The sequence below is a fragment of the Sphingobacterium sp. genome (assembly GCF_032065005.1).
In the GTDB taxonomy this organism is placed as follows: domain Bacteria; phylum Bacteroidota; class Bacteroidia; order Sphingobacteriales; family Sphingobacteriaceae; genus Sphingobacterium.
In genome coordinates this window covers 461,372-570,116 of the sequence record NZ_DAMBMM010000002.1, presented here as the reverse complement: position 1 = coordinate 570,116, position 108,745 = coordinate 461,372, and the positions used below count along the sequence as shown (strand labels likewise).

The 108,745-nt window shown below is 40.5% G+C and carries 94 protein-coding genes (1 of these 94 only partly in view); 66 read left to right on the top strand and 28 right to left on the bottom strand.

Features of this window, described 5'->3' with window-relative positions:
- Nucleotides 1-593: 593 nt before the first annotated feature.
- Complete coding sequence (locus RT138_RS05195; protein ID WP_313189850.1) at nucleotides 594-3,272, top strand: c-type cytochrome; 2,679 nt, start codon at nucleotides 594-596, stop codon at nucleotides 3,270-3,272.
- A 65-nt stretch (nucleotides 3,273-3,337) separates the two neighbouring features.
- On the opposite strand, the gene RT138_RS05190 is transcribed toward RT138_RS05195, so the two are convergent.
- Nucleotides 3,338-3,727, bottom strand: coding sequence for an SRPBCC family protein (locus tag RT138_RS05190; protein WP_313189849.1), 390 nt, complete (start codon nucleotides 3,725-3,727; stop codon nucleotides 3,338-3,340).
- Between the two features lie 59 nt (nucleotides 3,728-3,786).
- Between RT138_RS05190 and RT138_RS05185 the strand changes: the two genes are divergently transcribed.
- A complete protein-coding gene (locus tag RT138_RS05185) occupies nucleotides 3,787-5,154 on the top strand; it encodes a methyltransferase RsmF C-terminal domain-like protein (protein WP_313189848.1) in 1,368 nt (455 codons plus the stop codon).
- A gap of 1 nt (nucleotide 5,155) precedes the next feature.
- Here RT138_RS05185 and coaBC read toward each other — a convergent pair whose 3' ends face one another.
- Genes coaBC through RT138_RS05170 form a run of 3 tightly spaced genes read right to left on the bottom strand, consistent with a single transcriptional unit; the run spans nucleotide 5,156 to nucleotide 7,650 of the window.
- Nucleotides 5,156-6,358, bottom strand: a complete 1,203-nt coding sequence (gene coaBC, locus RT138_RS05180) for a bifunctional phosphopantothenoylcysteine decarboxylase/phosphopantothenate--cysteine ligase CoaBC (protein ID WP_313189847.1) — start codon at nucleotides 6,356-6,358, stop codon at nucleotides 5,156-5,158.
- Between the two features lie 10 nt (nucleotides 6,359-6,368).
- Nucleotides 6,369-6,695, bottom strand: coding sequence for a DNA-directed RNA polymerase subunit omega (locus RT138_RS05175; RefSeq protein ID WP_094257467.1), 327 nt, complete (start codon nucleotides 6,693-6,695; stop codon nucleotides 6,369-6,371).
- Nucleotides 6,696-6,723: 28 nt separating this feature from the next.
- Entirely contained in the window at nucleotides 6,724-7,650 is a 927-nt protein-coding gene (locus tag RT138_RS05170) for an outer membrane protein assembly factor BamD (RefSeq protein WP_185213253.1), read from the bottom strand.
- A 264-nt stretch (nucleotides 7,651-7,914) separates the two neighbouring features.
- On the opposite strand from RT138_RS05170, the gene RT138_RS05165 reads away from it, so the two are divergent.
- Nucleotides 7,915-8,190 carry a NifU family protein gene (locus tag RT138_RS05165; RefSeq protein WP_093099647.1) on the top strand — a complete coding sequence of 92 codons (276 nt, stop codon included), beginning with the start codon at nucleotides 7,915-7,917 and terminating at the stop codon, nucleotides 8,188-8,190.
- 71 nt (nucleotides 8,191-8,261) lie between these two features.
- On the top strand, nucleotides 8,262-8,918 hold the full coding sequence (locus RT138_RS05160; protein ID WP_254530245.1) for a carboxypeptidase-like regulatory domain-containing protein: 657 nt from the start codon (nucleotides 8,262-8,264) through the stop codon (nucleotides 8,916-8,918).
- Here the strand turns inward: RT138_RS05160 and RT138_RS05155 are convergent.
- The 11 genes from RT138_RS05155 to polA all read right to left on the bottom strand — a co-directional run bounded on the left by RT138_RS05155 (nucleotide 8,915) and on the right by polA (nucleotide 22,270).
- The gene (locus RT138_RS05155) at nucleotides 8,915-10,144 is read right to left on the bottom strand and encodes an FtsX-like permease family protein (RefSeq protein WP_313189846.1); all 1,230 of its coding nucleotides are present in this window, start codon (nucleotides 10,142-10,144) and stop codon (nucleotides 8,915-8,917) included. The two genes, RT138_RS05160 and RT138_RS05155, sit on opposite strands and share 4 nt — an antisense overlap.
- Before the next feature lie 4 nt (nucleotides 10,145-10,148).
- Nucleotides 10,149-10,790 (bottom strand): MBL fold metallo-hydrolase, encoded by a 642-nt coding sequence (locus tag RT138_RS05150; RefSeq protein WP_313189845.1) that lies wholly within the window; start codon nucleotides 10,788-10,790, stop codon nucleotides 10,149-10,151.
- Between the two features lie 40 nt (nucleotides 10,791-10,830).
- Nucleotides 10,831-11,574, bottom strand: a complete 744-nt coding sequence (gene aroE / locus RT138_RS05145; protein WP_313189844.1) for a shikimate dehydrogenase — start codon at nucleotides 11,572-11,574, stop codon at nucleotides 10,831-10,833.
- Nucleotides 11,571-12,980 (bottom strand): tetratricopeptide repeat protein, encoded by a 1,410-nt coding sequence (locus RT138_RS05140; protein WP_313189843.1) that lies wholly within the window; start codon nucleotides 12,978-12,980, stop codon nucleotides 11,571-11,573. The genes aroE and RT138_RS05140 overlap by 4 nt, the downstream gene beginning before the upstream one ends.
- A 226-nt stretch (nucleotides 12,981-13,206) precedes the next feature.
- A complete protein-coding gene (locus tag RT138_RS05135; RefSeq protein WP_185213247.1) occupies nucleotides 13,207-14,586 on the bottom strand; it encodes an OmpA family protein in 1,380 nt (459 codons plus the stop codon).
- Nucleotides 14,587-14,829: 243 nt separating this feature from the next.
- Nucleotides 14,830-15,843, bottom strand: a complete 1,014-nt coding sequence (locus RT138_RS05130) for an inorganic phosphate transporter (RefSeq protein WP_094257458.1) — start codon at nucleotides 15,841-15,843, stop codon at nucleotides 14,830-14,832.
- 34 nt (nucleotides 15,844-15,877) lie between these two features.
- On the bottom strand, nucleotides 15,878-16,525 hold the full coding sequence (locus RT138_RS05125; protein ID WP_094257457.1) for a DUF47 domain-containing protein: 648 nt from the start codon (nucleotides 16,523-16,525) through the stop codon (nucleotides 15,878-15,880).
- A 74-nt stretch (nucleotides 16,526-16,599) separates the two neighbouring features.
- Complete coding sequence (locus RT138_RS05120; RefSeq protein ID WP_313189842.1) at nucleotides 16,600-17,625, bottom strand: ATP-binding protein; 1,026 nt, start codon at nucleotides 17,623-17,625, stop codon at nucleotides 16,600-16,602.
- A 38-nt stretch (nucleotides 17,626-17,663) separates the two neighbouring features.
- Nucleotides 17,664-18,317 (bottom strand): phosphatidylserine decarboxylase family protein, encoded by a 654-nt coding sequence (locus tag RT138_RS05115; RefSeq protein ID WP_313189841.1) that lies wholly within the window; start codon nucleotides 18,315-18,317, stop codon nucleotides 17,664-17,666.
- A gap of 42 nt (nucleotides 18,318-18,359) precedes the next feature.
- The gene (locus RT138_RS05110; RefSeq protein WP_313189840.1) at nucleotides 18,360-19,457 is read right to left on the bottom strand and encodes a hypothetical protein; all 1,098 of its coding nucleotides are present in this window, start codon (nucleotides 19,455-19,457) and stop codon (nucleotides 18,360-18,362) included.
- 5 nt (nucleotides 19,458-19,462) lie between these two features.
- A complete protein-coding gene (gene polA, locus RT138_RS05105) occupies nucleotides 19,463-22,270 on the bottom strand; it encodes a DNA polymerase I (RefSeq protein WP_313189839.1) in 2,808 nt (935 codons plus the stop codon).
- 119 nt (nucleotides 22,271-22,389) lie between these two features.
- Between polA and rsgA the strand changes: the two genes are divergently transcribed.
- The 5 genes from rsgA (at nucleotide 22,390) to RT138_RS05080 (ending at nucleotide 30,458) form a co-directional block, all read left to right on the top strand.
- On the top strand, nucleotides 22,390-23,310 hold the full coding sequence (gene rsgA / locus RT138_RS05100; RefSeq protein WP_313189838.1) for a ribosome small subunit-dependent GTPase A: 921 nt from the start codon (nucleotides 22,390-22,392) through the stop codon (nucleotides 23,308-23,310).
- A gap of 157 nt (nucleotides 23,311-23,467) precedes the next feature.
- On the top strand, nucleotides 23,468-25,273 hold the full coding sequence (locus tag RT138_RS05095) for a hypothetical protein (RefSeq protein ID WP_313189837.1): 1,806 nt from the start codon (nucleotides 23,468-23,470) through the stop codon (nucleotides 25,271-25,273).
- A gap of 140 nt (nucleotides 25,274-25,413) precedes the next feature.
- Nucleotides 25,414-27,123 carry a potassium transporter TrkG gene (locus tag RT138_RS05090; protein WP_313189836.1) on the top strand — a complete coding sequence of 570 codons (1,710 nt, stop codon included), beginning with the start codon at nucleotides 25,414-25,416 and terminating at the stop codon, nucleotides 27,121-27,123.
- A 5-nt stretch (nucleotides 27,124-27,128) separates the two neighbouring features.
- Nucleotides 27,129-27,815 carry a TrkA family potassium uptake protein gene (locus RT138_RS05085; RefSeq protein ID WP_313189835.1) on the top strand — a complete coding sequence of 229 codons (687 nt, stop codon included), beginning with the start codon at nucleotides 27,129-27,131 and terminating at the stop codon, nucleotides 27,813-27,815.
- A 171-nt stretch (nucleotides 27,816-27,986) separates the two neighbouring features.
- The gene (locus tag RT138_RS05080) at nucleotides 27,987-30,458 is read left to right on the top strand and encodes a YfhO family protein (RefSeq protein WP_313189834.1); all 2,472 of its coding nucleotides are present in this window, start codon (nucleotides 27,987-27,989) and stop codon (nucleotides 30,456-30,458) included.
- Between the two features lie 90 nt (nucleotides 30,459-30,548).
- Here the strand turns inward: RT138_RS05080 and RT138_RS05075 are convergent, their stop codons facing one another.
- Nucleotides 30,549-31,157, bottom strand: a complete 609-nt coding sequence (locus RT138_RS05075; RefSeq protein WP_313189833.1) for a ribonuclease HII — start codon at nucleotides 31,155-31,157, stop codon at nucleotides 30,549-30,551.
- 285 nt (nucleotides 31,158-31,442) lie between these two features.
- Between RT138_RS05075 and RT138_RS05070 the strand changes: the two genes are divergently transcribed.
- From RT138_RS05070 to RT138_RS05025, 10 genes are all read left to right on the top strand, one after another.
- The gene (locus tag RT138_RS05070; protein WP_313189832.1) at nucleotides 31,443-32,174 is read left to right on the top strand and encodes a hypothetical protein; all 732 of its coding nucleotides are present in this window, start codon (nucleotides 31,443-31,445) and stop codon (nucleotides 32,172-32,174) included.
- Between the two features lie 18 nt (nucleotides 32,175-32,192).
- Nucleotides 32,193-35,033 carry a TonB-dependent receptor gene (locus tag RT138_RS05065; protein WP_313189831.1) on the top strand — a complete coding sequence of 947 codons (2,841 nt, stop codon included), beginning with the start codon at nucleotides 32,193-32,195 and terminating at the stop codon, nucleotides 35,031-35,033.
- A 153-nt stretch (nucleotides 35,034-35,186) separates the two neighbouring features.
- Nucleotides 35,187-36,416, top strand: a complete 1,230-nt coding sequence (locus RT138_RS05060; protein ID WP_313189830.1) for a pitrilysin family protein — start codon at nucleotides 35,187-35,189, stop codon at nucleotides 36,414-36,416.
- A 30-nt stretch (nucleotides 36,417-36,446) separates the two neighbouring features.
- A complete protein-coding gene (gene fabD / locus RT138_RS05055) occupies nucleotides 36,447-37,334 on the top strand; it encodes an ACP S-malonyltransferase (protein WP_313189829.1) in 888 nt (295 codons plus the stop codon).
- A 611-nt stretch (nucleotides 37,335-37,945) separates the two neighbouring features.
- Nucleotides 37,946-38,686, top strand: coding sequence for an SDR family oxidoreductase (locus RT138_RS05050; RefSeq protein WP_313189828.1), 741 nt, complete (start codon nucleotides 37,946-37,948; stop codon nucleotides 38,684-38,686).
- A 31-nt stretch (nucleotides 38,687-38,717) separates the two neighbouring features.
- Nucleotides 38,718-39,371, top strand: a complete 654-nt coding sequence (locus RT138_RS05045; protein ID WP_313189827.1) for a DUF6766 family protein — start codon at nucleotides 38,718-38,720, stop codon at nucleotides 39,369-39,371.
- A gap of 236 nt (nucleotides 39,372-39,607) precedes the next feature.
- The gene (locus tag RT138_RS05040) at nucleotides 39,608-40,117 is read left to right on the top strand and encodes a ferritin-like domain-containing protein (protein WP_313189826.1); all 510 of its coding nucleotides are present in this window, start codon (nucleotides 39,608-39,610) and stop codon (nucleotides 40,115-40,117) included.
- Nucleotides 40,118-40,388: 271 nt separating this feature from the next.
- Nucleotides 40,389-40,754: a hypothetical protein gene (locus RT138_RS05035; protein ID WP_313189825.1), complete on the top strand. Its 366-nt coding sequence runs from the start codon at nucleotides 40,389-40,391 to the stop codon at nucleotides 40,752-40,754.
- Between the two features lie 60 nt (nucleotides 40,755-40,814).
- Nucleotides 40,815-41,495 carry a YetF domain-containing protein gene (locus RT138_RS05030; protein WP_313189824.1) on the top strand — a complete coding sequence of 227 codons (681 nt, stop codon included), beginning with the start codon at nucleotides 40,815-40,817 and terminating at the stop codon, nucleotides 41,493-41,495.
- An 820-nt stretch (nucleotides 41,496-42,315) separates the two neighbouring features.
- On the top strand, nucleotides 42,316-42,810 hold the full coding sequence (locus RT138_RS05025) for a nicotinamide-nucleotide amidohydrolase family protein (RefSeq protein ID WP_313189823.1): 495 nt from the start codon (nucleotides 42,316-42,318) through the stop codon (nucleotides 42,808-42,810).
- Nucleotides 42,811-42,986: 176 nt separating this feature from the next.
- Here the strand turns inward: RT138_RS05025 and RT138_RS05020 are convergent, their stop codons facing one another.
- A complete protein-coding gene (locus RT138_RS05020) occupies nucleotides 42,987-44,144 on the bottom strand; it encodes a zinc-dependent alcohol dehydrogenase (RefSeq protein WP_313189822.1) in 1,158 nt (385 codons plus the stop codon).
- Nucleotides 44,145-44,706: 562 nt separating this feature from the next.
- On the opposite strand from RT138_RS05020, the gene xth reads away from it, so the two are divergent.
- Both xth and RT138_RS05010 read left to right on the top strand, forming a co-directional pair.
- Nucleotides 44,707-45,498: an exodeoxyribonuclease III gene (gene xth, locus RT138_RS05015; RefSeq protein ID WP_313189821.1), complete on the top strand. Its 792-nt coding sequence runs from the start codon at nucleotides 44,707-44,709 to the stop codon at nucleotides 45,496-45,498.
- Nucleotides 45,485-45,904, top strand: coding sequence for a hypothetical protein (locus tag RT138_RS05010; protein WP_313189820.1), 420 nt, complete (start codon nucleotides 45,485-45,487; stop codon nucleotides 45,902-45,904). The genes xth and RT138_RS05010 overlap by 14 nt, the downstream gene beginning before the upstream one ends.
- Nucleotides 45,905-46,150: 246 nt before the next feature.
- Here the strand turns inward: RT138_RS05010 and RT138_RS05005 are convergent, their stop codons facing one another.
- From RT138_RS05005 to metK, 3 genes are all read right to left on the bottom strand, one after another.
- Complete coding sequence (locus RT138_RS05005) at nucleotides 46,151-46,423, bottom strand: hypothetical protein (RefSeq protein WP_313189819.1); 273 nt, start codon at nucleotides 46,421-46,423, stop codon at nucleotides 46,151-46,153.
- 51 nt (nucleotides 46,424-46,474) lie between these two features.
- The gene (locus RT138_RS05000; protein ID WP_313189818.1) at nucleotides 46,475-46,987 is read right to left on the bottom strand and encodes an RNA polymerase sigma factor; all 513 of its coding nucleotides are present in this window, start codon (nucleotides 46,985-46,987) and stop codon (nucleotides 46,475-46,477) included.
- Nucleotides 46,988-47,575: 588 nt separating this feature from the next.
- Complete coding sequence (gene metK, locus RT138_RS04995; protein ID WP_313189817.1) at nucleotides 47,576-48,829, bottom strand: methionine adenosyltransferase; 1,254 nt, start codon at nucleotides 48,827-48,829, stop codon at nucleotides 47,576-47,578.
- Nucleotides 48,830-49,053: 224 nt separating this feature from the next.
- Here metK and RT138_RS04990 point away from each other — a divergent pair, with 224 nt between their 5' ends.
- From RT138_RS04990 to RT138_RS04870, 26 genes are all read left to right on the top strand, one after another.
- Complete coding sequence (locus RT138_RS04990; RefSeq protein WP_313189816.1) at nucleotides 49,054-49,929, top strand: diacylglycerol kinase family lipid kinase; 876 nt, start codon at nucleotides 49,054-49,056, stop codon at nucleotides 49,927-49,929.
- Nucleotides 49,930-49,931: 2 nt separating this feature from the next.
- Entirely contained in the window at nucleotides 49,932-50,282 is a 351-nt protein-coding gene (locus tag RT138_RS04985) for a translation initiation factor (protein ID WP_313189815.1), read from the top strand.
- 416 nt (nucleotides 50,283-50,698) lie between these two features.
- Nucleotides 50,699-51,529 carry a MotA/TolQ/ExbB proton channel family protein gene (locus tag RT138_RS04980; protein ID WP_093099604.1) on the top strand — a complete coding sequence of 277 codons (831 nt, stop codon included), beginning with the start codon at nucleotides 50,699-50,701 and terminating at the stop codon, nucleotides 51,527-51,529.
- Between the two features lie 99 nt (nucleotides 51,530-51,628).
- Nucleotides 51,629-52,285 (top strand): ExbD/TolR family protein, encoded by a 657-nt coding sequence (locus tag RT138_RS04975; protein WP_093099602.1) that lies wholly within the window; start codon nucleotides 51,629-51,631, stop codon nucleotides 52,283-52,285.
- A 9-nt stretch (nucleotides 52,286-52,294) separates the two neighbouring features.
- Nucleotides 52,295-52,852 carry an ExbD/TolR family protein gene (locus RT138_RS04970; protein ID WP_185213226.1) on the top strand — a complete coding sequence of 186 codons (558 nt, stop codon included), beginning with the start codon at nucleotides 52,295-52,297 and terminating at the stop codon, nucleotides 52,850-52,852.
- 23 nt (nucleotides 52,853-52,875) lie between these two features.
- The gene (locus tag RT138_RS04965; protein WP_313189814.1) at nucleotides 52,876-53,757 is read left to right on the top strand and encodes a TonB family protein; all 882 of its coding nucleotides are present in this window, start codon (nucleotides 52,876-52,878) and stop codon (nucleotides 53,755-53,757) included.
- A 278-nt stretch (nucleotides 53,758-54,035) separates the two neighbouring features.
- On the top strand, nucleotides 54,036-54,992 hold the full coding sequence (locus RT138_RS04960) for a substrate-binding domain-containing protein (RefSeq protein WP_313189813.1): 957 nt from the start codon (nucleotides 54,036-54,038) through the stop codon (nucleotides 54,990-54,992).
- A gap of 27 nt (nucleotides 54,993-55,019) precedes the next feature.
- The gene (locus RT138_RS04955; protein ID WP_313189812.1) at nucleotides 55,020-56,768 is read left to right on the top strand and encodes a tetratricopeptide repeat protein; all 1,749 of its coding nucleotides are present in this window, start codon (nucleotides 55,020-55,022) and stop codon (nucleotides 56,766-56,768) included.
- Between the two features lie 969 nt (nucleotides 56,769-57,737).
- Nucleotides 57,738-57,941, top strand: coding sequence for a DUF6965 family protein (locus RT138_RS18865; RefSeq protein WP_373865672.1), 204 nt, complete (start codon nucleotides 57,738-57,740; stop codon nucleotides 57,939-57,941).
- A 325-nt stretch (nucleotides 57,942-58,266) separates the two neighbouring features.
- Entirely contained in the window at nucleotides 58,267-59,124 is an 858-nt protein-coding gene (locus tag RT138_RS04950; RefSeq protein ID WP_313189811.1) for an NEW3 domain-containing protein, read from the top strand.
- Nucleotides 59,125-59,186: 62 nt separating this feature from the next.
- A complete protein-coding gene (locus RT138_RS04945; protein WP_313189810.1) occupies nucleotides 59,187-60,143 on the top strand; it encodes an ABC transporter ATP-binding protein in 957 nt (318 codons plus the stop codon).
- 2 nt (nucleotides 60,144-60,145) lie between these two features.
- Entirely contained in the window at nucleotides 60,146-61,141 is a 996-nt protein-coding gene (locus RT138_RS04940) for an ABC transporter permease (protein WP_093099586.1), read from the top strand.
- Nucleotides 61,142-61,618: 477 nt separating this feature from the next.
- Nucleotides 61,619-61,999, top strand: a complete 381-nt coding sequence (locus RT138_RS04935; RefSeq protein WP_093099584.1) for an NADH-quinone oxidoreductase subunit A — start codon at nucleotides 61,619-61,621, stop codon at nucleotides 61,997-61,999.
- Nucleotides 62,000-62,041: 42 nt separating this feature from the next.
- Entirely contained in the window at nucleotides 62,042-62,596 is a 555-nt protein-coding gene (locus tag RT138_RS04930; RefSeq protein ID WP_093099582.1) for an NADH-quinone oxidoreductase subunit B, read from the top strand.
- Complete coding sequence (locus RT138_RS04925) at nucleotides 62,589-63,092, top strand: NADH-quinone oxidoreductase subunit C (RefSeq protein WP_093099580.1); 504 nt, start codon at nucleotides 62,589-62,591, stop codon at nucleotides 63,090-63,092. Before RT138_RS04930 ends, RT138_RS04925 begins: the two co-directional genes overlap by 8 nt.
- An 11-nt stretch (nucleotides 63,093-63,103) precedes the next feature.
- The gene (locus RT138_RS04920) at nucleotides 63,104-64,339 is read left to right on the top strand and encodes an NADH-quinone oxidoreductase subunit D (RefSeq protein WP_175486330.1); all 1,236 of its coding nucleotides are present in this window, start codon (nucleotides 63,104-63,106) and stop codon (nucleotides 64,337-64,339) included.
- Nucleotides 64,332-64,859 (top strand): NAD(P)H-dependent oxidoreductase subunit E, encoded by a 528-nt coding sequence (locus RT138_RS04915; protein WP_313189809.1) that lies wholly within the window; start codon nucleotides 64,332-64,334, stop codon nucleotides 64,857-64,859. Before RT138_RS04920 ends, RT138_RS04915 begins: the two co-directional genes overlap by 8 nt.
- Nucleotides 64,860-64,863: 4 nt before the next feature.
- Nucleotides 64,864-66,219, top strand: coding sequence for an NADH-quinone oxidoreductase subunit NuoF (gene nuoF, locus RT138_RS04910; protein ID WP_313189808.1), 1,356 nt, complete (start codon nucleotides 64,864-64,866; stop codon nucleotides 66,217-66,219).
- A gap of 27 nt (nucleotides 66,220-66,246) precedes the next feature.
- Entirely contained in the window at nucleotides 66,247-67,263 is a 1,017-nt protein-coding gene (locus tag RT138_RS04905) for a 2Fe-2S iron-sulfur cluster-binding protein (protein WP_313189807.1), read from the top strand.
- 12 nt (nucleotides 67,264-67,275) lie between these two features.
- On the top strand, nucleotides 67,276-68,313 hold the full coding sequence (gene nuoH, locus RT138_RS04900; RefSeq protein ID WP_093099573.1) for an NADH-quinone oxidoreductase subunit NuoH: 1,038 nt from the start codon (nucleotides 67,276-67,278) through the stop codon (nucleotides 68,311-68,313).
- Between the two features lie 11 nt (nucleotides 68,314-68,324).
- Entirely contained in the window at nucleotides 68,325-68,849 is a 525-nt protein-coding gene (locus RT138_RS04895) for an NADH-quinone oxidoreductase subunit I (RefSeq protein WP_313189806.1), read from the top strand.
- 3 nt (nucleotides 68,850-68,852) lie between these two features.
- Nucleotides 68,853-69,359, top strand: a complete 507-nt coding sequence (locus tag RT138_RS04890; protein ID WP_254528677.1) for an NADH-quinone oxidoreductase subunit J — start codon at nucleotides 68,853-68,855, stop codon at nucleotides 69,357-69,359.
- The gene (gene nuoK, locus RT138_RS04885; protein ID WP_185218458.1) at nucleotides 69,352-69,681 is read left to right on the top strand and encodes an NADH-quinone oxidoreductase subunit NuoK; all 330 of its coding nucleotides are present in this window, start codon (nucleotides 69,352-69,354) and stop codon (nucleotides 69,679-69,681) included. The genes RT138_RS04890 and nuoK overlap by 8 nt, the downstream gene beginning before the upstream one ends.
- A 31-nt stretch (nucleotides 69,682-69,712) precedes the next feature.
- Nucleotides 69,713-71,635 carry an NADH-quinone oxidoreductase subunit L gene (gene nuoL / locus RT138_RS04880; protein ID WP_313189805.1) on the top strand — a complete coding sequence of 641 codons (1,923 nt, stop codon included), beginning with the start codon at nucleotides 69,713-69,715 and terminating at the stop codon, nucleotides 71,633-71,635.
- An 18-nt stretch (nucleotides 71,636-71,653) separates the two neighbouring features.
- Nucleotides 71,654-73,102, top strand: a complete 1,449-nt coding sequence (locus RT138_RS04875; RefSeq protein ID WP_313189804.1) for an NADH-quinone oxidoreductase subunit M — start codon at nucleotides 71,654-71,656, stop codon at nucleotides 73,100-73,102.
- A 20-nt stretch (nucleotides 73,103-73,122) separates the two neighbouring features.
- Complete coding sequence (locus tag RT138_RS04870; RefSeq protein WP_313189803.1) at nucleotides 73,123-74,508, top strand: NADH-quinone oxidoreductase subunit N; 1,386 nt, start codon at nucleotides 73,123-73,125, stop codon at nucleotides 74,506-74,508.
- Nucleotides 74,509-74,633: 125 nt separating this feature from the next.
- On the opposite strand, the gene RT138_RS04865 is transcribed toward RT138_RS04870, so the two are convergent.
- Nucleotides 74,634-75,104, bottom strand: a complete 471-nt coding sequence (locus RT138_RS04865) for a hemerythrin domain-containing protein (RefSeq protein ID WP_313189802.1) — start codon at nucleotides 75,102-75,104, stop codon at nucleotides 74,634-74,636.
- 90 nt (nucleotides 75,105-75,194) lie between these two features.
- A complete protein-coding gene (gene hmpA / locus RT138_RS04860) occupies nucleotides 75,195-76,403 on the bottom strand; it encodes an NO-inducible flavohemoprotein (RefSeq protein WP_313189801.1) in 1,209 nt (402 codons plus the stop codon).
- A gap of 168 nt (nucleotides 76,404-76,571) precedes the next feature.
- On the opposite strand from hmpA, the gene RT138_RS04855 reads away from it, so the two are divergent.
- The 9 genes from RT138_RS04855 to RT138_RS04815 all read left to right on the top strand — a co-directional run bounded on the left by RT138_RS04855 (nucleotide 76,572) and on the right by RT138_RS04815 (nucleotide 85,387).
- Nucleotides 76,572-77,021 carry an Rrf2 family transcriptional regulator gene (locus RT138_RS04855; RefSeq protein WP_313189800.1) on the top strand — a complete coding sequence of 150 codons (450 nt, stop codon included), beginning with the start codon at nucleotides 76,572-76,574 and terminating at the stop codon, nucleotides 77,019-77,021.
- A 171-nt stretch (nucleotides 77,022-77,192) separates the two neighbouring features.
- Nucleotides 77,193-79,640 carry a DUF5686 family protein gene (locus RT138_RS04850; protein ID WP_313189799.1) on the top strand — a complete coding sequence of 816 codons (2,448 nt, stop codon included), beginning with the start codon at nucleotides 77,193-77,195 and terminating at the stop codon, nucleotides 79,638-79,640.
- A 1-nt stretch (nucleotide 79,641) separates the two neighbouring features.
- Nucleotides 79,642-80,412: an enoyl-CoA hydratase-related protein gene (locus RT138_RS04845; RefSeq protein ID WP_313189798.1), complete on the top strand. Its 771-nt coding sequence runs from the start codon at nucleotides 79,642-79,644 to the stop codon at nucleotides 80,410-80,412.
- A gap of 190 nt (nucleotides 80,413-80,602) precedes the next feature.
- Nucleotides 80,603-81,697, top strand: a complete 1,095-nt coding sequence (locus RT138_RS04840) for a PAS domain-containing sensor histidine kinase (protein ID WP_313189797.1) — start codon at nucleotides 80,603-80,605, stop codon at nucleotides 81,695-81,697.
- 187 nt (nucleotides 81,698-81,884) lie between these two features.
- Nucleotides 81,885-82,418 (top strand): hypothetical protein, encoded by a 534-nt coding sequence (locus tag RT138_RS04835; RefSeq protein WP_313189796.1) that lies wholly within the window; start codon nucleotides 81,885-81,887, stop codon nucleotides 82,416-82,418.
- Nucleotides 82,419-82,844: 426 nt separating this feature from the next.
- The gene (locus tag RT138_RS04830) at nucleotides 82,845-83,081 is read left to right on the top strand and encodes a hypothetical protein (protein ID WP_313189795.1); all 237 of its coding nucleotides are present in this window, start codon (nucleotides 82,845-82,847) and stop codon (nucleotides 83,079-83,081) included.
- A 118-nt stretch (nucleotides 83,082-83,199) separates the two neighbouring features.
- Nucleotides 83,200-83,385: a hypothetical protein gene (locus tag RT138_RS04825; protein WP_313189794.1), complete on the top strand. Its 186-nt coding sequence runs from the start codon at nucleotides 83,200-83,202 to the stop codon at nucleotides 83,383-83,385.
- Between the two features lie 243 nt (nucleotides 83,386-83,628).
- Nucleotides 83,629-83,979 carry a hypothetical protein gene (locus RT138_RS04820; protein WP_313189793.1) on the top strand — a complete coding sequence of 117 codons (351 nt, stop codon included), beginning with the start codon at nucleotides 83,629-83,631 and terminating at the stop codon, nucleotides 83,977-83,979.
- Nucleotides 83,980-85,219: 1,240 nt separating this feature from the next.
- Nucleotides 85,220-85,387: a hypothetical protein gene (locus RT138_RS04815; RefSeq protein WP_313189792.1), complete on the top strand. Its 168-nt coding sequence runs from the start codon at nucleotides 85,220-85,222 to the stop codon at nucleotides 85,385-85,387.
- A gap of 542 nt (nucleotides 85,388-85,929) precedes the next feature.
- Here the strand turns inward: RT138_RS04815 and RT138_RS04810 are convergent.
- Nucleotides 85,930-87,525 (bottom strand): RagB/SusD family nutrient uptake outer membrane protein, encoded by a 1,596-nt coding sequence (locus tag RT138_RS04810; protein WP_313189791.1) that lies wholly within the window; start codon nucleotides 87,523-87,525, stop codon nucleotides 85,930-85,932.
- A 17-nt stretch (nucleotides 87,526-87,542) separates the two neighbouring features.
- Nucleotides 87,543-90,494: a SusC/RagA family TonB-linked outer membrane protein gene (locus RT138_RS04805; protein WP_313189790.1), complete on the bottom strand. Its 2,952-nt coding sequence runs from the start codon at nucleotides 90,492-90,494 to the stop codon at nucleotides 87,543-87,545.
- 400 nt (nucleotides 90,495-90,894) lie between these two features.
- Between RT138_RS04805 and RT138_RS04800 the strand changes: the two genes are divergently transcribed.
- A complete protein-coding gene (locus RT138_RS04800; RefSeq protein ID WP_313189789.1) occupies nucleotides 90,895-91,944 on the top strand; it encodes an AI-2E family transporter in 1,050 nt (349 codons plus the stop codon).
- Nucleotides 91,945-92,012: 68 nt separating this feature from the next.
- On the opposite strand, the gene RT138_RS04795 is transcribed toward RT138_RS04800, so the two are convergent.
- The gene (locus RT138_RS04795) at nucleotides 92,013-92,651 is read right to left on the bottom strand and encodes a 4'-phosphopantetheinyl transferase superfamily protein (RefSeq protein ID WP_313189788.1); all 639 of its coding nucleotides are present in this window, start codon (nucleotides 92,649-92,651) and stop codon (nucleotides 92,013-92,015) included.
- Nucleotides 92,652-92,758: 107 nt separating this feature from the next.
- Here RT138_RS04795 and dcd point away from each other — a divergent pair, with 107 nt between their 5' ends.
- Complete coding sequence (gene dcd, locus RT138_RS04790; RefSeq protein WP_313189787.1) at nucleotides 92,759-93,295, top strand: dCTP deaminase; 537 nt, start codon at nucleotides 92,759-92,761, stop codon at nucleotides 93,293-93,295.
- A gap of 76 nt (nucleotides 93,296-93,371) precedes the next feature.
- Here dcd and prfB read toward each other — a convergent pair.
- A protein-coding gene (prfB, locus tag RT138_RS04785) for a peptide chain release factor 2 (RefSeq protein WP_313189786.1) occupies nucleotides 93,372-94,455 on the bottom strand; the annotation gives its coding sequence in 2 pieces (ribosomal slippage) (nucleotides 93,372-94,394 and nucleotides 94,396-94,455; 1,083 coding nt in all).
- A gap of 72 nt (nucleotides 94,456-94,527) precedes the next feature.
- Between prfB and pgi the strand changes: the two genes are divergently transcribed.
- Together pgi and RT138_RS04775 are read left to right on the top strand one after the other, a co-directional pair.
- Nucleotides 94,528-96,177 carry a glucose-6-phosphate isomerase gene (gene pgi, locus RT138_RS04780; protein WP_313189785.1) on the top strand — a complete coding sequence of 550 codons (1,650 nt, stop codon included), beginning with the start codon at nucleotides 94,528-94,530 and terminating at the stop codon, nucleotides 96,175-96,177.
- A 234-nt stretch (nucleotides 96,178-96,411) separates the two neighbouring features.
- The gene (locus RT138_RS04775; RefSeq protein ID WP_313189784.1) at nucleotides 96,412-98,013 is read left to right on the top strand and encodes a M20/M25/M40 family metallo-hydrolase; all 1,602 of its coding nucleotides are present in this window, start codon (nucleotides 96,412-96,414) and stop codon (nucleotides 98,011-98,013) included.
- A 724-nt stretch (nucleotides 98,014-98,737) separates the two neighbouring features.
- Here the strand turns inward: RT138_RS04775 and RT138_RS04770 are convergent.
- On the bottom strand, nucleotides 98,738-100,855 hold the full coding sequence (locus tag RT138_RS04770; protein ID WP_313189783.1) for a carboxy terminal-processing peptidase: 2,118 nt from the start codon (nucleotides 100,853-100,855) through the stop codon (nucleotides 98,738-98,740).
- A gap of 207 nt (nucleotides 100,856-101,062) precedes the next feature.
- The gene (locus RT138_RS04765) at nucleotides 101,063-102,166 is read right to left on the bottom strand and encodes a tetratricopeptide repeat protein (RefSeq protein WP_313189782.1); all 1,104 of its coding nucleotides are present in this window, start codon (nucleotides 102,164-102,166) and stop codon (nucleotides 101,063-101,065) included.
- A gap of 206 nt (nucleotides 102,167-102,372) precedes the next feature.
- Here RT138_RS04765 and RT138_RS04760 point away from each other — a divergent pair, with 206 nt between their 5' ends.
- From RT138_RS04760 to RT138_RS04735, 6 genes are all read left to right on the top strand, one after another.
- Nucleotides 102,373-103,653: a replication-associated recombination protein A gene (locus RT138_RS04760; RefSeq protein ID WP_313189781.1), complete on the top strand. Its 1,281-nt coding sequence runs from the start codon at nucleotides 102,373-102,375 to the stop codon at nucleotides 103,651-103,653.
- Nucleotides 103,654-103,678: 25 nt separating this feature from the next.
- Entirely contained in the window at nucleotides 103,679-104,203 is a 525-nt protein-coding gene (locus RT138_RS04755) for an exonuclease domain-containing protein (RefSeq protein WP_313189780.1), read from the top strand.
- 2 nt (nucleotides 104,204-104,205) lie between these two features.
- Entirely contained in the window at nucleotides 104,206-105,195 is a 990-nt protein-coding gene (locus tag RT138_RS04750; RefSeq protein ID WP_313189779.1) for a sugar phosphate nucleotidyltransferase, read from the top strand.
- Nucleotides 105,196-105,310: 115 nt separating this feature from the next.
- Entirely contained in the window at nucleotides 105,311-106,096 is a 786-nt protein-coding gene (locus RT138_RS04745; RefSeq protein WP_313189778.1) for a CpsB/CapC family capsule biosynthesis tyrosine phosphatase, read from the top strand.
- Between the two features lie 1,111 nt (nucleotides 106,097-107,207).
- Nucleotides 107,208-108,680, top strand: a complete 1,473-nt coding sequence (locus RT138_RS04740) for an ATP-binding protein (RefSeq protein WP_313189777.1) — start codon at nucleotides 107,208-107,210, stop codon at nucleotides 108,678-108,680.
- A protein-coding gene (locus RT138_RS04735) for a response regulator (RefSeq protein ID WP_313189776.1) crosses the window boundary here: on the top strand, nucleotides 108,680-108,745 show its 5' portion. Its footprint extends 3,510 nt past the window's final position; the window shows 66 of its 3,576 coding nt (coding positions 1-66); its start codon is at nucleotides 108,680-108,682; its stop codon lies off the right edge, out of view. Before RT138_RS04740 ends, RT138_RS04735 begins: the two co-directional genes overlap by 1 nt.

Here is a 108,745-nt window from a genome sequence, read left to right as displayed (position 1 = left end):
ATTTTATAAAGAAGCCCGCTGTCAACAGACAGCGGGCTTTCTGTTTTTAGGGGCAATTGGTAATAAGGAGCCGATACGATATCGGGTCCGTTCCGTCGCCATATTGCCCATTACGGTCAAGGTCAGCTAAGGGCACATTGTGATACGCAATACGGTATTGGGGCCGTTCGGGAGCCATATTGTCCATTATGATCCTGGAATATCCTCTCATCCATTTAATCCTGGTTCGTTCCCAAATCTTGGCCCATCCTCTCATCCTTTCCATCCTGGTTCAAAACCAACCCATCCAACCCCAACCCATCCCTTCCATTTCAGACCTATCACCCCCTTTCCACCCATCCTTTTCATAGCAATATCCAATAAGATATAGTTAAAATCGAATTAGTTCCTTTGAAATATAATTCGCATTTTTATTCTAGTATAATTTTAACCAAGTGTGAATTGTGATATAGAATAAAGCTTATTTAAGCTCTTATGCCAGTTAACTTTATTAAAATCTTACTTAAACCTGCGTATTTATAGCTTCTTGCTTTCCAGAATTGGGAACCAGACCAGTTATACGCTATACAATCAATCTATATTTATCATTGAGAATGAAAAGAACATTTAATTTATTTTTTCTCCTTCCATTAATGTTGGGGTTCCCCAATTTTAATGAGAACTCAGAACTACCTCAAACTAAAAACAATTTCACTAAGCAGTACGGGACCCGATCGGTACAGGATACTTTAAAAACCATGTCTGGTGCTCCATCGGATCTGATCATGACCGAATTTACCGGTCCGGATCTTACACCTTCGCCTGCCTGCCTAGCAGTTGCTCCTACGGGAGAAGTCTTTGTGGGTGTAGATATGATCGGATCTCTGGGTAAGGATATGGGCAAAGGCTTTATCCGCCGATTTGTGGATTCGGATAATAACGGCAGCATGGACAAGCATACAGATTTCGCCCGCGTGGATAACCCGAGGGGAATCTTTGTCCTAGGCGACCAAGTATTTGTCCTGCACACGACATTTGATTCCAAGTCGGGTATTGCAACAGGTATGGACCTTGTGGTATTTGAAGACAAGGATAAAGATGGTGTTGCAGATGGAGATCCTAAGGTATTGATCAATGGCCTAAGTAATGCCAAGTATATTCAAGAACGTGGTACTGACCATGCAACAAACGGTATCAGAATGGGAATCGATGGCTGGATCTATATCGCAGTTGGAGATTTTGGATTCCATAATGCAACGGGTGCAGATGGCAAGAAATTGACCAATTTGGGCGGTGGTGTTTTGAGGGTTCGTCCTGATGGTACCGAAATGGAACTATATACACATGGCCTGCGCAATATTTATGATGTTGCAATCGATCCATTTATGAATATCTTCACTAGGGATAATACCAATGATGGTGGCGGATGGGATATCCGATTTTCCCATCAGATCCAATCTGGTGAATATGGTTATCCTTTATTGTTCCAAAACTTTACAGAAGAGATCATTCCGGCACTAGCCATGTTGGGTGGTGGTTCTGGTACAGGATCCTTATACTTGGATGAGGATACTTGGCCAGAAAAATATAATAAGGTGCCGATGATGGCAGATTGGGGAAGGAATTTCCTTTATATGCATCATGTGACGCCAGATGGGCCAAGTTTCAAACAGAAAGAAGAAGAATTCATCAAGTTGCCGCAGATCACGGATGTAGATGTGGATGGTTCAGGTAGATTATACCTATCGGCATGGGACGGCGCAGGCTATTCAGGTAATCCTGATAAAGGTTATATCGTTCGTGTCGTTCCTCAAGGATGGACTTACAAAGCCTTTCCAGAAATCAAGAATGCTTCGGTAGCTGATTTGAAGGAACTGTTGAAATCTGGAAGTTCCACGATTAGGTTATATGCTTCCCAAGAATTGGTAGCTAGAGCATCTGATGAATCCGCAGCTGCTGCATTGGAGACTGCTCAAGACAAGAATTTGCCTTTGAGCAGCCGAGTGGCTGGTATTTACACTTATGCACAGGTAGCTAAAGGAAAAGGCGTTACAGCCTTGTTAGACCTTGCGAAGGAAGCAACAGTTAGGGAATTTGCATACCGCGCCTTGACCGATCGTTTGTCTACAGTGGACCAAGTGCCTACAGATCCTTTTGTTGAAGGGTTGAAAGATCCATCAGTAAGGGTTCAGGCCGTTTCTGCTGTTTCATTAGGTAGATTGGGTCGTCCAGAAGTGGCCAATTCATTGCTACAAGTGGCTGTCCCAGCATCGTTCATTGCTCCTGCGAAAGGAAAGGAAGGTCCTCATGATGTTCCTAACTCAGCAATTATTCTCCCTCATTTGGCCGTAAAAGCATTGGTTCGCTTGAATGCCGTAAATCCTGCTGTAGGATTTTTGAGCACTGAGAGCCCTGATCTGGCATTATGGGCATTGCGTTATATGCATGATCCAAGAGCCGTAGAAGGATTGATCGCTGCCTATGGAAAAACAAAGGATCAAAAATTAAAGGATAAAATTTTGGTTACCCTTGCCAGGTTGTATAAAAAAGAAGCGGACTATGATGCTTCTTGGTGGTGGGGAACCCGTCCGGATTCGCATGGTCCATATTATAAAGCCATTGATTGGGCATCATCACCGGTCATCGAAAAATTCCTGCTTGCTGAGGGAGCAAAAAGCAGTAGTTCCAAAAAACAGTATTTTGCTGACCTAAATGAAAAATTCAGGATGGAGATTGCTGCATTTGATATTGTAGAACCAAAAGCAATAGCTGAAAAACAGCCTGCAGAGAAGAAAGTTGACCTAGAGAAAATCAAGAACCAAAAAGGACAGGTAGGTAAAACTTCTATCGAAGAAGTAATGATAGCACTACGTAAAGTAAAGGGAGATCCTACGAAAGGTAAAGCTTTGTTTAACAAACAGGGTTGCCATGCCTGTCACAGTGTCAATAAAGGCGAGGCTATGAAGGGACCATTTATGGGACAGATCGGTGGTATCATGAACCGTGAGCAGATTGCGGAATCGATCCTGAGACCTAATGCATCAATTTCCCAAGGATTCTCCACTGTCTTGGTAACGACTAAGGACAAGAAGAATTTCATGGGTTTTGTGACTCAGGAGACAGCGAGCAAGCTTGTACTGAGAGATATTGCCGGGAATGTGAATACCATCAACAAAAGCAATGTGGCAAGTAGAAAAGAAATGCCGAATTCTATGATGCCGGCCGGTTTGGCCAATTCATTGACTTTGGAAGAGTTTGCATCGCTGGTATCTTTCTTAGAAAAACAGAAATAAAAGCTTAATAAATAACAAAATAAAAGCCATGTCCTTTGACATGGCTTTTATTTTTTTGAAGGGTCTTAATCTTCTTCTTCGTCATAAAATTCCATCAATGATGAAATATAGGGATCATCCCATCCATCAACGATATCATCATAGGCCTCGTCAGGAATGTTGCTTTGTCTTACTTCTAATGAAGTACCCTTTTTATGTTCATGGAGTTTCAGGGTCACGATGGAAGGGTCTTCCTGCTCGCCGAAATACCATTCTTGGACAATTTTGCTGAACGGTTCCAATTCCAGGAACTTCCCTTGTATGGCTCCATCCCACATGGAGAATTCTCCATTGGGAACTGGATCGATTTCTACAAGGTCGCCAGTCCATAATCTGATGGTTATTTCAGTCGTCAATGCTCTGTAAAGTTCCTCAGGTGTAGCAGGTATGATATAATATTTTTTAAATTCTTTCATTCTAAATATTAAAGGAAAAAAATAATTCCTGTAAATTTACATAGATTTATTAGCATAATATGAGTAATATTCTCCCGAATTCCTTAATAAAAAGATTAGGTATAAATCCATTTTTTGACGAAGAAGCCTTTAAAGCCGCACATGAAAGCGGAGAAAAACTCACCTCCATACGCTTAAATCCTAAAAAACCCACAGAATTAGACTTTGAACTTGCCGACCGGATCCCCTGGTGTGAAAATGGGTATTATCTGAATGAACGTCCAAAGTTTACCTTGGACCCCTTATTTCATGCTGGCTGTTATTATGTGCAGGAAGCATCATCTATGTTTGTCAGTCATATCTTGAAGGAACTAAAACTTCGGGAAAGGGATATCAAGGCCTTAGATCTATGTGCTGCACCCGGTGGGAAATCTACATTGATCAATGATCAGATCAGTCCCAATAGCTTATTGGTTGCAAATGAAATCATAAAGAGTAGGTCCGTCATCCTGCAGGAAAACCTGATGCGTTGGGGTTTCCCAAATGTGGTGGTGTGCAATAACGATCCTTCAGCATTCAGAAGGTTGCCAGGGTTCTTCGATCTCATGTTGGTGGATGCCCCATGTTCGGGTTCAGGCATGTTTCGAAAGGATGAAGATAGTATTGATGAATGGTCTGAAGCGAATGTAAAGCTCTGCAGGGAGAGGCAACAAAGGATTTTATCTGAAGTCGTATCCTGTTTGAGCAGCAATGGCTATTTACTGTATTCTACCTGTTCTTATTCTTCTGAGGAAAATGAAGATATTTTGGATTGGCTGATCGAAGAATATAACCTAGCAAGCATAGAAATCCCGGTTGATCCTGATTGGGGGATAGAACAGACCAAATCTGAAAAACATAAGGCTACGGGCTATCGTTTTTACCCGCATAAAACTAAAGGAGAAGGATTTTTCATTGGCATCCTGCAGGTAAAGAATATCCAACCTACATTCTCGACCAAGAAGATGAAAATGGAGAAATCTCCTGTTCCTAAAGACTGCCTGGTTGGCTGGGTTGAAAATGAAAAGGACTTTTCCACATTAATGCATAATGAAAATGTCCACATTTTCCCCAAAGATTTAGAAGCCAGTATTAAGGCCTTACAACAGGTCCTTTACCTCAAAAATGCAGGAACAATGGTAGGGAAGTGGATAGGAAAGGAACTTGTTCCATCCCATGATCTGGCATTGAGTGTTTTTAGAGATAAAAATCTGTCTTCAGTGGAGCTCTCTTTATCAGATGCCCAGGATTTCCTAAGAAAGGAACAGTTGGACATTGAATTGTTCAATGGGGTGAAAAAAGGTTGGTGTTTGATTAATTATGAGGGTGTTTCTTTAGGCTGGGTAAAGGTATTGGGAAACAGGATCAATAATTACTACCCAAGGGAAGTGAGGATAGCAAATCTATAATTTATAGATTTTGATGGGCTAAGATCAAAGCGCAAATATCCTTTGCCACTTCCTCTTTGCTTTTTAGATCAAATGAAAGGATCTCTTCTTTTTTATTGATGACCGTGATTTTATTGGTGTCGTGTGCAAAACCAGCTCCCTTATCTTGCATGGAATTGAGTACGATAAAATCTAGGTTTTTTCTCTTCAGCTTGCCAATTGCATTTTCCAACTCATTGTTGGTCTCTAGTGCAAATCCAACCAGCGTCTGTTTTTCTGTCTTTTTTGCTCCAAGGCTAGCTAGGATATCTGTTGTTTTTTTAAGGGATATGCTGAAGTCTTCGGCTTTTTTCTTGATCTTCTGATCGGCAACTTCGGTAGGGGTATAGTCCGCAACGGCTGCGCTCATGACGGTGATGTCGGCTTGATCAAAGTATTTGCTGCATGCATCCAACATCTCTGCTGCAGACTGAATGTTGACCCTTTTTACGCCCTCTGGCGTGTTCAATGCTGTTGGACCACTGACTAGGGTCACTTCAGCGCCAAGCTTGTTGAGTTCCTTCGCAATTGCATAACCCATCTTTCCGCTGGAATGATTACCGATGAAACGAACTGGATCGATAGCTTCATAGGTTGGTCCTGCTGAGACCAGGGCTTTCTTGCCTGAAAGCGGTTTATTGGATTCGAAATAGTCTTGGATGAACTGGAAGATTTCTTCCGGTTCTGCCAGTCTACCTTCACCTACCAGTCCGCTGGCCAGATCTCCTTTTCCCGGAGGGATGATCACATTTCCGTAGGATTGGAGCAATTGGATGTTGTTTTTGACAGAAGGGTGTATCCACATGTCCAGATCCATTGCCGGAGCTAGGAAAACCTTGCTTTTAGCAGAAAGATAAACTGCTTGAAGAAGGTTGTCGCAGATACCTTGGGCACATTTTGCCAAAGTATTTGCAGTAGCTGGAGCAATTAAAATGAGGTCTGCCGATTCGGCAATATGGACATGGTTATTCCATTCCCCAGTTTTTTGGTCGTAATATTCGACGAAAACGGGGTTATTGGAAAGGGTAGAAAGAGTAAGTGGAGTAATGAATTGAGTAGCTTCCTGGGTCATGATAACCTGAACGGAGGCTTCTGCTTTTCTCAGTAATCTTACCAATGTTGCAATCTTATAAGCGGCGATGCTGCCGCTTATACCAATTACAATATGTTTGTCTCTTAAAGACATGGTAAATAGCTTACTCTTGTTCTTTAGATGGGTTTCTGAAATATACTTTCTCGTGTAAAAACTCGTCGATAGCTACTAAAGTTGGTTTTGGCAATCTTTCGTAGTGCTTAGAGATTTCAATTTGCTCACGGTTTTCAAACACTTCCTCTAAATTATCATTGCTGCTAGCAAACTCTGACAATTTTTGGTTTAACTCCTCTTTCATATCTACAGCGATCTGATTAGCACGCTTGCTGATAACAACGATAGATTCGTAAAGGTTATCAGTAGTTTGGTCTAACTCTCTTAAATCGCGAGTTACTGTTGAATTTGGAACGGTATTTTTATTCTGATTCATATATAAATAAAAATGGATGTACTAAAGATTATTGTTGATTGTTATTCTCGGTCTCGATCGGAACACCATTTGGCGTTGCAATACCTAAGTCTTCTTCACGTTGCTTCCTCATTTTTTCGTCATTGGCCATGATCTTCAGGGCAGAGGCAATCTTTCTGTCCGCACTTCCGCGAAGGCCGTTCAACTCATTGTTGTACTTGCTCTCAGGGTAATGCTCCATAAAACTGTCGTAGTAATCAATCATTTGATTGAACCTTTCCTCTTGACGGTGAGGGTAGGAGTTATCGGCAAAAAGATATTGTGATTTTACCAATAGATATTCGATATCTTCTGCGTGCTTGGTATCTGGATATATTTTTAATACATTTTCCAAGGCGATCACAGCAGCACGGTAATCATCAGGCAATCCCATATTGAAATACAATTTGGCATTGTCAAAAGCTTTTTTCTCTAATTTGTCACGAAGGTTTTGGATCAAATCGCCAGCCTCTTTTGCTCGTTCCGACTCTGGGTACAGGTTCACAAAGAGTTGAAGTTGGTCAATCGCCTTACGAGTATTGTCTTGATCTAAATTTGATCGTGGAGAATCTAAATAATAGCAGTATGCTGACATAAATCTACATTCCTCAGCTCTAGGGCTGTTCGGATAATTATCTGCAAAGTTTTTAAAGTGAAATCTTGCTGAGATATAATCTTTCAGACGGTAGGCAGCAAAAGCCGTGTAATAGTTTAGATCTTCAGCATCAGCTGTGCCACGGTATTTGGCCAAAAGATCTTGAAATAAGGTCAAAGCTTTAGAGTACTTCTCTTTTTCGTAGTACTTTACAGCTTCTTGATACTTCATTTGTACGTTATTGCTTGCGCGTAGTTTTTCGAATTTACTCTTACAACTACCCAAGCCCAATAAAAGAAACAAGCCGACAATTAGGCTAAATACATGATTCTTTAAAAACATCCCACAAAGATACGTGAATTAATACTAATTTTCAATTATTTAATGATACGCGAAAATACTTGATTTCAATAAGGTAATTCTTGGATTAACTTGGTTTTAACAATCTTTAACTTAAAGTGGCCGATTTTGCTGAGATTGAAGGTATTGAGGCTAAAATTGGGGGTTTTTGTTAAGTCAAATGAATGTTGAATTAGCATAGGCCATGTCACAAATAATTAAAATAATAACTATATTTACGTTTAATATATTTTATCAGGATTTAAAATGACCTTATTTGAAAGAGTAGAGCAAGCATTGGATTCCATCAGACCTTATTTACAGACTGATGGGGGTAACGTTTCTATTGAAGAAATTACGCCAGACAACGTTGTGAAGCTTAAATTGTTGGGGACTTGCGCAAATTGTTCAATGAGTATAATGACTTTTAAAGCAGGTTTAGAACAAGCGATTAAAAAGGCCGTTCCGGAGATTGTTGCTGTGGAAGCAATCAATATCACGGATATGGATGATCCCAATGCGATAAACCCCAACCAATTGTAATAAAAATATTAGATGCTGTTAACACAATTTAACAGCGTCTTACGTATGATTTTCCCTAGTTTTGTTGCTAAATGAAATTCCTACAGAAATATATCTTGCTTGCTGTACTATTGGCAGTTGGTTTGAGCCTCCAAGCTCAGAACAATAAAATAGTACAGGTCTCTGGGTATATTTTAGCGGAGGAGACGGATATTGCCGTTCCTTATGTGACCATTCGAAATGAAAGTTATGGGAATGAAACATATTCAGCGAACCATGAAGGCTACTTCTCCTTTGTCGGACATACCGGAGACGAGATCGTTTTTTCATCTATTGGTTACCGCTCAGTGAGGATTACCATTCCTAATGTCGATGGTGATAAATATACCGTCAAGATCGAATTGACACCCACCGTAGAGGAATTGCCGATGGTTACAGTCGGTCCTCCATTGCCATGGGCAAGTATTGAAGAGTTCAATATGGAGTTCTTGGCCTTGAATATTGGCAGTGATGATGTAATGACCGCAAAAAGGAACCTTTCTCCTCAAGCTTTGGCATCTCTTTCTAAGATTGTCCCTAGAAGTGCTGAAGAAATCCAAACTTTTAATAACTTTCAGCGACATATCAATATGTCGAATAAGGCCATCAACCAAAATATGGCTAACCCACTGTTGAATCCTTTTGCTTGGGGTTCATTGATCAACCAGATCAAGCGTGGTGATTTTAGTAGACAGCGACTGAAGTATTAATTGGACTCTAGCGCTCCGCGCTTATTGATGCCTCTGATGTTTAGCCTAGAGGCCATGTAAGAAACCAAAGTGGAAACCGCCATTACCGTAATGAAGATCAGCACCAAATCCATATAACGAATGTCTACAGGGTAGGCGTCGAACAATGAGCCTTCGCTGGTTGTGACAAATCCGAAATGATCCTGCAATAAACAGAAAACCAATCCTAAGAAAGCGCCCGTGACACTTCCGATCAACGCAATGAGGATGCCTTGGTAATAAAAGATGTTTTGGATGAGGTTATTGCTGGCCCCTAAACTATTCAATACCACCATATCCTGTTTCTTGTCGATCACCAACATGGTCAAGGAACCAATGATATTAAATATTGCAATGATTCCGATAATCGTCACGATAAAGAAAACGATCCATTTTTCTGATCGTACGGTTTTGTAAAGGGTAGGGTTCTGTTGTTCTCTGTTCTTTACCTGAAAATCCTTGCCTAATAAAGCTTGAATTTCCTTTTGTAAGCTTGTAGAATTGTCGTTTTTCCCATAGAGTTCAATCGCTGAAATGCCTTCATGCTCATTGAGCAAATCTTTCGCAAAATCTATGGGGACAATGATTAAATCTTCGAAGCCGGGTTGATAGCCGAGAATGGCATTAGGCTTTATTACGCGTGTCCTGATATCTTCCAATGGGTTGATATTGTTTGGAGATGCTTTTTTGTCAGGAATATTGAGGAATATCTGATTTTCGTCTCCTTGTAGCGGAACTTGTAAGTTTGCTTGGACCGTGGTCCCTAAAATAGCATAATTCGTGCTGTCCTCCTTGACTTCCAACTTGCCTTCCAATAACATATCTTCATTGGCGATTTGATGTAGGCTATTGGGTTCAATGCCCTTTAATCGCCCAATAAATTGCTGTTGGTTAAATTCAGCAAGGACCTTGTCTTCTAACACCTCGCTATATGAAGTGATTTCTGGTAATGCGCGAAGTTTTTTAAAGGCTTCGCTATTGGTGGAAAACACCTTGCCTGAGGATGGTTCGATCCTATATTCTGGAGAAAAAGTGCTGTACTGTGAAAGAATAAAGCGCTCCAATCCATTGTAAAAGGATAAAACTATCACCAAAGCAGCTGTGCTCACCAATACCCCGATCATACTGATCGATGAAATGATATTGATCGCATTTACTGACTTTTTTGAAAAAAGATATCGTTTCGCAAAGAATATGGGGAGCTTCATTTTTTTATGCTCTGATGAATGGATTAGTCTTTTTTTCTTCTCCAACAGTGGTTGTCGGTCCATGACCAGGATATACTACTGTTTCTTCAGGTAGTGTGTATATTTTGGTAGCAATACTGTTCAACAATTGCTGATGGTTGCCACCTGGAAGATCTGTACGTCCGATACTGCTCTTGAACAGGACATCGCCGCCAATCAAAAAGTTATGTTCTTTACTGTATAAACAAAGATGGGCAGGTGAGTGACCTGGTGCTAAGATCAGGGATAATTCTTCATCGCCTATCTTTATAGTATCATCTTCTGTTAAGAATGTCTCAGGAATGGGCGATGGTTCATATCGGATACCCATTTGAGGAGCATAGTTTTGTACCTGTATCACTAAGGGTAATTCACCTTCATGGAACTGTGGAATTAGATTATAGGTCTCAGATACAAATTTGTTGCCCAACACATGGTCGATATGACCGTGGGTATTGATAAGATGGATTGGTTTTAGACCATTGTTTTCAATATAATCTTTCAGATGGTTTTCTTCTTGATAATTGTGCATTCCAGGATCTATAATGATACAGTTTCTATTGTCATCATAGATTAGATAGGTGTTTTCCTGGTATGGATTGAATACAAATGTCTTGATATGTAGCATGTCCAAAAATAGGAAATATTTCTAAGCAATTGGGTTTTTCCTATTGATTCCAGATTTCCCAGTTTTTTTCTGCTTGCAAAACCAACATTTCGTAACCATTTTTAATAGCTGCCCCTCTTTCTTTTCCTTTTTTTAGGAATAAGGTTTCTTCAGGGTTGTAAATAAGGTCATATAATAAATGTTCACTGCTGATTGCGTGGTATGGCAAGGCTGGACACTCCTCGGTTTTTGGGAATGTTCCTAATGGCGTGCAATTTATTAATAGGGGCGTGTTTTGGATTAATTCTTCGGATAGATCTTCATAGGAAAGGTTATCCTCTGACTTAGTCCGACTAACGATCTTAAAGTCAATGCCAAGCTTTTTTAACGAATATGCAACCGCCTTTGTTGCTCCTCCATTTCCAAATATTAATGCTTTGCTATGGTTGGGTTTCAATAATGGTTCCAATGACTTTTCAAATCCATAAGCATCTGTATTGAATCCCTTCAATTTAACACCATCTGCTTCATGTCGGATTTGTATACAATTCACAGCGGCGATTTCTTTAGCTTCATCTGAAAGTTCCGTTAAATATTGCATCACATCCTGTTTGTAAGGAATAGTTACATTGACTCCGTAAAATTCGGGATTATTGAGATAAAGGCTCGGAAATTCTTCGATTGTTGAAAGAGGGTATAAATCGTAATCAATATGCTTTATACCCTCGTTTCTAAATTTTTCTAAATAATATTTTTTGGAAAATGAATGGCCAAGGGGATAGCCAATTAATCCTAATTGCTTCATCTTCCTTCTGTATATTTTTTAATTATGTCTACAATGACTTGGTTTCCCTGTAATTGAGGCAAGTACTCAAATAATATGTAATGCTTCTCTGGATCTACATTTAAGGCAAGTTCCAAGAAACTCAATGCCTCTGTATATTTCCCTGCTGCAAACATATAGGCTACCATCCGATAGTAAAGTGTAGCTTCATCAGGGTTACATTTGATGGCTTCAGAAATTACTTCAATAGCCTCTTCTAGCCTTGTCTGCTCAAATAATAGGGATGAATAGTCCAACCACGCTTCAGCATCTGTTGGGTTTAGTTCAACAACTTTGGAATAAGCTTCAATTGACTGATCAAATTGTTTTAATTTATATCGTGCATCGGCAATAGCAAACCAATAATCTGGATTTTCATCATCGATTTCTAAAGCTTTCTTGTAAAAATGAAGCGATTCAAAATATCTTTCTTCAAAATCTAACGTTACTCCAATGCCAAACCAAGCATCACTTTGATTGCTGTCAAGTTTTACAGCTTTCTTATAGTATTGCCTCGCTTCATCCATCAATTCCAACTTTTCATAGCATTCCCCAATGGCACAATAAGTATCTGCATTAGGAGTTTCGTGCTCGAATGTTTGTTTATAGACTTCAATTGCTTCTGAATAGCGATCTAAGTTTACTAGGGCATTCCCTTTATTGAAATAAGCAGATGAGAAATTCTCATTGATCAAGATAGCATAGTCATAAGCGTCAATTGCAGCTCCAAAATCACCTAATTTATGGTAAGCATTTCCTAGATTATACCATGCAGCGTATGAATATGGGTCTGTATCGATGTATTGGTTGTAGAATTGTATGCTTTCTTGCTGTTGTTCCAATACATCATAACAAAATGCTATTTCGTAAAGTGCATCTTGATTATCCTTATTCGCTTGAAGGGATTTTTTCAGGTATGATATTGCCTTTTCGTAAGAACCCTGCATCTGATATAAACCAGCAATCTGGTAATACACCTCATCTTTAGCATCACTTAGATTTAATGCTTTAAAAAAGTTTTCTTCTGCTAGTGCATGTTCCTGGAGTGCAGATAGGATTGTACCCTTGATTAAATAGATGTCACCTTCCGAAGGTTCTAATAATTCAGCTTTGTTTAAAGCCTCCAACGCAGGCTCATACTGTAAAGTTGAAGCCAATAGCTGAGCTTTTTTAATTAAGAACAAGGTTTCGAATGGGTGTTGGGCAGATGCAAATTCTATTACTTGTAAAGCTTTTATTGGATCATTGTTAGTAATGTAATAGTCAATAATGCTTTCAAAAGCTTTTGCGTCAAAAAAGTACTGGTCTTCATTTCGAAGCATTTCCTCATAACGATCCACCGAAAATTTTTGTTCTTCCGGGGTTCCAAATTCAAAATCTTCTTCCATTATTCTCCTCTTTAAATTTTATTCGTACTCTCCAATTCCTAAATGAAAATACTATTTTTTGAACATCTGAATATGTAATTGTTTTCAACATATTCACATTTTAGACTGGGCTAGTCTGCAAAAGTAAAGTTAATAAAGTAATTACAATGTAATTACTTGTGTAAAACAACAAAAAAGCCAGCTGAAACAGCTGGCTTTTATTATTTCAAATTGTTATTTCTAACAATTATTTTTTGATCTCAACACGACGGTTTTGAACACGACCTTCTTCAGTATCGTTTGAAGCAACTGGGTTAGCTTCACCGTATCCTGTAGCGTTGATGCTTGATGCAGATACTCCAGCGTTAACTAAGTATTGTTTTACTGCATTAGCACGGTCTTTTGATAAGTTCATGTTGTAAGCTTCTGTACCTTCAGCAGATGCATAACCATCTAATGAAACAGAACCATTGCTATCTTTCAATTCTTTAGCTAATTTATCTAAAGTAGAGTAAGATTCAGTTTTCAATACTGAGCTATCAAATTCGAATTGAATTGGAGCGAAGTATCCTGAAGTAGTTCCGTCAGTTAATTGCTGAGGCTCAGGGAATTTGATTGGACATCCTGATCCGTCAACTACTGTACCTGCAGGAGTTCCTGGACATTTGTCAAATTTATCAGATACACCGTCACCATCAGAGTCTTTGCTTAATTGATCAACAGTACCTTCTAAAGTAGATACGCGTTGTTTCAATGCTTCAACCTCGTTACGTAATGAAGGGTCTTTCAACTCATCATATAATGTAGCAACTGGGTTAGTGAATGTTAAGCTTTCTTTATCACGAGAACCTAAAGTGAACTCTAAACCACCATATACGTTAGAGAATTTTTGTTTTCCGTCGTAACGAACTGGTCCGTATAATAAGTTATCATCAGTGAAGTTCATTGTGTAACCTAAGTTCAAGGCAACAACTTCAGATAATTTAAATTTAACACCAACACCAACTGGGATAAATCCTGTTAAACGGTTGTCACGGTCTCCAGTAGCCTCACGGTCACCAAAGATTTCTTGACCCCATTTACCTTCGTTGTTGTAAACTTCAGTACCTGTGAAATCGTTGTTTGCAAATTGAACTGGGTTGTGAGCCATAACACCTAAACCAACTTTAGCGTAGAAGTTAACAGCATTTTCTCTTCTCATGAAGTCGATAGTACCTAATTGGAATACACCATTTAAGCTAGCTGCCCAGTTAACTGAAGTCTCAGCAGATCTTGCACCGTTTGCAGTTTCTGGAGCAGTTACTAAGTCATGGTTGAAAGTTTTGATACGACCACGGTTACCCTCTAATTCTAAACCGAATAAGTGAGAGAATTGTTTACGGATAGTTAAACCATAGTATTCACCAACTTTGTTTTGGAAATATCCAACGCGTTGTCCGAAACCGTTTTGGCCACCTAAAATAGTGTTAGGAGTAGTGATACCACCTTGAACACCAATTGACCAAGTTCTGTATTGTGATCTACCACCAAATACAGTTGGGGTTTGTGCTTGAGCAGTTTCTGCGAAACCTAAAGCGGCTACTAAAGAAGCTGCAACAGCTGTTTTTTTAATTGTAGAATAGTTCATACTCTTTTTTTTAAGGTTATTAAAATTTTTAATTGTTTCTAGTTGTAAAAATCAATTTAACATAACTTAACAATAACAATGCCAAAAAATGTTAATTTGTAAAAAGCCCTTTTTTTATGTTACCTACAGGTCCTTTTGCCGCGTAAAAATACTTATTAACATTAAATAACACAAATTTTTTATCAAAACTTTATTAATTGTCAATAAATACGAGCATAATAACAGATGCCTGTATGATATTTACTACAAAATATAATGAATTATAGCTAGGGTTAACCCGCCTAACAATGCACTTACAGGTATAGTTAAAATCCAAGCCCATAATAAACTAATGGTAACCCCCCATCGAACAGCAGAAACTCTTTTTACTATTCCAACACCGATAATAGAACCAGTGATCGTGTGGGTTGTTGAAACCGGAATACCAAAATGTTCTGTAATCCCCAAAGTGATAGCACCTGCTGTTTCTGCACTTACTCCTTCTAATGGAGTAACCTTTGTAATTTTAGTACCCATCGTTTTTACAATTTTCCAACCACCACTCATCGTTCCTGCTGCAATTGCAAAATAACATGCTAATGGTACCCATTCTGGCATTTCTTCAAAACTTCCAATTACCCCTTGTGCAATCAAAGCTGTTGCAATAATACCCATAACCTTTTGGGCATCGTTACCACCGTGGGCAAAACTCAATCCTGCTGATGAAACTAACTGAAGGATTTTGAACCATTTCTCGGCTACTGCTGGTCTTGCTTTTTTGCAGATGTTGATAATGATTAAAGTAATGATAATGGAAATGGTCATACCAACCAATGGAGCCAAGACAATAAATGATACAATTTTTAATGTTGCACTTAAATTAATAGCTTCCATGGGGTTTGCTCCTAAGAATAAAGCATATGCCATTCCTGATCCCGCAAATCCACCAATCAAAGTGTGGCTTGAGCTTGAGGGGATTCCATAATACCAGGTGAAAAGGTTCCATGCAATTGCGGCTACAAGTCCAGCAAAGATAACCTCTAGGGTGATGTATTCTTCAATGACCGTTTTGGCAATGGTGTTAGCTACTTTATGGTCAGTAAAAACAAAATAAGCAACGAAGTTAAATAAAGCGGCCCATAGTACTGCCATAAATGGAGTCAATACTTTGGTCGATACGATAGTCGCAATGGAATTGGCTGCATCATGGAAACCATTGATGTAGTCAAACGCAATAGCCAGAACGATTACGACAATTAATAATGTGGTTATACCCATAATTTAATATTGTTGTGAATTCTTATTTAATAAATTAAGCGTTCTTCACAAGAATACTTTCTAATACATTGGCAACATCCTCACATTTATCAGTTGCATCTTCCATCGCTGATAAAACTTCTTTATTCTTGATCAGGTTGATTGCATCTTTTTCATACTCAAACAACTCGGCAACAGCTTTGTCAAAAATATAGTCTGCCTTATTTTCGACACTGTTGATGCGTACACATGAATCAGTAATATTTCTGATGTTTTTTAAATCTTTGAGCTCAAATAGAGCTTTTGCTACATGTTCTGTTGCTTCAAGAATTAAGCTTGAAATTTCTTTCATAGCCTCGCTAGGTTCTGTAACCTTATAAAGTTCCATTCTATTGGAAGCTCCATGAATAAAATCAGCAACATCATCCAATGAACTAGCTAAGGCATGAATATCCTCCCTGTCAAATGGAGTAATAAAGTTCTTGCCTAATTCTAAATGGATTTGATGTGTAAGATTATCTCCTTTGTGCTCAAGATCCTCCAATAATTTGGAGTTATCTTTTCTAAGCTGAAGATCTGTAGTATGAACGCTTTCTTTTAGAAGCTTAGCCATGTCAATTAAGTTTGATCCGGCTTGTTCAAATAATGGGAAAAATTTCTTGTCCTTCGGGACGAAGTATTGAAAAATGCTATTTAAAGACATAACTCGTATTTTAAGTAGCGCAAAATTATGCACTTAATGTTAAGTTAATGTTAAGTTTTGATAAATCGCTTAAATTAAGCTTTCTCAAGGGTAAATGAAAAGGTAGTACCTATACCTTCAGTACTTCTAACATGCACATTTTGCTGATGCGCCTCTATGATATGTTTAACGATTGCAAGACCTAATCCTGATCCACCAATATCTCGAGATCTACTTTTATCCGTCCTGAAAAATCGCTCGAATACTCTCGGTAGATTTTTTTCCTCAATGCCTTGACCATTATCCGTAATTTCTATCAGTACCTGGTCTATTAATAAGTGAACCTTGATATTTGTTTTACCTCCCTTGGATCCATATTTAATAGAATTATCAATTAAGTTGATTAAAACTTGCTGAATTTTCTTTCTATCAGCCTTTACATTGATCGGATTATTGCCTTTAGGGTTAAAAACAAGGGTTATATTATTTTCTTTGGCTTTATATTCCAAATCATCTATAGTCTCTTTTATAAGGGCAATGAGGTCAAATTTTTCTTTTGCAATTGAGATCTCGCCGGATTCCAGTTTTGCTATTTCATCCAAATCATGGATCAGATAGCTCAAACGATCTAAATTTCGAGAGGCTTTATTCAGGAAATTAACTGCCATTTCAGGATTGTCCTCGATCATACCATCTTGAAGTGTCTCTATATATCCCTGAATCGCAAATAATGGGGTTTTGAATTCATGGGAAATATTCGAAAGAAATTCTTTTCGAAATTTTTCTTGAGCTTTTAATTGGTTAATCTCTATGGTTTTTTGTTTGGCCCAGTCCCTTACTTCTTTCTCCGCATCTCCAATCGGATCTTCAGATTTGTGGTCGCCCAACGCATCTTTCAGTTCTTTGCCTAACTTCAGGTTGTGGATCAATTTGTATACAGATTTTATTCTTTCGTATACAAATTTTTGAAAAACATAGTTTAATAAACTGAATGAAAGGACAAAACTCAGGATCAGGATAAAGGTGAAAGTTGGTAAGTCCCTCTCATAATAGTAGTTCATTCCTGATAGGGTCAAGGAAAAAACAAAACTAATGACAAGGATTAGGGTGCGAAAATTCATGATTTACCTAATTAAAGGTGATCTTTCCTTGATGGAGATTAAAAACGGGCAATAATTGATTTACCTCCCGTAACTTTATCCCCAATGTTTACATTGATTTTTGAATCCAATGGCAAAAACAAATCCACCCTTGATCCAAATTTAATAAATCCAAATTCTTCACCTTGTTTCACCTCTTGACCTTCTTTCACATACCAAACGATCCTTCTAGCCATTGCTCCCGCAATTTGACGGAACAATACTTCAACTCCAGATCCGGTCTTAACAACTACGGTTGTTCTTTCATTATCTGTAGAGGATTTTGGATGCCATGCTACCAAGAATTTCCCAGGATGATATTTGAAAAAGGATACTATTCCAGATACAGGATTTCGATTGACGTGTACATTGATAGGAGACATAAAAATCGAAACTTGAATTCTACGGTCCTTCAAATATTCAGTTTCTTCTGTTTCTTCAATAACTACAACCTTACCATCAGCAGGACATAACACAATCCCATCATCGATTGTTATGGTTTTGTTTGGACTCCTAAAAAATTGGACAATCGTAATCAACAGAAATGCTGAAACAATATATATGATCCATTTCACAACACTACCTGCATCATAATAATGCGCAACGGCATTTATTATAAAAATAAATAATACTACTAATGCTAAACTGGTATAGCCTTCCTTGTGAAATTTCATAAATAAATATTTGTGCAAATATAATTATTCTCTATTAATGTCCTATTGTTCATTCTTTCTAGCAATGTTCAAGCTATGGAATTGTATCTTTCCAGATTCATCCGATGAAACTTTGCCCTTTACAGTAATCTCATCCTGAATGTATTCCCCATTTACAAACGAGGGAATATATCGCTCAACGGAATTTAAAACCAACTTAAATGGTCTGCTTATCTCCTCAGGGACATCATCTATGATCTCTAGTTTTGATGGGTTCCCATCCTTACTTACTTGAACTTTATATTCGAAATTATCCTCAATAGGTGCTCTCGATTCAAAAGAATGAAAAGGTTGGGTGAGATAATCAGTTAAATAGCTGTTATAACCCGCTATTTCATCGTAATTACAGCCTTTGGAAATGAACTTTTCCGCCCTAAAGAAGTTCTCGACCGGTAGAACGCTGAAAATAGGAGATGAGTATTCAGTTTCATTGATAATATCATATCCGGATTTGAAAACCCCTCTATAGTAGACTTCCTCAGCAACTAAATCAGCTAATTTGTCCGCGGTATAATAAATTTGCCAAATTCCGTCTGGCACACCGTCTTTCAATTTTCCTTTGTGTTTTACAAATGGATAGCCATATGGATTATAGCCTTGAAAAGGAACGTTGAAATCAAACCTACCATTTCCTCCCTCTACAATCTTCCGACCACGGGTATCATTGAACTCCATGATTTTCACATAGTCAGGAGAAAATTCTACAACCATCATTAATGCTCCATCTGGATAATAGTAATTCCAATTACCTTGGGGTCTATCATTCACAAATGTGGCTTCCCATTTAATAGATCGATTGGGGTGATAGGACTTGAAATATCCAGATTTTTTCCCATCTACATAAGAGCCTTCAAGTATCGGCCTGCCTTCTAGATCAAAATCTGTAAATGAACCGATATACTTACTGCTTGCCGGATCAAAACTCGCTACACGCTCAATGCTCTTAAATTCACAGTCTCTATCAACCAAATAATAATTGTTGTCAAAATAAAATCGGACCAGGTTTTCTCCAGATTTTTCAAAAAAAATAGGGCTTCGGTCCTGAGCGAAGCTGTTCAAGAAAATTACAATAAAGAATAAAAGATTACTCAGTACCTTCATTATGTTTAATGTGCTTCTAACCAATTTCTTCCTTCACCAATCTCTATTTCAATTGGCACTTGCATCTCAATAGCGTTTTTCATCCTATTTTCGATGATGGATTTGAATTCACTGATTTCATGATTGGGAACATCGAATACAAGCTCATCATGTACCTGCATGATCATTTTGCCTTCGAGTCCTCTTTCTGCAATATCTTTTTGGATATTTATCATCGCTATTTTAATCAGATCTGCTGCAGAACCCTGAATTGGAGCATTGATGGCATTTCGCTCTGCGAAACCTCTAACCGTCATATTTGCAGAATTGATATCCCTTAGATAACGCCTTCTTTTCAATATAGTTTCCACATATCCATTTTCCTTCGCAAATTCAATCACTTCGCCCATATATTTTCGAATACCCGTATATTGGGTGAAGTACTGGTCAATGATTTCTGCAGCTTCTTTGCGGCTGATTCCCAAATTTTGTGACAGACCAAATGCAGACTGTCCATAAATAATCCCAAAGTTTACAGCCTTAGCATTTCTCCTCATATCAGAATTAACTTCCTCCAATGACACCGAATAAACACGAGCCGCGGTAGCCTTGTGAATGTCTAATCCTTGTTTAAAGGCCTCCAACATATTAACATCTTGACTCAATTCGGCCATAATCCTTAGCTCAATCTGAGAATAATCGGCAGAAAGCAATGTCCAGTTTTCATTCCGGCTGATAAAGGCCTTTCTTACTTCCCTTCCTCTTTCCGTACGGATTGGGATATTCTGTAAGTTAGGATTAGTAGAACTCAACCTTCCAGTGGCTGCCACAGCCTGATTGTAGGAGGTATGAATTAATCCTGTATTGGGATTGATCAGATTTGGCAGGGCATCCACATACGTGGATTTCAACTTCTGAAGCTGTCTAAAATCTAAAATATCCTGTACGATGTCAGATTTGTTTGCCAAAGCTAATAGAACGTCTTCACCGGTTTTGTATTGACCTGTTTTTGTTTTTTTAGCTTTCGGATCTAGTTGAAGTTTGTCAAATAGTACTTCTCCAAGTTGTTTTGGAGAGGCTATATTAAAGGTAACACCTGCTTTTTCATAAATCTGTTGCTCCAATACCTTTACATCTCTTTCAATTTCTTTTGAAAACTGTTGTAAGGTATCTACATCAACTTTTACTCCATTTCTTTCTACTTCTGCCAACACCTTTAATAATGGAAATTCAACCTTTTGAGCTAACGCTATGGTGGATGTTTCCTCAAGGAGAGGAGCTAGCTTGTTTTTTAATTGTAATGTAATGTCAGCGTCTTCAGAAGCATACTCTTTTACCAACTCGACATCCACATCCCGCATATTTCCCTGGTTCTTCCCTTTACTTCCGATCAAATCGGTAATAGAAACTGGAGTATAGTTTAAATAAGTCTCTGAAAGGTAATCCATGTTATGGCGAGTGTCAGGATCAATGAGATAATGGGCAAGCATTGTGTCAAAAAACTCACCCTTCACATCAACAGCATATCTGGATAGAAGTAGGATATCATATTTTAAATTTTGTCCAATTTTCTTAATGCCTTCATTTTCAAATATCTCTTTGAAAATATTCACTGTTTTTTGCGCTTCATCTTGATCCGCACTAACTGGAATATAATAACCTTCATAAGCCTTGGTACTAAAGGAAATCCCTACCAATTCCGCTTGTAGAGCATCCAAACCGGTTGTTTCTGTGTCAAAACAGAAGGCCTCCTCTTTAGCTAATTGCAGTGCTAGTTCTTTTTGTTTTTCTTCGCTGTCAACAAGTATATATTGATGTGCAGTATTCTGAAGGTTGGTAAAAACTGGGTTTTCAACAATTTCCACAGATTGATTGCCCTTAGAACCTTCTAAGTTTGCATCATTATGGACTGCAAAAAGATCCATTTGCCCAGCTTTTGGTGCCGAATTTTCAACCATGCTAAAATCGTCTCCAAAAACTCTTTTTCCTAAGGTCCGGAACTCCAATTCAACAAACAGAGGTTCTAACAGATCTTTATTAGGTTTCTCTAATTCCAATGCTTTTTCGTCCAATTCTACTGGAACATCCAACAATATGGTAGCAAGCTTTTTAGAAATCAAGCCCTGTTCCGAAAAGTTTTCTACATTTTCTTTCAGTTTACCTTTCAGTTTATCTGTGTTTTGGATCAGGTTTTCGATAGACCCAAATTCTTGGATTAATTTTTTAGCGGTTTTCTCACCAATCCCCGGTATCCCTGGAATGTTGTCAACTGCATCACCCCATAGCCCTAAAATATCGATGACTTCATGGACATTGTTAATTTCCCATTTCTCCAAAATTTCAGGAACCCCTAAAGTTTCGGCGCCATTACCCATACGTGCAGGTTTATAGATGAAAATATTGTCCGAAACCAATTGGCCAAAATCCTTGTCAGGGGTCATACAATAGACCTTGTAATCCTTTTTTTCACCCTTTTTCGCTAAAGTACCAATGATGTCATCAGCCTCAAAGCCATCCATGGTAATGATCGGGATATTGAACCCTTCGATCAAGCGATATATATAAGGAATGGAAGCGGCTAGATCCTCGGGCATTTTTTCCCGTTGAGCCTTGTATGCCTCAAACTCTAAATGTCTATTGGTTGGTGCTGCAGTATCGAATACAACAGCAATATGACTAGGTTTCTGATTATTTACAACATCGAGCAAGGTATTGGTGAAACCCATAATTGCCCCTGTATTTAGTCCGTATGATGTAATGCGGGGTGTTTTACTTAGTGCGAAGTATGCACGGTAAATTAATGCCATCCCGTCTAAAAGAAATAACTTTTTCAAATTCTTCGTTTTTTTACCTGTATAACAAAGTTAACAAATTCAAATAGACGCAAAGATTAATTATTTTTTTCCATTTTTGCGGGAATTGCTTGTATTTTTAAATAACATGGAAAATTGATATGCGCGGACTTGTAACAAAATCTACCGGTAGTTGGTACCAAGTTTTGGATGATGAAGGAAAAAGATATGAATGTCGGATAAAAGGAATATTCAGGACCCAAGGTATTAAAACAACTAACCCCATTGCTGTTGGGGATAGGGTGGAGTTTGAAATTGAGCATGGCCAACAAAGCGCGGTTATCACTAAACTTGAACCTAGGAAAAACTATATCATCCGTAGATCAGTCAACCTTTCCAAGCAAACTCAAATTATTGGTGCAAATCTAGATCTAGCACTCTTGGTGGTTACTTTGGCCTCGCCGCCTACATCAACTGGCTTTATCGATAGATTTTTGGTAACAGCTGAAGCTTATGGGATTCCAGCGGCACTAGTATTCAACAAATTGGACCTTTTTTCTGAAGAGGGCCTTGAGATTCTGGCGGAATACATGGCCATTTATGAAAACTTGGGTTACCCATGTTATACCGTATCCGCATTGGAAAAGGAAAATATAGAAGAAATGAATGAAGTCTTAAAAGATAAGATTACCCTCATTTCTGGTCACTCGGGCGTTGGAAAATCTACTTTGATCAATGCTATTATTCCAGGAGCCGATCTTAAAACCGGTAATATTTCCGACTGGTCAGATAAAGGAAAGCACACAACCACATTCGCAGAGATGATCGACCTTCCATTCGGAGGGAAGCTTATCGATACTCCTGGTATTCGAGAATTGGGAATCGTGGATATCGAACCCCAAGAACTTTCCCATTATTTCCCTGAAATGCGAAACTTCCTTAACCAATGTAAATTCCATAATTGTAGACATATCAATGAACCGGGATGTGCAGTTTTGGATGCATTGGAAAATGGTGAAATTGAACCCTCACGCTACGATAGCTACCTGAGTATCTACAATAACGAAAACAACAGGAATTAATTCCCTCAAAATTTTCCCGAAGATTTGTAGTTATTTTGTTCTTTTTCAGTTAGTTGATTTAATTCTATTTAAATATATTCTCCAGTAAATAAACATATTGGCTATATTGTTGTTAGGAAATAACACAAGCTGGGGATAAACCGTTTTTTTGAATTTTATGAAACCTATTTGGAAATGGATTATTGGGATTATAGCCGTCTTAATTTTGGCTATTTTGGGAATTGGCTGGTATTATAGCCGAAATTGGAAACCTATTGTAGAGGAAAAACTCAAGGAAACAGTTTCTAAAGCTACAAATGGTCTTTATTCATTGAAATATGATGATTTGGACCTCAATGTGGCTCTGGGAAATGTCACCTTAAAAAATGCAGAATTGATTCCTGATTCTGCTATCTATCGGAAAATGGTGCTCACTAAGGAGGCGCCGAATAGCCGTTATCATATCAAACTTTCAGCCTTGAAGGTCCGCAGATTCAACATCTGGGATGTTATCAAGAACAGGAAACTGTATATCAAGGAAATCAATTTTGATTCCCCTGATATCCATATGATATCGGAACGTCATGCTTATAATGATACCATTCAGCCGCAACAGTCGAAGACGCTATATGATAACATTAAAGATGTTTTTAGTTCCATCAATGTTCGTGACATTCACATTGACAATGTAAAATTTAAATTCTCGAAAATCGAAGAGGGCAAATCCAGCGATATTGTTCTGGATAGTATTGGCATCAAGGTGCACGATATTTTGGTGGATCAGGCCTCAATACATGATACGACCCGCCTCTTTTACACCAAGATGGTCGAGGTAGAAGTGCCAAAGTTTGAATATGAACTCTCCAACGGCATATACAAAGCCAAGTTTGACCATTTGATCATGAATACTCAGGATCAAAACGTATTATTGACCAAGGTGGAGTATGCCCCAAAAATGAGCAAGGCAGCATATTTCAAGGCCAGAAATGAAAACATAACCATGGCGGTCATGAAGTTTGACACCCTTCGTTTTGAAAAATTGGACTTCAAGGAACTGATTGACAACCAGCAGACCATTGCGCAACATGTGCAGATTAAAAACGGTTCAGTTTCCTTGTATAATGATAAGAGGTATCCTAAAAAGAGTGTTTCAAAGATTGGGAAATCCCCTCAGCAGCAATTAATGAAAGTTAAACAGGTCATTAGGATTGATTCCGTATTTGTGGATAATGTAGATGTACTTTATGGCGAACATTCTGCGAAATACAATAAAGAAGGTGTAATTACCTTTAATCATGCCAAAGGAACATTGACCAATGTCACCAATGACAGTACATTGTTGGTGAAAAATAAATTTATGCGGGCGGATCTACAGGCAAGGATCATGAACGCCGGTCTGTTAAAAATCCAGTTTGGCTTTGACATGCTGAGCAAAGATGGTTATCATACCTATAAAGGTTCTTTAGGAAGGATGCAGGCTCCAGCTTTCAATAAGATTTTGACCCCTCTGTTGAATGCTGAAATAGCCTCAGGAAATATAAGAAGCATCAGTTTTAATTATCAGGCCAACGACCATAGAAACTGGGGGGAATTTAGATTTGACTATGACCACCTAAAATTGAACCTGATGAACGCAGTCGATCCAGGAATGAGTAAAACGAAAAAGGGGGTATTATCCTTTGTGGTCAACAACATCCTGATCAATGACAGTAATCCTGATGCCAATGAAAAATACCATATTGGCAAGGTAAATTATAAGCGTGTGCCAGAACATACTTTTTTCAAAACGTTATGGCAGAGCCTTCTGGACGGGATCAAGCAATGTGCGGGAATCAGCAAAGAACGCGAGGCAAAACTGATGGGAGCTGCTGAAAAAGGTAAGGATGTCGTTGATGAAACCAAGGGCGTAGTCAAGCGTACAGGGAATTTCATCAAAGGGTTGTTTAAAAAGAAAGATAAAGAAAAAGAAGAAAAGAAAAATTAGTTTCACGTGAAAGCTTTTTTTAATGGGCCGTTCATTAATGAAGATATTGATATGTTTGTAACTTGATGGATTCGATTTTTAGCTTCCTAAAATATATATTTCGTTATAAAAAGAAAAGCGTAGATCAGATTGTTTTTTATGTGAGTTTGATCAGTGCTGTCACGATGGTTGTGCATGTAGGTTACATTACGGATCCCGAGATTGCAGTAATTACCAGGGATGCAGTCGTAGCTCTATATTATGGTCTTTTCCTTTTTGAGATCATCCGAACGGCCTCGTCAATACTCGTAGCTCGGCGAATAAATATATCGCACTATACAGGGGTACTGGTCAGTGCATATTTCCTGTTAATAACGATTTCGAGGATTACAGGTGGTTTCTTATCTACCTTTGCTAAAGACGAATGGCTATATCTTGGGATTGCCATTATATTCCTCTCAGAACTTTCGAAAAACAGCCTTTTCTTTGATAATTTCTACTTCAATCCGACCATATTATTTGTCATCAGTTTCTTGGGATTGATTATCCTTGGTGCGTTTCTTTTGATGCTGCCTCGTACGACATTGGAAGCGCCATTAAGTTTTGTCGATGCTTTTTTTATGGCCACAAGCGCCGTCTGTATCACTGGGCTTTCCACAACGGATATTTCGACCAACTTTTCCCTTTTCGGGCAATCCGTCATAATGGCCTTGATCCAAGTAGGTGGCTTAGGGATCATGACCTTTACGGGATTCTTTGGGTATTTCTTTTCAGGAGGTTTTTCCTTCAAAAATCAATTGATGTTCGGGGAGATCTTAGGCGAAAACAAACTGAATTCTGTAATCTCCACGCTACTGACCATCATCTTTATCACCCTTCTTTTCGAACTGATCGGTGCCATTATGATTTTTGCCTCATTGGAAGCAAAATATTTTGACTCTGTTGGAGAGATGATCTTCTTTTCTTGCTTTCATGCCATTTCAGGGTTCTGTAATGCAGGTTTTACCATTATTAAAGAAGGGGTTACCAGCGATGAATACCGGTTCAACTATAATTTTCAACTGGCGGTAGCATCCATGTTTATTTTAGGAGGTTTCGGTTTTGGAACCATATTCAACCTTTATACCTGGGTTCAGGAAAAAGTGAAATCTATTGTCCGTAGATTGATACAGAAAAAAAGTTATCGATATAAACCGCAGGTTTTTTCATTCAATTCCAGGTTTATTGTAGTCTGTAATGTCACAGTTATCCTTTTGGCTACACTTTCTTTCTTTGTTCTGGAACAAAATCATAGCCTGATGGCGGATAAATCCTCTTTTGGAAAATGGGTGACATCGATTTTCATGGCCAACTCTACCCGCTCAGCTGGATTTAATAGTGTAGACTTGAACTTTATCAATATTCCCACATTGATCATGTTCGTGACCCTGATGTGGATCGGGGTTTCACCTGGATCAACAGGGGGTGGGGTAAAAGTAACCACCATTGCCATCGCCTTGATGAACATTGTGGCCCTTGCCAAAGGAAAAGAATCCATCGAAATCTATAAACGTAAAATAGCATCTGAATCAGTGAATAAGGCTTTTGCCATTATTCTGCTATCGGTTCTGACCATTACCTTAAGCTTTATCTTATTGAACTTTTCTGATCCAAATCAACAGATGATTCCTTTGTTGTTTGAATCCGTTTCTGCATATACAACCTGTGGGTTATCCCTGGGAATTACCTCCTCCTTAACGGCAACAAGTAAGATCATTCTAATGTTTACCATGTTTGTAGGAAGGGTCGGAATGCTGACCTTATTGGTTGCATTTATTAAAAACACAAAGAACAAAAGTTATATTTATCCAACTGAAAAAGTATTGTTTTAAGAGTTATGAAGTATATAGTTTTAGGATTAGGGCATTTTGGGAGATCTTTGGCAATCCATCTTACCGAGCTAGGACATGAAGTAATCGCGGCTGACAAGAACCTGAGCATCGTTGAACAGACCAAGGACCGTATTACCCATACCGTGTGTCTGGACAGTACCGACCGTGATGCGGTCAGTTCATTGCCCTTACGTGAAAGTAATGCCGTTATTGTTGCGATCGGGGAGGAAGAAGGGGCAAGTTTGATGACGGTTGCCCTTCTAAAACAACTGAAAGTAAAGCGGATCATCGGGCGGGTAGTTTCAGATCTGCAAAAGACTGTCCTGGAGGCGATGAACATTGATGAATATATCATGCCGGAAGAAGAGGCAGCCGAGCGTTTAGCGATGCGTTTGGATAATATTGATATCGTTGACTCCTTTAAGATATCTGAAAAATACAGTATCATCGAAACAAAAGTTCCTAGCAAATACGTAGGAATGACCTTAAAAGAAGCCGATCTGACCAATAAATACAAGGTTATTGTCCTGACGACTGTCCATGTAGAAAATGAAACCACTAAGGATGGTTCAACTCGGGTGAACAAGGAGGCTTCAGGGATTGCAAAATCCGATACCGTATTAATGGAAAATGATCTTCTGGTGCTGTTTGGTGAACTGGCAAATATTAAAGATTTGATTCAGAAAGGCTAAAATAAACTTTAGCCTAAATCCTTACCTAAACATTATTAATCTGTGTAAGAAGCCGTCCAATCCGATCCGCTTCTCATGTTTTATTTCAACTTTCTCATTTCTCTTATCTCATATCTCACATCTATTCTATATTTTTGGAGCTATATCATTAATAATCCTATTAATTACTAGATGAAAACTTGGTTTAAGGAAAATCAGAATCACTTAATCATTATAGGCATCTTCTTGCTTCTAGTGGTGTTTTATTTTACGCCAGTATGGCAAGGCAAAACCTTACTACAAAGTGACGTGATGCAAGCTCGTGGCAGTCAGAAAGAAATTTTTGATTATAGAGAAAAAGACGGTACGACTCCATTATGGACGAATTCAATGTTCGGAGGAATGCCAACCTATCAGATTTGGTATGATCATGCCAATAATATCACTACCCACATCGGACCTGCTATTCGAGCTATATTTCCTCCGCCAGCGGATGTTTTGCTCATGTTCCTCCTAGGTGGTTATTTCCTCTTTGCTGTATTGCGAATGAAACCTTGGGTCGCGGCCATTGGTGCCGTCGCACTCGCGTTTTCATCCTATAATATGATTTATGTCGAAGCTGGGCACATCAATAAAGCCTATGCCATCGCTTATTTCGCGCCTATTATCGGTTCGGTTATCCTCTGTTATCGCGGCAGCAAGTTTTGGGGACCTAGTTTACTGGCCTTATTCTTGGCACTTGAACTCAGGGCAAACCACATCCAGATGACCTATTACCTTTTCCTTGCCTTATTGGTATTGGTAGGGTTTGAGTTATACTACGCTATCCGTGACAAAAAATTGAACAATTTCTTAAAAGCTACAGGTTTGCAGCTGATCGGAGTTATTGTCGCCGTTTTGGTCAATGCTTCGGTGTTGTTCCCAACTTATGAATATAGCAAGGAAACCATCCGCGGAAAAGCGAATATCAGCAAAACAGATGATTCTGGTAAATCTGCCGCCGGTCTAGATAAGGAATATGCCTATGCATGGAGCCAAGGTATTGGTGAAAATATTACCTTTTTGATTCCAAATGCCTATGGTGGCCGTTCTGGAGGTACATTAACCCCAGAATCCAATACCATTAAAACCTTACAGAAAATTGGCGCATCCAAAGAAGAAGCTCTGCAGTATGCGAATAGACTTTTCCCTACTTATTGGGGTGAAAAACAATTTACCTCTGGACCCTGGTATTTTGGTGCAGGCATAATTTTCCTATTTGTCCTAGCGCTATTCGTAGTAAAAGACCGATTAAAATGGTGGATCTTAGCAGCAACCTTGCTGACTATTTTGCTTTCCTTTGGTCGTCACTTACCATTTATCTCCGATCTATTCTTTGACTACTTCCCAATGTACAACAAATTCAGGGCTGTAGAATCAATTTTGGTTATCCCATCAGTCTTGATCCCGCTTCTTGCAATCATGGGATTGAACGAGATTATTACCCGTGGAAATGAAATCAAAGATCTAGATAAAAAAGTATTGTATTCCGGTGGAGCCGTTGCTTTGCTGTGTCTGCTTATTGCAGTGATGCCAAGTTTACTTTCTCTACGTATTTCAAACCATCAGGATTATGTTGCCTCATTGCAACAATATATTCAAGACCCAAGTTTAGCAAGTGAATTGGCCAATTCATTGTTGAAGGACCGCGCTGATATGGCTTCTAATGATGCTTGGCGTTCTTTCTTTATTGTGGTATTGACATTCGCCTTCGTTTGGTTCTTCGTTAAGAAAAAACTTAATGCGGGAATCTTGATTGCTGCGGTAGCTGTTATTACCCTTGTAGATCTTTGGTCAGTGGATAAAAGATACTTAAACACTGAATCTTTTGTTGACAAGAGCATCTATGAGAAACCGATCCCTGAAAGAGAAGTTGATCAATTGATACATTTGGACAAAGACCTTTCTTATAGAGTATTTGATCTGACGACAAGTCCGTTCAATGATGCCAGTGCTTCATACTTCCACAAGAGCATCGGTGGATATCATGCCGCCAAATTGATGCGCTTCCAAGAATTATTGGAACATCAATTCAATGGCAATTTTAATGAAGACGTGTTGGACATGTTGAATGTCCGTTATGTCATCACAAAAGATCAAAGCAACAATTCAGACAGGATCCAACGCAGAAGCTCTGCCTTAGGAAATGCCTGGTTTGTGAACAATGTTAAATTTGTCAACAGCAACCAAGCAGAGATGGATGCCTTGGGAACCTTTGATCCGAAAAAAGAGGCCATTGTAAACGAAGGATTGAAAGGCCAATTAGGTGACAAATCTATTGGTCAGCCAAATAACGCTGAAATCAAATTGACATCTTACCATCCTGATACCTTGAAGTATGAATATTCGGCTGGGAACAATGTCTTTGCGGTATTCTCTGAAATCTATTATGACAAAGGCTGGAAAGCCTACGTTGATGGCGAAGAAGTGCCTATCATCAGAACTGATTACCTATTGAGAGGATTATCCCTACCAGGCGGTAACCACAAGGTAGAATTTGTTTTTGCACCAAATTCTATGCGAATCAGCAATATCATTTCACTGATTGCATCCATTACCCTTGTTTTAGGTCTAGGATTTGCAATTTGGTTATCCATCAAACATAGAAAAGAAAAAGCCAAATAAAACGGCTCAAGCGTATAGAAAAAGGAGATTCTTTATTAGAGAATCTCCTTTTTTATTCGTTGGCCACGAGAAAAGTGTTGAAGCGAGTTCTTAAAACAAGGTCAACTGCGGATCAGTGACCCTAAAGGTCTTTCGATGATGAGGGGTCAATCCCAACTTTAAGACCGCTTGCCTATGTTTTATGGTCGGGTAGCCCTTGTTCTGCATCCAATCATAATCCGGATAATCAACAGCAATGTTTTCCATGTACTCATCGCGATAGGTCTTTGCCAAGATCGAAGCTGCCGCAATGGAGAGGTACTTGCCATCACCCTTAATAATACAGGAATGAGGAACATTGGAATAAGGAATAAATTTATTGCCATCAATGATCAGGAACCCTGGTTTCACAGCAAGCATATCCAAAGCCTTGTGCATAGCCAAATAAGAGGCTTTATGAATATTGATCTTATCAATCTCTTCAGCCGAAACACTCGCAACGGCATAAGCCAAGGCCTCCTGCTCAATAATTGGCCTTAATTCCATGCGTTTCTTCTCCGAGAGCTTCTTGGAATCATTCAATACGGGATTACAATAATCCGCCGGAAATATCACAGCCGCTGCAAATACTGGCCCCGCCAAACAACCTCGGCCAGCCTCATCACATCCCGCTTCAATAAAATCCCGCTGAAAAGTTGAAAGTAAAGTAATTGAATTCATGCTGTAAAGGTAGTATTTAGTATTTAGTATTTAGACTGGTGTATCAACCATAGATTTATCCTTTTAAAGGCAAGAAAACCATATTAAAATCATTGAAAATCTGGCCGAAGCTAGAGTCTAAATACTAAATACTTTATACTAAATACTACCCCAAAGAAATGTAACAACTCCGTGATTAACCTCGTTTTACACTAATTTACACTTCTTGTGTTTTTCTTTGCTATGTATTCGGGAATATAATTTTTTTTCTTATACTGCTGGTAAATACAAGATTACTTGAATTGTATGAAAAGGAATATCATTATTGCCATTCTAATCTTTGCTAGTTCAAACTTGTTGGCGCAGAAGAAAAAAGACCGATATGCTATTTTACCCACTTTCCAAGTCCAGGTCGACGGAGACCTCAAGGAATGGGAAAATCAGCTATCTGTAATAGGTCAAGATTCCAGCTGGAGCTTTGCTGTTACAAACGACGCTAACTATCTGTACACCGCAGTTCAAATCAAGAACCTTGCCTTGCAACAGGAAGCAGCTCGAAATGGTATCATCGTGAATATCAACCCTGAAGGAAAAAAGAAAGATGGGGCAATTTTAATCTTTCCGATTCCAGACAGCGAGTCAGTCAGGGCAATGGTAAACGATGAAAACCTCCCGAATATGAATGTTCGCGAAGAGTTGATCAAGCGAAGCAGGGGGTATGGCGTGAAGGGTTTTGCTCGGATTGTAGATGGTAGGCTGTCATTCGAAAATACGTATGGCGTGCTGGCACTGGCAAAATTGATGGACAATGATGTTTTGGTTTATGAATCAAAAATTCCGATTCAGTCAATTGGTATCAAGGATCTAAAAGATCCAGTTGCTATCCAAATCATGATTAACAACAGATTTACCATGTTACAGAAAACTATCAAGAGCAGACCTGACCCCAGGGGATCGATGTACGGTCGATACAGCCCGACGGTTAAAAGTCCGTATAAGACCAAGATTGATGCTTGGATCTTAGGGACGCTGAACTAGAATTAGTTTAATTGATATATGGATAGATTATTGAAAGCCTTGATATGCTTATGCTTCATGGCGATGGGAATTACCGTGTACGGTCAATCTGGCCGTGTTGTGTCGGGGATGCTTCGGGATACCGAATCAAGACCCATATCAGGAGCGTCAGTGCGGTTGATAACGGCATCTGACACCATAGCGACTAGCTCGACCAATGCTGGTTTATATACCTTTGAAAATGTTAAAGCCACAAAATTTAAGATCAGGGTTAGCAGCCTAGGCTTCTCACCTTTTGAAAAGGAAGTGGATTTTCCTGAAGGGCAAAAGGAAATCCAAATCCCTAGTTTTGAATTGGCGGTCAATGAAAACCAAATCGAAGAGGTGGTGATCCAAGGTGTCCTGACAGTGCAGGTAAAGGGGGATACCGTAGAATATTCTACCAAAGACCTCAAACTCCGCGAAGGATCGGTTGCTGAAGACGCCCTTAAGAAATTACAGGGGGTTGAAGTCGACAAAGACGGTAACGTAACGGCTCAAGGTGAAACTGTAACCAAAGTCAGGATCAACGGGAAAGACTTCTTCGGTGGAGACGTGAAAACCGCTACGCAAAACCTTCCGGCCAATATTATCGAAAAAATTCAGGTTGTAGATGACTATGGTGACATGGCCAATGTGACCGGAAATAAATCTGGTGAATCCGAAAAGATCATCAATATCCAGATCGATCCTAAATATAATAAAGGCTTTATGACGACCCTTCGTGCCGGTTACGGTTCTGAAGATCGATATCAAGCCACGGGTATGTGGATGGGGATGACCGATAAAACTCAAGTCTCTATCTTGGGTAACCTAAACAACGTGAATGCGTCCCTGTTTGACTTCCGCACCATTGGCGGTGGTGCAAGGATGCGTCAAGGGGGTGGTGGCCGACCAGGTGGCGGCGGGGGTATGTTTGGCGGCGCATCGGGCCTAACCGATGTGGGATCCATCGGGGTCAATATCCGTCATGACTTCTCTGAAAAGCTTAAGGTTTATGGTAGCTACTCTTTTGGTAGAGATGACAATACAACCTTGACCAACAGTTTGACAAACTATATCATGGGTGCTGATGGTGGTAACCTGGAACAAAGTTCTGACTCCACTGCAAATAACATTGTTTCAAGCCATCGTTTCGAAGCAAATTTAGAATGGAATATTTCAGATAAGGATTATATCAAATTAACTCCTCAGGTAGGGTTTTCTGGAACCACTTCAAACTCAAATTCTGTAAGTAACTGGTTTGATTTCCAGGAAAACACGGAAACCAAGGACAATAGGGTAGAAAGTGGAAGCTTGGATGCTCCTAGGTTTGGTATCAGTGGTCTTTATAATAGAAAGTTAAATGATAAAGGAAGGAATTTCTTCATGAACTTCAATTATGACAATGCCGCTACTACCCAAGATTACCAAGGCGTATTGGATCGCTTAATACAAGATCCTAACAACGCCAATACCAGCATGGCTGAAATCTACGAACAAACTATCCGTGAAGTCAACAACAAAAGTTGGAATGCAGGGGCAAGTGTATCTTATCTAGAACCAGTATCCCAGCATGGAAAGATTGAAATTCAGTACGACTTCAATAAAAACAATTATAACAATAAACAGAATCAGGATGCCTTTGATGAAGAAGGAGATGCATTACCTAATTTAGATGATCGTATCCTTAATTATCACTACGATCAAGATTATTCTTTTACCACACATAGAATTGGAGCAAACTATGCTTTTGAAAACGATAAGGTAAAATACTCCATTGGTGCTGCGGTTCAGCCGTCACTATTAAAAGGTAGGGCCTCAAGCGATGCTGATAATGCAATTATCGATCGTTCAAACCTGAACTGGATGCCTATCGCAAGATTTGAATATAAGTTCTCTAGACAAAAGAACCTGAGCATCAACTATAACGGGTCTTCGACAGAACCTAATATCAATCAGATTCTCCCTTATGCAGTCGGTAATTCTTCTACCAACATCGTATATGGTAACCCGAACCTGAATCCTGAATTCAGACATAGAATGATGTTGAGGTTCCGTGGAGGCGATTTCCAAAAAGGGAACACCTTCTTTGCGATGGTTAATGGTAACTTGACTTCAGATAAGATCGTATCCTTCGTAAAACGCGAAAACAACCCTACAGGTGGTTTGATTTCCGAAACTAGGTACCTGAATGAAGAAGATCCGGTATATAACTTAAACTCATTTTACCACTTCGGAAAATCGCTGAAGGAAAAAACCTACAACTTGATGTTGATGGGAGGGGTGAGCTATAACAAGAACATTTCCTATACCGCTAGAGAATTGAGTGCGACCGAAGGGATGAAGAATATTTCCAACAACTGGGTATTTATGCAAGGATTGATGTTCAGATATAATCCATCTGAAAACTTTGAATTAAATCCTGGAGTAAGATACTCGTATAACTACACGAGAAACTCACTTGGTGATTTTAACAATAACGTTTCTTCTTGGACACCTACCTTGATCGGATCGGTGAACATCACACCAACTACCATCTTTGGTGCTGACCTTTCCAAGTCATTCAATAGTGGATATGGACCATTGACAAATGCCAATCCATTTATCATCAATTCTTACATCGAACAAAGACTTTTGAAAGGCCAACGCGGAACCATCCGTTTCCAAGCATTCGACTTACTGAATGAGCAAACCAACCTTTCAAGGACCGTACAAGAAAACATGACCATCGACAGGCAAACAAACCGCCTAGGTCGTTACTTCATGCTTACATTCACATTCAAGCTCCAAAAATTCTCCGGAGTAGCCCCAACCGACAACGACGGCATGCCTCCAGGAATGAGAAGACCTAGGATGTAACACTCTAGTATTTAGTAGAAAGTATTTAGTATTTAGATAAAAAACAAAGGAACGGCTTAAGTAAATAGGCCGTTCCTTTGTTAAACATCGGTCTAACTACTAAATACTTAATACTAAATACTATTCCTTACCTTTGTCATTCAATTTTTCTATATGGATCATAAGATATTCCAACTTGACAACGGGTTGCGAGTTTTGTTTCAGCCTCATTCCTCTTCCATTACGCATATTTGTTTGATTGTGGATGCCGGATCTAGGCATGAGGAGTTTGGTAAGTTTGGAACGGCTCACTTTATTGAACACCTGTTATTCAAGCGTACGGAACGTAGGAGCACCAATCAGATCTTAAATCGATTGGAGTCCGTTGGGGGCGACTTAAACGCCTATACGACCAAGGAATATACTTGTATCCATGCCTCCTTTCTAAATCCTTATCTGGAAAGGGCACTGGACCTGTTCGAGGATATCTTATTCCACTCGGTATTTCCGGAGGAGGAAATGGATAAGGAGAAAGAGGTGATCCTGGATGAGATGGCTTCCTATCTCGATAGTCCCGAGGAGTCCATTATGGATGATTTTGAAGATCAGGTCTTCAAGGACACTGGACTAGGCCACAATATCCTCGGCCTTGAAGATGACTTAAAGGCCATTCGAAAAGACGATATCAAGCGATTCATTGATCAACATTATGACGCTTCCAAGATCGTAATTGCCATCTCAGGAAATTATTCCGATAAAAAGGTGCTCAAGATAGCCAATAAATGCTTTGGCAATCCAAATAACCATCAATGGATCCATACGGCCGAAGATATGCTGAAGCCCCAAGTTTCCTTGATCGAAAAAGAGAGACCCATCAATCAGGCCCATGTGGTACTGGGCGGGCCAGCTTTTGGAATCCATGATGACAGAAAAACCGGTCTCTTACTATTGAACAATCTTTTAGGTGGCTATGGTATGTCCAATATCCTGAACCTCAATATCCGTGAAAAATACGGGATTGCCTATACCATAGAATCCAACTACAGTCTTTATTCAGACACCGGCTTGTTCAGTATCTATTTCGGTACGGATGCGGAGAAAGTGGATAAGACCTTAAAGCTGATTTACAAGGAATTGACTAAATTAAAGGAACAGGCATTGAGTGCACAGGCGCTAGAAAAGGCGAAGAATAAGTTCAAGGGTCAGATTGCACTCGCAGAAGAAAATAGGATGAGCCTATTGATCGCAGAAGCAAAAAACATCTTAGATTATGATCGTGTGGTTGGTCTCCCAGAAGTTTTTGATAAAATTGATTTGGTAAGCTCCAAAGAGATTTTAGATATAGCAAATGAGGTTTTCAGTAAAGAAAATCTTTCATCTCTTTCTTTTCTACCCGAAGATTAAGTATATTTTTGTTGAATTAAACTAATGCATATGAAAACAGCATATATTTTTCCTGGCCAAGGTGCACAATTTGTGGGCATGGGTAAGGACCTATACGACTCAAACGAAGATTCAAAGGCTTTATTCGAAAAAGCCAATGAAATTTTAGGCTTCCGTATCACCGACATCATGTTCAATGGAACCGAAGAGGACCTGAAACAAACTAAAGTAACCCAACCATCCATCTTTTTGCATTCTGTGATTTTAGCAAAGGCATTAGGCGATAGCTTTCAGCCAGCCATGGTTGCAGGACACTCCTTAGGTGAATTCTCTGCGTTGGTCTCTGCTGGAGCACTATCTTTTGAAGATGGATTGAAATTGGTTTCTAAGCGTGCTAATGCCATGCAAAAAGCTACGGAATTGGAACCGGGAACCATGGCTGCTATCTTAGGCTTGGATGATGTAATTGTAGAAGAGGTTTGTGAACAAGTTGATGATATAGTTGTTGCAGCAAATTATAACTGCCCAGGACAATTGGTTATTTCAGGATCTGTTTCTGGCGTTGACAAAGCTTGCGAAAAACTATTGGAAGCCGGTGCTAAACGTGCATTAAAGTTAAATGTAGGTGGTGCATTCCACTCTCCCTTGATGGAGGCAGCAAAACAGGAATTGGAAGCTGCTATCTTGGATGTTGAAATCCAGGTTCCGGTCTGTCCTATTTACCAGAACTACGATGCCTTGCCATATCAAGATCCTACAGCGATAAAAGACAACCTTATAGCCCAATTGACTGGTGCAGTACGTTGGACACAGTCTGTAGAGACCATGTTAGCAGATGGTGCTGAAAGTTTCGTAGAGGTCGGTCCGGGTAACGTACTTCAGGGTTTGGTTAAGAAGGTTGACCGTCAGATTCCGACATCTTCGGCGACAACAGCATAGTAAAATAACCCCTTATTCTTTAGGGGGATGGATCGATGGGCGGACTTCCCACTATTGGGTCCGCCCCGCTGTCCAGCCCGCCTAGGCTTCTGTTTCCGGCTTTTTAGATCTGGGGTAACGCTTAAATCCGTAAGTCCGGCCGTACTTCATCTCAGATGCGCCATAAACAATGGCACGTCGACTCTCCAAAAAGGGCTCATATATGATGCCCAGAAAACCATATTTTCTGCATTCGTCCTTTCAGGTCCTAGAGTTAACAGCGGTTCCCCCTAAATAAGATATCCATCATGATAGCTATTATCGCGGTTTCCCATTTATGACGGTTTGGTTCGTTTTTCCGGCCGTCGCCCATGCAACAGGCAAGTATCCATTGCGGAAAACCTGATCTCAACAATCGCAACTTCTCAAAAAATTTTTATTATTCAGGATGATTAGATAAAAGGAATCAAATAGGCAACTTTCACACACCACATCAATTTTCCCGTTTTTTGGCTTTTAATTAGAAAAAGCCTGGCGGACGCACAAAAGTCCTAATATTCTCTCCCAACCAAATGTCCTTGAAACTGTTCACTACCTATACATGAACCTATATAAGGTTGAAAATTTTAAATATGGAAGAACAAGTTCAAACTAAAAAGGTCTTTCTTACGGGTGGGACATCCGGGATAGGCAGGGCCACTGCCCTTTTGCTGGCCAAAATGGGATATAGGGTGTTTATCGTAGGAAGAGATAGCGCTAAGATGCACGACGTCCTCAGGGATGCAGAACAGAGGGGACTGGAAAGATTGATCACCCCAATTATCCACGATCTGAGCAGAATGCAGGGAACAAAGGAACTATTGGATGACATTTGGCAGGAACACGGTCCCTTTGAAATATTGGTGAACAACGCCGGTATGGGATTCGGCGGAGTTGTCGGGGTGGAAGTCCGGGAAATCAACCACATGATAGAAACAAACCTGGTCGCCTATATGCACCTATCCGGTTTCTTTGCCCAACGGATGAAGGACAATGGGCTAGAAGGTGATATCCTTAATATAGGCTCTATGAGCTCTGATACCCGCGATGCCGGGAGTTCAGGGTACGTAGCCAGCAAGGCGGGTATCCAGGGTTTCACTGAAGCGCTCCGAAAGGAAGTGAACCCATACAATATCCGCGTAACCCTGATCGAGCCCGGATCAGTGAGCACCGATATGCAGCCCCAGAACCCCCAGGAGAAAAGCGAGCTCCAAAATAAGGGCGAAATGCTGGATTCCCAAGACATTGCAGACCTGATTGCCTACATCCTGCAATTGGACCGACGGGTTTCAGTTGCGGAGGTGAAAATTAAACCGTTAAAGCAACTGATCTAGGAACCTTTCCGAATTTAACACAGTATACAACATGAAAAGAAACTTTTGGTATAAAAACAGTCTGTCCGTCGTTTTCATAGGTTTGTTCATTCTTTCATTCGCTGCGCAGGTATTTTTCGGCTGGAGGGAACTCCTTTCTGAATACCAGGACAGGGAACAGTCCCTGCCCCTTATGGAGTATCTGAGAAGTGGACACTTTATTTCGGCAACCTTTGAAAATTTCCAGAGTGAATTCCTACAAATGGCCCTATATGTAATCCTCACCATTTTCCTGCGGCAGATCGGTTCGGCCGAATCAAAGAAAATCGAGGGAAAAGAGGAGGTCGACAGGGAACCTGAAAATCGGCCCGGTGCCCCCAACGTGGTCAAAAAGGGTGGCTGGAGATTGGTTGTCTATAAAAATTCACTCTCAATTGCCTTTATTTTACTTTTTCTTTTTTCCTGGGTGATGCACCTGTATGGTAGCTACACGGGAAAAATGGAGGAAAATGCCCTTGAGGGAAAGCCAATTATCGACCTGAACGAATATTTGGGTGAGCCCACGTTCTGGTTTGAGACCTTCCAGAATTGGCAAAGTGAGTTCCTGTCCGTCGCATCTATAGTAATTTTGACCATTTTCCTGAGACAAAAGGGATCCCCAGAGTCCAAACCGGTGGACAGTGCCCACATGGAAACGGGCAAATAATTTGCAGCCTGGGGCCTATGATAGGTATAAATTTTTTTTCCCGCACATTTGCTTTTTTTTGCGGCCCTATCCATATTGCATGGAACCAATATTCCTGGTCAACAGTAGATGGACGACTGTCCGATCCAGCCCCCTGAAATCTGGAATGAAAATCCTTCTCACATAAAAATGAACTGATTTGGAACTTAGCTGTTCTATGGGTGATACATTTTATAACAATTTTAAAAACAAAAATCATGGTACAGGAGAAAGGAAATGGCGAGATGCCCAATGGACATTTACACGAACTTTTTGTAGACGAGCTTAGGGATATACTTGGCGCAGAGCGCCAGTTGCTAAAAGGTCTCAAAAAATTGAAGGATGCTGCAAAGGGGGAAAATCTGCGCAAGGCATTTCAGGCACATTACGAACAGACAGAAGGTCACATTGACAGGTTGAAAACAGTATTCGAACAGGTTGGTCTCACTGCACGTGGTAAGAAATGCAAGGCAATGGAGGGGCTGCTGTCCGAGGCAGAGGAAATCATAGAGGAATTCCAGGACAGCCCCGAAGTATTGGACGCAGCGCTGATTGCCGCCGCCCAAAAGGTCGAGCATTATGAAATCGCAAGTTATGGGTGCCTTGTCACCTATGCAAGCCTTATGGGGCACAAGGAGGCGAAGGAAACATTGGGGAGGACCCTGGCGGAAGAAAAGGAAACAGATGCCCTGCTGACTGATATTGCGATGAAGGAAGCTAATACTTGATCATTTCTGAACATACCAAACATGACCGTTTTCCCATTAGGACCTTTTGCGGCAAAACCGAGCCCATGTTGTATTTAAGGACCCAAGCGATTTAAATATTTTGGAAAGGGACGGAAAGAACCGCTGTGCTTGGCAGGGTATAGTACCGGAGATCTCCTAGGATGGAGGCCCAATATTACGGATTTCCGGAAATAGTAATAACCCCCTTCCTTCGTGCTGCCACGCCCTTGGTATGTTGAAGGAAGGTGACTGAAAATATATCTCAAGAGCGATGCAAAGAACAATTAGTACTTCTACCCATGCCTTTTTGGATTACCTAGCTTCTGTTACCTTGTTAGGAGGTCCATGGATTTTTGGTTTTCAGCATGAACCTATGGCCAAAACCATAAGCCTTCTTTCGGGGGCCGCCATAGCTATGGTCTCATTCTTTACGTATTTTGAAGGTGGTGTCGTGAGGTTCCTATCTATGCGGGTCCATTTGTCCCTAGATGCACTGGTAGGCCTGTCTCTCATAGCGGTTCCCATGATGTTCAATTTTTCGGATCCTGGCAGGACTTTCATCATAACAATGGGGACCTTGAACTTCGCTGGAGCGGTGTCCACCTGGTCAAGTCCACCGAAAGACCTAGTCAAGTAATGGACCTAAGGGAAGATGCCTCTTCGGGCAAGGTTGCTCAAAGGCACAAAACAATGTTTTATGGAATTAATAGAAAATATTTTCGCAGGGGATTTGGAAGGTATTTTCCTTCTTGAAATTTTCTTGAGAACAATCGTGATGTTCTTGTTGGTCTTAATTGTGCTCCGTTTGTCTGGCAGGCGCGGAGTCAGGCAATTGACCCTCTTTGAGATGGCCATCATTATCAGCCTTGGATCAGCCGCGGGTGACCCGATGTTCCAGGAAGACTTACCAATATTTTATGCCATTGTTGTTTTTACATGTGTAATATTGGTTTATAAATTGATCATATGGCTTGCATACAGATCTGAGAAATTAACCCATCTATTGGAGGGGAAAGTCCTGCCCGTAGTAAAAAATGGAGAATTCGACATAAAGCACGAAAATGACAACAACTTTTCACAAATGGAATTTTTTTCAGAATTGAGAAATTTAAATATAGAACATTTGGGACAGGTTAAGGAAGGCGTTTTGGAAATTGACGGGACTCTTAGCGTTCTGTTTTATCCCGAAGATCAGGTCAGATATGGGCTTCCGTTATTCCCTTCATTATTTATATCAGTGGATGTGTCTAGAGAACAAGGACCTTTTGCATGTATGTATTGTGGCCATGTCGTATCTGATTTTGCAAATGATTCAAAGTCATGCCAAAGATGCAAAAAAAAACAGTGGAGTAAAGCCATAAACACCAAGCGAGTCTGACTTCGGAACAACATTGCTTATTCGGAATATTCATTCATCACATCTTAATTACGATTTTTATATGGATATGGACTGCATTCACAATAGCCGGGCTGTACCCCAAAGTCCCTCTACAGATCCCGAAGTAAAGGACTGGCAATGATGTTCGAGGACCACTCTTTTGATTACCGCAATTTTGAGGACATTATACCTTAAAGAAGTTATGGTGGCGGGTCAGGGATCGTCGGGATTGGATAACCTAAGCTGGCCAGTTACAGAAATTAAACTTGGTATGGGAGGGTGGCGAGCTATTAATCTGAATAAAGCGATGGAACGGTTTATAAAGAATAACTAATGTATGATTTAAAACTATCACAAGATAAACATATGATATATGAAGAAGGGGCATAACTTGAATACCGGTTAAAATTTAAATGGTAATTGAAATATTCAGGTGGAAAACAAAGTTAACTAAATTTCTTGCTTAGATTAGCTATAGTTAGTTTTAGGTCTAATATCCTAGTTTATTTATCGCTGTTATTTTGGAAATGAAATATTTTTCATATCATAAAATTATAGTTGATCAAGAACATTTCCTTCTGATAATAAGTTTCAGGAATAAGGTCTAAATGTTATGGAAAAATTTTAACCCGATTATATTTTAGATTCAAACTATTCATCAAGATTTTTTTGGGCTGGTTGTACCCCGTGCGGTTCTCCTTCCGAAATAGGCGTCTTCAATGATTACCAAATCTTAAGGCTTGCAATTATTTATTCCAGCTTCGAAATAATAATTTCAGGTGATAAGTGATATTCTATATTCTATTTAAAAACTCGGATCATGGAACTAAATAAAGAAATAATTCAAAGTATCGGCAAGCTCCTCGATAAGAAAACTGTTGCAACTGCCGAAAGCGTAACTGCGGGGCTGCTTCAGTTTATGCTTTCCCAGATCCTAAATGCTTCAGATAATTTTAGAGGAGGGATTACGGCATATACCCTTGATGAAAAGGTAAATCTGCTAGGAATTGATGAGGGGGAAGCCAGAAAGTGCGATTGTGTCTCTTCACAGATCGCAGAAGACATGGCATTGCAGGCATCACATTTTTTCAATACTGATTTTGGCATTGGCGTTACCGGTTACGCAACTCCAGTTAAAGAATCCGATTTTCAGCTATATGCACACTTTGCAATATCATATAAGATGCAGATAATAGTATCTGAAAAAGCAGAGCTGCAGCCAGCTCTCATTGGATCAAGAGCTCAGCAGGAATATACTGAAATCATTGCCAGGACCTTCGAGAAAATGCTTGAGTATAAAAAAGATACCTTATAAAGAATATAATTTGCACAAGAACATTTGGAAGTTTAAGTCATAATCGTAATTCTGAACCGATGTATTTCCTTCATTCGCATAAAGTCTGGTTACTTTAACCAGACATTCCTCTTCCGACTTCAGCAATTGTCGGCTATACGGTCTTTCATTGACCGACTTTTCCGTAAAACAGAATTCTAAGGTTTCAATACTACCTTTACGCAATCATCCTCCTTTTCGTTAAAAATCCTATAACCATGCTCAGCTTCAGTTAGAGGCAGCGTATGCGTGATAATATCATCCAAAACTACCTTATTTTCGCTGACTAGGTTAATTAGTTTATCTATGTAATTTAAAACAGGTGCTTGCCCCTGCTTTATGGTGATACCTTTATCAAAAATCCTATAAAGTGGAAAATTATCATATGGCGAACCATAAACTCCCATGATAGATACGGTGCCCATCCTTCTGACAGCTTCAAAGCACATCTCCAATACTTTAATTGATCCCTTTTCAAAATTAATCGTTGCCTTGACTTTATCCATAAAATTTCGTTCCGGCTCGAATCCTACTGCATCTACGCAAACGTCAGCGCCTCTTCCGTCAGTCATTTCACGAATTGCTTGAATAACATCTACCTTGTGAGGATTTAAGGTTTCAACATTATTGGCTACTTTGGCTTTATCTAACCTATAGTCCAGAGGGTCAATCGCTATGACCCGACCGGCACCATTAAGCCATGCCGCTTTTTGAGCCATCAATCCTACGGGACCAGATCCAAAGATCGCAACAGTTTCGCCACCTTTCAGGGTTGCCCAATCTATTGCGGACCAACCTGTAGGAAAAATATCGGTTAGGAACAGAGCCTGTTCGTCGGTGAGGTGATCGGGAATAACACGCGGGCTGATATCGGCATATGGAACCCTTACGTACTCAGCTTGTCCGCCAGAATATCCTCCATACAGATCCGTATAACCAAAGAGTGCACCCCCTTTTTGATCCATCATATCCCCATTTGGTCCGTAATGCTTAAAGTTTGAATTTTCGCAGGCCGGAGAAGCTTCATGTGTGCAGAAAAAACATTTTCCACAAGCTATCGGGAAGGGAACCACTACACGATCGCCTTTTTTGAGATTTGTTATTTCGGACCCTGTCTCTACAACGATCCCCATAAATTCGTGTCCCATGATGAGATTTTCCTTTTGCGGAACTGCTCCACTTAAGATATGCAGGTCGGAGCCACATATTGCGGTCGCGGTTACTTTTAGAATTACATCCCTTGGATCGAGAATAGCCGGATCAGGCACGTTATCGATCCTGATGTCTCCGGGCTTATGGAATACTGCTGCTTTCATATTTTATTTTTTAGAATTTGTGATCATTTAACCAATTATTAGTCTATGTTCTGAATGAACACATTCAGAACATATTTGGTTCAGAAAATAATATTGCACACTGGCTGGCACACTATCATCATATCCAACAGGCTTGTCGATTTGCAGTCAATAACAACTGAAGCATTGTAGCCATCCTACAATTGAAATTTCAAAACTTTGGCACAACTTTGAAACGATACGTAATTGGTACTGTTCTATATGTAGAAAAAATAAGCTATAACATTTCCAAAATCCGGATTGCCCAAAATATCAGGACAATGTTCCGTACGGTAACGAGGGAAATTTTATGAAATGGAACTATTCATATGAGGTAAAATGGATTGCGAGGCTTTAAGTCGAAGGGCCAGGAATTGAATGAATACTTTGAAGACATGACTGCGGATGAGCTGGATATCCCTCGTAAATATTTTTGTATATTAGATAGTGCGGAGGTAGGAAAAAAACTTCACACATCCCAGTCTGTAGAAGCTGCCCGACCATTTGATAATATAAAGACAAATTGGAATTTAAAGATTTATAAATGAAAATTGCGACATACAACATAAATAGTATTAATGGGAGGCTTCCGGTCTTGCTTCGATGGCTAAAAGAAGAATCTCCGGATATAGTTTGCCTCCAGGAATTAAAGGCGCCGCAGGAGCGCTTTCCATTAAAAGCGGTCAAGGACGCAGGATACCAAGCAATCTGGCATGGAGAGAAAAGTTGGAACGGCGTGGCTGTCTTGTCCAGGTTTGAGATTGTCGAAGTAACAAGAGAGTTGCCGGGCGAAAAAGAGGATGGCCACAGCCGGTATTTGGAGGTTATTATCAATCAGGTATTGATATGCTGTCTTTACCTACCAAACGGCAATCCCTATCCGGGGCCTAAGTTTGAGTATAAGATGGCTTGGATAAAACGTCTAATGAAACGGGCAAAGATTTTACTTAAAATGGAAGTTCCGGTCGTGATTATCGGTGATTTCAACATTATCCCAACGGATCGGGACGTATATAAGCCGGAAAAGTTTTCAGAAAATGCCCTTTTCCGGATCGAGGTCCGAAAGGCATTTAAACAGCTTATCGGTCAAGGGTGGACGGATTCGATCCGGTTACTTTTTAAAGAGGATGGGGTTTATACTTTTTGGGATTATTTTAGGAATGCCTATGGCCGAAACGCGGGGTTAAGGCTGGATCACATATTGCTTAGTCCGAAAATTGCGCCACGGCTATTAGAAGGAGGAATCGACCGTCATGTTCGTGGCTGGGAGAAGTCAAGTGATCATGCGCCGGTTTGGATAATGTTGGGCGATAAAAATGAGTATGGCCGCAATTAAGAAATCTAAAAATGAGTTGTTAAGGGAAGCCCGGTCCCTGGAACTTGAAGGCAGAACAAACGATGCCATAAAAGGTTATGGTCTGGTTGTAAGCAAAGACCCATTGAATGCAGTAGCTTATAACCGGTTAATGATTCTATACCGAAAGCTGAAGGATTATAGAAAGGAATTGGCCATTATAAAAAAGGCCATTGGGGCATATGAAAAGGATATTAAGAAGGATCAGCTGACCTGGAAGAAAGCACACAATGAATCTGCCCGGCTCAGTTTGAGTCTGGCTAAATCTATGGGTCTTCTCAACGATAAAGGTCTGCCTATTTATGAAGAACCTCATATCCTGACATGGAGGAAACGTTTGGACACCGTTCGGAAGAAAATTAAGACCCCAGAAAAGCCACAAAAGTAGATGCCGAAAGTAAAAAGTAGTTTTAAAGATTTCGTGAGGTCTTTTTTCTGTTTAAACCTGGTTTTGAATTTCTTTCATTACTGGAGGACTTTTTGCCTTTCGGTATAATAGGTCGTTCGACCTCTAACCCTTGTGTGCTGGATCTTGTTTCCATTTTCGTCAGCTTTCATCTTTTTGTTATGAACCTTCAAAAAAGTCCCTTATTTCGCTACTGATAATAGCTGGATATTCATTTAATATATGCTGTTAGCCCTCTTGGACCACTTGGCTGATAGCCTTCAAAGGATCTGCAATTTGCTTTTTTGGGTATATTCTTAGCGATAGAGAGAGGTGATATTGCAGCAGCGTAAAGAATTTCGTCTGCATATGCAATGCCTTTATGACCCATAGGGCCTGGTCCATTAAAAATGCCTTGATTTTGCGTTTACTTTCTTTCAGAGGACCTTGTAACGCTTTTGATGTAAATTTAGATGAAATGGCATCAATTGCCTCATCGGGAGAATGGTTTAATTCGAACATCCCTGTGGTCCCTTCTATGGTGGGGAGGCTCTGCTTTCAGGGCATAAAGCATCAATGGTGATCTCCTGGCTTTGCCCTATAAACCTGGAGTTTCCTCCTAAGGTCCTTACGGATAGTATGGATCCGGGTCTTTACGGTTCCCTCCTTAAGTTCAAAATAGGTAGCTATCTCATGATACTTGTAACCTTCCAGGTACATGCTGATCAGAGCGTAATTTTCTCTTGAGAGTGACCTAAGGGTTAGCTGGATATCGTCCATGACGAATTTTGACTCGGCATCGTTACGGGAGCTTCCCTTATCTGCCGCACTATTTGTGATTTCTGCCTCAACGTTCCTACGGATCCCTTTTCTTCGATATTGATTGTAATAAATGTTCTTCATGATGACATATAGCCAAGAAATTAATTTTGGGGTGTCGACGAGGCTTTGCAATGATTTGAGGGAACGAGCGAAAGTCTCCTGGACTAGATCGTTCCTTTCTTCCGGGTCATTTGTAAATTTGCAGGCTAGGCTCTTTAGAATGGGGGTGCTTTCTAGAATTGCTGTATTGATTGACGTTTTCATGATTTTCTACTTTTGGTTTAAGATTGTATACTATTATAACGAGCTCCCAAGTAAAATGTTTGTGACCAGAGGGCAGTTCAATTTGAATTAGGTATTAATTTGGTCCTAGGTATTCCTTTAAAAAAAACCTTTTCCGGTCATGTGTGGCTAGATAATCTATAAATAGTCTACTAGAAAAGTAGATTACCTAAGGTAGCAGAACAGGTATAAACCGCAATGTCTATTGGGATTATATCGGGAAGATGCTGAATGTAAGTGCCAAGCGGTCGTTGGAACCATTAAAATTACGGCAATACTAGGATTAGGGTTAGTTCCCTTACCATGGTTTCAGAAAGGACGCACTTTCAGGTTAGCATGCTGCGTAGAGCCTCTCTAAAGGGGGGCTGTTTGCTAAGTCTGGATATTGATGTAAATCAACCATTGAAGTGACAACCTAAGAAATCCAGGTGGAGGAGCCCGAAGAAAATCTGTAAGAAGATTACGGGAGTTTAGGCAAAAAAAATACGCCTGAAATACTCAAGCGCATAGGTTAATTACGTTTCGGTGAACGGATCTTCGACCAATAAGACTCACTATCAGGACCGCGCCCTATAGACCAAAAGCAACTTTTACATGTTCTACAAAATCTAGCTTTTCCCAAGTGAAAAGATCGACTTCCATAGTTTTGGTTTCACCATTCGAGTTTTCGAAGGTTTTGCTTACCGTTTTTGGTGTTCTTCCCATGTGGCCATATGCTGCGGTTTCCGCGTAGATAGGGTTACGGAGACCTAAGCGTGTCTCAATTCCGTACGGAGTCATGTCGAACAGCTCAGCAATGATCTGGGCGATTTCTCCATCGGTTTTGTTCACCTTGCTGGTTCCGTAGGTATTCACATAGATTCCCATAGGGTCTTTTACACCGATAGCGTAAGAGATCTGTACCAGGATTTCATCGGCTACACCCGCTGCCACCAAGTTTTTTGCAATATGGCGGGTGGCATAAGCTGCAGAACGGTCCACTTTGGATGGGTCTTTTCCAGAGAAAGCACCACCACCGTGTGCACCTTTACCGCCGTAAGTATCGACGATGATCTTTCTACCTGTCAAACCGGTATCGCCATGAGGTCCACCGATTACGAATTTACCTGTAGGGTTGATGTGGTATTTGATCTTTTCCGTGAACAGGGCCTGTAACTCAGGTTTCAATTGAGCCTTCACACGAGGAACCAGGATGTTTTCAATATCGGATTGGATTTTCGCCAGCATTTCCTTTTCAGAAGCGAAGTCATCATGCTGGGTTGAGATCACGATGGTGTCGATGCGGACCGGTTTGTGGTTGTCATCATATTCCAAGGTTACCTGTGATTTAGCATCAGGGCGAAGGTATTGGATTTCGTTGTTTTCGCGTCTTAGAGCTGCAAGTTCATATAATAGACGGTGGGAAAGGTCCAATGCCAGGGGCATATAGTTTTCGGTCTCGTTATTGGCGTAACCGAACATAATACCTTGGTCACCAGCACCTTGTTCTTGTTTTGTGATACGATCTACGCCTTGGTTGATATCGGCGGATTGTTCGTGGATTGCCGAAAGAACTCCACAGGAATTCGCTTCGAACATATACTCGGATTTGGTATATCCGATTTTTTCTATAACCTGGCGAGTGATCTTTTGAACGTCCAAGTAGATTTTGGACTTCACTTCACCTGCTAAAACCACCTGTCCAGTAGTAACTAAGGTTTCAATAGCTACGCGGGCATCTTCATCCCAAGCGAGGAAGTTGTCGATTAAAGCGTCCGAAATCTGGTCTGCGACTTTGTCAGGATGTCCTTCAGATACCGATTCGGAGGTAAATAAATATGCCATAAAAATAATAAACGTTTGAAGGGAATAGCAGGCAGTATGTGAAAAATCATTTGTCCCGAATGGTTTTAGCACTTTTTTACTGTGGTTGCAATCTCCCATTTACATTATGATAATGCTAAATGCAAATCAGTCCACATTTTGTGTTGCACAAAGCTACGATACTTTGCAATATTTAAAAAGTATTTCATCCAAATTATTATCTTTAGCGGAATTAAATGACGTAAATGAGAAAGAAGCGCATACTGTTTGTAATCAATCCAGTATCTGGTGGGAAGAAGAAGACAACGTTTAATAAACAGGTACTCGAAGTACTGGATTTAAACAGATTTGACCCGACGTTTAAGATTACCAATCACGCTAATCACGCCTATGAACTCGCTAAATCTGCGATAGATGAGCAGTACGATGCCGTCATTGCCGTAGGTGGCGATGGCACGATCAATGAAATAGGGACGGCCTTGTTGGGCAGTGATATTCCCTTGGGGATTGTACCTGAGGGCTCTGGGAATGGATTGGCGCTTTATTTGGGCATTCCGATGAATGAGTCGGCAGCTTTGCGCAGGATCAATCGGTTTGAATCGGTCGACATCGATTGCGGAAAGATTGGGGATCGTTGTTTCTTCAATATTGCGGGTATCGGTTTTGATGCTTCGGTGAGTGATCGCTTTGCTTCCGAAACATTTAGGGGGCCGGTTGGGTACCTTCGCACGATAATTAACGTTATTAGTAATTATAAGCCTAAGAAATACACATTGAACATTGATGGTAAGGTCTACGAGCGGGAGGCCTTCATGATATCGGTAGCAAATTCTCCACAATATGGCAATAACGCCTACATTGCGCCGAATGCATCCATCAACGATGGGGTATTGGATGTATGTATCGTGCATAAATTTCCGTTATATACATTACCGATGATGATCTTCCATCTCTTCAACAAGACTGCGGACCAGTCCGAGTACGTAGAAATAATACCAGGGAAGAAGATCTGTATCGAACAGGAAGGAAAGGCGCCATTGCATTTGGATGGTGAACCGATGGATTTAGGAAACAAGATTGATATAGAAGTGCAGGGCAATGCTCTCAAGATTATTTGTTAGTTATGGCAAAACAGAAGAAGCAAAGATTCGAAGGGATCGTTTATTCGACCTCAGATGATTATGAATATACTGATTCGGATGGGATGGAGGAAGCGGACACGCTTCCCAATGAGAAGCAGAAACTGAAGGTCGGCTTGGACAAGAAACAGCGGAAGGGGAAGGTTGTGACCATTGTGACGGGATTTATAGGGACTGGTTCGGATTTGGAGGATTTAGCCCGTAAATTGAAGCAGCGATGTGGCGTAGGGGGGAGTGCCAAGGATGGTGAAATATTGATACAAGGTGATTTTAAAGAAAAAATTATACAATATTTAAGTTCGGAGAAGTATCAAGTTAAATCCTTTGGTGGTTAAACATGGAATTGTCCTGTAAACGTTTAAAAAACAAAGAAATAATGGGGATTTGGTTAAAAATAGAGGGTGCAAAGGCGCACGGTATTGTAAGTAAATACTCACTTATTTTTAACATTTAACGATTTGATAATTTGCAATTCAAAAAAAAAATGGTTTTCATTGTAAAAAATATGGAATATTCAACCGTTATGTGATACGACAAAAGAAGCATTGATTTGAGAGCTGCTGAAGAACGTCAATGAGTAGGTAACACAGCCTAAAAGTTAAATAATCAGATATCTTCAAATTAATTTTGTTTTTAACAGAAAATGCTATATTTGTTTTGAATTAATGTAAAATAACGGCATTTAGCTTGCATTAAATTGAATTTAACTTAATAATTAAACAACAGTAAAAAATCTAAAAATTAGTAAAAAATGGCAAACGCACCAAAAACTACAACCCCAGCTAAACAAGAGAGTGGCAATGCGGGTAATCTATTTGCAAGTTTAGCAATTATCATTTGTCTAGTAATTGGTTTCTTGGTTTACAAGTTTGTGATGGGTGATCCTTCAAACTTTATCGATGAGAATCCAGCGAACCAACCAAAACCAGGTAACTACTACGGTATGGTTTACCATGCAGGTTACGTAGTACCAGTTCTTCTAGGTTTATTCTTAATGGTATGGGTGTTTTCAATCGAGCGTCTTATCGTTATTGGTAAAGCATCTGGAACAGGAAACGTAGGTAACTTCGTAAGAAAAGTACAAGGATTATTGAGATCAGGTAACATTGATTCAGCTATCCAAGAGTGTGACAAGCAAAAAGGTTCCGTAGCGAACGTAATCAAAGCTGGTCTTTTAAAATATAAAGATGTTGAAGCACATCCAGGACTAGATACAGAGAAATCGGTATTAGCAATCCAAAAAGAAATTGAAGAGGCTACCACCTTAGAAATGCCAATGTTAGAGAAGAACTTGACCGTTATCGCAACATTAGTTTCTATTGGTACATTGACAGGTCTATTAGGTACAGTAACAGGTATGATCAAAGCGTTCTCGGCTTTAGCTACAGGTGGTGCACCAGATTCAGCAAAACTAGCGAACGGTATTTCTGAGGCCTTGATCAACACGGCAACAGGTATCGGTACATCTACAATCGCGATTATTTTCTACAACATCTTAACTTCTAAGATCGATACGTTAACATATTCTATTGACGAGGCTGGTTTCTCAATCGTACAAACATACGCTGCAAACCACAAATAAGAAGATTCGAAAAAAAGTTGAATTTATTTTATGCAATGTTCAACAGTTTCGCATCATTATTAAAAAGAAATAGAGTGTTCACATTAAAGAAGTAAAGAAATGGGAAAAGCAAAAGTAAAAAGAGCCAGCACATCGATCGACATGACGGCGATGTGTGACGTGTCTTTCTTGCTTCTTACATTCTTCGTTTTGACAGCAACTGCACGTCAGCCAGAAGTAATGCCCGTAGACACCCCTGCATCCACTACGTTGGATAAATTACCGGACGATAACTTAGCGGTTATCACCGTAGGTAACCAAGGGAAAGTATTTTTTGGAGAGAAGAACCCTGAGGTTCGCGTAAAAACTCTTAAGAATATGTCGGCAAAATATGGTGTTGCGTTCTCAGAACAAGATTATGAGAAGTTTAAAGGACTAGATGAGTTTGGAGTACCTTTCAAGCAATTGCGTGCCCTACTTTCATTACCAAATGACAAACGTACTTTAGAGGTTCAACCAGGTATCCCCGTGGATAGCACCGAAGAACTTTCAAACGAGTTGTATCATTGGGTTCAACAGGCTCGCTTGGCAACGGTAGAATTCAACCGTGACCAAGAGACCAAAGTGAAGAACTGGTCAGATCCAGGAGCGATGAAAGTAGCGATCAAAGCAGATGCGGAAGAGAAGTACGCGGTAATGAATTTGATTATTGAAACACTGAGAAACCAAAAACAAAACAAATTCTTCTTTGTTACCGGTTTACGTCAGGAAAAATAATAAGAGAAAATGGCAGAATTAAATCAAGACTCCGGCGGCGGCAAAAAAGGCGGCAAAGTTAGGTCGAAGAAAAATGGAGGTCGTGTAGATTTAACCGCGATGGTGGATCTAGCATTCCTTCTGATTACTTTCTTCATGCTAACAACTTCCTTGAACAAGCCACAAGCCATGGATGTTAACATGCCTGATAAGAATAAGGACAAGAATGAGTTGAACCCTGAGATTGAAATCGCAGATAACCGTTCGATCACCTTATTGCTAGGATCAGATAACAAGATCGCTTGGTATTATGGACAATTAGCAAACCCAATCTCGGCACCCGCTGTAGTAGACTATAGCAAAGAAGGAATCAGAAAGATCGTCCTTGAGAAGAAAGCTCAGGTTCCGCAAGTGTCAGGAGGAAAAGACCTAATCGTCGTAATCCGTCCAAGTGACAGATCAGTACAACGTAACCTCGTTGATATACTAGATGAAATGAAAATCACTGATGTTAAACGTTTCATGATTTCGAAAATCAAACCTGAAGAAGTTGAGGTTTTGAAAACAAACGGAATCTATAACGAATAATTCATCAGACAAAAAGGAAAAAAATGATCGGTTCAAAATTAGATTTATTTAAGAAAGAATGGCTAGATGTCGTTTTCGAGAATAGAAATAAAGAATACGGAGCATATGCATTGCGTAAATACGCACCAAAAGCTACCAACATCGCTTTATTCTCAGTTTCGGCAGTAGTCCTTGCTTTCACGGCTATCAAAGCCTTCGATATAAAGCTTTTTCCTGAGAAACCTGTTGAGGAAGTAGTAGAAGTTACTCCAGTTACTTTAGAGGATTTAGAGATCCCTGAACCACCTGAAGAGGAAGAACCACTACCTCAAGAGGAAGAGCCACCTCAACGTATCGCTGAGGAACCACCGGCGGAAGACCTAATCCGTTTCCCAGAGCCTAAGGTTGTTGATGCGAGACAAGTAAAAGAAGAGGTTGTTTCTCAAGAAGAGATCAAAGAGAAAAACGCTACTCCAGCACGTATTACCCTGAAAGGTACCCCAGGTGCATCAGGTGTTCCTACTGGAGAGTTCGGTCCGAAGAAAGTGGAAGGTGCTATCACGGGTAGTACAAAAGGAGTTGAGGACGGCGATGCCAACAAAGTTTATGACTTTGAGGCAGTTGAGGTTCCAGCATCTTACCCAGGAGGTATCAACGCATTCCGCCAGTTCGTGTCGAGCACACTTCAATATCCACAAGCTGCAATTGATGCAGGTGTGAAAGGTACAGTTGAGTTGTCCTTCGTGATTGACAAAACAGGTGCTTTGACAGATATCAAAGTGGTAAAAGACGTTTCTTACGGTACAGGTCAAGCAGCGATCACTGCATTGAAGAAATCAAAGAAATGGCAACCAGCTATCCAAAACGGTCGTCCGGTTCCAGTTCGTTATTCATTGCCAATTCGCTTAGACTTGTCGCAAATGTAATTCGATATGTCGAATCATTCAACAAGAAATAATTTTAGACAGAAATCGCCCACACAGCGATTTCTGTCCATTTTAGGACTATTCATGTTCCTCTTTTATTTTGTGTTGGGATTATTGATCATCTTTTGGAGCGGATTTCCAATTGAGATCGATCCAACCTATAAAAAGATCTTCGGGATACTCCTAATCGTCTATTCATTTATGCGTTTTGCCAGACTTTGGCAAAATAATTTCAGGAATTAATTAATCCTTGAGGCATTAAATCATTCTAAGATAATATGAAGGGTAGATTATGGTATGTACTGGCGATGCTCCTGATCGTGGCTACAGCGATTTCCTGTTCACAAAATAGAAATAAAGGACAGGAAAATGCCGACAGCACGACAGCAGGCGCTGGCACGTCGAGAGATGATATATTGACAGGTGAACTTTCGGTCATTGTTGATGAAGCAGTCCTTCCAATCATGCTGGAACAGGTAGAGGTTTTCAAGACATCCTATGTCAATGCGAACATCAAACTGATTCCATTGCCAGAACGCGAAGCGATCAATGCCTTGATCAAAGGCGAGGCAGATATTGCGATTTTGAGCAGGTTATTGAACAAGGAAGAAAATGCGGGTTTCAGCAGTCGAAAAATTAGCCCGAGGACTTTTCCGGCCTTCTATGATGGGGTGGTTTTTTTCAATAATTTGAGCGCTAGAGATACTTCAATCGATATTCCGACGTTAACATCTTTATTGAAGGGTGAATCCAATACGGGAAAACGTTTGGTTTTTGACAATGTGAATTCAAGTACTCTTCGACGCGTAAAAGAAATTGCAAAGTTGGATAAAGTCTCAGGGCAATCTGTAAAAGGTATGAAGACCTCCAAGGAGGTTGTAGAAGAGGTATTAACGGATGCAAATAGCATCGGTGTAATGTCCTATGGTCAATATTTAGATTGCGTTTCACAATTTGGAGAAGAAAATAAAATTCGTATCTTAAGCCTTCAAAGTTTGAAAGACGGGAAAAACCTTGGTTTTTTCAAGCCTTCTCAGACCACGTTTGCTACCGATGAATATGCGTTGAAGACAGAGTTTCACGTGTTGAACTATCAACCAAATTTGGGATTGGGAATTGGATTTTCTGCTTTCTTGACAGGAGACCGTGGGCAGCGGATTGTTCTGAAATATGGACTCTTGCCGGTCACGATGCCAGGTCGGGAAATCATCATTCGAGAAGACAACATAAATTAGTTTATAACAAAGAGTAAATAACAGATTATGACAAACAGCAAATTATTTTTAAGCCTTTTAGTTGCGGGAGCTGTTGCTACAGGAACAACACAAGCTCAAAGTATCAAAGATGCAAAGGCTGCAATTCAAGCTGAACAATATGACAAAGCTAAAGCTATGTTGCAAAATTTAGTTCAGAAAAAGGCAAAAGATGGTGAAAACTATTTTTACCTAGGACAAATCCACTTGATCAACGATAAGGTCGATTCGGCACAGATCGTTTTCCAAGAAGGTGTGACAAACGCTCCTAAGGAAAAATTGAATACTGTAGGTTTAGGTATCGTAGACCTTGAAAAAGGAAATGTGAGTGCGGCTGAAACGAAATTCTCAGAAGCTTCGCAAGGTATAGGCAAAAAAGAGTATGAAATCCCTTACTTTATCGGTAGAGCGTACATTGATGCGCCAAAACCAGATTACAAGAAAGCGGTTGAATACTTGACTAAAGCGAAAGAAATGAATGCTAAGGATGCATTAATTCCTACAGCATTAGGTGATGCTTACGCTGGTTTACGTGAAAGTAGCCCTGCATTCGTAGCTTACCGTGACGCTTTGGCAATCGATGGAAACCTTTTGGCTCCAAAAATTGGTCAAGCAATCATTTCAAGAAGAGCGCAAGCTTATGACGTAGTATTAGAGCAATTGACTACATTGGCAGGTGAAAACCCTGAATATGGTCCAATCTACCGTGAGTTGGCAGAGACTTATTATTTGTCATCTATCAAAGCACCAGAAGAGCAATACCGTGAAATCAACCAAAAAGCAGTTGAAAACTATAAAAAATACTTGTCATTGACAGGTGATGCCTCAACAGACGCTAAAGTACGTTACGCTGACTTCTTGGTTTATTCTGGTAACTACGATGAATTGAAAACAGTAGCTCAAGAATTATCAACCGTAGAAGGTGTTGATGCCAAAGTATACCGTTACTTAGGATATATCTCCTTCTTGCAAGATAAGGACTATCCAAAATCATTGGAGTACATGACTACTTTATTCAGCAAAGTTGATACTGCACGTTTGATCGGTCGTGACTACTTATACGCTGGTTTGGCAAACTTAGTAGCAGGTGATGCTGCAAAAGGTGCTGAATTATTGAAAGTAGCTGAAACTAAACAAACAGAAGATGAGAACTATGATGAAGAAATCTCAGAAACTGCTTTTGAATACTTCAAAAACGGTGAGAACGAAATTGCATCTAAGATCTTCGCGATCCCAGCTAGCAATGATAGTTCTGATTACTTCTTCGATTCAAATTTCTACTTAGGACAAATTGAGTACGGTATCGGTTCTAAATTGGTAACCGTTCCTGAAGGTACTGAATTGACTCCTGAAGAAGTTACTGCTAAGATGAACGAGGCTAGGCCACATTTAGAGGCTGCAGTAAAATCGTTGGGTACAGTAGCTGCATCAACTAAAAAAGAAGTTGTTGACAAATACAAAATCCCTGCGTTATACTACAAAGGATTAACTGAATTAGCTTTGGATAACGTAATGTACGATCCAGAAAACGCTAAAGGTTTATTCGTAGATTCATTCACTCAATTGCTATCTGCTATCACTGCATCCGGCAAAGCTGAAGATGAATCGAACAAAACTTACGCTGCAGATGCCAATAACTATATCGGTTACTTCGCATACTTAAAAGGCGACACAGCCAAAGCTAAACAGCATTTTGGGGAAACATTGAAGTTGAAACCAGATGATGCCTTCGCAACCCAGATGATGGGTGCACTTTAAGGGTGTTAAAACAAGAATTATATAATGGAGGCCGCTTTTTGCGGCCTCCTATATTATTTAGAAATTTAAGAGGATTGACCGTGGTTGGATTTGAATGGCCAGGCGATGAAATCGGAACTAAATCCAAATCCAAATACGTTAACGGTCATCAAGCGTTGATCTCCCTACGCCGTTTTGGTTGAAATCCGTATATTGTTCCATGAAGTCCTCAACTCTTTTATATTAAGTGCCTTGATTATGCGATAAGGGGATTTGATACCGGGACTAACCTAATTTAAAATGATTATTGAGGAAAGCTGGGCACTTGACCACTTTGTGACCTTTTCATCTTGGTCCGCTTGCCCAATCTTCTACTGTGTATTTCCTAAGATGTGATTTGCCCGGTCCAATGATCCTTAGTTTGAACCTGCCAGATTTTTTTCAATTACCTAAATTCCCCTGTATGGGATGCACATTCGTTCAAGATCATCAATTTCTTTTTAAGCGCGGTTTGCATACCCTTGCCAGGCCAATCAACCTTTTTCTACTTCACCTTTCCTGATAAGTTAGCGTTTATGCAAAATGGCAAATTGTCCAGATTTTTCCTGTATTTGCCAAAATAATTACCAGTCCCGTGAGTTCTGCAGGAGAATAAAGGCTCATTTGGTAAAGGTTAGGGTTGTTTACCTGCTGTATAGTGACCAGTCTTGCCCTAAATCTATCGGGCCGGCAGGCACAGCCTTTTTTAGTATATCACAACTGGTCTCATATCCGCTTGTGGGATTTTTGACAATACAGCTTTTCTAAATACTAACAAGCCAGTGGCGAGATAAAGTGGAGTGATTCTCCCAATTAGACCAAAATTATGAAATGATGGTTCTAGGATTAGATAATCAGGTCTATCTCTCATTCCTGGACTAAGTTCATGGAGGCTAAAAAATCAATCTTGAACTGCATGGAGCTTCTTTCATTTTTATTTATTTTTGGCATGTGACGATTAATGAACTAAAAAATGAATTGCTCAACAGGCAATATGAAAACAACATACGGATCGCGCCACACATTGTGGTGTGCAATGCAGAGCGGTTCCTTCAAAAACAGTTCAGGGACTGTGCCAATTGGAAAAAGGATCTTGATTCGTGCCCAAGCTACGATCGGTTGATTCTCTTCCATAAAGCTGTTTCAGGACGCTGATTGCCAGAACCAGGTTACCTGGCTTAAGACTGCTTGTATTTTTTAGCTATTGAGCCCATTGATCATGTGGAAATGAGTGATTTAGAACAATCTATTACCGTTATACTTGACGAAATGGAGTTTTGGCTTGCTAGATAGGGACTCCATACCCTAATAATTGCTCGGCCAGTGTTACCTCAAATCTTAAAAAATGTAAAAAAAACCACTTCACACTTGAATTTAAAGGATTTGATTTTTAGATTAGCCAAAACTTTATAAAAACGGGATTTTCCATTTCATTTGACATTTTTTCCAAAGCTATCAATTTAAAATAGTTTAATAGATTATGTTACGAGAAACCAAATTTTCCAGATTTCAGGCCAAGCCTTTTTTTATCCTTTTAATCTGCATGGTAATCCAGTCGGGTTATGTGCTTAGCCAAAACAGCCACATCCAGACCAGTTCCACGCAGGCTCCATTTCGGAGTCGCTTGATGAATGTCGAGGCAGCTCGGAACGAAACATTTAGGTACCATGCAACCTTAGAAAACTTATCCAAGACAACTAAGATTTACATGCTCCAGACCGAATTGCCCGCGGGGTGGCTAGCTAACTTCATGGTCGAGGGAACCCCCGTGCGCTCCCTAGAGATGACGGCTGGCAAAAGCTATGACATAAACATTGAGGTAAATCCCTCTCTATTGGCCCCTCCGGGGAAAACGTCCTTTCAAATACTCGCAATTTCCGAAATGGATACCCTTAAACTTCCGCTTGAGGCTGTTGTAAAAGGTTCATTCAATCTAGATCTCTCCACCCCTACCGGCAAGTTGAATGAGGAATTAGTTGCTGGGAGGAAAAAGGAGCTACTGTTTGAACTCAAAAATTCCGGCTCATTGCCTTTAAATGAAATTGAATTGAGCGGTCTCCCACCTAAAAGCTGGACGGTGACCTTCGAGGATGCGCAAGTCAAGGAATTGGCACCTGGCAAGTCCATTACTGTAAGGGCTCTTATTGAGGTCCCTGAAAAGAGCATTGCAGGTGACTATGTCCTTAAGGTTTCTGCAAAGAACGCCAATGTATCTGCAGAAAGTACCATTAGGGTCCAAGTTAGGACCTCTGTTTGGACGGGGCTTTGGGGGATTGCCATAATATTGATTTCGATAGCCTCCATTTTCTTTTTGATAAGGAAATTCGGCAGGCGCTAGCAAATTTCCATCAGGTCCTAATTATATAATCCATTATCTTATTGTGGGTAAACTTCCATGAAATGAAAGAACCGATCATTGAATTTGAAAATCTTTGCAAAAATTATGGTAATAAAAAAGCCGTAGACAACTTGAACCTTCAAATATATGAAGGAGAAATCTACGGTTTGCTAGGTCCGAACGGTGCTGGAAAAACAACCACTATCTTAATGATGATGGGACTTACCGAACCAACTTCTGGTATGGCGTTCGTAGATGGCATGCAATCAAACAGGAACCCGATAGAGGTTAAGAAATTGGTTGGGTACTTACCTGACAGCGTGGGGTTCTACGAAGGAATGTCACCTTTGGACAATTTAAGGCTTATAGGCCGGTTAAATCAAATTCCTGAAAAAGAAATAGAAGAAAGATCGCATCTTTTACTCCAGCAGGTAGGGCTGGAACAGGATATGCAAAAGTTGGTGGGTACGTTCTCTCGGGGAATGAAGCAGCGTTTGGGCCTGGCAGAAGTGCTAATCAAAGATCCTAAAATTATTGTCCTCGACGAACCTACGTTGGGCTTAGACCCCCGCGGCATTAAGGAATTCATGGCACTTATACAAGACCTTAGCAGGAGAAGGAACATTACTGTATTGTTGTCTTCCCACAATTTGCACCATGTCCAGCAGGTCTGTGACAGGGTGGGGATATTTGTTCAAGGAAAATTGATAGCGAGTGGCAATATTGCCGATCTGGGCCATTCATTGAATAAAAAAGATGGTTTTTTTACCAGTATTCAGACCCAGGTTTCGACCCTGGGGCCTTCTGTTTTGAAAACGCTTTTAAGGGAGCTTCCCGTCATGAGGATTGATTTAATTTCGGAAAACCATGCCGAGATCACTACCTCTGAGGAATGTACTGCCTCCATCGTAAAGATCCTTGTCACAAAAGGATACGATATTACGTCGGTACAAAGGGACAACCTGACCCTTGAACAGATTTACCAACAATATTTCCTTGAAAACCCTAAATTTTTATAAAGATGAATATCGATAGTACCTTACGCACAGCGCAAATTGGTGTAAGTCATTTTAGTAGTCCTTTTTGGATTCTGGCACGGAAAGAAATTGCCGACATGGTTAGAAGTTGGAGGTTCCGAATATTAATTTTGTTAGTTCTGTTAATATTAACGAGTTCCATAACCCACGTCGTGGAACAGGTGCCGGCCTGGATCCAGAACAATGATCTCTTAGAATCGGATTTTCCATTTCTCAAAATATTTACCTCGTCGGGTTCAACCCCTTCGTATTATGTACTCATAAGTTTCGTCGCTCCCCTACTTGGGATAAGCCTAGGGTTTGACAGAGTGAATTCAGAATTTCTAAGCGGGACGATGACACGAATTGTTACCCAGCCAATCTACAGAGACAATATTCTATTGGCCAAATTTTTTGCACCCATATTTGTCCTGAGTGTATTATTTCTTTGTGTAACGGGATTGGTCGTTGGAACCGGAATGATTTGGACTGGATTAAGCGTTCAGCTTGTAGAAATTATTCGGATATTCGCCTTCATCTTTTTGTTGATTGTTTACCTAGGGTTCTGGTTGGCCTTTTCGTTATTGATGTCCATAGTTTTTAGACAGCCCTCGTCTGCGGCCCTCACATCATTGAGTTTATGGTTGTTCCTGACCATATTTTTTCCCATGCTGACATCACTCATTGTCCAGCAGCTGCTGCCTTTGAAACCTTTCATGTCAGTAGAAGAGCAGTTCTCAAGGCAGGAATTGGTGCTGAATATATTGAGAGTCAGTCCAAGCCAATTGTTCATAGACGGGAGTACTTCCATCCTGATGCCAACCGTAAGGAGTTTAGGTCCGCTGAACATTGAGCAGATGGAGGCAGCGATCCCAGCACCATTGCCCATAATTGATAGTTTATTGATAGTTTGGTCCCAATTAACTGGATTAATAGCGGGAACTTTGGCCCTCTTTGCCATATCCTACTATCTTTTTATGAGAAGGGAAATAAGAAATTAACCGAAAGAGGTCGTTTCCTTACTGTCCCATGGCAAGGCTCCCACGGTACCCAAATCTGCATAGCTGCAGCTCCAATGTAGGGGGATGAGCTTTTAGCGCGCAATCTATCTTCTGGCGATAGCATTAGGTTCTATCCAGGAGCTTCATTAGGGCGGACTGTAGTAGATCAAGATAACCGTAGGCTTTTGGGAAATTTGGCTGTAGGTCCAATAACTAGGTGTCCAGACCACTTTCTTAGGATAAGCAAGGTCTTTGTCCTGCGGAATGGCGAGCGGCACACCAAATTGTGCTCGCTTACCGATGTGGAAAATCTAGCGGAATCTGAACGGTGCTGGTTCAAGCGTCAGGTATTGTCCATTGGGACTATTTATAATGTTTCAAAATAACAAAAAGCAGAGCTATACGGCTGTCCCTCACTTTTTTTATTGACATAAATTGTTATTTTTGCTAGACTACTAATAGCGATAAACTAAAGATATGGAAGGATTAGCAGGGCAAAGTGCACCTATAGATTATATTCCTATATTAATCCAATTGGCTGTGGCCGTTGGCTTCGGTGTTACGACAATCATCGGTACCCATTTAATTGGTCCTAAAGTGCGCACAGAGAATAAGCTTAGTGCTTTTGAATCTGGAGTTGAGGTTGTCGGGAATGCAAGGCAGCCGTTTTCCATCAAATATTTCCTGGTAGCAATCTTGTTCGTCATCTTTGATATCGAGGTGATCTTTATGTATCCATGGGCAGTTAACTTCCGTGAATTTGGCGTTCAGGGGTTGATAGAGATGTTTGTTTTCATGGGACTATTGCTTTTAGGGTTTATTTATGTCATTAAGAAAAAGGCATTGGATTGGGACTAGCCTTGGGCCTATTCCTTGAAGATCACTTTAATAAACAGAGAGATGAGTAATATAACCTTATCAGATGCGCCTCCTGGTGTAGAGGGAGCAGGATTTTTTGCAACGACTTTGGATAAAGCCATAGGTTTGGCGAGAGCCAATTCCTTATGGCCATTGCCATTTGCGACATCCTGCTGTGGAATTGAGTTTATGGCAACGATGGGATCTACCTATGATTTAGCGAGGTTTGGTGCCGAGCGTCCGAGCTTTTCACCAAGACAGGCTGATATGTTGCTAGTGATGGGGACCATTGCAAAGAAGATGGCTCCGGTATTGAAGCAGGTTTATGTTCAGATGGCAGAGCCCCGTTGGGTGATTGCTGTTGGTGCATGTGCTTCTAGTGGAGGTATTTTCGATACCTATTCCGTGTTGCAGGGGATTGATGAGATCATTCCGGTGGATGTTTATGTTCCTGGCTGTCCTCCGCGTCCTGAGGCAATCTTAGATGGAGTACTAAGACTTCAAGATATTGTAAAGAACGAGTCTTTGAACCGAAGAAATACGCCTGAATATAAGGCTTTATTAGAAAAGTACGGAATCGCAACAGATAATGGATAAGTTGACTAATCAAATGGTTATTGATAAACTGAATGCAGAATTCGGGGAATCAGTAAACCATATAACAGAACCTAAAGGACTGCTAACAGTCGAAACCGATAAGGAAAATATCATAAAGCTGTTGACCAGCATCAAGGATGATGAGGCGATGCAGTTTATTTATTTGACTGATATTACTGCGGTCCACTATCCGGAACGTGAAAAGCCTTTCGCTGTTGTGTACCATGTCCATAGTTTAGTTCATAATGTCCGCATTCGGATCAAGGTTTTCCTTGAAAAGGAAAATCCAAGTATTCCAAGTGCCACCGTTCTTTGGAACGGTGCGAATTGGATGGAGCGTGAAACTTATGATTTCTTTGGGGTCAATTTTGAAGGACATCCGGATTTAAGGAGAATTCTTAATATGGATGATCTGGGAGTTTTCCCGATGCGCAAAGAATACCCGCTGGAAGATCCAAACCGTGTAGACAAAAAGGATTTTTATTTTGGACGTTAAGAGAGGATGTCATGAGTAAATCGATTTCAAGAATATCACATAATGCACCAGTCTTTGATGATAATGATCCTCAAGACGATTTGGTGACCCTAAATATTGGTCCTACCCACCCTGCAACGCATGGTGTTTTTCAGAATGTCGTGCAGATCGATGGTGAGCGTATCGTCAGTGGGGTTTCCACCATTGGATATATTCACCGTGCATTCGAAAAAATTGCAGAGCATAGACCTTTTTATCAGATTACCCCTTTAACAGACCGCTTGAACTACTGTTCATCACCAATCAATAATATGGGTTGGCATATGACCGTTGAGAAGCTTTTGGATATAGAGATACCAAAACGCGTTCAATATATGCGCGTGATAGTGATGGAATTGGCAAGGATTGCTGACCACATCATATGTAACGGTATTTTGGGGGTGGATACTGGTGCCTTTTCAGGATTCCTGTATGTGATGCAGGAACGTGAGTTCATCTATGAAATCTATGAAGAGATCTGCGGAGCCCGTTTGACGACCAATATTGGGCGTATCGGCGGTTTTGAGCGTGATTTCAACGACGTGGCATTTGAAAAGATCAGAGAATTCTTAAAGAGATTCCCGCCAGTTTTGAGGGAATTCCAAGAGTTGTTTGACAGAAACAGGATTTTTATCGAGCGTACCTCCAACGTAGCCGCGGTTACCCCAGAGGAAGCTTTAAGTTATAGCTGGTCAGGTCCTATCTTACGTGCAACAGGCGTGGATTATGATGTGAGAGCGCATTCACCGTACTGTTCATACGAGGAGTTTGATTTTGATATTCCAGTAGGGACAAACGGCGATGTTTACGACCGATTTATGGTCAGGAATGAGGAGATGTGGCAATCCCTTCGAATCATCGAGCAGGCCTTGGAGAAAATAGACAAAGAGCCGAAAGGTATTTTCCATGCGGATGTTCCTGATTTTTACCTGCCACCAAAAGAGCAAGTATATACAAGCATGGAGGCCTTGATCTATCACTTTAAGATCGTGATGGGGGAATGGGATGCTCCAAAGGCTGAGGTTTATCATTCCGTAGAGGGAGCAAATGGTGAATTAGGTTTCTATATGGTTCATGACGGCGGAAGAACTCCGTACCGTTTACATTTTAGAAGACCATCATTCATCAATTATCAGATGTTTGCTCCGATGAGTAGCGGAATGTTGATTTCAGATGCGATTATCAATATGAGTAGTTTAAACGTAATAGCTGGTGAATTAGATGCTTAGTGTTAAAGAAAATATGATTGTCGAGTTTTCGGCAGAGCTTTTGGGGAAATTCTCCGAAGTGGTAAGTCGTTATCCAGAAGGTAAGCAAAAATCAGCATTATTGCCTATCCTTCACCTCGTACAGGAGGAATATGGATGGTTAAGCGTGGATGCCATGGAGAAAGTGGCGGCCTTCTTAAGCATCCAACCTATTGAAGTGTTCGAGGTGGCGACATTCTATACCATGTATTTCCTACAGCCGCAAGGTAAATATGTCCTGGAGGTTTGCCGAACGGGGCCATGTTGCCTGGTTGGTGCAGAGAAGATCATGGCTCATATTGAAGAGAAATTAGGCGTAAAAGAAGGAGAAGTGACTGCCGATGGGATGTTCTCTTGGCGGGGCGTGGAGTGTTTGGCGGCATGTGGATTTGGCCCGGTCCTTCAGATCGGTCCGAGCTATACCTTCTATGAGAACCTGACAGCAGAGAGTGTCGATCAATTGATCGGCGATTTAAAGAATAAATCAAAAAGCGAGGCTTAGTAATATGGGACGTAAGTTATTATTAGAACATATCAATGTGCCAGGAATCAACACCTTCGCTGTTTATCGGGAGAATGGTGGTTACCGAGCTGTAGAGAAAGCCTTGAAGAGCATGTCTCCAGAGGACGTCGTAGAAGAGGTTAAGAAATCAGGTCTTCGTGGCCGTGGCGGGGCAGGTTTCCCTACAGGCATGAAATGGAGCTTTTTGGCGAAGCCAGAAGGTGTTCCGCGTTATTTGGTCTGCAATGGGGATGAGTCGGAGCCGGGAACATTCAAGGACCGTTACTTAATGACCTATATTCCGCATGCCTTAATAGAAGGAATGATCGTTTCCAGCTATGCATTAGGAGCTCATACATCATATATCTATATCCGTGGCGAGATGATGCCTCAAATCCGTATTATGGAGAAGGCCATCGAAGAAGCAAAAGCAGCTGGATTTTTAGGTAAGAATATTTTAGGGACAGGTTACGACCTAGAGATCTATGTACAACCAGGAGGGGGTGCCTATATCTGTGGTGAGGAAACTGCCCTGTTGGAGTCCCTTGAGGGGAAAAGAGGTAATCCTAGGATTAAACCTCCATTTCCAGCTGTTGCCGGTCTATATGGCTGTCCGACGGTAGTAAACAATGTGGAATCCATTGCAGCTACGGTGCCAATTGTCAACGACGGTGGTGAGGAGTATGCAAAAATTGGAATTGAAAGAAGTACGGGAACTAAATTGATTTCAGCATCAGGAAATATTGCAAAGCCTGGTGTTTATGAAATTGAGATGGGGCTTCCAGTAGAAGAGTTTATCTTCTCGGATGAATATTGTGGGGGTATGGCAAATGGAAAAAGATTGAAGGCCGTAGTAGCCGGAGGATCGTCCGTTCCTATCCTTCCTGCAAACCTGATCGTAAAAACCATGAAAGGTGAACGGCGCCTGATGACCTATGAGTCATTGGCAGATGGTGGCTTTGTCAGTGGTACCGCGATGGGTTCCGGAGGTTTTATTGTTTTTGATGAGGATCAATGTATTGTCAGGAATACCTATAACTATACACGTTTTTACCGTCATGAGAGCTGTGGACAATGTTCTCCATGTCGTGAAGGTACGGGCTGGATGGAAAAGATCCTGAACAAGATCGAGACGGGTCATGGCGATATGTCGGACATCGACCTATTGTGGCAAGTGCAACAAAAGATTGAGGGCAATACCATCTGTCCACTTGGTGATGCAGCAGCTTGGCCTGTTGCAGCGGCAATTCGTCACTTTAGGGATGAATTTGAGTGGCATATCCTTCATCCAGAAGAGGCCCAGAAGAGAAACTACGGTTTAGCACATTATGCAGATCCATTGGTTCCAGTAACGGAATAATTAGGGTCATTTTAACAAAAAGCAACAATGGCAGAAGAAGTTCAAAATTTTAAAGTAACGATAGACGGAATAACAATTGAAGTTGCTCCGGGTACTACGATATTAAATGCTGCTAGGCAGATTGGTGGGGAGATCGTTCCTCCGGCCATGTGCTATTATTCTAAGCTGGAAGGTACAGGTGGTAAATGCCGTACATGCTTGGTGAAAGTAAGCAAAGGATCAGAAAAGGATCCAAGACCAATGCCTAAATTGGTTGCATCATGCCGTACAACGGTCATGGACGGAATGGAGGTGCTGAACATTACCTCTCCAGATGTCGTGGATGCAAGAAAGGCGGTCGTGGAGATGTTATTGATCAACCACCCATTAGATTGCCCGGTCTGTGACCAGGCAGGCGAGTGTAAGCTCCAAGATTTGAGCTATGAGCATGGTGCTGAGAAGACCAGATATGAATTTGAGCGCAGGACATTTGAGCGAATTGATATTGGTGAAAAGATCCAGCTGCATATGAACCGATGCATTTTATGCTATCGCTGTGTATATGTCGCGAATCAATTGACAAATAAAAGGGAACATGGGATTCTGTTCCGTGGAGACCATGCGGAAATTTCAACCTATATCCACGAAGCCTTAGATCATGATTTCATTGGGAATGTGATCGATGTATGTCCAGTTGGAGCATTGACAGACAAGACATTCAGGTTTAAGAACAGGGTTTGGTTTACCAAGCCGGTGGATGCGCACCGCGATTGTCCTAAATGTTCGGGCAAGGTGACATTGTGGTACAAAGGACCCGATGTGATCCGTGTGACAGGAAGAAAGGATGAATATAATGAGGTTGATGAGTTTATCTGTGATACCTGTAGGTTTGAGACCAAACGTACAGATGAGTGGATCTTAGAGGAGCCGACCAAGATCAGCGATCAATCGGTTATTGCTTCCAACCACTACCATCAATTTGATCCTCCAAGTGTCATCAAGGACAATCCTGTATTGCAGGAAGCCAATGTGGAGCAGTTAGCAAGATCTGAAAAATTAAAATAGAAAATAGGGAAGATGGAAACGGCCTTTATTTTAGAGAAATTAATCTTAGTTGTCATCATATTCGTGGTTACCTTGGTCATTGCCATGTATTCCACGTTAGCTGAGCGTAAGATTGCGGGTTTTATGCAGGACCGCCACGGTCCGGATAGAGCGGGAGCATTTGGTATCTTACAGCCTTTATGTGATGGTGGTAAATTCTTTTTCAAAGAAGAAATCATTCCTGCGGGAGCACATAAAACCTTATTTATTTTAGGGCCAACCATAGCCATCATCACTGCCTGTATCAGTTCGGCGGTAATTCCTTGGGGGCAAACCTTGACCATTGGTGACAAAGCGATCAGCTTACAGGTTGCCGATGTAAATATCGGTGTACTTTACATCTTTGGGGTTATTGCTCTTGGTGTTTATGGGATCATGCTTGGTGGATGGGCATCGAACAACAAGTTCTCCTTAATGGGAGCGATTCGTGCGGCTTCACAAAGTATCAGTTATGAGATTGCCATGGGACTTTCCTTGATCGCTTTATTAATGGTGACCGGGACTTTATCCATTGGTGAAATCGTTGCACAACAATCAGGATTTGTAAACTGGAATATCTGGGTTCAGCCCTTGGGATTCCTGATCTTTATGACCTGTGCATTTGCAGAATGTAACCGTGTACCATTTGACTTGCCAGAATGTGAGACCGAATTGGTCGGTGGATACCATACGGAATATTCATCCATGAAATTGGGTCTTTATATGTTCTCTGAATACATCAATATGTTCGTGTCCTCTTCATTGATGGCAGCATTGTATTTCGGGGGCTATAATTTTCCATTTATGTATGATCTAGGTCTTTCAGAAAACTGGATTACCATCATTGGCGTATTGGTATTCTTTGCGAAGATATTTGGTTTCATCTTCTTCTTTATGTGGGTAAGATGGACCTTGCCACGTTTCAGATATGACCAGTTGATGAATTTAGGTTGGAAAATGTTGATTCCATTGGCCATTGCCAATATCGTTTTGACAGGAATCATTACCATTGTTAAAGATACTTACTTTTAATCGGGAGAGATATGCAGTCGTTATCAAATAGGAAAAAAGTATTAGAACAAAAGCCGATGAACTTTTGGGAGCGCATTTATTTGCCTGCTATCGCCAAAGGTTTATCGATTACCATAAGACACTTCTTCAAGAAGATCCCTACGATCAAGTATCCGGAGGAGATCAGGCCTTATTCCAAGAACTTTAGGGGACAGCATTCCTTAAAGCGTGATGAAGAGGGAAGGGAGCGTTGTACAGCTTGTGGCCTATGTGCCTTGTCTTGTCCTGCAGAAGCCATTACGATGACTGCTGGAGAGCGCAAGAAAGGGGAGGAGAACCTGTACAGGGAGGAGAAATATGCAGTTGTTTATGAAATCAACATGTTGCGTTGTATCTTTTGTGGTCTATGTGAAGAAGCGTGTCCGAAAGAGGCGATCTATCTAGACGGGAAACATGTTACTGCAGATTATTTACGTAAGGATTTCATTTACGGTAAAGACAAGTTGTTGGAACCAAAGTTTGATATCACCAAATTATCTCAAAATCAGCAAGCATAACCTATGACCATATTTTATTTTGTAGCGTTTCTATCGATATTCTTTGCGTTGATGACCATCTTCACGAAGAATCCTGTACATAGTGTACTCTACTTAGTTATTACGTTTTTCACCTTTACCGTGCATTACATTCTATTGAATGCGCAGTTTTTGGCCGTAGTTAATTTTATTGTTTACATGGGGGCGATCATGGTCTTATTCCTGTTTGTCCTGATGTTATTGAACCTGAACAAAGATTCCGAACCTATGAAATCCCATCTCGTAAAATTTATGGGAGCAATAGCTGGGATGTGCCTATTGGCAGTGTTCCTAGGTGCATTTAGGGTGCTGGAAACCAATAATGAGTTTGTAAAGAGCCATGAGGATATAGGTCTGGTAAAGAACTTGGGCAAGGTATTGTTCAAGGACTTTTTGTTACCTTTTGAACTGTCCTCTATATTATTGTTAACAGCCATGGTCGGAGCAGTCTTATTGGCAAAGAAAGAAACACGAGCGAAACAAAATGGGTAGTTTAATTGAAAATATGCAGGGTATTCCCCTGAATCATTATTTGATATTCTGTAGCATCATCTTCGTGATCGGTGTTATTGGGGTATTGATTCGCCGAAATGTCATTATTATCATGATGTCGATCGAGCTGATGCTTAATTCGGTGAATTTATTGTTGGCTGCGTTCTCAGCATACCGTGGGGACCCAAGCGGACAGGTTTTTGTGTTTTTTATTATGGCTTTGGCTGCGGCAGAGGTTGCGGTCGGACTAGCGATAATTATTATGGTTTATAGGAATACCAAATCAGTGGATATTGATTCCCTGAATAAACTGAGGTGGTAAAAATAGATAAGAATTTTAGAGAGAATTGTATATGAAAGAATTCATTTGGATGCTCCCCTTACTTCCTTTATTAGGGTTTCTAATGATTGGATTGCTGAGAAAAAGCACACCAAGACCATTGATTTCAATAATTGGATGTGGAACAATCCTCATTTCATTTTTACTTAGCTGTGGTATATTCAAGGAAGTTTATGATGCAAGGCAAGCTGGTGGTGATGGTGTTATTTTCCAAGAAGTATATAACTGGTTTACGGTAGGAAATTTTAGTTTCAATATAAGTTTTTTGGTTGACCCCTTGAGTTCAATCATGTTATTGATCATTACCGGAGTAGGATTTTTGATCCATCTATACTCTGTTGGCTATATGGCAAATGATGAAGGTTTTGGTAAATACTTTTCGTATTTGAACCTGTTTATCTTCTTTATGTTGCTATTGGTATTAGGATCCAATTACCTTGTCATGTTCATTGGCTGGGAAGGTGTTGGATTGTGTTCTTATTTATTGATCGGATTCTGGTTCAAGAACAGCAATTATGCAAAGGCAGCGAAAAAAGCTTTTGTCATGAACCGTATCGGTGATTTGGGATTCTTGATCGCCATGTTCTTTATCTTGGTCAACTTTGGATCGTTAGAGTTTCAGGCAGTATTCCCTGCAGCAGGTCAATTGGCCATGGGTGACTCGACCCTATTGATCATTACCTTATTGTTATTTGTAGCAGCCACAGGTAAATCTGCCCAGATTCCATTATTTACTTGGTTGCCAGATGCGATGGCTGGTCCGACACCGGTTTCGGCCTTGATCCATGCGGCAACGATGGTAACTGCGGGTATCTATATGATTGCTCGTTCAAATATCATGTTTACATTGTCCCCTGTTACCATGGAGATCATTGCGATCATCGGTGTAGCAACGGCTCTAGTAGCAGCATTTATTGCCATTACCCAAAATGATATCAAGAAGGTTTTGGCCTATTCAACGGTATCACAATTGGGATATATGTTTTTGGGACTAGGTGTTGGTGCCTTTACCGGAGCATTTTTCCATGTATTGACGCATGCCTTTTTCAAAGCTCTATTGTTCTTGGGTGCAGGTTCTGTAATCCATGCAATGAGCGAGGAACAAGATATGCGAAAAATGGGCGGTCTAAAGAAATACTTGCCTATCACGTATGCAACGATGTTGATCGGTACGATAGCTATTTCTGGGATTCCACCATTGTCGGGTTTCTTTTCAAAAGATGAAATCCTTGCTTATGCATTTCTGGCGAGTCCAATTTTTTGGGCATTAGGTTTTATTGGAGCTTTATGTACGGCGTTCTATATGTTCAGGTTGTTGTATCTGACGTTCTTCGGGGAATTCCGTGGAACAGAGAGCCAGAAACATCATCTACACGAATCGCCCAGCTCAATGACCATTCCACTGATCGTACTTGCCGTACTTTCGGTTTTAGGTGGATTGATCAATGTTCCAGAGGCACTGCACGGTGGAGCATGGTTGGCTAACTTCCTGAGTCCAGTATTTACACAAACCAACCAGGTTGTAGAGCCATTCCACTTATCGCATAGCACAGAGTTTATTTTAATGGGTGCATCCGCATTGGGTGCAATCATCATGGCTTTTGTTGCTTACAATAAGTACATCAAGAAATCAGATATTCCTCAGGCCGATGGTTCAGCAGAACAAGGCGGACTATATAATCTATCTTACCATAAAATGTACATTGATCAATTGTATGATACATTATTTGTTCGTCCGTTGAATGGACTGTCCAAATTCTTGCATAACGTTGTTGAGAAGTCAGGTATCGATGGTTTGGTCAATGGAATTGGTGAATTGTTTGTTTCTTCAGGGAAAGGCATTCGTCAAATCCAGAGTGGGAATGTTGGGTTTTATATATTTATGATGGTAATCGGAGTTATTGCTTTCATGCTTTATGGATTATTTACAATCTAGATCAGAATTTAGGAATCAATGGACAACCTTTTTATACTGCTAATTTTACCTGTAATAAGTGCTATTATTTTAGCCTTTATCAAGAACAGCTCTGCGAAATGGGCGGCATTGGTCTTGTCACTTATTCAATTAGGCTTAACAATTCCTTTCGTCTGTAATTTTGTGCCTGATGCGAGCATTCAGTTTTCGCAAAGCTGGAACTGGATTTCAAGCTTAGGGATTCAATTCCAGATCGGTTTGGATGGTATTAGCCTTCCTATGTTGATCTTAACCAACGGCTTGGTCCCTTTGATTATCTTGGCAAGTTTTGGCCATGAGCAAAAGGGTGGATTCTATGGTTTAGTATCCTTTATGCAAGCTGGATTGGTATTGGTGTTTATCTCCTTTGATGCTTTTTCATTCTATGTTGGGTGGGAAGCAGCTTTGATCCCGATCTACTTTATCTGTGCATTGTGGGGAGATGGAAACCGAATCAAAATAAACCTGAAATTTTTTGTTTATACCTTCTTCGGAAGTTTACTGATGTTAATTGCGATTATCTATTTATATCAGCAAACAGGAGGGAAGGATATGTCATGGGCGACCTTGACTAAACTGGATCTTACAGATGCGGCCCAACGTTGGGTTTTCTGGGCATTCTTTATTGCTTTTGCAATCAAGATCCCTTTATTCCCATTCCATTCATGGCAACCCGATACCTATACACATGCTTCCGTAACTGGAACCATGCTTTTGTCAGGTATCATGTTGAAGATGGGTCTGTTTGGTCTATTGCGCTGGTTATTGCCCTTGGCACCGGAAGCGGTTTCTAGATATGGCAATGTTGCCTTGATCATGGGAATCATCGGTGTCGTTTATGGAGCGATCATCGCATTCAAAATGAAAGATGCTAAACGCTTGATCGCTTACTCTTCCATTTCTCACGTAGGTCTAATCGCTGCAGGTATTTTCTCCTTGACACAGGAAGGAATGCAGGGTGCAATTCTACAAATGATCAACCACGGTATTTCAGTTGTCGGACTGTTCTTTGTTATCGATGTTATTCAGCGTAGGACAGGAACAAGGAATCTTGCTGATTTAGGCGGATTGGCAATGAGAATGCCTTTCCTAGCGGTGACTTTCTTGGTCATCATCATGGGGGCAATAGGATTGCCATTAACAAATGGATTCATTGGTGAGTTCTTGTTGTTGAAGGGCATCTTTGGTGCAACAGGCAACGGCGTTTGGTATGCTGTGATCGGTGGTACAACCTTGATTTTTGGAGCGGTCTATATGCTTCGTCTTTATCAAAAAACCATGTTAGGTCAGATCAACGATAACCATACTCAAGTAAAAGATATTGCTGGATATGAGGTGATCTTATTATCGATCATTGTCATTCTAGTTATTTTAATAGGTGTCCTTCCGAATGGTTTATTGCATCTTTCAGAGGCATCAGTTTCACAGTTATTACAACAAATTAAATAGTACAAGTTTAAAGATATATTATGGGTGCGATTATTACGCTTTCTTTGTTAGGTATTCTGCTTTTGTATTTAGGCTTGTACAAAGCTAAAAATGCATTACTGCCTGTTAGTATATTAGGCTTGTTGGTTGCCTTTGGATTTGAGGCCTATTATTGGAACGTCCAGGCTGAGCCTTTATATAGAGGAATGGTTATTTTTGATCATTTTTCTCTTTCTTTTTCGATGCTATGTATAGCATTGACCATTCTGATCCTGTTATTGTCGAAAGAGTACTTTAAGTCCATTTCCGATAATATCGCAGAATACTATTCCTTGATCTTATTCTCCCTAACCGGTGCTATTTTAGTTTGTTCATACCATAATTTTGCCATGCTGTTTATTGGCCTTGAGATTATGTCGGTGGCCTTGTATATCTTGGCTGGTATCAGAAGGACGGATAAGGCATCAAATGAAGCTTCCTTGAAGTATTTCTTGATGGGGGCTTTCTCTACGGGTTTCTTGTTGTTCGGTATAACCCTGTTATACGGATCGACTGGATCTTTTGATTTGGCTGTAATCAAACAATATATTATTGATAATCCAACGGGTATTTCTCCGATGTTCTATGGTGGTATCTTATTGTTGTTGGTTGGATTATGTTTCAAAGTTGGTGCGGCTCCATTCCATTTCTGGACTCCAGATGTTTACGATGGTGCACCGATCTTGATTACGATCTTTATGAGTACCGTAGTGAAGATCGCTTCATTCGCTGGTTTCCTTAAATTGTTTAGCACGGTATTGGTTCCTTTGAACGAATTCTGGACTCCGGTTCTATTGACCGTGGTGATCATTACCTTGTTTATAGGAAACGTGACTGCCTTGATGCAGACAAGTTATAAGCGCATGTTGGCATACTCCAGTATTTCACATGCTGGATATATGCTTTTTGCAATCCTTTCCATTGGGCCAAATTCGACCTCCGGTATCTTAACTTATTCAGCTGCCTATGGATTGGCCTCGATCATTTCTTTTGGAGCATTGATCTTGGTGAAACGCCAGGCTGGATCTGATAGTTTTGAATCCTTCAATGGTGTAGGAAAGAGAAATCCATGGTTAGCTTTCTGTATCACGATCTCTATGCTTTCATTGGCAGGTATTCCCTTGACAGCAGGTTTTATCGGTAAGTTCATGATGTTCTCTAACGTTATGAATGATTACCATAGCGTATTATTGGTATTGGCCGCAATCAATGCTTCTGTAGGTGTGTACTACTATTTGAGAGTGGTGGTTCATATGTACTTCATGAGCTCGAAGGAAGATGCAACCGTAAGCATGCCGATCAATTTCCAGATTGTATTTGTGCTTGCCGTAATCCTGACATTTGTATTGGGAGTTTATCCAGATGCATTGATTTGGTTTGCAAAATAGACATTGGAAAATAGGCATGAGACCTGTATAAAGGTTTTGGTTGTTTTATTGAAGATATAAAGAACAAAGGTCAGGATTGAAAATATCCTGACCTTTTGTTTTGAGGTGTAGTTGTTAAAATCTTTTTAGGCTTTGCTGTTCCAAAATTCATCCTGCCACGCCATTTCGCTTATTGGATGATCATGCTTTAAGTTGATATGTTCCATTTGTTCATCCGTTGCTATACTTTGGATCAATGGAAAGAGCTGCCTTTCTTCCATTCTGATATGCGATTCTAGTTTTTCTTCGATTCGGTTTAACGATTTGACCGTATGAGGTTCATTCAATATCAATCTTTTGATTGCCCTATGCTCAGAAATGGCATCGGTTGCATGTTTGTTTTCAGAACCTAGGATAGGGAAGACATATTCTTCTTCAATATCGAAATGGTGGGAGATCTGTTGATGCCAAGCATTGATCAAATAATTTCCAATTCGCTCAGGAGCGATATTTAGTTCCAAGCCGCGTCGTATTTTCCAACATATCAATAGCGAGAAATGATGTTCTTTACTAAGAGGTCTTAATGCTGGATGTCTTTTCAAAGATTTAGTTTCCATAGTTCCAGTTTTAATGGTTATTCTGTAGGAATTAAGGCATCCAGATAAACCGGGTGCCTTTTACAAGATGAACTCTTGGCTACAGATTAATTAATTTAATGACAGGGAAGCGGGTCCAAATTCTTCAAAATGGATTGCTTCAGTGTCAACTCCTGCATCTTTCAGGAATTCGTAATGTTTGCGGATAAATCCTGCAGGGCCACATAAATAGTAATTGGCACCATTTAGCAAGACCTTGTCCTGAATATCTTCGAGATTGACAACGCCTGATGTTGCATCTGCGGTTTCTTTTTCTAATTGTTCATAGAACAAATGATTCTGTAAGGCTGGGTTGATAGCAGAAAGCTCCTGTAATCTGTCTTTAAAAGCATGAACCTGCTCATTTCTACAACCATGAACCCATACAATAGGTTGGTTACTGTTCTTGTTCAGGATCAATTCCTCTAGCATTGCCAATAGGGGAGTCTGTCCGATCCCACCACTGATAAATACCTGTGGTTTGTTGGTTTCCTTTTGGTTCAAGACAAAATTCCCCGATGGAGAACTAAGTTCGATCTTATCACCTACTTGGATATGGTCGTGTAGTCTATTGCTGATCATTCCATCAGGGTGTTGACTTCCTTTTTCCTTCTTAACAGAGATACGGTAAAACTTGCCATTCGATGAACTTGAAATACTGTATTGACGCGGTTGGATTAGGTTTAATTCAGGTAAGAATAACCTAACACTGATGTACTGGCCAGGTAAATGGGCAGCGATATCTCCTTGATCGGTTGGATACAGGTAAAATGAGGTAATCTCTTCGGATTCCATTACTTTATCTCGGACCTCAAATGGCCTCCAACCAGTCCAGCCTCCTGGTCTATTTACTTTTGTTTTATAAAGAGCGTTTTCATGACCGCTCATGATATCTGCCAATTGGTTGTAAGCAATGGTCCATGCTGCTAACAGTTCGTCCGTAGCTGCATCGCCAAGAACTTCTTTAATGGAAGAGATCAGATGGTTTCCTACGATCTGATAATGTTCAGGGCGGATGTCCAAACTGGTATGTTTATGGCCAATATGGTCAACCACGCCTAAAAGAACCGACGGATTTTCAATATTTTCGGCATAAGCTAGGACTGCCATAGCCAAGGCCGTTTGTTGTTTCCCTGATTGTTGGTTTCCCATGTTGAAGACATGTTTAAGTTCAGGGTTGTGCTGAAACATGCGGTCGTAGAAATAGCTTGTTAATAATACTCCGTTTTCTCTCAAGACTGGTACTGTCGCTTTAATTAATGCTATTTGATTCTCTGTCATTACGTTGATTGTTTTCTAGTTTTCAGTTTAAATGGAATTAATTTAAACAAAGATAAAAAGAATAAAAGAGGTTTTTATCCTTTATTATGTTTTTGACATAAGGATGTTGCAAAGGTCGGAGGATAAAGAATAGGGTTTATTGTCAATTTTTATCCCTAATTTTGAAGAATGGGTATGTTTTCAAAGTCAGCGGAGTATGCCATTCGAGCCGTCTTTTATATTGCTAAGTCCACGCACCTAGGCAAAAAAGTTGGTATAAAAGAGATTGCCAGCAATATCCAATCACCTGAGCCCTTTTTGGGGAAAATCCTTCAGGAGTTGAGTAAAGGTGGTATTGTGAAATCTGTAAAAGGTCCGAACGGCGGATTTTATCTGACGGAAGTAGAGATGAATAAGAAACTATCGGAGGTGGTGAAAGCAATAGATGGGGATGATATTTTTATTGGTTGCGGAATGGGTTTGCCACAATGTTCTGAAGAACATCCATGTCCTTTGCATAATGAATTTAAGGCCATTCGGTCGGAACTGACTAGGATGCTTAACAGCATTACTCTGGGTCAGTTTAATGATGAGCTCATTTTGGGGAGCTTAAAACTTAACCGCGTAGATAAGATTTAATATTAAATTCAAAGGTCACAACATATTTTGACTCCTTTTTTCGTTTAATAATTTGAACTTTCACAACAAATTGTATCTTTATAAAGTTCAGGTTTTATTATGAGAAGTGTCCCTTTCTTCTATTTTTTGTGCGCATTTGTATTAGTTTTTTGCTTAACGGTTAACCTTTCGTTGGCCCAATCTGTTATTTCCGGAAAAGTATTGGATAAGGATAATAAGCAGGCAATTGCAGGTGCGACCATACTGGACCTAACTACCAAAAAAGCCACATCAGCAGATAATAATGGGAACTTCAGTTTGAGTTTGGAGTCTAGATCCAAACAGATTGAAATCCGTGCGATGGGCTTCAAGACCTTGATTGCCAATATTCCTGATTCACTTTCTAATCTCGTTTTTGAATTGGTTCATGATGCCAATAAAATTGAGGCGGTTTCTATCAGCCATAAGTCTAAATATAGGAACAGGAACAATAAGGCTGTTGAACTGATAGACCTGGTCATTCGACATAAGCGTCAAAATAGGTTGTCGGGAAAGGATAGTTTAGAGTTTGATCAGTATGATAAGCTTAAATTCGGTTTCGTAGATCCAAAGGTCTCCAATAAGCAGGGAATGTTGGGTTTGAACTTTTTGTTCAGGAATATCGATAGTACCAGTTATGAAGGGAAAAAGCTGCTTTCTCTGTATTTAGAAGAGAGTAATGCCAAAGTTTATGGAAAAAAGGACCCATCGAGGTTTAAAAAGATAATTACCTCTCACCGAAAGACTGAATTTGACCAACGCTATATCAACAATCCTAATATCCAGGAGTTCCTGAACTATATGTTCCAGCAGGTCGATGTTTATGATGAAAGTATCTATATCCTGAACAAACAGTTCTTGAGTCCCATTGCAGACAACGGAAAGTTGTTTTATAAGTATTACATCACGGATACCATCTTCAATGATGAAGGGTATTTTATCCAATTGAAGTTTGAACCAAGGAATAAAACGGATCTTTTGTTCAATGGTATACTACAGGTCAGTATGGATGGGACCTATGCTGTTAAGAAAGCAAACCTTAAGATCAATGAGGAAACCAATCTAAACTGGGTAAAGGAGGGTGAAATTGCTTTTCATTATCAAAAGGACCAATCTGGGGTGATGCTGATGGACAGCACAAGGACTTTTCTGGCTTTTGGTATCCGAAAAGGTGAGACGATCTTTGCTGATCGGGTTACTATCAACAACAATTATCATTTAGGAACGAAATTCCCGAATGATGTCTTTTCAGGACCACCGACGGAAATCTTGCCTCAGGCAAAAATTACCATTCCAAACAGGCCCATTGCTTTGAATAATGCGGAACAGAATACTTACCGGAATATTGAAACCCTAAACCAGAAGAAAAGCTTTAAAACGATATTGGCCGTAGGTTATCTTTTGTCCCAAGGGTTTTATAATCTGGGGATGTTTGAAATCGGTCCATTGGAATATCTTTACAGTCAAAACAATATCGAAGGCAACCGATTCAGGATAGGGGGGAGAAGTACGCAAGCCCTGACGGACAAGGCCTATTTTGAAGGTTATGTGGCCTATGGACTGGACGATACCCGATTGAAATATTTTTTAAGATCCGCAGTTTCTTTAAACGGAAGTTCTGTGGTAACTTTTCCTGCCCATTATTTAGAAGGATCGATCCAGAATGATATCATGGAGCCTGGTCAACAGATAGGTTTCTTAAAAGGCGATAGTTTCTTCAGGTCAATCCGGAGGAATAGACCTACAAAATGGTTTGATACGAGAGCTTATCAACTGCAGCATGTAATTGAGTTTGGCAACCACTTTAGTGTCACAACAGGCCTAACTCATAGAAATCAAAATACGGTCGGCGACTTACGCTTGATTAATTCTGGAAATCCAGACTTATTGTTGACCCATATCCAAAGCAATGAGGCACATGTGGATTTGCGATGGGCGCCTTTTGAGAAGTTCTATTATCGAAACTTAAATAGGAAGACCATTATTGAAAAACATCCAGTCTTCAATCTGACCTATACCCATAGTTTGGACGGCTTCTGGAATACGACCTATGCCTATGATAAGCTGACTGCTGCTGCATCCAAGCGTTTCTTCTTGAACCAACTTGGTTTTGCAGATCTAAGGTTATTCGGTGGTAAAATTTGGGGAACACTTCCATATACCATGTTGGAATTGCCAAATGTTAAACAGCGCGAGGACCGTCATGAAATTGATTTTGATATGATGAACCCGATGGAGTTTGTGGCTGATAAGTATGTAAAGGTTGGAGTCTATCATCAGTTGCAAGGTTTCCTGTTGAACAAGATTCCTTTGATCAAGAAGTTGAATTTGCGTGAGGTCTGGGGAGTTCAGATGTTCTATGGCAAGCTAAGTGACCGAAATAACCCGTATATTAGTAATAATGTGGTTGAATTCGACCAAAATAAGGAAGGTGAGATATTGACGAATGTTCCTAACGGTCAACCTTATTGGGAAGGTACGGTGGGCATTGACAATATCCTAAATGTGTTGAAGGTTGAATATGTGAGGAGATTGACCTACAATGGCCTTCCAAACGTCAGGAATGAACGCGTAAGATTTTCCATCAACATTAATTTCTAATATGAGCTATCAAAATATTACCCTCGAAATCAAGAACAGGACAGCATTAATTACCATTAATCGCGAAAGCAAATTAAATGCTCTGAATCGAGATACGATTGCTGAATTAAAGGATGCAGTAAATCAGGCTGAAACTGATGAATCCGTTAAGGGACTGATCTTAACCGGTGCTGGACAAAAGGCCTTTGTTGCTGGAGCGGATATTCAGGAATTTCTGGGCAAAAGCAAAGAGGAAGCACAAGCTATGTCGCAATTCGGGCATGAGCTGATGAATAAAATAGCGAATCTGTCAAAGCCAGTTATTGCTGCAATCAATGGTTTTGCTTTGGGTGGGGGATTGGAACTGGCATTATGCTGCCACATTCGGATCGCTGCGGCTTCTGCAAAAATGGGACTTCCCGAAGTTTCTTTGGGATTGATCCCTGGTTATGGAGGTACTCAGCGCCTAACCGACCTGGTTGGAAAAGGAAAGGCATTGGAAATGATCCTAACTGGTGATATGGTAGATGCCCAGGATGCCTATCAATGGGGAGTGGTTAATAAGGTTGTGGAACTATATGAGTTGGAAGAAACTGCCCAAAACATCTTGAATAAGATATATTCCCGATCTGCTTCTGCTGTTTCTGCGGCCATCTTAGCTGTAAACGCTAGCCTCGACAGAAATGTTGATGGATACGGGCTAGAGATCCGAACCTTTGCTGAATGTTTCGTTTCCGGGGATCTCGGTGAAGGTCTGAGCGCATTCACTGAAAAGAGGAAACCAAGGTTCTGAGCGTTCTGCGCGGGGAAATCTCACTCGGTACAGTACACTGCCCTTAAAGCGGCGTAAAAGGAAGCTAGGGTCGGTCCAGGACTACGGTCCGGAGAAGAATGTCGGAATGGAATAATCCTCCAGGTCATCCTTTTGGGGGAAACAAAAATTTATAATGATAGTGACATTAATAACCAATTAGAAGAATGAAATGGCAAGTATTATAAACTATCTCCTGACGTTGTCGGAAAATGCCTATCTGATGATTTTTTCCTTCGATCCCATTAAAGGGAACATAAGGTATATGAACCATTCATTTAGATTTTTTATGGGCCTTGAAAAGGTTCCCCACAATCTTTCGGATATCCTTGAACATGTCCACCAAGAAGATAGGGAATCTCTGTCAAGGGAACTCAAGGGCTTACGGGTGAAGCCCATAGAAAAAAGAGGGGTTAGGTTTAGGGTCGCCGGAAATGTAAGGCACTTGAGACTTACCATATATCCGATGGATACTTCGGGATGTCAAGAGTGTGTTGGGTTCGCCGAAGACTTCACTGAAGAGGTTGAGTTTCAGCAGAACATACTCAGCCACAATGCAAAGAAAAATGCTATTCTCAATATATTGAGCCATGATATAGCAGGGTCTTTCGCCACTCTTAGGAACCTTACTGATTTAGCCATAGGGAATTTAGAGAACGGAGACCCAAACGTCCTGGAAAACGCATTGTCCGCAATAAAAGACATCTGTATGAGCAACATGTCGCTGATCAGGAGCTTCCTTAAGAAGGAATTTATCACCTCTTTGTCGGTTCCCCTTAATATGGCGAAGGTGGATCTAGTGACCGTGATACGTAACTTCCTGGACCTGTTTGCCAAAATGGAACCCCAACATGGGGTGTTTTTTGAATTCAGAACAGATTTTCCCATTATCATCATGGACATAGATGAAGATAAACTTATTCAGGTATTGAACAACCTTATTTCCAATTCTCTCAAGTTTACCCCTTCTGAAGGTACGGTAACGGTATCGCTAACTGATTTTGGAGAAAAAGTGGGTATATCCGTCAGGGATACCGGGATAGGTATACCCGATGTTATGAAATCCCAGTTGTTCAACAAGTTCAATGACCAAAAGAGGACCGGTTTGAACGGTGAAAGGGCGAATGGAATGGGCTTATGGGTAGTAAAGACAGTTGTAGAGTGGATGGGGGGGAGCGTTAATTTTGAAAGCCGTGAAAATGAAGGAACAGAATTTTCCCTAGAGTTCCCCAAAGCATTTCACAAACATAGCCTCCCATCTCTATGATTTCAAATATGTGCATAACCCTTACGGTTGCTGCGCAACAAACATGGGATAAGGAATTCTTGGGGATGACGACTTCGATAGGTGCAAACATATAGTTTACAACTATACCTCCAAAGGGATATATCGGTCATTCGTTCTCTTGAAGTAAGGTAACCTGGAATAGTGCATTTAACAAACAATTCAACCGATGTTCAAAATAAATAACCAATATAACCGCATTCTGCTAAACCAGTTATTTAATCTTTTCTGGACGTTTCTAAGCTTTATGCCCATATGCTGGTTGTGGCACAAGGTCGGGGCAGGAGAGCCCTTTCTGTATATTTCAATTGCTATAGCTTTGATTTTTGCCATTGCCCCGCAAAGGGTACTGCAAAAGGCCCTTGTAAGCGATGATCATAAGTTCTATGAAAGGTACGGTGTGAGATTTATTAGGAAATTTGTCCAGGACGGGGATATCGTCACTTCCTTGACGAAAAAAAATCAACCTGTACGCAACAGAGGTAAGGCCCATGCGAAAAAGTACCTGAGGACAATAGAAATGTATGAACGGTACCATTGGACCTGCATGGTTTTCTTCCTTCTTTCTGCAATCATTGGCCTTCTTTATGGATATTATCTATTAGGGGTTTCCATTTTAGCGGTAAATATCCCATATAATGCATTCCCAATCTTTTTACAACAGTACAATAAGGTCCGGATAAAGAAAATAACGGATGCTTAGGATACTTAGTTGAATTTGCTCTTAGCTTTTCGTTCTATCCCTATATTGGATGGAAGGTACCATCTGATTGTTGAAGGCTAGGGGTGTCCGGCTATCGAAAGCTGGTGAACAGATCGCTTGTATCCCATTGTATGGCGCTCGAGTTACCTATTCCCTGCCTCCTTATTTCCATTATTGGCATTTAACCATACTTTATGGGAGGAGATGTACCCCCAACCTTGGCTTCCAGGGCCAGTCGGGAAACAGGGGTGATAGCGCTATGTTTTCGAGGGCTCCTTGAATTTTTTGATCTTCCCCCTGGTTTAGGAGACATTGTCCTGAAACAATTAGCGGTTTGCTTTAGGCTACTTCTTGAAATGAGAAAATTCAAACGCTTTGGTATTTGAACTGTTCGTACCATAATAGTAAACTTTTAATTTTTATATTATGGCATTAATTACAGCAAATGAAGACAAGGTGAGCAGAGAAATTGAAACTCAGTCAGCAAAAATTCCATCAGTAGTTTTTTTAGGGGCCGCCCTTATATCTATGGGGATATCAGCAGCCATAAAATGCCGTGGGTTGGAAGATGACAAGGACGCTCTCTTTATCGGTCAGTGGGCAGCTCCATTCTTACTTTTGGGAATCTATAATAAGATTGTGAAAACAGAGGGACATGATTAATTGACCATTGTCGAACGAATGAGGGCTTTCCCACCCGAAGGCTTTAGTTCTTCCGAAGGTTGTGTAATATTTTCGCTACTCTATTAAACCTTCTGACTGTTAGCAAGTCGGTTTTTTTATGAAAAGACAACCATCGGTATTTCAGGAAAAGAAAATAGATATTGAGGAATTTGTTTTCACACATGCAAATTGGATGCTTCACAACCATTCTAGGAATAAAGCAGTTTGGTTCATCAATTCCCTATTGGAAAATTATCCAAAGGAAAGAAAAGCGGTTCTAATACGACTTTCACTGATAGAGTGAGCAGGGTCCAATCCTAGGGATGTGCTACCTTTCTAGTGCCTAATCAGCCTAATTACGGCATGGAATTCAATAATGAAATGAAGAAATCACTTGAATATGAATCTCAATGGGGTGATCTACAAGAGAAAATATAGAAAATATATAGGGCCAGGTCACACGTATCGAATTGATTGGGAATCCTACCGTTAATTCCGCAATTCGGGCCCGGGGAAAAGTTCGACTGCCAACATCAGTCCGTAAAGCATGCAAAAAGTTAATTTAAAAGCTTCGGGGAATTATGGTCGAAAAGGTTGCCAGGTATGGCTTACAGTGCGACCAGCCCTCTCATTCTGTTTAAACCATTTAATTATGTTTTGTGCTGTAAAAAAAATCAAGGGTGCCCAATTGAAGGGCTTATTTGTCTTTGCCGTGGCAGTTTCCCGCTATCAGGCTTTAGAGCCGCAATTTATCTCCACGTTGGTGCGCATGCTCGAAGAAAAACTCAAAAAAACGGATGGTATCAAAAATTTTAAGTATAGAGGTTTTAAAATAACCGAATTGAAGAAGTGTTTAAAAATTTTGAAGATTAGATTGATGATCCGCTATTCCAAATAACGTTTTTCCACGACCATTTACCGCGTTCGGAGGGCGTAATATTAAACCCTTCGGTCGTATTACCAATGCAATAACATTCCCTCAATTCCTGCTCGCAAAAGGATTCGAAAAATTTCGAAAAGGTCTGAAAGTTTTCCTCCGATCTCTGGGTTTATAAAATATTTATATCGAATAGGGCATTAATCTTATTGGTGACTAAGGTAGCTAATCGTGCTCCCTCGAGTGAAAGGGTTGGGACTTTGGGCCCGCCGTTGAGATAGATCAACCAGGTTCCATCTGTATATTTCCCAGGCCGGAAACTTCTTTGGGTAATATAAGTCCAAGTGTCAATAGATCTTAAGCTATTCTGAGAATTGGGGCACAATAGGGGCCAATGAAAAAGATAACGTTTTATTGTCCAAGTATGCTAATTATAACGATGGTTCATATGGGGTAAGATAGTGTTTAAAAAAGCACCTCCTTCAGCCATTCTGTCCCAACAAAAATTTCTCCCAATATTCACGGTAGTTGTTCCTCCATCCCTTTTTTATCGCTAGGAAAAATTGATCATGGAGTTCAAAAAGATTTTGTACCCGAAGTGCGGACTCCTTTCTTAAGGTGAATTTTGCCCAACTCGAAAGGCACGGTCCATAAATACCTGTCTCTAATATGATGGCTCAATATAGGCTCTCCACCTTTTATCCATCGCTTATATTTAAAGGTTCTGCAGTCAAATGCGAAAAACCCAATGGGTGTCCTTTCCATTGGGCTGAAACAGAGCTTAACCATAGAAATGATTAAGTAATTAAATGTAGTGCAAATAAACTGAATAAAAAAACTAGAGGCACCGTTATAGGTTCATTCGGTCAGCTTACCAAGTGAACGTGTGGTTTAGGCATGATTCCATTTTTAGCCCTGTACCACGGTTATGGGTTTTGGAGGTAGAGCCGGCTCGCGTTGATAAATATTAAAATACCTCTGAAGTCTTACCCGGTGCAAGGTTATTTTGCTCACGAACTCGACTGTCTGGCCGGTGCCCAGTAAATTGAGGCGCATCACAGATTTCGTCGAAGATAGGTTCAGGAGCAACAATTGTTGTTAAATGGAATCCTTAAAATTTGAGTAGCCTACTTTCCACGGGCGATCGTATAATGAAAAGGTGATATCCCATTGAACCAAATACCTAAGGTTTAGGAAATCGATTTAGGCATTTCAGTTATATTTTTTTATTTCTAACTTTACTCCACCAATATATTCCATCATGGACGAAAAATTCAACGAAGGATCGAGTATCCCTGTCATCAAGGCGCATCCAGGCTATGCTGTGTATAAAAAAGATAGGGGAGTTGTGGCCGCTTTTACCTCTATGGAGAATGCCAAGGCCTACATTGATGCGCTAGTAAAATTGAAACAGGACATCTGGTCATAATAGACATGCCTATCAATGCCGTTGTAACAGAAAGCAGCTAATAACAGATTACCTAGCCCTATCGGAAGGGTCGGAACTTCAGGTGAATATGGCCTTACCTGTAGAGATATCTTTTTCCAGCGTCCGTAAGCACATAATTATAAGGGCAAATTGCATCTCCGGAACTAACTTCCGACCTCCTAATCAGTCGATTGTCTATCAGAAAAGATAGGTCTTTGCTGAAATTATCAAAGAATTCCAGGTCAAGAATTTCTTTGCCCTTATATATTCTGTATAATAATAAATCCCTCAATGGAAAATGCGTCTCCATAAACTTGCTTATTTTCAGTGGTTTATAAAAATTTTCTTTTAAACTGATTACAACAGCTAGGATATTCAAATATTCTATACACCCATTGAGGCAAAATGTTTTTAATAAGTTCGAATTGATTACTATTCGTCTGAAATGACCTGTATTTTCCCTGGTCAAACCTATCCCGCGGACTATTAATAATCCGGCTGTATAATTTAGCCCGCCCATTCCGGACGGGCTAAGGAACTTTTTAATATCCTTGGTTTTGTTTCAGGTTTGGTTCTACCTTGAGAGAGCTTTCATGGAAGGGCCATAAGTACTGATTGTTTGTAAATCTTCGGTCTTCGATCTTCAAAGATTCCATGCTGTTGTTGATTTTCCTGGTATGGCCCATTGCAGGTTGATTCAGTACCTTTTCTGCAATTTTCCAACGGATTATATCATCATATCGCACTCCTTCACCAGCAAACTCAATCCTTCTTTCATTGCGGATGAGGTCAATCCACTGTTGTTTGGTCTTGGCAGTTAATTTCACGTCGGCAATAGTCATGTCCAATCCCGCTCTTTGTCGGATTTTATTGATGTTGTCCTTCGCTAGCTCATCTGGTTCTCCGGACATAATCTTAGCTTCAGAATAGGTCAAAAGCACTTCCGCATATCTGATCAACGGGAATGTCATGTTCCCGCCAGATCTAAATGCATCTGCTTCATCAACAAATTTCCTGAACCAATAGCCAGATTTACTTCCTCTTAATTGCTGATAATACATTGGGCTGTTCACATTATAGATATCTATAACCTCCCCTGAAAACTTATCTCCATGTCCAAAAATACTCTGTGCATATCGGGGGTCCCTATTCAATTTGGGATCCAGTTCATACTCTTCTTTGCTATGTAAAGGACATTGATCAATTGATCGGCCTTGCAGGGTCCAGTAACTATCAACTAAAGATTTTGTCGGTACCATATAGGATTGTCCTTTTCCGGTGCGATAATGAGGACCTAAATGTTCAAAGGATGCCGTTGCGGAGTTGTCATGGCTTTCCATGTCAAATTTGATGATGAATTCTTTGTTTGTTTTGTCAGCTTTATACCTGAACATATCACCATATATAGCATGTAGGTCATATCTACCAGAATCCATGATTTCTTTCGCGATTTTAGCAGCCAAATCATATCGTTCAAAATATAGGGCATATCTCATGATAATGGCTTTGAAAGAGTACTTATTGAACATGTAGGCATTGGTAGTGCCTTCATTCTCTGGTAATCTTGCGGCGATCTCTTCCGCCATTGGGAACAGTTTGTCGAGGATTTCCTCTTTAGGAGTCGATGGTTGTTTAGCCGTTTCAAGGTTAGCCGGTTCAAGGACAAATGGAACATCTCCCCAATGCGAGACGATCCTGAAGTAATGCCATACACGCAGGCCTTCAAGGACGCCTTTGTACTTTTGTCGCACACTTTCATCTTCTACATAAGGTATGTCGACGTTCGCGATAAAGGTATTAAGACGGCCAACATGTTTATTGAACAAAGTCCAATAATACTCTGCAGCTCTGGAGTTACTGTTATAGTTTCCATTGGCCATGATACCATGGTGGTCGGTTTCAATTCGGGCATATCCATTGTCTGAACGTCCATCTAACATATAGAATAAAAGCCTTCTATCAGTAGGGTGAGTGAAAACATCTCTATAAGAGCTATAAACAACTCTTCTTAAATCTTCTTCAGTGTTGAAGAACTCTTGGAAGTTAGTTGCTGTCGGATCCCTTTTGTCTAGGAATTTTTCACAACTCGTTGTTCCTAATGAGCTAATCAGTGCTAGTGCAAATATTGTCTTTTTCATTTCAGTAAAGTCATTCGTTAAAAAATGGTTGCTCTTACTCCAAAGCTGTATGTTGCCATTCTAGGGTACACACCGTTACCTTGGTTTTCAGTTTTGGATTTGTCCAGACCTCTTTCAGGTTCTAGGCCTTCCCATTTGGTAAAGGTGAAGGCATCCTGAGCATTCACGTACAGTCGGATGTTTTTGATGCTTTTGCCAATCCCTGGGAAAGTATAGCCCAATTGGATCATTTTAATCCTGAAATAGGAGGCATCTCCAAGCCATACGTCACTTAAATAGGCATTAGAACTATTCCCGCTCCAAATTCTGGGAAATCGTGCGTTCGCATTTGCTTCTGTCCAGCGATTATCTGCATACTCCTTACGTGGAGTTCCCAAGGAATTGCTGTCCCCATCCACATAGACCGGATATCCTTCCATACCTACCAATCGTCCTTTTCTTTTTCCAACACCTTGTCCCATTACCGAGAAATCCCAGTTTTTATAGTTTAGTCCAAGGTTAATGGAGTAATTCATATGAGGAAAAGGATCGCCCAGATAAATACGGTCTTGGTCATTGATGATACCGTCACCGTTTTGGTCCTTGTATTTAATGTCACCTGGAAGGGTATTGGGAAGTTTTGCTGCCGTATTATCAACTTCCGTAGCGCTTTGGAAATAGCCGTTGCCTTCAAAACCATAGTAGTTATCGATTGCGGCGCCATTGTACCATATCTTATCGCTATCACCTTTGAAGATCAGGGTATCCCCTTTGTTGTAGCCCGCTTTTAAAACCTTGTTGACATTATCGAATAACATGGCACTCACATTATACTTTATGTTTCCAACCTTATCGGACCATTTTGCTGATAGTTCCCAACCTTTGTTCTGGACTTCGCCAATATTGACCGCAGATTCCAATGTGTTGGACCCTGTAAGAGGAGGGACAGGGAAGTTGTTGTAAATTAGGTCATAAGAGAATTTATCATACACCTCAGCGGTGAATGAAAGTCGATTGTTCAAGGCGGTCAGGTCCAAACCGATGTTCCATTGTTTTTGTTTTTCCCAAGAAAAATCAGGATTCGGAACGCGGATGGTCCAGCCCCAGTTGTTTACAATCTCTTGCCATAGATAGGGATCAACATTTTCATTTCCGATCAAACCGTAAGAGGCACGGATTTTTAAATTGTTGATGGCGCCACTTTCACGCAATGAGCTAAAGAAATGTTCATTGTGCATATTCCAGGCAATCGCAGCAGAAGGGAAGAAGCCCCATTTATTTCCCGGAGCAAATTTACTGCTCCCATCAGAACGGCCTGTCAATTCAATCAGATATCGGTTATCGAAAGAGTAGTTGAGTTTTCCAAAGAAAGAAGCTTTGTTTTCTTCTCTATAGTCTGTGTAAGTGTAGCTCATCATTTCGGTACCTAATGTCAGATAAAGCTTGTCCTTATCGTCGCGAAGGTCTTTGGTATAATTTGCTAATGCTCTTGCAGTCAATTGGCTTGAGCTGACCCCTTGTTCTGCAGTAACCGAATTGTTCCAGATGGTGACTGGCGCACCATCTCCATCATAGAACTTGAAAGTCCTGCGTTCGGCCTTATTAGCAGATTTATTGATCATGTACGAAACATTACCTTCGATGTTTAGGTTTTTATTGATGTTATAACGAGGTCTAAGGTTAATTGTACTTCTGTCGTACAGGTAATTTTTGGTTCCCCCTCTTGCAATAGAAGCTATGGGGTTCATATTGTTATGAAGGATATAATGCTCGGGAAGGTCTGTGCCCTCATAAAAGATCTGTTGGGTAGGATTCATTCTCCAAGCAATCTGATAGAGGCCGTGGCCATTGTCATTTGCCATCAGGCGATCGACCTGTAACCGGTGCGCATAGAAATCTGCCAATAGGACGAATTTGTCGGCGATATTGATGTTTGTATTGAAACGGGCCGAGAACTTTTCGGTTCCTTCGATGTCGTTCAAGCCTTTTTCACCGATATGGCCCAGCATCAGGTTGAATGTCCCTACACCTCCACCACCGGAGATGTTTGCCGTCGTATTATTTGCAAAAGGTTTTCGGGTCATAATCTCGTCCAGCCAATTTACACTTTTGGTTTCACCTGATTCTGCCTTTTGGATGTCCTCGTCGGAGAAGAGCAAGGTTTGATTTTGATGGGCGCGAGTCTCATTGTTCAATTTCATGTATTCAGCCGCACTTACCCAGTTCGGTAGATCAATTGGGTTGCTGAAAGCGCCCCAAGCGTTAAGATCAACCTTAAATTTACCGGTGTAGCCACGTTCTGTTTCCACAATAATTACTCCGTTTGCACCTCTTGATCCATACATCGAGGTTGAGGCGGCATCCTTGAGAACGGTAATGCTCTTGATTTGGTTTGGGTCTAAATCGGTGATAGATTGTTCCATACCATCAACTATGACCAATGCATCTGCATTTTGCAAGGTGCTGATACCGCGAATGGAAATTGTCCCAGGGACAGCTCCGGGAATATTGGACCCTTGAAGCATGGTTACCCCTGGAATAGTTCCAGAAAACGCTTCTTCCATTTTGAAAATGGGTCTGGTTTTGGTCGACTCCATATCAAGACTGGCAACTGAAGAGGCTACGTGTTGTTTCTCAACTTGGGAATAACCCATGACCACCACTTCATCGATGGCTTTATTGTCTGGTTCAAGGATTACGTTCAAATAATCCTTTCCTTTTATATCCGTTTCCTGGGTGGTGTAACCGATACTGGAGAAAATTAAGATCCCATCATTGGGAACACTGATCTGGAATTGACCATCATCATTGGTTTGTGAACCAATGTTTGTTCCTTTTAAAAGTACAGATACATTTGACAATGGGACATTATCGGCTGTTCTGACTTTACCATTGACCGTTCGCTGCTGACTGAATGCTGAGGTAGCCCAAACAAAGCAGAGGAGCAATAGGAAAGCAGACCTCGTTGTGGTTTTCGAAGTAAATTTCATGAATATAAAGGTGTTTATAGATTGTTAAATACTAGAAGATTGTATGGTTTTTCGTGACTTTTTCATAAGTAAGTAATAGATGTTGGTGCAAAGGTTCTTTTTTTAAATTAAATAATGGTTAAGAAATGATTACTAAGGTATTAAATTATATTAAATACCCTTTCTTTATATATATAAATAGGCTGTAATAATTTTGTTATATTACTTTATGTTAATTATTGACTATTATTTAGGCGTTTTGAGAATGTCCATGAATAAATCTGCTGGATTGAGTTAAGCCACTTTAAGTTTTAATGCAGGATAATCCCTTTCAGATTGAGACATAGAAGAATTGCCAAAAATTTAAAGAAGTGTCTAAACCAAATCAATAATTTGTTGTTATCTAAGTTTAAAATCATTTATGAGCAACAACGATGTTTTTTCGCAGAAGGAACGTAATGTGATCATCCTAATGATTGTGATTGTATTAGGGGCGATTATATTATATGCTACTTCGGGAATATTTGGGGCATTTTTAGGGACCATGGTGATGTACACCCTATTTAGGAATCTAAATATCTTCCTGATCGAGAAATGGCACTGGCCTAAGCCTGTATCTTCCATTTTTATCGTCATCCTTTCCATCTTTATCATCGTCCTGCCTTTTGTAGGGATAGGAAAGATGCTTTTTGATAAAGCTATCGAGCTGCAACAGAATCCACAGTGGGTAAAAAAGATCATGGATGCCATCAATCATTTTGTGGGAGATAAGCTCGGACAGCCTGATCTGATTGAAAAGCAACTGGAAGCGAGTTCAACCTATTTAGGAGGACTGCTGACTTCTGCCTTGAGTGGTGCTGCTAATGTATTTCTGGAAATCACGGTGATGTATTTCCTGCTGTATTTCCTGTTTGTCAATTATAAGGGATTTGAAGGCGGCTTGGTCCATTATCTCCCTTTCGATGATGACAATGCGCTCACCTTTGGGGAGGAGTTGAAAAACATCACCTATTCTAATATTATCGGGCAAACGATCATTGCCATCATACAGGGGGCTTTTTTGGCAGTAGGATTTTGGATATTCGAGGCAAGGGATCCCTTATTTTGGGGCGTAATATGTGCCATCCTCTCTTTTATTCCACTTTTGGGACCTCCGTTGATATTTGTGCCTGCGGCAGTCATTTTATTGGCCGACGGACATAATTGGCAGGGGATAGGATTACTGGCTTGGGGATTCGGATTAGTGATCAATATCGACAACGTACTTCGATTGGTGATCGCCAAGAAACTAGGGGATATCCATCCGATCATTACCGTTGTAGGTGTGATTATCGGGTTGCCTTTATTTGGATTGATCGGCTTGGTTTACGGACCATTGTTGTTGGCCAATTTCTTAATTGCCGTTAGGATCTATAAATCAAATAAAAGGCTCTCCTTGAAACAGGATTTATTGCAGGATGGTCAGACATAGTATTTGTTAGTAAGTAATTAGGATTTAGATCGATGTCCATCCCTAAATAGGGTTGACCGTTTTTATGCCTATTCAACGACGTAGCCCAACATGTATTCATTAAATCTTTCATAGAATACATCAAAGGTTCTCGTCGAATCATCCTTGCTTAGGATCACTTTCATGACGCCTTGCTGTGTATAGTGAAAGGGCTCTATGCTAATGTTATGGTAGAATGAGACCCCTTTATTGCCCTGTAGCTTATAGACCGCTTCCTTGGCGCACCAGCACGCATATAATTGATCGACCGCTTGTCCCTCTTCGATAAAGGCCAGTTCTTCAGGTTTCAGGAATTTGTTTTTTATCCTGACCACTTTTTCCTTTACAATTTCTAGGTCGATTCCACAGGCACCGGCAGAACTCAACATGACCCCTGCGTAGTCAAAGGAGTGGGTCAATGAAATTTCGTAAGGAAAGTCTGGTAAATAGGGTTTCCCATTGGCATCGGAAGGACAGCTGATATAGTCAGGTGTCTGCAATAGGTAGCGCAGGAGAACTCTGGTTGCCAGCCAGTGTAAGCTTCGTTTTCCCTTTGCCAGACTTCTAAGTTTTGCAAGTTCAGATTCATCAAGCTGCAGCATGGCAACCAATTCCTCTTCAGTTTCTTCAATTTTCCACAGGGCAATGCGACTGTGCGCATCCAATTCTTTGAGATATGCTAAAGCCATAATCAAATTTAGTGTTTAGTAACTAGTATTTAGCTTTAGATATGTTTTTTATTTATTTTTAATGTATTTTTGAATCCTGCTAATCAGCAGTAGTTTAGCTTCAGAATATGATATTATCAGATAAGAGAATTTTAGAAGAAATCGATAAGGGAATGATCGTAATTGAACCTTTCGACAGGAAATGTTTGGGAACAAATTCATACGATGTTCATTTAGGCAAATATTTAGCAAGGTACAAGGATGAGGTCCTAGATGCGAAGAAGCATAATGAAATCGAACATTTTGAGATTCCAACTGAAGGCTATGTTCTCCAACCGGGAACCTTGTATTTAGGGGTGACCTTAGAATATACCGAAAGCCACGGGCATGTCCCTTTCTTGGAAGGGAAATCAAGCACAGGCCGTTTAGGGATTGATATCCACGCAACAGCAGGAAAAGGCGATGTAGGATTTTGCAATACTTGGACCTTGGAGATTTCCGTGGCACAGCCAGTCCGTGTATATGCAGGAATGCCGATCGGACAATTGATCTACTTCGTCGTGGAAGGGGATATTGAAACCATGTACAACAGTAAGGGAAACGCAAAGTACAATAAGAAAACCATTCGTCCGGTTGAAAGTATGATGTGGAAAAACGCTTTTTAAGCAATTAATATAGAGATAAAAAAAGGGTTGGAATCATGATTCCAACCCTTTTTTTATCTCTAATACAAAGTTTTTATTAACCACCGAATTCCATCAGGTACGATTTGAGGAATTCATCCAGATCTCCATCCAGCACGGCTTGTGTATTTGAGGTTTCCGTATTGGTCCTTAAATCCTTGATCAATTTATAGGGATGCAGGACATAGTTACGGATTTGGGAACCCCATTCAATCTTTTTCTTAGACCCTTCAATGGCTGCGGTTGCTTCCTGGCGTTTTCTCATTTCAATTTCATACAATTGAGATTTCAATAGACGCATGGCATTTTCCTTGTTCTGCAGTTGTGACCTTGACTCCTGGTTCTTGATTATGATTCCTGTAGGTTTATGGTGCAACCTCACTGCAGTCTCCACCTTATTCACGTTCTGACCGCCGGCACCTCCTGAGCGGAAGGTATCCCAATCGATTTCAGAATCCTTCACTTCGATTTCGATATTGTCATCCACCAACGGATAGACATATACCGATGCAAATGAAGTATGTCTTTTGGCATTGGAGTCGAAAGGGGAGATTCTGACCAAACGATGTACGCCATTTTCACCCTTTAGGTATCCATATGAAAAATTACCAGAAAACTGTAGGGTCACAGTCTTTATCCCGGCCACATCACCTTCTTGATAATCCTGCTCCGTTACCTTACAGCCATGTTTTTCGCCCCACATGATATACATCCTCATCAGCATGGCCGCCCAATCACAGGATTCAGTACCACCGGCACCGGCTGTGATTTGCAAAATCGCATCCAATTGGTCCTCTTCGGCACTAAGCATGTTCTTGAATTCCAATTCTTCGATTTCTGACAGCGCAATCTGATATTGATCTTCTAATTCCTTTTCAGAAGCGTCTCCACTTTGAAAAAATTCATATAAAACACCGGTATCTTCAACAGCAGCAAATACATGATCGAATTGATCGGTCCAGATCTTATGGTTTTTGATGGAATGTAAGACTTTTTCTGCGGCTTTGGGATCATCCCAAAAGTCGGGTTGCAGGGTGGTCTGGGTTTCACGCTCTATTTCTTCCTTTTTGACATCAATGTCAAAGATGCCTCCTCAGGGAAGTAATTCTGTCCCTCAAGTCTTGAATCTGTTCTTTGGTCATAAGAACAAAGATAAAATAAAATTAAGGATAGAATAGGCTGTATTCCTTATATTTGAACAAAAGTAAAGATATATGTTACCAAAAATTGATTTCACAACAACCCAAGCCTTCAAATATTTAGCCGATCATTTTATAACCATCAACGAATCCAGCATAAAAGAACTTTTTGCTAATGATCCGGAGCGTTTCGATAAGTTTTCCATCTATTTGGGCGATATCCTATTGGATTATTCTAAGAACCGCATAAATGAGGAAACTATGGCATTGTTGGTTCAATTGGCGCGCGAGTGCAAATTGAAAGATGCTATCGAGGCCATGTTCAAGGGTGATAAAATTAATGAAACAGAAAAACGTGCGGTATTGCATACGGCATTGAGAAATAGATCCGGCAAGCCTGTCCTTACTGAAGGAAAGGATGTAATGCCTGAAATCCAAGCTGTCTTGGAAAGGATGAAAGATTTTTCCGGACGTGTTATTTCAGGAGACTGGAAAGGATTTACGGGGAAGGAGATCACCGATGTAGTGAACATCGGAATCGGTGGTTCTGATCTTGGGCCAGTGATGGTCACAGAGGGACTTAAGTCATATAAGACTCGATTGAATATGCATTTTGTATCGAATGTAGATGCAACCCAGATTGCTGAAACCCTGAAAGAACTAGATCCTGAGACGACCTTATTCCTAATTGCATCAAAAACCTTTACTACCCAGGAGACCATGGCAAATGCAAATTCTGCCAAAGAATGGTTCTTGAAGGCAGGTGCAAAAGAGGCCGATGTTGCTAAGCATTTTGCAGCTTTGAGTACCAATGAGTCTGGCGTATCGGCATTTGGTATTGATACCAAGAATATGTTCGAATTCTGGGATTGGGTAGGCGGAAGATACTCATTATGGTCCGCTATTGGACTATCGATCTGTTTAGCGATAGGTTTTGATAAGTTCGAGGAACTATTGACAGGTGCATACGAAGCGGATGAGCATTTCAGAAATGCCGAATTTGAAGAAAATATCCCAGTTATCATGGCTTTATTGGGCATATGGTACAATAACTTCTTCGAAGCGGAAAGCAGTGCTATTCTTCCATACGACCAATATTTGCATCGTTTTGCAGCTTATTTCCAACAGGGAGATATGGAAAGCAATGGGAAATACATTGATCGCAATGGAAGGCGAGTTGATTATGAAACCGGACCAATCATTTGGGGAGAACCTGGAACCAATGGTCAGCATGCCTTTTATCAATTGATCCATCAAGGGACCAAATTGATCCCTTGTGATTTTATTGCACCAGCTATCTCTCATAATCCATTGGCTAAGCACCATCAAATGTTGCTTTCTAACTTTTTCGCACAGACTGAGGCTTTGATGAATGGGAAATCTGAGGAAGAGGTTGTTGCTGAATTGAAAAAAGCAGGCAAATCAGATGCTGAAATCAAGGAACTGACTCCTTTCAAAGTCTTTGAAGGCAATCGTCCGACTAATTCATTCCTGATTAAAGAAATTACTCCTAAGAGCTTAGGGGCATTGATCGCGCTTTATGAACACAAGATATTTGTTCAGGGTATTGTCTGGAATATCTTCAGTTTTGATCAATGGGGAGTGGAGCTAGGAAAACAATTGGCAAATAAGATCCTTCCAGAGTTAGAAGGAAATGCTGCAGTGGAATCTCATGATTCATCCACTAACGGATTGATCAATCAATACAAAAACTGGAGAGCATAGGTTTTACGGACGTAGATCCATACAAGGATTGAATGTCTAATACCATATAAAAATTTGATAGCCTGAGGAATACTCAGGCTATTTTTTTGCGGTCTGTTTATGTTCAATTGAGATTGCTGCATTCAAAAAGGTAATTGAATACTTCCTTACACTGACTTATTAGGCTACATTTTCTTCCTTTTGACAAATTTTGCCGTACTTTGGGATTACCTAATTAATAACTAAATAATTACTATGAAATTCAAGGAACAAACGATTTGTCGTTTCAGGAAGTTAGCCTTTTTAGTACTGTCCACAGGGATTGCTTATGCTCCGGTTCAAGCTCAACGCATGGGACCTACTGCAGTAAGACCAGTTGATCCCATTGTAGAACAGATTGTGAAAGAGGCAACCAATAATTCTGAACTGGAAACTTTAGCTTTTGAATTACTGGATGTTGTAGGACCAAGATTGGTTGGTACTCCTCAAATGACCAATGCCAATGAATGGGCATTGAAAACTTTCCAACGCTGGGGTATCTCAGCAAAAAATCAGCAATTTGGAGAGTGGCACGGCTGGGAACGAGGTATTTCGCATATTGACATGACCCATCCAAGACAGAAAACCTTAGCTGGTACCCAATTAGCTTGGAGTCCAACTACCAAAGGTAAAGCGATCGAAGCAGAGGTCATTGCATTACCCGATTTCAAAGATTCACTTTCATTTAGGTCTTGGTTACCACAGGTAAAAGGCAAATACGTTATGGTATCCATGCCTCAGCCAACAGGTAGGCCAGATGCCAACTGGAAAGAATATGCAACGCCTGAATCCTATGCCAAGATGCAAAGACAGAGAGATTCAATTGGTGCCATTTGGAACAAACGTATCAAAGCAACTGGATTGGCTCCTAACTCCATTCCATCTGTTCTAGAAGATGCAGGTGCAGTTGGTGTTCTGAGCAGCTATTGGTCTGGTGAGTTTGGTGCTAACAAGATTTTCGGCGCTAGGACCCATAAAGCTCCTTCATTGGATATCTCTTTGGAAGATTATGGGATCTTGTACCGTTTAGCCGAAAAAGGCTATGCGCCTAAGATCAAAGTAGAGACTTCTTCCAAACATTTAGGAAATGTACCTTCATTCAATACCATTGCTGAAATTAAAGGTTCTGAGTTTCCAAATGAATATGTGATCCTATCTGCCCATTTAGATTCTTGGGAAGGTGGATCAGGTGCAACCGATAATGGTACCGGTACTATTGCCATGATGGAGGTAGCCCGTGTATTGAAAAAAGTTCTCCCTAATCCTAAGCGTACGATCCTTATTGGATTGTGGGGCAGCGAAGAGCAAGGCCTAAATGGATCACGTTCTTTTGTCCTGGATAACCCTGAGGTCATCGAGAAAACCCAAGCGGTATTCAATTTAGACAATGGTACAGGCCGTGTAGCCAACATCAATGGTTCAGGTTTCGTACATGCTTATGATTTTATGGGACGCTGGTTAGATGCTGTTCCTCGCGAAATTACAAAAGATATCAGGACACAATTCCCTGGCTCTCCAGGAGGCGGAGGTTCCGACCACTCATCTTTTGTGGCAGCAGGTGTACCGGGCTTTATGCTGAGCTCTCTATCATGGGGCTATTTCAGCAATACTTGGCACACCAATCTGGACACCTACGATAAATTGGTCTTCGATGACCTATTGTCCAATGTTATCCTTACTGCGGTGTTGACCTATAAAGCTACTGAAGAACCTCAATTGGTGAACAGAGAAAAAAGGGTATTGCCAGCTGATGCCAGTGGAAAACCAGTTTCATGGCCAGCAATTCGCCAACCAAGAAGGTCTGGCGTAGGCTATTAATAGACATAAGACCTGTTTAGGCCTCTTGCTGGGAGATTTTTTATTTGAAGCAAGATTGGACGATAGAACAAGATTATAATCCAGCTAGTAAGGTGTCCAATTTTGGTAGGGGGTATTGCATGTGCCCGCCGCATTCGGGTAATATAAGTGCTAACGGATTAGGTTACTGAAAAAAAATGGACTAGCACATGCTTGTCCATTTTTTCAGTAACCTTTTTTATTGGATAACCCCAGTTGTCAGTGATTAAAAAACAAAGTGGTATTCGTCTTCATAATAGTATCAGATTTGTATTCTTCTAATTTTGAACAATTAGTGAAGGATCTGTACGTTTCTGCTCCCCAAGACCCTGTAATCCATAATCGAAGATTATGGAACTGTACGCCATGCAAACCATGTTGATTAAATATTGAGGTTTGCTTTAACCTAGATGTTTACTTCCTGCCAATGACTTGCTTATTAGAACTGTTTTTCGCTACTAGGCTAACTCCGGATGGGGTGCTAAGACTAAAATTTCACGGGCCTAATTGTTTTCCTAAAAAAAGGCTCTCATAACCTTCCGATAAATTTTATTCAAATTTTAATTCTCAGCATAATAAGAGAAACCTCCCTGTTCATAGATAAACCAAGAACAAAGATTGGAGATATTATTAAAAAAGCAGGAAGGAAATTCAATTTCCCGCCTGCTTTTTGTTTTATTTTCACTTAGACCAGTCTTATGTCTATCTACTTCTTGAGTTTAATATAATCGGTCAACACATTCGCACTTTCATCAAGCACAAAATCGTAGTCCAACTTAGGCTGCGGCTGGCCTTCTTTCCAGAGAGGTTTACCTAGGAAAGAAAGTTGCTTGTTGATACGTTCGCGTTGTTTCAATCTGCTCTTCTCACGTTCAGCTTTCAGTTTATCCTCATTTAGAGAGATTGCAGGCATGGTCTCGTTTTTACTGAATTCTGCGATGTCTTCCAATAAGAAAGAATAAGCAGGAGACTTTTGCATACGTTTCTTATGGATATCTTCTAATTGAGCACTGATATCGGTCAAAGAACCGATCTTCGAGAATTTGGTCGGTTTGATCTGATCCCAAGGCAATGCCGAAGGTTCTGAACTTTCTCCAAATTTCTCTGCAGAATATTGAGTAGGGAATATGATGTCTGGATCGACTCCTTTATGTTGTGTACTGCTACCGGTTACACGGTAGAATTTACCCATGGTAATGTTAATCTGTCCAAATTCTGGTGCGCCGTTCGGGGTGTCAGGATCAGCTTCACCTGAAGCTTTGATTAAAAGCTTGTTGGTTGCACTGATGAAACGTGACATATCCACGGCATTTTGAACTGTACCTTTTCCGTAACTTGTAGAACCAAGGATAATCCCTCTGCCGTAATCTTGGATGGCACCAGCGAAAATCTCAGATGCTGATGCAGAGAACCTGTTGATGATCACGCCGAATGGTCCTTCCCATGCCAAACCTGTTTCCTGGTCGCTATCTACCTGAACACGGTTTCTGGTGTCCCTTACCTGTACTACCGGGCCTTGATCGATAAACAATCCTGTCAGTTCAATTGCTTCCTGCAATGAACCACCACCGTTGTTTCTTAAGTCCATCAATACAGCATCTACGCCATCTTGTTTCAGGCTGTCCAATAACAAACTAACATCTCTTGTGGTACTCTTGTAGTCCTTATCTCCACGACGAACCGCTTCAAAGTCTATGTAGAATTTAGGAAGGTTGATCACACCAATTTTATAGGTCTTCCCATCCTCACCTTTAATGTTCCTGATTTCGCGCTTAGCAGACTCTTCTGCAAGGATGATTTTCTCACGGGTCAGTTTTACTATTTTTGGTGCAGCTGACAATTCCGCTCCAGCTGGAAGGATTTTCAAACGAACAACCGTTCCTTTTTTACCCTTTATCTTCGCAACTGCAGCATCAAGTCTCCAGCCAATGATATCTTCAAATTCGCCGTCATTGCCTTGTGCAACGGCTACGATTCGGTCATTGATATGAAGAGATTTATCCTTGAACGCAGGTCCACCGGCAATAATCTGCTTGATGGTCACCATTTCATTCTCCATTTGCAGCTGTGCCCCTATACCTTCTAATGTATTCGACATGCTTTCATTGAATGCTTGGGCGAATGAAGGATTGTAGTAAGTAGTATGCGGATCAACAGCATCTGTTAACGCTGTCATGATCATTTGGAAAGCATCATTCGAATTGGTTTTCTTCGCCTGAGAGATCAAGTTATTGTACCTGTTGCGTAGAGTTTCCTTATTTTTTTCTTCATCTACCTTAGCAGAATCGCCTGCAGTCAGTCTTAGGTTCAATAGATCATACTTAACACGTTTTCTCCACTGGTCTTTCAATTCCGCTTCTGAGGTAAACCAATCTTGTTTCTCGCGGAAACTGGTGTAAGATTCATCCTTAGTGAAGTCATGTTTCGCATCGATCTGCTCCAACGCAAAGTTCATGCACTGCAAATATCTGTCTGTGTATTTATTGAAGACATAGAATGCACTGGAAAGGTCGCCCTCTCTAAAATCTTGGCTGATGCTGTTCTTAAATTGTTGAAATTCGTCAATATCCGATTTCAACATGTAATTCTTCCCTTGATCGATACCTTCCAACAGGTTGTTGAAGACGATGTTAGAAAGGGAATCGCCCATAGGGACTTTTTTATAGCTGAAATTCTCCAATAAATTGGCTACTTCCTTAGCAATGATTTCATGTTGCGTAGTAGGCTTTAATTCTAAGCCTTCTTGGTCCAGGTTGATGCGTGGTTTTGCTCCACATGCCACAACCGATATTAACGCAAGACAGAAAATGAGATGTTTAAACATATATGTATAGTTCTTGAATTTGTTCATTAATTGCTCTATCAGGAAATTGCTCTTTTCAAATAGTATGCGAGTATTTTATTAGCGCTAAATTTAGTCAAAAATTAACTCAATGTTAGGATGACAACGTAAAATATTCATTTCAATTGTTGTTTCCCAGCCTTTTTAAGGTTTATTAACTTACCGAGATAGCCGGTTGAACGGCGGATTTTAAAACAGTTCGTTTCTTAATCTCCAATAACTCGAAAGCTCCTGTTCGGCATCTTCAAAGTTACCCATCATCAAATAGATATCTCCTAATTTATCCGCAATGGCCAGTTGTAGAACCTTATTGTTTTCTACATCTGCCAATGTTTTTGCCTTTTCAAATTCCAGTTGTGCGACTTTATAGTTTTGTTGGATGTATTTGGAAAAAGCTAACATATACTCAATCTCAGGCAATTCGTTGTCAATCTTTCTCAGGTTAGCAAGATCCTTGGCCTGTATTAAAAACCATTGTGCCTCGGTATGCTTATTCTGCAGCTGATAGATTTTTGCCAGATTAATCAAAGCATATACTTTGCCAAAATGGTTTTTTGTCCTATTGTATAAAGGGAATGCACGTCTGATTATCGTGTTCTCCGCAGCAAAATATTTCTTTTCATGAGCTTGCACCAATGCGATACGGACCAAGGTGTTCGCCTGATCAACCAGTTCCTTTTTCTCAACTGCAGATCGCAAAAATGTTTCCTGCATGGCTGCTGCATCTATAAAGTTCCCATTGAATAGGTATGCATTGGCAAGATTATGCTCCAGGACAAATTTTTCTCCTGAACCCGAGGTTCTTGCAGCATTTAGGCCTCTGATCAATAGGGCGATTGCCTTGTTGATATCACGTTTTTTCAAGAGGTCATATGCATACTCATTGGCCATTCCTGCAGCCAGAGGTAAGTTCCTGTTGTTTTCAAGTTTTGCGATCAGGTCATTCCAATCCTGCTCCGTTGCCGGGAATGGATTGAAGCTCTGTTTCAGATACGAAGCATTTGAAGTAGGCTTGTAATCTTCAATGATGGACTGATACTCCAATTGTCGCGAAATGGAATCAAAGAATCCTTTTTTCTCTTTATAAGAATCAACCAATTCCTCTTCCTTTGTCCTAGGAGGAGGGAGTACATATACTTTAGGTCCGATTCCGGCAAATGAACTGTCATATTTTGTAACAAATCCAGAAGGGTCCAAAGGTTTATTGTTGGTTTGAGCTTTTAAGCTTACTGTTGATGTAATTAAGCCGAAAGCTAAGATAACACGCACTTTATCAATCATTCGCAAATTCATTTTTTTCAAAAGTATTAAATAATTTGAAATATAAGATAAATGGATCGTCCTAGAAAGGTAGAATAATTACTAAAAAATGTTAAAATTTTCCGTTAACGGAACTCATTACTGGGGAAGTGTCCAAATCATAGATGAAATGCCACATTCGTATTACCAATTCATATTTACATTGGCTTTACTCTGAAAAATCAATAGCTTTGTGAATTATGGTTACTAGAGTACCTTTGGCAGAAAGGATGCGTCCAAAAAGTCTTGCTGAATATGTCGGGCAAAAGCATATTATAGGCGAGGGGGCTGTGTTGTGGAACGCCATAGAACAAAAGTCCATTCCTTCCATGATTTTCTGGGGTCCTCCAGGAGTCGGAAAAACAACATTGGCATTATTGGTAGCTAAATCTTTGGACAGGCCGTTTTATAGCCTCAGTGCTATACAGTCTGGCGTGAAAGACGTGCGTGAAGTAATTGACAAAGCTGAACAGATGCGTCAATTCAATCAAGAACAACCCATTCTTTTCATCGATGAAATCCATCGGTTCTCCAAATCACAGCAGGATTCACTGCTAGGAGCCGTGGAAAGAGGAACGGTGACCTTGATTGGGGCAACCACTGAAAACCCTTCGTTTGAGGTGATTTCCGCATTGTTATCTCGTTGTCAGGTCTATGTTTTACAGGAGTTGACCAAGGAGGAACTGATCCAGATCATTGATTTGGCATTGAACCATGATGAATTCCTCAAGGATGAAAATATCTCTATAAAGGAATATGATGCCATCTTGCAGCTTTCGGGTGGCGATGCCAGGAAACTTCTGAACATCTTGGAACTGGTAAGCCAGGCCGCATCGCGCGGGAAACAGGAAATAACGAATGAATTTGTTGCCAAACATGTCCAACAGAACAGGGTTCGATATGATAAATCTGGAGAACAGCATTACGATATCATTTCGGCATTTATTAAATCGATTCGTGGAAGTGACCCGAATGCTGCGGTCTATTGGTTGGCCCGGATGATCGAGGGAGGTGAGGATCCTAAATTTATTGCTCGCAGGCTTTTGATATTAGCCTCTGAGGATGTGGGGAATGCGAATCCGAACGCCTTGTTGCTGGCGAATAATTGCTTTCAGGCTGTTAACGTAATCGGTTGGCCAGAATCTAGAATCATTTTGTCGCAAACAGTTATCTATTTGGCTTGTTCTGCAAAAAGTAATGCTTCCTACGAAGCTATCAACAAAGCTCAGGCAATCGTACGCAAATCAGGAGATCTATCGGTGCCGCTGCACCTGAGGAATGCGCCGACCAAGTTGATGAAAGAGCTGAATTACGGAACAGAGTATATGTATGCCCATGCTTATAGCGGAAACTTTGTCGATCAGGAATATATGCCAGAAGGCCTGCACGATGCAAAAATGTATGAGCCCGGTAAGAATCCTGCAGAAGAGAAACTAAGACTTTCACTTCGAGATAAATGGAAAGGAAAATATGGGTATTGAGTTTAATTTTTTTACTTTTATATAAATGTCTAAAACATTTACAACTATAGACTTTGAGCTAGCAACGGCAAAATACAACAGTGTATGTGCCGTTGGTATTGTAGACGTTGTTGACGGCGAGGTCGTAAGTGAATTCTACAGTTTGGTTCAGCCACCACAGAACAAGTATATGTGGCAAACTTCAAGGGTTCATGGGATTAAACCAAAGCATACGGCTGAGGCTCCGACCTTTATTGACCTGTTTCCAAGTATAAAAGAATTGTTGGTTTCCAAACATATGGTTGCACATGATGAATTGTTAGATCGTTCCGTATTGAAGGAAACGATGAATTTCTATAATCTTCCATTCGAGGAGCTTGGTCTAGACCCAGTATGGGAATGTACCAGCAAGATCTATCGATCCCTAGGTTTTGAACGGACTAAATTGAGTATCTGTTGTGATTTAATGGGTGTGGAATTAAAGCATCATGATGCATTGTCTGATGCGAGAGCTACTGCCGAATTGTATCTTAAAGTAGGCGATGCAATTGAAATGAAAAAATTAGGGTAATAATGGGGAAAATAATAAATGTAATATTATCTGGTGGTGTGGGCTCAAGGTTATGGCCTTTGTCCAGGAAGTCTAGACCAAAGCAGTACCTGCCGATATTCGAAGGTAGGACTTTGTTTGAATGGACTCTAGCCAGGAATCAGGAAATCGCATCCAAGGTGATCTTGGTAGGATCGGCATTGAACAAAACAATCGCGGAGCCCTACTTGAAAGATTATAACCATGATATCATTGCAGAAGCGGCTCCTCGGAATACAGCTGCTGCAATAGCCTTTGCTGCCTTCCACGCGGATCCGGACGATATATTGATCGTTACGCCTTCCGATCATTTGATCGAAGGGCTGAAAAACTATCGCGAAGCGATCAATCAGGGCGTTATGTATGCCCAGGAAGGATTTATCGCAACTTTCGGGATTGTTCCAACCAGACCCGAGACCGGGTACGGATATATCGAGCATGAAGGCAATACCGTGCTTTCATTCCGGGAGAAGCCCAATGAAGATACCGCTAAAGACTTTCTGAAGAAGGGCAACTTCCTTTGGAATTCAGGGATCTTCTGTTTCAAGGCAGGGGTTTATTTAGAAGAATTGATGCGTTTTGAACCCAAGCTGTACAATGCTGCTGAAGTAGCATTTGAATATGCAGAAGACTTGGTGCTAGATGAGGCACATTCGAAATTGATTCCTTCTAAGAGTATTGACTATGCAGTAATGGAACGAAGTGACCTGATCAAGGTCGTTCCGGCAAGATTTGAATGGTCCGATATGGGGGCATTTGATTCCTTATTTGAGTATTTTAAAAGCAAAGGACATCCAGTGGACGAGAATGGCAATATTGTTGTAGGTACTAATAAACATACAGTTTTTGTAGGTTTAACTAATTGTATGTTAGTTAGTACTGAGGATGCGGTTCTAGTTTTGGATAGAAATCGAGCGCAGGATGTGAAGCAGGTTTATGAACAGTTGGAAAAAGACAATTCTGCGTTAATTTAAGGTGTTTTGTAGCAAATAGGATTTATTGAACGTATACATTAAACCTTATTGATAAACAGGACATCTAATATAAAATTAGAAACCTATTACCAAACAACTAATATTTTGAGAAGCTATGGGATTTTGGAGTAATTTATTTGGGGGAAGCAAAAAGGATGAAAAGGCGTATGCAAACCGATTGGCTTGGGTCGGCTGGGATATTCACAATCATATTCTACCTGGGATTGATGATGGAAGTCCAAGTGTTGAAGAGTCTATCACTTTAATTAATGGATTGAAAGCCTTAGGGATTCATAACAGTGTATCGACACCTCACGTCATGGCAGGAGTACATAACAATACGCCGGATACCATCAAAGCAGCACACGGCAAATTGACCGACCATTTGAAGGCTAATGCTATGGATTTCAAACTGAACTTTAGTGCTGAGTATATGATCGATGACCAAATAGATCAATGGATTCAAGCGGATAAGTTATGTTTGATTGCTGATAAGTACATGCTGATAGAGATGTCCTACCTATCGGAATCAAGGGCCCTGTTCAGCGTCATCAGGGACATTCAGGACCGAGGTTACCAGCCCATCCTCGCTCATCCCGAACGCTACAATTATTTCCACAACAATTTTAAGATATTCCAGGAGATCAAACAAGCTGGGTGTTTCCTTCAGTTGAATCTGCTATCTATTAGCAAGTATTACGGGGAGAACGTGAAAACCTGTGCTTTGACCCTGATCCGGGCAGGAATGTACGATTTTGTGGGAACCGATATGCATCATACAAGGCATTTGGAGGCGTTGAAGGCAGTTGTTGCAAAATATGATACAGAGGAATTATTGAGGGGAAACCCCATTAAAAATTCAAAACTTTTTGAATCAAAAAGGGAAATGAAAACTGCTTGACAGAAATAGATAATTCTTATTTTTAGGTCAGTGTGGAAAAAAGGGGGAGGAGTAATTTAATATGCTAGATATCTAAACCTCTATTGGTTATTGAATGAATTTTCCCGAATTATAATCCCGAAAAAAGAAAATGTATAGGGATCATTTATTAACTTTTCAAGATATCATGTCTGAATGTGTTACTGAGGATTTTGATATTAGAGAAGAAAATAAACCACTTATTTTCAAGCTACATTATTTCTACCGAATTATCTGTAAAACATGTATGATGTTGACGGAATGGCAAATTCTTAAATTTTACATATTTGAAAAATCCATATCATCCTTGCGGTATATGGATTTTTCAACTACCATTTTTATTCTGTTCAGAAAGTCTCTGAAGCATTCCACGGTCAAATAATCAGCTTTGTGCACTCCACTCATTATGTGGTCTCTAACTCTACCTTTTTGGTTACCGGGTGGAGTTTTTATCCAAAAAATGATGTTATCAATAGGTCAACCTTTTTCAAATGTGACCAATTTACTTGCCATCGGCAATTTATCTTGTTACTATTCGCTCCCACATGCTAGTACGTCTTTTTTTATTGTATTCCTATTTCCATTCTTCTCCAGATAACTGTACTTGCAGGTTATCTCATGAGAGTTAGGAATCAAGGGGTTTTCTCTAAATGTAAGTGGATACGTTCAATGTGGCCGTTTTGCATCGCCCTGCTTGTCGGGATGGACCGTATGTGCATATGGACATCAAGAAAAAGGGTTATTGTTTTATTAACTATTGTTAAATAGAGCTTATAAAAAGCTAAAAAACAAATTGCATAAAGAATACTAAATTTTTTATTTATGAAATTGATTGATGTTATAGTTGATAATTTGATCCTTGTATTAAAGGGATAAAATATATGCTGATATGATTTAAATAATTGTCCCAAGGCGTTGTCTGTCAGCGTTGGAAAAAGTAGAGGAATTTCTCCCAAAACATTTTCGTTAAAGTAAAATAATCTGATTATTGAAATTGATGTTTTATCAAGTAAAATTTTGATAATTTCTTTTCTTGACCTACTTTCGGCATTGGTTCAGATATATCTGGTACAACCGAATAAAAAGATTACAAATGATCCTAATAGTTGACGACAAATCCGAAAATATCTTTTCATTGGAAAAGACCCTGCAAGTTAAAGGCTTCAGGACCGATTCTGCCCTTTCTGGAGATGAAGCATTGAAGAAATGCCTCAAGAACGAATACGCCCTGATCATCCTGGATGTGCAGATGCCCGAAATGGATGGATATGAAGTTGCAGAGTTTCTTTCATCGACAAAAAAAACCAAGGATATTCCAATAATTTTCCTGTCTGCTGTCAACCGTGAAAAGAAATATATCACAAAGGGCTACGATTCAGGAGGCATCGATTACATTACCAAGCCGGTGGACCCAGACATCCTTTTGCTAAAGGTGAAGACCTTCTATCGGCTCTACGAACAGACGGCAGCCCTGCATAAAATTCAGAATGAGCTACAACGGGAGGTCGAATGGCGCAAATCAGCGCAAAAAGATCTCTCCTCAAAATTTGAGGAGCTGAACACCACCCTTGAGTCATTGCCCCAGATCGCCTTCACCACTGATTCCAGGGGGAATGTTGATTTCGTTAATGAGCAGTGGCTACGGTATTCTCATGATAAGACCACATGGCCAGAGCTACATCCCGAAGACGGACACATATTTGAGAAATGGAGGCTTCAAATGGGTGACCTGTTGCCATTGGAGGCTGAATTGAGGCTTCGCGAAAAACATTCTGAGAATTACCGATACCATATCCTAAAGATTGTGCCCGTAGCTCAGGGGTCAGGTGGGCACAGATGGGTGGGTACCATGACCGATATAGATGAGCGAAAACAGTTAGAAAATAAAAAAGATGAATTCTTGAGTGTTGCAAGCCACGAACTCAAGACCCCTTTGACCAGTATCAAGGCCTTTGCAGAAATATCTTTGCGTTCAATGAAGGATATTCAAGAGCACCGTGCATACAGCTATCTATCGAAGGTTAAGGAACAGGCCGAAAAGCTCCATACTTTGGTTGAGGACCTACTGGACATATCCCGGTTGGAAAACGGGGGGATGAAACTCACACTCCGGGAAACTGATATCGAGACTGTCATCCAACAGGCTGTTGATTCGGCATTGGTAGAACATCAAGCGGCGGAAATGAGAATAGAGCGGACAGGTACAAAGATAGATAGGCGGATTTTGGCGGATCCCCTAAGATTGGAGCAGGTCCTTTCAAACTACCTCAGCAATGCCATAAAATATGCTCCCGGTTCCCAAGCGGTCCGCATCCACACCTATGTTGAGAAAAATTTCCTGTCCGTAGAGGTCTCCGATAACGGGATAGGGATCCCAGAACACAAAATACCTTTCGTGTTTGATAAGTTCTATAGGGTTCAGGAAGCATCAGCAAAGTTCCAGGGTCTAGGCCTCGGACTGCACATATGTAAAGAGATCATTACCCTCCACGGAGGGACCTGTGGGGTCAGGAGCAAGCTCGGAGCAGGTTCGACATTTTATTTTACCCTACCAATTTATAAATAATGGCACAAAATGTATTAAGGAACCTACAGATAGGCTTTGGTATCTCAATGGCCATCCTTTTGGCC

Coding starts and splice junctions, on each gene's coding strand:
- RT138_RS05195 (WP_313189850.1), top strand. CDS start 594: ATGAAAAGAACATTTAATTTATTTTTTCTCCTTCCATTAATGTTGGGG.
- RT138_RS05190 (WP_313189849.1), bottom strand. CDS start 3,727: ATGAAAGAATTTAAAAAATATTATATCATACCTGCTACACCTGAGGAA.
- RT138_RS05185 (WP_313189848.1), top strand. CDS start 3,787: ATGAGTAATATTCTCCCGAATTCCTTAATAAAAAGATTAGGTATAAAT.
- coaBC (WP_313189847.1), bottom strand. CDS start 6,358: ATGTCTTTAAGAGACAAACATATTGTAATTGGTATAAGCGGCAGCATC.
- RT138_RS05175 (WP_094257467.1), bottom strand. CDS start 6,695: ATGAATCAGAATAAAAATACCGTTCCAAATTCAACAGTAACTCGCGAT.
- RT138_RS05170 (WP_185213253.1), bottom strand. CDS start 7,650: ATGTTTTTAAAGAATCATGTATTTAGCCTAATTGTCGGCTTGTTTCTT.
- RT138_RS05165 (WP_093099647.1), top strand. CDS start 7,915: ATGACCTTATTTGAAAGAGTAGAGCAAGCATTGGATTCCATCAGACCT.
- RT138_RS05160 (WP_254530245.1), top strand. CDS start 8,262: ATGAAATTCCTACAGAAATATATCTTGCTTGCTGTACTATTGGCAGTT.
- RT138_RS05155 (WP_313189846.1), bottom strand. CDS start 10,144: ATGAAGCTCCCCATATTCTTTGCGAAACGATATCTTTTTTCAAAAAAG.
- RT138_RS05150 (WP_313189845.1), bottom strand. CDS start 10,790: ATGCTACATATCAAGACATTTGTATTCAATCCATACCAGGAAAACACC.
- aroE (WP_313189844.1), bottom strand. CDS start 11,574: ATGAAGCAATTAGGATTAATTGGCTATCCCCTTGGCCATTCATTTTCC.
- RT138_RS05140 (WP_313189843.1), bottom strand. CDS start 12,980: ATGGAAGAAGATTTTGAATTTGGAACCCCGGAAGAACAAAAATTTTCG.
- RT138_RS05135 (WP_185213247.1), bottom strand. CDS start 14,586: ATGAACTATTCTACAATTAAAAAAACAGCTGTTGCAGCTTCTTTAGTA.
- RT138_RS05130 (WP_094257458.1), bottom strand. CDS start 15,843: ATGGGTATAACCACATTATTAATTGTCGTAATCGTTCTGGCTATTGCG.
- RT138_RS05125 (WP_094257457.1), bottom strand. CDS start 16,525: ATGTCTTTAAATAGCATTTTTCAATACTTCGTCCCGAAGGACAAGAAA.
- RT138_RS05120 (WP_313189842.1), bottom strand. CDS start 17,625: ATGAATTTTCGCACCCTAATCCTTGTCATTAGTTTTGTTTTTTCCTTG.
- RT138_RS05115 (WP_313189841.1), bottom strand. CDS start 18,317: ATGAAATTTCACAAGGAAGGCTATACCAGTTTAGCATTAGTAGTATTA.
- RT138_RS05110 (WP_313189840.1), bottom strand. CDS start 19,457: ATGAAGGTACTGAGTAATCTTTTATTCTTTATTGTAATTTTCTTGAAC.
- rsgA (WP_313189838.1), top strand. CDS start 22,390: ATGCGCGGACTTGTAACAAAATCTACCGGTAGTTGGTACCAAGTTTTG.
- RT138_RS05095 (WP_313189837.1), top strand. CDS start 23,468: ATGAAACCTATTTGGAAATGGATTATTGGGATTATAGCCGTCTTAATT.
- RT138_RS05085 (WP_313189835.1), top strand. CDS start 27,129: ATGAAGTATATAGTTTTAGGATTAGGGCATTTTGGGAGATCTTTGGCA.
- RT138_RS05080 (WP_313189834.1), top strand. CDS start 27,987: ATGAAAACTTGGTTTAAGGAAAATCAGAATCACTTAATCATTATAGGC.
- RT138_RS05075 (WP_313189833.1), bottom strand. CDS start 31,157: ATGAATTCAATTACTTTACTTTCAACTTTTCAGCGGGATTTTATTGAA.
- RT138_RS05070 (WP_313189832.1), top strand. CDS start 31,443: ATGAAAAGGAATATCATTATTGCCATTCTAATCTTTGCTAGTTCAAAC.
- RT138_RS05065 (WP_313189831.1), top strand. CDS start 32,193: ATGGATAGATTATTGAAAGCCTTGATATGCTTATGCTTCATGGCGATG.
- RT138_RS05060 (WP_313189830.1), top strand. CDS start 35,187: ATGGATCATAAGATATTCCAACTTGACAACGGGTTGCGAGTTTTGTTT.
- fabD (WP_313189829.1), top strand. CDS start 36,447: ATGAAAACAGCATATATTTTTCCTGGCCAAGGTGCACAATTTGTGGGC.
- RT138_RS05050 (WP_313189828.1), top strand. CDS start 37,946: ATGGAAGAACAAGTTCAAACTAAAAAGGTCTTTCTTACGGGTGGGACA.
- RT138_RS05045 (WP_313189827.1), top strand. CDS start 38,718: ATGAAAAGAAACTTTTGGTATAAAAACAGTCTGTCCGTCGTTTTCATA.
- RT138_RS05040 (WP_313189826.1), top strand. CDS start 39,608: ATGGTACAGGAGAAAGGAAATGGCGAGATGCCCAATGGACATTTACAC.
- RT138_RS05035 (WP_313189825.1), top strand. CDS start 40,389: ATGCAAAGAACAATTAGTACTTCTACCCATGCCTTTTTGGATTACCTA.
- RT138_RS05030 (WP_313189824.1), top strand. CDS start 40,815: ATGGAATTAATAGAAAATATTTTCGCAGGGGATTTGGAAGGTATTTTC.
- RT138_RS05025 (WP_313189823.1), top strand. CDS start 42,316: ATGGAACTAAATAAAGAAATAATTCAAAGTATCGGCAAGCTCCTCGAT.
- RT138_RS05020 (WP_313189822.1), bottom strand. CDS start 44,144: ATGAAAGCAGCAGTATTCCATAAGCCCGGAGACATCAGGATCGATAAC.
- xth (WP_313189821.1), top strand. CDS start 44,707: ATGAAAATTGCGACATACAACATAAATAGTATTAATGGGAGGCTTCCG.
- RT138_RS05010 (WP_313189820.1), top strand. CDS start 45,485: ATGGCCGCAATTAAGAAATCTAAAAATGAGTTGTTAAGGGAAGCCCGG.
- RT138_RS05005 (WP_313189819.1), bottom strand. CDS start 46,423: ATGTTCGAATTAAACCATTCTCCCGATGAGGCAATTGATGCCATTTCA.
- RT138_RS05000 (WP_313189818.1), bottom strand. CDS start 46,987: ATGAAAACGTCAATCAATACAGCAATTCTAGAAAGCACCCCCATTCTA.
- metK (WP_313189817.1), bottom strand. CDS start 48,829: ATGGCATATTTATTTACCTCCGAATCGGTATCTGAAGGACATCCTGAC.
- RT138_RS04990 (WP_313189816.1), top strand. CDS start 49,054: ATGAGAAAGAAGCGCATACTGTTTGTAATCAATCCAGTATCTGGTGGG.
- RT138_RS04985 (WP_313189815.1), top strand. CDS start 49,932: ATGGCAAAACAGAAGAAGCAAAGATTCGAAGGGATCGTTTATTCGACC.
- RT138_RS04980 (WP_093099604.1), top strand. CDS start 50,699: ATGGCAAACGCACCAAAAACTACAACCCCAGCTAAACAAGAGAGTGGC.
- RT138_RS04975 (WP_093099602.1), top strand. CDS start 51,629: ATGGGAAAAGCAAAAGTAAAAAGAGCCAGCACATCGATCGACATGACG.
- RT138_RS04970 (WP_185213226.1), top strand. CDS start 52,295: ATGGCAGAATTAAATCAAGACTCCGGCGGCGGCAAAAAAGGCGGCAAA.
- RT138_RS04965 (WP_313189814.1), top strand. CDS start 52,876: ATGATCGGTTCAAAATTAGATTTATTTAAGAAAGAATGGCTAGATGTC.
- RT138_RS04960 (WP_313189813.1), top strand. CDS start 54,036: ATGAAGGGTAGATTATGGTATGTACTGGCGATGCTCCTGATCGTGGCT.
- RT138_RS04955 (WP_313189812.1), top strand. CDS start 55,020: ATGACAAACAGCAAATTATTTTTAAGCCTTTTAGTTGCGGGAGCTGTT.
- RT138_RS04950 (WP_313189811.1), top strand. CDS start 58,267: ATGTTACGAGAAACCAAATTTTCCAGATTTCAGGCCAAGCCTTTTTTT.
- RT138_RS04945 (WP_313189810.1), top strand. CDS start 59,187: ATGAAAGAACCGATCATTGAATTTGAAAATCTTTGCAAAAATTATGGT.
- RT138_RS04940 (WP_093099586.1), top strand. CDS start 60,146: ATGAATATCGATAGTACCTTACGCACAGCGCAAATTGGTGTAAGTCAT.
- RT138_RS04935 (WP_093099584.1), top strand. CDS start 61,619: ATGGAAGGATTAGCAGGGCAAAGTGCACCTATAGATTATATTCCTATA.
- RT138_RS04930 (WP_093099582.1), top strand. CDS start 62,042: ATGAGTAATATAACCTTATCAGATGCGCCTCCTGGTGTAGAGGGAGCA.
- RT138_RS04925 (WP_093099580.1), top strand. CDS start 62,589: ATGGATAAGTTGACTAATCAAATGGTTATTGATAAACTGAATGCAGAA.
- RT138_RS04920 (WP_175486330.1), top strand. CDS start 63,104: ATGAGTAAATCGATTTCAAGAATATCACATAATGCACCAGTCTTTGAT.
- RT138_RS04915 (WP_313189809.1), top strand. CDS start 64,332: ATGCTTAGTGTTAAAGAAAATATGATTGTCGAGTTTTCGGCAGAGCTT.
- nuoF (WP_313189808.1), top strand. CDS start 64,864: ATGGGACGTAAGTTATTATTAGAACATATCAATGTGCCAGGAATCAAC.
- RT138_RS04905 (WP_313189807.1), top strand. CDS start 66,247: ATGGCAGAAGAAGTTCAAAATTTTAAAGTAACGATAGACGGAATAACA.
- nuoH (WP_093099573.1), top strand. CDS start 67,276: ATGGAAACGGCCTTTATTTTAGAGAAATTAATCTTAGTTGTCATCATA.
- RT138_RS04895 (WP_313189806.1), top strand. CDS start 68,325: ATGCAGTCGTTATCAAATAGGAAAAAAGTATTAGAACAAAAGCCGATG.
- RT138_RS04890 (WP_254528677.1), top strand. CDS start 68,853: ATGACCATATTTTATTTTGTAGCGTTTCTATCGATATTCTTTGCGTTG.
- nuoK (WP_185218458.1), top strand. CDS start 69,352: ATGGGTAGTTTAATTGAAAATATGCAGGGTATTCCCCTGAATCATTAT.
- nuoL (WP_313189805.1), top strand. CDS start 69,713: ATGAAAGAATTCATTTGGATGCTCCCCTTACTTCCTTTATTAGGGTTT.
- RT138_RS04875 (WP_313189804.1), top strand. CDS start 71,654: ATGGACAACCTTTTTATACTGCTAATTTTACCTGTAATAAGTGCTATT.
- RT138_RS04870 (WP_313189803.1), top strand. CDS start 73,123: ATGGGTGCGATTATTACGCTTTCTTTGTTAGGTATTCTGCTTTTGTAT.
- RT138_RS04865 (WP_313189802.1), bottom strand. CDS start 75,104: ATGGAAACTAAATCTTTGAAAAGACATCCAGCATTAAGACCTCTTAGT.
- hmpA (WP_313189801.1), bottom strand. CDS start 76,403: ATGACAGAGAATCAAATAGCATTAATTAAAGCGACAGTACCAGTCTTG.
- RT138_RS04855 (WP_313189800.1), top strand. CDS start 76,572: ATGGGTATGTTTTCAAAGTCAGCGGAGTATGCCATTCGAGCCGTCTTT.
- RT138_RS04845 (WP_313189798.1), top strand. CDS start 79,642: ATGAGCTATCAAAATATTACCCTCGAAATCAAGAACAGGACAGCATTA.
- RT138_RS04840 (WP_313189797.1), top strand. CDS start 80,603: ATGGCAAGTATTATAAACTATCTCCTGACGTTGTCGGAAAATGCCTAT.
- RT138_RS04835 (WP_313189796.1), top strand. CDS start 81,885: ATGTTCAAAATAAATAACCAATATAACCGCATTCTGCTAAACCAGTTA.
- RT138_RS04830 (WP_313189795.1), top strand. CDS start 82,845: ATGGCATTAATTACAGCAAATGAAGACAAGGTGAGCAGAGAAATTGAA.
- RT138_RS04825 (WP_313189794.1), top strand. CDS start 83,200: ATGAAAAGACAACCATCGGTATTTCAGGAAAAGAAAATAGATATTGAG.
- RT138_RS04820 (WP_313189793.1), top strand. CDS start 83,629: ATGCAAAAAGTTAATTTAAAAGCTTCGGGGAATTATGGTCGAAAAGGT.
- RT138_RS04815 (WP_313189792.1), top strand. CDS start 85,220: ATGGACGAAAAATTCAACGAAGGATCGAGTATCCCTGTCATCAAGGCG.
- RT138_RS04810 (WP_313189791.1), bottom strand. CDS start 87,525: ATGAAAAAGACAATATTTGCACTAGCACTGATTAGCTCATTAGGAACA.
- RT138_RS04805 (WP_313189790.1), bottom strand. CDS start 90,494: ATGAAATTTACTTCGAAAACCACAACGAGGTCTGCTTTCCTATTGCTC.
- RT138_RS04800 (WP_313189789.1), top strand. CDS start 90,895: ATGAGCAACAACGATGTTTTTTCGCAGAAGGAACGTAATGTGATCATC.
- RT138_RS04795 (WP_313189788.1), bottom strand. CDS start 92,651: ATGGCTTTAGCATATCTCAAAGAATTGGATGCGCACAGTCGCATTGCC.
- dcd (WP_313189787.1), top strand. CDS start 92,759: ATGATATTATCAGATAAGAGAATTTTAGAAGAAATCGATAAGGGAATG.
- pgi (WP_313189785.1), top strand. CDS start 94,528: ATGTTACCAAAAATTGATTTCACAACAACCCAAGCCTTCAAATATTTA.
- RT138_RS04775 (WP_313189784.1), top strand. CDS start 96,412: ATGAAATTCAAGGAACAAACGATTTGTCGTTTCAGGAAGTTAGCCTTT.
- RT138_RS04770 (WP_313189783.1), bottom strand. CDS start 100,855: ATGTTTAAACATCTCATTTTCTGTCTTGCGTTAATATCGGTTGTGGCA.
- RT138_RS04765 (WP_313189782.1), bottom strand. CDS start 102,166: ATGAATTTGCGAATGATTGATAAAGTGCGTGTTATCTTAGCTTTCGGC.
- RT138_RS04760 (WP_313189781.1), top strand. CDS start 102,373: ATGGTTACTAGAGTACCTTTGGCAGAAAGGATGCGTCCAAAAAGTCTT.
- RT138_RS04755 (WP_313189780.1), top strand. CDS start 103,679: ATGTCTAAAACATTTACAACTATAGACTTTGAGCTAGCAACGGCAAAA.
- RT138_RS04750 (WP_313189779.1), top strand. CDS start 104,206: ATGGGGAAAATAATAAATGTAATATTATCTGGTGGTGTGGGCTCAAGG.
- RT138_RS04745 (WP_313189778.1), top strand. CDS start 105,311: ATGGGATTTTGGAGTAATTTATTTGGGGGAAGCAAAAAGGATGAAAAG.
- RT138_RS04740 (WP_313189777.1), top strand. CDS start 107,208: ATGATCCTAATAGTTGACGACAAATCCGAAAATATCTTTTCATTGGAA.